The 115,343-nt window shown below is 62.6% G+C and carries 105 protein-coding genes and 2 tRNA genes (2 of these 107 cut by a window edge); 40 read left to right on the plus strand and 67 right to left on the minus strand.

Features of this window, described 5'->3' with window-relative positions; genetic code table 11:
• The 3 genes from V3587_RS22325 to V3587_RS22335 form a co-directional block, all read left to right on the plus strand.
• Positions 1 to 456: the 3' portion of a sirohydrochlorin chelatase gene (locus tag V3587_RS22325; protein WP_007731050.1), read on the plus strand. Its footprint begins 300 nt before the window's first position; 456 of the gene's 756 nt are visible here — the last part of the coding sequence; its start codon lies off the left edge, out of view; it ends in the stop codon at positions 454 to 456.
• Positions 457 to 550: 94 nt separating this feature from the next.
• Positions 551 to 1,327 carry a DUF998 domain-containing protein gene (locus V3587_RS22330; RefSeq protein ID WP_042450193.1) on the plus strand — a complete coding sequence of 259 codons (777 nt, stop codon included), beginning with the start codon at positions 551 to 553 and terminating at the stop codon, positions 1,325 to 1,327.
• 55 nt (positions 1,328 to 1,382) lie between these two features.
• Positions 1,383 to 2,279, plus strand: coding sequence for a universal stress protein (locus tag V3587_RS22335; protein ID WP_003944544.1), 897 nt, complete (start codon positions 1,383 to 1,385; stop codon positions 2,277 to 2,279).
• A gap of 125 nt (positions 2,280 to 2,404) precedes the next feature.
• Here V3587_RS22335 and V3587_RS22340 read toward each other — a convergent pair whose 3' ends face one another.
• From V3587_RS22340 to V3587_RS22365, 6 genes are all read right to left on the minus strand, one after another.
• Positions 2,405 to 3,454, minus strand: a complete 1,050-nt coding sequence (locus tag V3587_RS22340) for a sulfate/molybdate ABC transporter ATP-binding protein (RefSeq protein WP_007731046.1) — start codon at positions 3,452 to 3,454, stop codon at positions 2,405 to 2,407.
• Positions 3,451 to 4,257: a sulfate ABC transporter permease subunit CysW gene (gene cysW, locus V3587_RS22345; RefSeq protein ID WP_003944503.1), complete on the minus strand. Its 807-nt coding sequence runs from the start codon at positions 4,255 to 4,257 to the stop codon at positions 3,451 to 3,453. The genes V3587_RS22340 and cysW overlap by 4 nt, the downstream gene beginning before the upstream one ends.
• Complete coding sequence (cysT, locus tag V3587_RS22350) at positions 4,254 to 5,102, minus strand: sulfate ABC transporter permease subunit CysT (RefSeq protein WP_283377248.1); 849 nt, start codon at positions 5,100 to 5,102, stop codon at positions 4,254 to 4,256. Before cysT ends, cysW begins: the two co-directional genes overlap by 4 nt.
• A 7-nt stretch (positions 5,103 to 5,109) precedes the next feature.
• A complete protein-coding gene (locus V3587_RS22355) occupies positions 5,110 to 6,141 on the minus strand; it encodes a sulfate ABC transporter substrate-binding protein (RefSeq protein WP_003944569.1) in 1,032 nt (343 codons plus the stop codon).
• A 196-nt stretch (positions 6,142 to 6,337) separates the two neighbouring features.
• Positions 6,338 to 6,427: an Ms4533A family Cys-rich leader peptide gene (locus tag V3587_RS22360; RefSeq protein WP_309599318.1), complete on the minus strand. Its 90-nt coding sequence runs from the start codon at positions 6,425 to 6,427 to the stop codon at positions 6,338 to 6,340.
• Between the two features lie 123 nt (positions 6,428 to 6,550).
• Positions 6,551 to 6,757, minus strand: a complete 207-nt coding sequence (locus V3587_RS22365) for a hypothetical protein (RefSeq protein ID WP_003944489.1) — start codon at positions 6,755 to 6,757, stop codon at positions 6,551 to 6,553.
• 82 nt (positions 6,758 to 6,839) lie between these two features.
• Here V3587_RS22365 and V3587_RS22370 point away from each other — a divergent pair, with 82 nt between their 5' ends.
• Positions 6,840 to 8,798, plus strand: coding sequence for a glycoside hydrolase family 15 protein (locus tag V3587_RS22370; RefSeq protein WP_003944557.1), 1,959 nt, complete (start codon positions 6,840 to 6,842; stop codon positions 8,796 to 8,798).
• A gap of 56 nt (positions 8,799 to 8,854) precedes the next feature.
• Here the strand turns inward: V3587_RS22370 and V3587_RS22375 are convergent, their stop codons facing one another.
• The 3 genes from V3587_RS22375 to lepA form a co-directional block, all read right to left on the minus strand.
• Positions 8,855 to 9,835 carry an ABC transporter substrate-binding protein gene (locus V3587_RS22375; RefSeq protein WP_202426799.1) on the minus strand — a complete coding sequence of 327 codons (981 nt, stop codon included), beginning with the start codon at positions 9,833 to 9,835 and terminating at the stop codon, positions 8,855 to 8,857.
• A gap of 80 nt (positions 9,836 to 9,915) precedes the next feature.
• Positions 9,916 to 10,845, minus strand: coding sequence for an NAD(P)H-dependent flavin oxidoreductase (locus V3587_RS22380; protein ID WP_030536619.1), 930 nt, complete (start codon positions 10,843 to 10,845; stop codon positions 9,916 to 9,918).
• A gap of 6 nt (positions 10,846 to 10,851) precedes the next feature.
• Positions 10,852 to 12,744, minus strand: a complete 1,893-nt coding sequence (gene lepA / locus V3587_RS22385; protein WP_003944564.1) for a translation elongation factor 4 — start codon at positions 12,742 to 12,744, stop codon at positions 10,852 to 10,854.
• Positions 12,745 to 12,816: 72 nt separating this feature from the next.
• On the opposite strand from lepA, the gene V3587_RS22390 reads away from it, so the two are divergent.
• Positions 12,817 to 13,350, plus strand: coding sequence for a type II toxin-antitoxin system PemK/MazF family toxin (locus tag V3587_RS22390; protein WP_161120668.1), 534 nt, complete (start codon positions 12,817 to 12,819; stop codon positions 13,348 to 13,350).
• A 30-nt stretch (positions 13,351 to 13,380) separates the two neighbouring features.
• Here V3587_RS22390 and V3587_RS22395 read toward each other — a convergent pair whose 3' ends face one another.
• Genes V3587_RS22395 through V3587_RS22410 form a run of 4 tightly spaced genes read right to left on the minus strand, consistent with a single transcriptional unit; the run spans position 13,381 to position 17,706 of the window.
• The gene (locus tag V3587_RS22395; RefSeq protein ID WP_042924064.1) at positions 13,381 to 14,154 is read right to left on the minus strand and encodes an aquaporin; all 774 of its coding nucleotides are present in this window, start codon (positions 14,152 to 14,154) and stop codon (positions 13,381 to 13,383) included.
• 59 nt (positions 14,155 to 14,213) lie between these two features.
• Entirely contained in the window at positions 14,214 to 15,044 is an 831-nt protein-coding gene (locus tag V3587_RS22400; RefSeq protein WP_007731033.1) for a transglutaminase family protein, read from the minus strand.
• Positions 15,045 to 15,052: 8 nt separating this feature from the next.
• On the minus strand, positions 15,053 to 16,024 hold the full coding sequence (locus V3587_RS22405; RefSeq protein WP_003944483.1) for an alpha-E domain-containing protein: 972 nt from the start codon (positions 16,022 to 16,024) through the stop codon (positions 15,053 to 15,055).
• Between the two features lie 56 nt (positions 16,025 to 16,080).
• Positions 16,081 to 17,706 carry a circularly permuted type 2 ATP-grasp protein gene (locus V3587_RS22410; RefSeq protein ID WP_003944471.1) on the minus strand — a complete coding sequence of 542 codons (1,626 nt, stop codon included), beginning with the start codon at positions 17,704 to 17,706 and terminating at the stop codon, positions 16,081 to 16,083.
• 197 nt (positions 17,707 to 17,903) lie between these two features.
• Here V3587_RS22410 and rpsT point away from each other — a divergent pair, with 197 nt between their 5' ends.
• Positions 17,904 to 18,164, plus strand: a complete 261-nt coding sequence (gene rpsT / locus V3587_RS22415) for a 30S ribosomal protein S20 (RefSeq protein WP_003944567.1) — start codon at positions 17,904 to 17,906, stop codon at positions 18,162 to 18,164.
• Positions 18,165 to 18,836: 672 nt separating this feature from the next.
• Here rpsT and holA read toward each other — a convergent pair.
• From holA to V3587_RS22470, 11 genes are all read right to left on the minus strand, one after another.
• Positions 18,837 to 19,814 carry a DNA polymerase III subunit delta gene (gene holA, locus V3587_RS22420; RefSeq protein WP_003944476.1) on the minus strand — a complete coding sequence of 326 codons (978 nt, stop codon included), beginning with the start codon at positions 19,812 to 19,814 and terminating at the stop codon, positions 18,837 to 18,839.
• Positions 19,811 to 22,171 (minus strand): ComEC/Rec2 family competence protein, encoded by a 2,361-nt coding sequence (locus V3587_RS22425; protein ID WP_161120669.1) that lies wholly within the window; start codon positions 22,169 to 22,171, stop codon positions 19,811 to 19,813. Before V3587_RS22425 ends, holA begins: the two co-directional genes overlap by 4 nt.
• The gene (locus V3587_RS22430) at positions 22,168 to 23,049 is read right to left on the minus strand and encodes a ComEA family DNA-binding protein (protein WP_283377249.1); all 882 of its coding nucleotides are present in this window, start codon (positions 23,047 to 23,049) and stop codon (positions 22,168 to 22,170) included. The genes V3587_RS22425 and V3587_RS22430 overlap by 4 nt, the downstream gene beginning before the upstream one ends.
• 81 nt (positions 23,050 to 23,130) lie before the next feature.
• A complete protein-coding gene (locus V3587_RS22435; RefSeq protein ID WP_283377250.1) occupies positions 23,131 to 23,973 on the minus strand; it encodes a DegV family protein in 843 nt (280 codons plus the stop codon).
• Positions 23,974 to 23,977: 4 nt separating this feature from the next.
• Entirely contained in the window at positions 23,978 to 24,760 is a 783-nt protein-coding gene (octT, locus tag V3587_RS22440; protein WP_042924057.1) for a diglucosylglycerate octanoyltransferase, read from the minus strand.
• Positions 24,747 to 25,421 carry a histidine phosphatase family protein gene (locus tag V3587_RS22445; RefSeq protein WP_058039398.1) on the minus strand — a complete coding sequence of 225 codons (675 nt, stop codon included), beginning with the start codon at positions 25,419 to 25,421 and terminating at the stop codon, positions 24,747 to 24,749. The genes octT and V3587_RS22445 overlap by 14 nt, the downstream gene beginning before the upstream one ends.
• Positions 25,418 to 25,864 carry a ribosome silencing factor gene (gene rsfS / locus V3587_RS22450; RefSeq protein WP_064074807.1) on the minus strand — a complete coding sequence of 149 codons (447 nt, stop codon included), beginning with the start codon at positions 25,862 to 25,864 and terminating at the stop codon, positions 25,418 to 25,420. Before rsfS ends, V3587_RS22445 begins: the two co-directional genes overlap by 4 nt.
• Before the next feature lie 46 nt (positions 25,865 to 25,910).
• A complete protein-coding gene (nadD, locus tag V3587_RS22455; protein ID WP_003944462.1) occupies positions 25,911 to 26,627 on the minus strand; it encodes a nicotinate-nucleotide adenylyltransferase in 717 nt (238 codons plus the stop codon).
• Positions 26,628 to 26,645: 18 nt separating this feature from the next.
• Positions 26,646 to 28,109 carry a vWA domain-containing protein gene (locus V3587_RS22460; protein ID WP_003944477.1) on the minus strand — a complete coding sequence of 488 codons (1,464 nt, stop codon included), beginning with the start codon at positions 28,107 to 28,109 and terminating at the stop codon, positions 26,646 to 26,648.
• An 8-nt stretch (positions 28,110 to 28,117) separates the two neighbouring features.
• Positions 28,118 to 29,029, minus strand: a complete 912-nt coding sequence (locus V3587_RS22465) for an AAA family ATPase (RefSeq protein ID WP_003944506.1) — start codon at positions 29,027 to 29,029, stop codon at positions 28,118 to 28,120.
• 39 nt (positions 29,030 to 29,068) lie between these two features.
• Positions 29,069 to 30,355, minus strand: a complete 1,287-nt coding sequence (locus tag V3587_RS22470; protein WP_064074808.1) for a glutamate-5-semialdehyde dehydrogenase — start codon at positions 30,353 to 30,355, stop codon at positions 29,069 to 29,071.
• Positions 30,356 to 30,504: 149 nt separating this feature from the next.
• Between V3587_RS22470 and V3587_RS22475 the strand changes: the two genes are divergently transcribed.
• The 9 genes from V3587_RS22475 to V3587_RS22515 all read left to right on the plus strand — a co-directional run bounded on the left by V3587_RS22475 (position 30,505) and on the right by V3587_RS22515 (position 40,529).
• Positions 30,505 to 31,608 (plus strand): NADH:flavin oxidoreductase/NADH oxidase, encoded by a 1,104-nt coding sequence (locus V3587_RS22475; protein ID WP_064074809.1) that lies wholly within the window; start codon positions 30,505 to 30,507, stop codon positions 31,606 to 31,608.
• Positions 31,609 to 31,851: 243 nt separating this feature from the next.
• Positions 31,852 to 33,294: an MFS transporter gene (locus tag V3587_RS22480; RefSeq protein WP_003944479.1), complete on the plus strand. Its 1,443-nt coding sequence runs from the start codon at positions 31,852 to 31,854 to the stop codon at positions 33,292 to 33,294.
• Positions 33,291 to 34,172 (plus strand): ribokinase, encoded by an 882-nt coding sequence (locus V3587_RS22485; RefSeq protein ID WP_042450215.1) that lies wholly within the window; start codon positions 33,291 to 33,293, stop codon positions 34,170 to 34,172. Before V3587_RS22480 ends, V3587_RS22485 begins: the two co-directional genes overlap by 4 nt.
• A 53-nt stretch (positions 34,173 to 34,225) precedes the next feature.
• Positions 34,226 to 35,047, plus strand: coding sequence for a MerR family transcriptional regulator (locus V3587_RS22490; RefSeq protein WP_054187684.1), 822 nt, complete (start codon positions 34,226 to 34,228; stop codon positions 35,045 to 35,047).
• Positions 35,048 to 35,086: 39 nt separating this feature from the next.
• A complete protein-coding gene (locus V3587_RS22495) occupies positions 35,087 to 37,186 on the plus strand; it encodes a RecQ family ATP-dependent DNA helicase (RefSeq protein ID WP_283377251.1) in 2,100 nt (699 codons plus the stop codon).
• 160 nt (positions 37,187 to 37,346) lie between these two features.
• Positions 37,347 to 37,862 carry a diaminobutyrate acetyltransferase gene (gene ectA, locus V3587_RS22500; RefSeq protein WP_003944572.1) on the plus strand — a complete coding sequence of 172 codons (516 nt, stop codon included), beginning with the start codon at positions 37,347 to 37,349 and terminating at the stop codon, positions 37,860 to 37,862.
• A 48-nt stretch (positions 37,863 to 37,910) separates the two neighbouring features.
• On the plus strand, positions 37,911 to 39,173 hold the full coding sequence (gene ectB / locus V3587_RS22505; protein ID WP_003944528.1) for a diaminobutyrate--2-oxoglutarate transaminase: 1,263 nt from the start codon (positions 37,911 to 37,913) through the stop codon (positions 39,171 to 39,173).
• A 15-nt stretch (positions 39,174 to 39,188) separates the two neighbouring features.
• Entirely contained in the window at positions 39,189 to 39,587 is a 399-nt protein-coding gene (locus V3587_RS22510; RefSeq protein ID WP_003944463.1) for an ectoine synthase, read from the plus strand.
• Positions 39,588 to 39,596: 9 nt separating this feature from the next.
• A complete protein-coding gene (locus tag V3587_RS22515; protein ID WP_007731007.1) occupies positions 39,597 to 40,529 on the plus strand; it encodes a D-isomer specific 2-hydroxyacid dehydrogenase family protein in 933 nt (310 codons plus the stop codon).
• 44 nt (positions 40,530 to 40,573) lie between these two features.
• Here the strand turns inward: V3587_RS22515 and V3587_RS22520 are convergent, their stop codons facing one another.
• Complete coding sequence (locus V3587_RS22520; protein WP_317829761.1) at positions 40,574 to 41,095, minus strand: VOC family protein; 522 nt, start codon at positions 41,093 to 41,095, stop codon at positions 40,574 to 40,576.
• 50 nt (positions 41,096 to 41,145) lie between these two features.
• Here V3587_RS22520 and V3587_RS22525 point away from each other — a divergent pair, with 50 nt between their 5' ends.
• A complete protein-coding gene (locus V3587_RS22525) occupies positions 41,146 to 42,003 on the plus strand; it encodes an NAD-dependent protein deacetylase (protein ID WP_042450219.1) in 858 nt (285 codons plus the stop codon).
• On the opposite strand, the gene proB is transcribed toward V3587_RS22525, so the two are convergent.
• From proB to V3587_RS22570, 9 genes are all read right to left on the minus strand, one after another.
• A complete protein-coding gene (gene proB, locus V3587_RS22530) occupies positions 41,976 to 43,079 on the minus strand; it encodes a glutamate 5-kinase (RefSeq protein ID WP_204855923.1) in 1,104 nt (367 codons plus the stop codon). The two genes, V3587_RS22525 and proB, sit on opposite strands and share 28 nt — an antisense overlap.
• A 44-nt stretch (positions 43,080 to 43,123) precedes the next feature.
• Positions 43,124 to 44,575 (minus strand): GTPase ObgE, encoded by a 1,452-nt coding sequence (obgE, locus tag V3587_RS22535; RefSeq protein WP_003944579.1) that lies wholly within the window; start codon positions 44,573 to 44,575, stop codon positions 43,124 to 43,126.
• A gap of 231 nt (positions 44,576 to 44,806) precedes the next feature.
• A complete protein-coding gene (gene rpmA, locus V3587_RS22540; protein WP_003944532.1) occupies positions 44,807 to 45,076 on the minus strand; it encodes a 50S ribosomal protein L27 in 270 nt (89 codons plus the stop codon).
• Positions 45,077 to 45,118: 42 nt separating this feature from the next.
• A complete protein-coding gene (gene rplU / locus V3587_RS22545; protein ID WP_003944533.1) occupies positions 45,119 to 45,430 on the minus strand; it encodes a 50S ribosomal protein L21 in 312 nt (103 codons plus the stop codon).
• A 319-nt stretch (positions 45,431 to 45,749) separates the two neighbouring features.
• On the minus strand, positions 45,750 to 48,998 hold the full coding sequence (locus V3587_RS22550) for a translation initiation factor IF-2 N-terminal domain-containing protein (protein ID WP_283377252.1): 3,249 nt from the start codon (positions 48,996 to 48,998) through the stop codon (positions 45,750 to 45,752).
• Between the two features lie 448 nt (positions 48,999 to 49,446).
• Complete coding sequence (gene ndk / locus V3587_RS22555) at positions 49,447 to 49,866, minus strand: nucleoside-diphosphate kinase (protein WP_003944527.1); 420 nt, start codon at positions 49,864 to 49,866, stop codon at positions 49,447 to 49,449.
• An 18-nt stretch (positions 49,867 to 49,884) separates the two neighbouring features.
• Complete coding sequence (locus tag V3587_RS22560) at positions 49,885 to 50,325, minus strand: DUF4233 domain-containing protein (protein WP_003944448.1); 441 nt, start codon at positions 50,323 to 50,325, stop codon at positions 49,885 to 49,887.
• Positions 50,322 to 51,761, minus strand: coding sequence for a bifunctional tetrahydrofolate synthase/dihydrofolate synthase (folC, locus tag V3587_RS22565; RefSeq protein WP_003944455.1), 1,440 nt, complete (start codon positions 51,759 to 51,761; stop codon positions 50,322 to 50,324). The genes V3587_RS22560 and folC overlap by 4 nt, the downstream gene beginning before the upstream one ends.
• Positions 51,758 to 54,439 carry a valine--tRNA ligase gene (locus tag V3587_RS22570; RefSeq protein ID WP_283377253.1) on the minus strand — a complete coding sequence of 894 codons (2,682 nt, stop codon included), beginning with the start codon at positions 54,437 to 54,439 and terminating at the stop codon, positions 51,758 to 51,760. The genes folC and V3587_RS22570 overlap by 4 nt, the downstream gene beginning before the upstream one ends.
• A 172-nt stretch (positions 54,440 to 54,611) precedes the next feature.
• Here V3587_RS22570 and V3587_RS22575 point away from each other — a divergent pair, with 172 nt between their 5' ends.
• On the plus strand, positions 54,612 to 55,313 hold the full coding sequence (locus tag V3587_RS22575; RefSeq protein WP_007730988.1) for a hypothetical protein: 702 nt from the start codon (positions 54,612 to 54,614) through the stop codon (positions 55,311 to 55,313).
• 71 nt (positions 55,314 to 55,384) lie between these two features.
• Here V3587_RS22575 and V3587_RS22580 read toward each other — a convergent pair whose 3' ends face one another.
• The 3 genes from V3587_RS22580 to V3587_RS22590 all read right to left on the minus strand — a co-directional run bounded on the left by V3587_RS22580 (position 55,385) and on the right by V3587_RS22590 (position 59,116).
• Positions 55,385 to 57,418, minus strand: coding sequence for a S9 family peptidase (locus tag V3587_RS22580; RefSeq protein WP_030536637.1), 2,034 nt, complete (start codon positions 57,416 to 57,418; stop codon positions 55,385 to 55,387).
• A 12-nt stretch (positions 57,419 to 57,430) separates the two neighbouring features.
• Positions 57,431 to 58,045, minus strand: coding sequence for a GNAT family N-acetyltransferase (locus V3587_RS22585; RefSeq protein WP_042450225.1), 615 nt, complete (start codon positions 58,043 to 58,045; stop codon positions 57,431 to 57,433).
• Positions 58,046 to 58,108: 63 nt separating this feature from the next.
• On the minus strand, positions 58,109 to 59,116 hold the full coding sequence (locus tag V3587_RS22590; protein WP_030536639.1) for an iron-siderophore ABC transporter substrate-binding protein: 1,008 nt from the start codon (positions 59,114 to 59,116) through the stop codon (positions 58,109 to 58,111).
• A 121-nt stretch (positions 59,117 to 59,237) separates the two neighbouring features.
• Here V3587_RS22590 and V3587_RS22595 point away from each other — a divergent pair, with 121 nt between their 5' ends.
• Both V3587_RS22595 and fdhD read left to right on the plus strand, forming a co-directional pair.
• Positions 59,238 to 61,547, plus strand: coding sequence for an FdhF/YdeP family oxidoreductase (locus V3587_RS22595; RefSeq protein WP_030536640.1), 2,310 nt, complete (start codon positions 59,238 to 59,240; stop codon positions 61,545 to 61,547).
• Position 61,548: 1 nt separating this feature from the next.
• Positions 61,549 to 62,418 (plus strand): formate dehydrogenase accessory sulfurtransferase FdhD, encoded by an 870-nt coding sequence (gene fdhD / locus V3587_RS22600; protein WP_165638862.1) that lies wholly within the window; start codon positions 61,549 to 61,551, stop codon positions 62,416 to 62,418.
• On the opposite strand, the gene V3587_RS22605 is transcribed toward fdhD, so the two are convergent.
• Genes V3587_RS22605 through aroQ form a run of 3 tightly spaced genes read right to left on the minus strand, consistent with a single transcriptional unit; the run spans position 62,369 to position 65,606 of the window.
• Entirely contained in the window at positions 62,369 to 64,282 is a 1,914-nt protein-coding gene (locus V3587_RS22605) for a sugar phosphate isomerase/epimerase and 4-hydroxyphenylpyruvate domain-containing protein (protein ID WP_283377254.1), read from the minus strand. The two genes, fdhD and V3587_RS22605, sit on opposite strands and share 50 nt — an antisense overlap.
• On the minus strand, positions 64,279 to 65,157 hold the full coding sequence (locus tag V3587_RS22610; protein WP_054187687.1) for a shikimate dehydrogenase: 879 nt from the start codon (positions 65,155 to 65,157) through the stop codon (positions 64,279 to 64,281). The genes V3587_RS22605 and V3587_RS22610 overlap by 4 nt, the downstream gene beginning before the upstream one ends.
• Complete coding sequence (aroQ, locus tag V3587_RS22615) at positions 65,157 to 65,606, minus strand: type II 3-dehydroquinate dehydratase (RefSeq protein WP_054187688.1); 450 nt, start codon at positions 65,604 to 65,606, stop codon at positions 65,157 to 65,159. The genes V3587_RS22610 and aroQ overlap by 1 nt, the downstream gene beginning before the upstream one ends.
• Positions 65,607 to 65,733: 127 nt before the next feature.
• On the opposite strand from aroQ, the gene V3587_RS22620 reads away from it, so the two are divergent.
• The 3 genes from V3587_RS22620 to V3587_RS22630 all read left to right on the plus strand — a co-directional run bounded on the left by V3587_RS22620 (position 65,734) and on the right by V3587_RS22630 (position 70,230).
• Complete coding sequence (locus V3587_RS22620; protein WP_007730968.1) at positions 65,734 to 66,408, plus strand: TetR family transcriptional regulator; 675 nt, start codon at positions 65,734 to 65,736, stop codon at positions 66,406 to 66,408.
• A 71-nt stretch (positions 66,409 to 66,479) separates the two neighbouring features.
• Positions 66,480 to 68,702 (plus strand): glycoside hydrolase family 3 C-terminal domain-containing protein, encoded by a 2,223-nt coding sequence (locus V3587_RS22625; RefSeq protein ID WP_283377255.1) that lies wholly within the window; start codon positions 66,480 to 66,482, stop codon positions 68,700 to 68,702.
• A 190-nt stretch (positions 68,703 to 68,892) separates the two neighbouring features.
• Positions 68,893 to 70,230, plus strand: coding sequence for an MFS transporter (locus tag V3587_RS22630; RefSeq protein WP_042450291.1), 1,338 nt, complete (start codon positions 68,893 to 68,895; stop codon positions 70,228 to 70,230).
• 117 nt (positions 70,231 to 70,347) lie between these two features.
• On the opposite strand, the gene clpX is transcribed toward V3587_RS22630, so the two are convergent.
• The 5 genes from clpX to V3587_RS22655 form a co-directional block, all read right to left on the minus strand.
• Complete coding sequence (clpX, locus tag V3587_RS22635; protein ID WP_003944582.1) at positions 70,348 to 71,628, minus strand: ATP-dependent Clp protease ATP-binding subunit ClpX; 1,281 nt, start codon at positions 71,626 to 71,628, stop codon at positions 70,348 to 70,350.
• A gap of 332 nt (positions 71,629 to 71,960) precedes the next feature.
• Entirely contained in the window at positions 71,961 to 72,623 is a 663-nt protein-coding gene (locus tag V3587_RS22640) for an ATP-dependent Clp protease proteolytic subunit (protein WP_003944539.1), read from the minus strand.
• A gap of 48 nt (positions 72,624 to 72,671) precedes the next feature.
• Entirely contained in the window at positions 72,672 to 73,259 is a 588-nt protein-coding gene (locus V3587_RS22645) for an ATP-dependent Clp protease proteolytic subunit (protein ID WP_007730960.1), read from the minus strand.
• 216 nt (positions 73,260 to 73,475) lie between these two features.
• Positions 73,476 to 74,849 (minus strand): trigger factor, encoded by a 1,374-nt coding sequence (gene tig, locus V3587_RS22650; RefSeq protein ID WP_007730958.1) that lies wholly within the window; start codon positions 74,847 to 74,849, stop codon positions 73,476 to 73,478.
• 115 nt (positions 74,850 to 74,964) lie between these two features.
• Positions 74,965 to 75,038, minus strand: a tRNA-Pro gene (locus V3587_RS22655).
• 408 nt (positions 75,039 to 75,446) lie between these two features.
• Between V3587_RS22655 and V3587_RS22660 the strand changes: the two genes are divergently transcribed.
• Both V3587_RS22660 and V3587_RS22665 read left to right on the plus strand, forming a co-directional pair.
• A tRNA-Gly gene (locus tag V3587_RS22660) sits at positions 75,447 to 75,520 on the plus strand.
• A 192-nt stretch (positions 75,521 to 75,712) separates the two neighbouring features.
• On the plus strand, positions 75,713 to 76,489 hold the full coding sequence (locus V3587_RS22665) for a hypothetical protein (protein WP_047270838.1): 777 nt from the start codon (positions 75,713 to 75,715) through the stop codon (positions 76,487 to 76,489).
• Here V3587_RS22665 and V3587_RS22670 read toward each other — a convergent pair.
• A complete protein-coding gene (locus V3587_RS22670) occupies positions 76,486 to 77,283 on the minus strand; it encodes an Fpg/Nei family DNA glycosylase (RefSeq protein WP_003944531.1) in 798 nt (265 codons plus the stop codon). The two genes, V3587_RS22665 and V3587_RS22670, sit on opposite strands and share 4 nt — an antisense overlap.
• A 15-nt stretch (positions 77,284 to 77,298) precedes the next feature.
• Positions 77,299 to 77,772, minus strand: coding sequence for a ribose-5-phosphate isomerase (locus V3587_RS22675; RefSeq protein ID WP_003944571.1), 474 nt, complete (start codon positions 77,770 to 77,772; stop codon positions 77,299 to 77,301).
• 142 nt (positions 77,773 to 77,914) lie between these two features.
• Here V3587_RS22675 and V3587_RS22680 point away from each other — a divergent pair, with 142 nt between their 5' ends.
• Entirely contained in the window at positions 77,915 to 78,751 is an 837-nt protein-coding gene (locus V3587_RS22680; protein WP_228232720.1) for a M48 family metallopeptidase, read from the plus strand.
• On the opposite strand, the gene V3587_RS22685 is transcribed toward V3587_RS22680, so the two are convergent.
• Entirely contained in the window at positions 78,739 to 79,362 is a 624-nt protein-coding gene (locus V3587_RS22685) for a DsbA family oxidoreductase (protein ID WP_007730951.1), read from the minus strand. The genes V3587_RS22680 and V3587_RS22685 overlap by 13 nt on opposite strands.
• Positions 79,363 to 79,528: 166 nt before the next feature.
• Between V3587_RS22685 and V3587_RS22690 the strand changes: the two genes are divergently transcribed.
• Both V3587_RS22690 and pepN read left to right on the plus strand, forming a co-directional pair.
• Entirely contained in the window at positions 79,529 to 80,764 is a 1,236-nt protein-coding gene (locus V3587_RS22690) for an NAD(P)/FAD-dependent oxidoreductase (protein WP_231783488.1), read from the plus strand.
• Positions 80,765 to 80,829: 65 nt separating this feature from the next.
• Positions 80,830 to 83,409 (plus strand): aminopeptidase N, encoded by a 2,580-nt coding sequence (pepN, locus tag V3587_RS22695; protein WP_231783489.1) that lies wholly within the window; start codon positions 80,830 to 80,832, stop codon positions 83,407 to 83,409.
• Between the two features lie 71 nt (positions 83,410 to 83,480).
• On the opposite strand, the gene V3587_RS22700 is transcribed toward pepN, so the two are convergent.
• The 3 genes from V3587_RS22700 to V3587_RS22710 form a co-directional block, all read right to left on the minus strand.
• Complete coding sequence (locus tag V3587_RS22700; protein ID WP_165638867.1) at positions 83,481 to 83,960, minus strand: DUF5130 domain-containing protein; 480 nt, start codon at positions 83,958 to 83,960, stop codon at positions 83,481 to 83,483.
• Complete coding sequence (gene ctaJ / locus V3587_RS22705; RefSeq protein ID WP_007730943.1) at positions 83,947 to 84,210, minus strand: aa3-type cytochrome oxidase subunit CtaJ; 264 nt, start codon at positions 84,208 to 84,210, stop codon at positions 83,947 to 83,949. Before ctaJ ends, V3587_RS22700 begins: the two co-directional genes overlap by 14 nt.
• A 146-nt stretch (positions 84,211 to 84,356) precedes the next feature.
• Positions 84,357 to 85,055 carry an HNH endonuclease gene (locus V3587_RS22710; RefSeq protein ID WP_003944465.1) on the minus strand — a complete coding sequence of 233 codons (699 nt, stop codon included), beginning with the start codon at positions 85,053 to 85,055 and terminating at the stop codon, positions 84,357 to 84,359.
• Positions 85,056 to 85,237: 182 nt separating this feature from the next.
• Between V3587_RS22710 and V3587_RS22715 the strand changes: the two genes are divergently transcribed.
• The gene (locus V3587_RS22715) at positions 85,238 to 85,645 is read left to right on the plus strand and encodes a globin (protein WP_003944464.1); all 408 of its coding nucleotides are present in this window, start codon (positions 85,238 to 85,240) and stop codon (positions 85,643 to 85,645) included.
• A 4-nt stretch (positions 85,646 to 85,649) separates the two neighbouring features.
• On the opposite strand, the gene V3587_RS22720 is transcribed toward V3587_RS22715, so the two are convergent.
• The gene (locus tag V3587_RS22720) at positions 85,650 to 86,078 is read right to left on the minus strand and encodes a cupin domain-containing protein (protein ID WP_228401110.1); all 429 of its coding nucleotides are present in this window, start codon (positions 86,076 to 86,078) and stop codon (positions 85,650 to 85,652) included.
• Positions 86,079 to 86,248: 170 nt separating this feature from the next.
• Here V3587_RS22720 and V3587_RS22725 point away from each other — a divergent pair, with 170 nt between their 5' ends.
• A complete protein-coding gene (locus tag V3587_RS22725; RefSeq protein WP_007730939.1) occupies positions 86,249 to 87,847 on the plus strand; it encodes a glycoside hydrolase family 13 protein in 1,599 nt (532 codons plus the stop codon).
• A 29-nt stretch (positions 87,848 to 87,876) separates the two neighbouring features.
• Here the strand turns inward: V3587_RS22725 and V3587_RS22730 are convergent, their stop codons facing one another.
• From V3587_RS22730 to V3587_RS22785, 12 genes are all read right to left on the minus strand, one after another.
• A complete protein-coding gene (locus V3587_RS22730) occupies positions 87,877 to 88,563 on the minus strand; it encodes a hypothetical protein (RefSeq protein WP_204855909.1) in 687 nt (228 codons plus the stop codon).
• Positions 88,556 to 88,975 carry an acyl-CoA thioesterase gene (locus V3587_RS22735; protein WP_003944573.1) on the minus strand — a complete coding sequence of 140 codons (420 nt, stop codon included), beginning with the start codon at positions 88,973 to 88,975 and terminating at the stop codon, positions 88,556 to 88,558. The genes V3587_RS22730 and V3587_RS22735 overlap by 8 nt, the downstream gene beginning before the upstream one ends.
• Positions 88,972 to 93,819 carry an NAD-glutamate dehydrogenase gene (locus tag V3587_RS22740; protein WP_162113789.1) on the minus strand — a complete coding sequence of 1,616 codons (4,848 nt, stop codon included), beginning with the start codon at positions 93,817 to 93,819 and terminating at the stop codon, positions 88,972 to 88,974. The genes V3587_RS22735 and V3587_RS22740 overlap by 4 nt, the downstream gene beginning before the upstream one ends.
• A 99-nt stretch (positions 93,820 to 93,918) precedes the next feature.
• Positions 93,919 to 94,338, minus strand: coding sequence for an acyl-CoA thioesterase (locus V3587_RS22745; protein ID WP_003944475.1), 420 nt, complete (start codon positions 94,336 to 94,338; stop codon positions 93,919 to 93,921).
• Between the two features lie 4 nt (positions 94,339 to 94,342).
• Positions 94,343 to 96,022, minus strand: a complete 1,680-nt coding sequence (gene ettA, locus V3587_RS22750) for an energy-dependent translational throttle protein EttA (protein WP_007730925.1) — start codon at positions 96,020 to 96,022, stop codon at positions 94,343 to 94,345.
• Between the two features lie 166 nt (positions 96,023 to 96,188).
• A complete protein-coding gene (locus V3587_RS22755) occupies positions 96,189 to 97,367 on the minus strand; it encodes an acyl-CoA dehydrogenase family protein (RefSeq protein WP_042923855.1) in 1,179 nt (392 codons plus the stop codon).
• A gap of 127 nt (positions 97,368 to 97,494) precedes the next feature.
• The gene (locus V3587_RS22760) at positions 97,495 to 97,734 is read right to left on the minus strand and encodes a hypothetical protein (RefSeq protein WP_007733370.1); all 240 of its coding nucleotides are present in this window, start codon (positions 97,732 to 97,734) and stop codon (positions 97,495 to 97,497) included.
• On the minus strand, positions 97,731 to 97,934 hold the full coding sequence (locus V3587_RS22765) for a hypothetical protein (RefSeq protein ID WP_007733369.1): 204 nt from the start codon (positions 97,932 to 97,934) through the stop codon (positions 97,731 to 97,733). Before V3587_RS22765 ends, V3587_RS22760 begins: the two co-directional genes overlap by 4 nt.
• Entirely contained in the window at positions 97,931 to 98,335 is a 405-nt protein-coding gene (locus tag V3587_RS22770; protein ID WP_230691720.1) for a TetR family transcriptional regulator, read from the minus strand. The genes V3587_RS22765 and V3587_RS22770 overlap by 4 nt, the downstream gene beginning before the upstream one ends.
• Before the next feature lie 6 nt (positions 98,336 to 98,341).
• Positions 98,342 to 99,136, minus strand: a complete 795-nt coding sequence (locus V3587_RS22775; RefSeq protein WP_007733367.1) for an IclR family transcriptional regulator — start codon at positions 99,134 to 99,136, stop codon at positions 98,342 to 98,344.
• 317 nt (positions 99,137 to 99,453) lie between these two features.
• The gene (locus V3587_RS22780; RefSeq protein ID WP_007733366.1) at positions 99,454 to 100,500 is read right to left on the minus strand and encodes a phosphotransferase family protein; all 1,047 of its coding nucleotides are present in this window, start codon (positions 100,498 to 100,500) and stop codon (positions 99,454 to 99,456) included.
• Positions 100,497 to 101,129, minus strand: a complete 633-nt coding sequence (locus V3587_RS22785) for a TetR/AcrR family transcriptional regulator (protein WP_007733365.1) — start codon at positions 101,127 to 101,129, stop codon at positions 100,497 to 100,499. Before V3587_RS22785 ends, V3587_RS22780 begins: the two co-directional genes overlap by 4 nt.
• A 160-nt stretch (positions 101,130 to 101,289) precedes the next feature.
• Between V3587_RS22785 and V3587_RS22790 the strand changes: the two genes are divergently transcribed.
• From V3587_RS22790 to V3587_RS22835, 10 genes are all read left to right on the plus strand, one after another.
• Positions 101,290 to 102,153, plus strand: a complete 864-nt coding sequence (locus V3587_RS22790; RefSeq protein ID WP_007733364.1) for a CoA transferase subunit A — start codon at positions 101,290 to 101,292, stop codon at positions 102,151 to 102,153.
• A complete protein-coding gene (locus V3587_RS22795; RefSeq protein ID WP_125051468.1) occupies positions 102,150 to 102,908 on the plus strand; it encodes a CoA-transferase subunit beta in 759 nt (252 codons plus the stop codon). Before V3587_RS22790 ends, V3587_RS22795 begins: the two co-directional genes overlap by 4 nt.
• On the plus strand, positions 102,905 to 104,035 hold the full coding sequence (locus V3587_RS22800; RefSeq protein ID WP_161120682.1) for an NAD(P)H-dependent flavin oxidoreductase: 1,131 nt from the start codon (positions 102,905 to 102,907) through the stop codon (positions 104,033 to 104,035). Before V3587_RS22795 ends, V3587_RS22800 begins: the two co-directional genes overlap by 4 nt.
• A gap of 1 nt (position 104,036) precedes the next feature.
• On the plus strand, positions 104,037 to 104,912 hold the full coding sequence (locus V3587_RS22805; protein ID WP_007733359.1) for an SDR family NAD(P)-dependent oxidoreductase: 876 nt from the start codon (positions 104,037 to 104,039) through the stop codon (positions 104,910 to 104,912).
• The gene (locus V3587_RS22810; protein WP_202426741.1) at positions 104,905 to 105,690 is read left to right on the plus strand and encodes an SDR family oxidoreductase; all 786 of its coding nucleotides are present in this window, start codon (positions 104,905 to 104,907) and stop codon (positions 105,688 to 105,690) included. The genes V3587_RS22805 and V3587_RS22810 overlap by 8 nt, the downstream gene beginning before the upstream one ends.
• A 27-nt stretch (positions 105,691 to 105,717) precedes the next feature.
• A complete protein-coding gene (locus tag V3587_RS22815) occupies positions 105,718 to 106,167 on the plus strand; it encodes an FAS1-like dehydratase domain-containing protein (RefSeq protein WP_003945322.1) in 450 nt (149 codons plus the stop codon).
• A complete protein-coding gene (locus V3587_RS22820) occupies positions 106,164 to 106,586 on the plus strand; it encodes a MaoC/PaaZ C-terminal domain-containing protein (RefSeq protein ID WP_116056527.1) in 423 nt (140 codons plus the stop codon). The genes V3587_RS22815 and V3587_RS22820 overlap by 4 nt, the downstream gene beginning before the upstream one ends.
• On the plus strand, positions 106,583 to 107,563 hold the full coding sequence (locus tag V3587_RS22825; protein WP_283377256.1) for an NADPH:quinone oxidoreductase family protein: 981 nt from the start codon (positions 106,583 to 106,585) through the stop codon (positions 107,561 to 107,563). Before V3587_RS22820 ends, V3587_RS22825 begins: the two co-directional genes overlap by 4 nt.
• Positions 107,564 to 107,588: 25 nt before the next feature.
• Complete coding sequence (locus tag V3587_RS22830; RefSeq protein ID WP_030537580.1) at positions 107,589 to 108,788, plus strand: acyl-CoA dehydrogenase family protein; 1,200 nt, start codon at positions 107,589 to 107,591, stop codon at positions 108,786 to 108,788.
• A gap of 147 nt (positions 108,789 to 108,935) precedes the next feature.
• Complete coding sequence (locus tag V3587_RS22835) at positions 108,936 to 110,624, plus strand: FAD-dependent oxidoreductase (RefSeq protein ID WP_161120684.1); 1,689 nt, start codon at positions 108,936 to 108,938, stop codon at positions 110,622 to 110,624.
• A 118-nt stretch (positions 110,625 to 110,742) separates the two neighbouring features.
• Here the strand turns inward: V3587_RS22835 and V3587_RS22840 are convergent, their stop codons facing one another.
• Positions 110,743 to 112,560, minus strand: coding sequence for an ABC transporter ATP-binding protein (locus tag V3587_RS22840; protein ID WP_007733348.1), 1,818 nt, complete (start codon positions 112,558 to 112,560; stop codon positions 110,743 to 110,745).
• Between the two features lie 106 nt (positions 112,561 to 112,666).
• On the opposite strand from V3587_RS22840, the gene V3587_RS22845 reads away from it, so the two are divergent.
• Positions 112,667 to 113,125, plus strand: coding sequence for a MarR family winged helix-turn-helix transcriptional regulator (locus tag V3587_RS22845; protein WP_003945320.1), 459 nt, complete (start codon positions 112,667 to 112,669; stop codon positions 113,123 to 113,125).
• Between the two features lie 4 nt (positions 113,126 to 113,129).
• Here the strand turns inward: V3587_RS22845 and ssb are convergent, their stop codons facing one another.
• Complete coding sequence (gene ssb, locus V3587_RS22850; RefSeq protein WP_054826994.1) at positions 113,130 to 113,543, minus strand: single-stranded DNA-binding protein; 414 nt, start codon at positions 113,541 to 113,543, stop codon at positions 113,130 to 113,132.
• A 182-nt stretch (positions 113,544 to 113,725) separates the two neighbouring features.
• On the minus strand, positions 113,726 to 115,343 hold the 3' portion of the coding sequence (locus V3587_RS22855; protein ID WP_283377257.1) for a cytochrome c oxidase assembly protein. It continues 518 nt past the right edge of the window; the window shows 1,618 of its 2,136 coding nt (coding positions 519–2,136); the start codon falls outside the window, past its right edge; the stop codon is at positions 113,726 to 113,728.

Below are 115,343 nucleotides of genomic sequence, written 5' to 3' on the forward strand. Positions count from 1 at the left end.
GTGCTGGGTCGCGATGCTCGGCTGATCGAGGCAGTACGCGAGCGAATTCTCGAAGCGGGTGCCCGCCCGGACGATCCGTCGGTCGGTGTCGCTCTTGCGGCAGTCGGCTCGTCCGACGCGCGCGCCAATGCCGCGACCGCAGAATTGGCGTCCACTCTCCTCGGCGGAACCAACTGGTCGGGCGTTCGAATCTGTTTCGCGACATCCGCGGAACCGACAGTTGCCCAGGCGATCTCCGCACTCGAGCAGGACGGCGCCGAACGTGTTGTCGTCGCACCGTGGTTCTTGGCTCCCGGCCTACTGACCGATCGACTCAGCGCTGCCGCAGCAACTGCATGTCCGCGCGCGCGTTTCGCCGACACGATCGGTGGGCACTCTCTACTGATCGAAACGATGATCGACCGTTACCGACAAGTCGCTGATGCACTACCCGACCGTCTGGTCCGCTCCGCCTGATCCGGTTTCACAGGCCGTTATCAGATTGTTACCGTAGTGTTGGATCTGTCCAGCTCGCGAAGGTACCTCCTTCGCCTGCGAAACAGATCTTTGGGTGCAATCCCCTCAGAGCGCCGCGAGAGGGAACACCATCACTCACAATCTTCGCCTCGGCACAGCCGGCATCGCATGGGTCCTGTCGGTGCTCTACCTGCTTGTCGAAATCTTCACAGCCGGAGCATGGAAGACGCCGTACAGCTTCGCGCGCGACTCCATCAGTTCGCTGGGCGTGACGACATGCAGCGTGGATTCGTGTTCGCCGATGCACGACGTGATGAACGCGGCCTTCATGATCCTCGGTGCGCTCACCATCCTCGGTGCAGCCTTGCTGCACAAGTACATTCCGGACGGTCGTGCGAAGAAGTGGATTCTCGGTCTTGCCGTCGTCGTTGCATTGAGCACCGCGGCCACCGGCCTCTTCCCGGCGAACGACGGGACCTTCGTTCATTGGACCGCCGTACTTCCCGGCTTCGTCGCACGTCATGCCGTTCTCGTCCTCATGGCAATTCAATTCTGGAAGCACAGCAAATGGATCGCAGTGTGGTCGGGGCTGTGCGCGGCTACCGGAATCGTAGGTGCCGTACTGCTTCTCGGACGAACCCTCACTTTCGGCCTTGGTGAACGCCTGACGCTGTACCCGCTGCCTATGTGGATGGCCGTCACCGGCGTCGCAGCCCTGCTTGCGTTGATGCGCCGAACCGTGTTGAAGAACGTGGAACTGACACTGTCCGGTAACGGATTCATCACCGCTCTGTTGTCGTTGCGCCCGCGTCGATCTCGCGCGGCTGTGCCTACCGACGTTCTCGCACCGCGGAAGCTGACGAGTTTGTAGCGAACCCGGGGTGACCAGGGACACACTGGTAGGGAGGCGACGCGAGGAGACTTCCATGACCAGTGCATCTGTTCGACACGGAATCGTGGCCGGTATCGACGGCTCGGCAAGCGCGGTCAACGCCGCGAGGTGGGCAGCTTCGGCTGCAAAGAGATTCGACGAACCACTTCGCCTGACCCACGTGCTGCCAGGACAACCCGAGTCCGGTGGCGGTACCAACGTCACCGACGAAGAGATGTTCGACCACCACCTTCGCGTCGAGGGTGCAAAATTGCTCGACGAGGCCGAGGACGCCATCCGCGATGATCACACCGACGTCACCGTCGAACGTGGCCTCGTGACCGGTACTCCCGCAACCACACTCGTCGAACTCTCGAAGTCGGCTCGCATCGTTGCACTGGGTCAGGCCGGCACCAGCGAAATGCAGTCCGTGTTTCTCGGATCCGACACCATTCGGGTGGTCAACCGCGCGCACTGTCCCGTGGCCGTATTCCGCGGTACGGGTGATCACGCGATGGCCGACACCAGGCCCATCGTCGTCGGCGTCGACGGGAGCAAGCTCAGCGAACTCGCCGTCGCGCATGCCTTCGAGTTTGCCGCGTTCCTCGGCGCACCTTTGGTTGCGGTCCACACGTGGAACGAGCACGCCTCGCTGGGCGGGTATTCCGAAGCCAGGCGCTTCGTCGACTGGGGACCGTACGAACAGCATGAGCATGCACTGCTGTCCGAGTGCCTCGCCGGCTGGACGGAGAAGTACCCCGATGTCGAGGTCACCCGCAGTGTCCAGCGCAGCGGACCGATGAAGGCACTGCTCGAGCACTCGGCGGAAGCCCAACTCGTAGTCGTCGGTAGCCACGGCCGCAGCCCGTTCATGGCGTCGATAGTCGGTTCGACCAGTCAGAGCCTCATCCACCACGCCCAATGCCCGGTCCTCGTCTGCCGAGAGGGCTGAACTCGTCTCGCTGTTGCCCGGCCCCCAACTCTGAGCGAACGGCACTTTCGGCGCCATCAGGAGTCCGAAAGTGCCGTTCGCTCAAACAGGAGTGGGGGTACAACAGGTCAAACAGGGCGAGCGGGTCACACCTGGCCGACCACGCTCACCGTGACCGGCTCCTGCACCGGCGTCGACACCGGGGTCTCCGGCAGATCCGGCACCCGGGTAGCACGCGCGTACACCGTCTCCCCCGCCTCGAGGTGCAGCGCTGCACTGTCACCGCGCGTGACCTGAGCCGAGAAGAGCTCGCCGGTTGCCTCGTTGCGCAGGTCCACTCGAACCTCGAAGCCGAGGTACACGACGCGCTCGACTGTTGCGCGTGTGACGCCGAGCGACTCGGCCGTTCCGGATTCCTGCGCGAGAGCCATGCTCGGATCGCGGCCGAGGCGGATGTCGTGCGGACGGACCAACTGCCCGTTGAGCTTCGCGACGGATCCGAGGAAGGACATCACGAAGTCGTTGGACGGGCGGTCGTACAGGTCGGCAGGTTCACCGATCTGCTCGATCCGCCCCTTGTTCAGCACCGCGATGCGGTCGGCGACGTCGAGAGCCTCTTCCTGGTCGTGTGTGACCAGGACGGTGGTGACGTGCACCTCGTCATGCAGGCGACGCAACCACGTGCGCAGGTCGGCACGGACCTTCGCGTCGAGGGCGCCGAAGGGCTCGTCGAGCAGGAGCACCTGCGGATCCACCGCCAGAGCGCGCGCCAACGCCATGCGCTGGCGTTGACCACCGGACAGCTGCGCGGGGTACCGATGCTGAAAGCCGTCGAGGCCGACGATCCCCAGTAGTTCGTTGACCTTCTTCTCGATCTCCGGCTTCGGGCGCTTGCGGATCTTGAGCCCGAACGCCACGTTGTCTCGCACCGTCATGTGCTTGAACGCTGCGTAGTGCTGGAACACGAAACCGATGTCACGCTTCTGCGGCGACACGCCGGTGACGTCCTTGCCTGCGATAGTGATGGTTCCCGAATCGAGTTCTTCGAGCCCTGCGATCGAACGCAGCAACGTCGACTTTCCCGAGCCACTGGGCCCGAGCAATGCCGTCAACGAACCCGAGGGAATGTTGACCGTCACGTCGTCGAGCGCCGCGAAATCACCGTAGTTCTTGCGGGCCCCGGTCACTGTGATCATGTGGTGCTCCTCTTACGGTCCAGCAGCGTCATCAGCAACAGGACAATGATGGCGATGCCCATCAGCAGCGTTGCCGCCGAATACGCACCAAAGGTGTTGTGGTCGTCGATGTATCGCGAGTGCACCAGCAACGTCAGTGTCTGGGATACCCCCGGGAAGCCGGAAGAGACCATGATGACTGCGCCGAATTCACCGAGCGAACGCGCCACCGTCAACACGATTCCGTACGTCAGGCCCCAACGGATCGCGGGCAAGGTGATCCGCCAGAACGTCTGCCAGCCCGAGGCACCGAGCGTCGCGGCCGCTTGTTCCTGCTCGTCGCCGATCTCGTGAAGTACGGGTTCGACTTCCCGGACGACGAAGGGCAGCGTCACGAAAATCGTCGCGATCACCATGCCTGGCAACCCGAAGATGACCTTGAACCCCAACGATTCGATGCCTCCGAACCAACCGTTGGCACCCCACAGAAGAATCAACGACACACCGACGACGACGGGCGAGACTGCGAAGGGCAGGTCGACCACCGACTGCAGAACTCCGCGGCCCGGGAACCGACCACGCACGAGTGCCAGAGCGGTGACCACACCGAACACGACGTTGATCGGGACCACGATCGCCACGATGATCAGCGAAAGATTCAACGCGGAGATCGCTGCCGGTGTCGTGATCGATTCGAGAAACGGGCCGATTCCGTTCTCGAACGTTCGCGTCAGGATCACACCGATCGGCACGACCAGCAACACGAACAGGTAGACGAGAGCGATGGTCCGCAGACCGATCTTCGATCCTCTGGACACGTTCATCGGGAACTCTCCTCACGTCGCTGTCCCCGCGATGCGAAGATTCGCAGGACGAACAGCGTCACGAATGCGATGGCCAGCAACGCTACCGAGACGGCAGCGGCGTTGGTCGGACGATCGATCTCGATCTGCTGCTGAATGTACTGCGACGTCATCTGTGTCACGCGTGGGATGTTGCCGCCGATCAGAACGACCGAGCCGTATTCACCGATCGCTCTGGCGAACGCGAGGCCCGCACCGGAGATGACGGCAGGCGCCAACGTCGGGAGAACAACCGAGCGAAAGATCGTCCAGTTGGAAGCTCCCAACGACGCAGCGGCTTCCTCGACTTCGCGGTCGACCTCCATCAGCACCGGCTGCACGGAACGGACGACGAACGGCAAGGTCACGAAGGCCAATGCCACGATCAGTCCGGGCTGAGTTGCATTGAGGTGGATGTCGATCGGTGACTGCGGGCCGTAGAGGGACAGCAGCACGATCGATGCCACGATGGTCGGTAGCGCGAACGGCAGATCGATCATCGAGTTGACGATGCGCTTGCCCGGGAAGTAGTCCCGGACCAGCACCCACGCGATGATCGTGCCCATTACGACGTTGATCAATGCCACGATCACCGAGACCAACAACGTCACGCGCAACGACGCCAAGGCGACGGGTGCGGTGACGGCGTCCCAGAATCCGGAGATCCCCTCGTCGAACGCGGTGGCGGTCAACGCGGCGAGCGGAAGCAGAACGATGACGGAGAGCCACAGGGTGGCCACTCCGATTCCGAGCGGCCCCACACTCCCCGTGACCCGCGCGAGTTTTCGCCGACGAGCCACGGGGGTGGGGTCAATAGTGTCAGTCACGTCAGTCTTACTTGGTCGCGTTGTCGTAGATCACTGCGATCGAACCGGTGTCCTTGGTGAACAGAGCACTGTCCACGGCCTTCCATCCGCCGAGGTCTGCAATGGTCCACAGCTTGGTCGGCTCGGGGAACTTGTCGGTGAACTTGGCAGCGACGGCGGGATCCACGGGACGGAATCCTGCTTCGGCCCAGAGCGTCTGACCCTCGGTCGTGTACAGGTAGTCCTTGAACGCGGTCGCCTTGTCGAGGACCTTGCTGTTCGAGATCACGGCAACGGGGTTCTCGATCTTGAAGGTCGTGGGCGGGGTGACGTGCTCGACCGGGTCGCCGTTGCCTTCGATGAACAGTGCCTCGTTCTCGTAACTGATCAGAACGTCACCGCTACCCTGCAGGAAGGCTTCCGAAGCCTCGCGTCCCGACTTGGGCTGGATCTTGACGTGGTCGTTGACCAAGGCGGTGACGTAGTCGAGACCCGCCTGCGGGTTCTTGCCACCGTCGCTCTTCGCGGCGTACGGCGCCAAGAGGTTCCACTTGGCCGAGCCGGAGCTGAACGGGTTCGGCGTGACGACCTCGAGGCCGGGCTGAAGCAGGTCGTCCCAGTCTTTGATGCCCTTCGGGTTGCCCGGACGCGTCACGATGGTGACTACCGATCCGAACGGAATTCCGTTGTAGGCGTCCTGGTTCCAGTTCTGATCTACCAGACCGGCATCGACCAGACGGGTGATGTCGGGCTCGACGGAGAAGTTGACGAAGTCTGCCTCGGCACCGTCCTTCACCTTGCGCGACTGGTCGCCCGAGGCGCCGTAGGAAGGATTGAAGTTGACGTTCTTGCCCTCGTCGGTCGCCTGGAAGGCTGCGGTGAGCTTGTCGAAGCCAGGCTTCGGCACGGCGTAGGCGAACAGGTTGATCGTGCCGGCGCTACCGTCGCTGGCGGCGCTGTCACCACCCACGGTGTCGCTCGAGCCACCACTGCACGCTGTGAGTACCACGGCCCCCATGGTCGCGATAGCAGTGAGAAGTGTGCGGGAACGGCGTTTCATTGCAGATACCTTCCTGAAAGGACTGACAAACGAGGGTTGGTCAAACGACAAGTCCGAGACCTCTGGGGCTGATTCCATCGGGATGTTCAGACATGGAGAGCCGACGGGCGATGAGCCCTGAATCGGGGGCGCGAGTTACGCGCAGAGAAGTTCGAGTGGGGTGCGCAGCACCACCGGAGAGGTCGAACTCAGGAAATCAACAACAGGCGACGTCAGCGACGTCGAGCATGCCGACAGCAATCAACGCCAACTGGTGGCGGATTACGGGAGCTGTTGCTTCGGACACGCGGTGGACTTTAGCAGAGCACCGGCGCCCGCTCTAATCGGGAGAACTAACGGGTGAGAAGCCACGCGACGATCACGAGGAGAATCAGGGCTATCAGGGCGAGAGTGACCCGTGAGCGGGGCATCAGCTTTCCTCTACTTCTCGAGAATTCCTACGCAACCAGCCGAAGAGCGGCAGAGCGAGAACGGCGGCCAACGCGCGATCCAGACCGATGGCCACCAGGCGGCACAGCGGAACGACGACGATCAGGACCAACGCGACCTGCGGGATGAACGGGAGCCCCGCCATCCACAGCTCGAAGCTGTCCCACCAATCCGCAATCCGATCCACGCCAACACCCTATCCTTCGGACGATACGGTCCCGACAGCGTGTGGATTGGACGTGTGCCGATTCTGGCCGGATGATGGCCGAATGAGTGCTGACGACGAAGTTGTGCAGACGATTCCTCCCGCCTCCACGGGTCACCATCGAAGCAACTTTCCCCCGATCGACGACTATGCGTTTCTTTCCGATTGCGAAACCTCGTGCCTGATTGCCCGTAACGGATCTGTCGAGTGGATGTGCGTTCCCCGCCCGGACTCCCCCAGCGTGTTCGGTGCCATCCTCGACCGCAGCGCAGGCCATTTCCGTATCGGCCCCTACGGCCAGAACGTGCCGGCCGCTCGGCGCTATCTGCCGGGTGGACTCATTCTCGAGACCACCTGGCAGACCGAGACCGGCTGGCTCGTCGTCCGCGACGCCCTGGTTCTCGGTCCCTGGCACAACGTCGACAAGCGATCGAACACGCACAAGCGCACACCGACCGACTGGGATGCCGAACACACCCTTCTCCGTACGGTCAAATGCGTCAGCGGCACCGTCGAACTCGAGATGAGCTGTGAGCCCGCGTTCGACTATCACCGTGGCACGGCGAATTGGGAGTACACCGGAAAGGTCTACGAGGAAGCAACGGCAACGTGTCGCTCCGCCAAGCCCGGAGACCATCCCACTCTGCGCTTGACCACCGACCTACGACTGGGTCTGGAAGGTCGTGAAGCACGAGCGCGGACGCGACTGGTCGAAGGCGACAACGTGTACGTCGCGCTCTCGTGGTCGGATCTTCCCGCGCCGCAGACGTTCGACGAGGCCGCCGACAAGATGTGGCAGACGTCCAAGTCCTGGCGTGAGTGGGTGACGATCGGCAAGTTCCCCGATCACCCGTGGCGCGGATACCTACAGCGCAGTGCGCTCACACTCAAGGGGCTCACCTACGCACCGACCGGAGCCCTACTCGCGGCTTCGACGACCTCGCTACCGGAAACACCAGGCGGAGAACGCAACTGGGACTATCGCTACGCGTGGGTTCGCGATTCCACCTTCGCACTGTGGGGCCTCTACACGCTCGGGTTGGACCGTGAGGCCAACGACTTCTTCAACTTCATCTACGACGTGTCGAGTTCGGACAACGGTCAGCCGCATCCCTTGCAGGTGATGTACGGCATCGGCGGCGAGCGCACGCTCGAGGAATCCGAACTCAACCATCTGTCCGGCTACGACGGCGCCCGTCCGGTGCGTATCGGCAACGGGGCGTTCGATCAACAGCAGCACGACATCTGGGGCACCATGCTCGACTCGGTGTACCTCCACATCCGTACCCGCGAGCGCGTCCCCGAGGCGTTGTGGCCGCTGCTCAAGAAGCAGGTCGAGGAAGCGATCAAGCATTGGCGCCAGCCCGACCGCGGGATCTGGGAGGTGCGCGGTGAACCGCAGCACTTCACGTCGTCGAAGATCATGTGCTGGGTCGCTCTCGATCGCGGCGCCAAGCTGGCAGAGATGCAGGGCGAGAAGAGCTTTGCACAGCAATGGACGGCCATCGCGGACGAGATCAAGGCCGACATCCTCGCGCACGGTGTCGACTCGCGCGGAGTTCTGACACAGCGGTACGGCCACGATTCACTCGACGCGTCGCTCTTGTTGGCACCGCTGCTGCGCTTCCTGCCGGCCGACGATCCGCGCATCCGGGCGACGGTGCTGGCGATCGCCGACGAGCTCACCGAAGAGGGGCTGGTCCTGCGCTATCGCGTCGACACCACCGACGACGGATTGAGCGGAGAAGAGGGCACGTTCACCATCTGCTCCTTCTGGCTCGTCTCCGCCCTCGTCGAGATCGGCGAACTGGATCGGGCAAAGCATCTCTGCGAGCGTCTGCTCGGGTTCGCGAGCCCGCTCAAGCTGTACGCCGAAGAGATCGACGCGCACACCGGTCGCCATCTGGGTAACTTCCCGCAGGCGTTCACACACCTGGCGCTGATCAACGCCGTGGTCCACGTGATCCGCGCCGAGGAAGCTGCCGAAGCCGGAGCTTTCCAGCCCGCACACAACGCGACCTAGACCCCTGCTGTGCGCCTTTATTAACCGCCCGCGGTTAATAAAGGCGCACAGCAGGTCTATCCGGCCACCGCTTCGAGCTGCGGCGTGATCGATTCGAGCGAGTACTTCAGCGACAGCGACGACGGAGTGTTCAGGCCGGCAACAGTCGGATAGTCGACGATGGCCAATCCGCCACCCTTGACTGCAGGCAGGTCGGCAAACCCCGGCAGCTTCATCATGTCGTCGAGCGACCCGCCGTTGGGCAGCAGCACCACGACGTCGGCGCTGAGAGCGTCGACCCGTTCCGGGCTGAGTATCAGCCGGCCACCGGTCACACCGGCCTCGTCGACCAGCTTGGGCGGCAACGACATTCCCAGACGCGTGAACAGTCCCGAAGCACCGTCCTTGGGATCAGCGACGATCACCAACTGCGACGTCGGGAAGACGTACTGCGACAAAAGAGCGGACTTACCCTTCAGCCCCGGCAACCGCTGTGCGAGCGCATCGATCTGCCCGTTTGTCGCCTCGACGATCTCGTCGGCTCGCGACTCCTTGTCGAGAACCCGGCCGAGAATCTCCACCTGGTCCTGCCACGGATCGACCTGGACGTCGGACAGACCGGCAATTGTCGGAGCGATCTTGCTCAACTGGTCGAAATCGTCCTGATCGGCGACGGAGAACCCGCCGAGAATCAGATCGGGATCCAAGGCTGCAATTTCTTCAGCTTTGAGCGGGACACCGAACTGCTGGATCGCCGAGCGATCGAGTTCCTTCGCCGACGCGTCCACACCACTCTCCCACGGGAACAGACCACGCTCGTCGCCCATCGGGCCGGCAGCCAGGTACCCCACCGGCTGGATTCCGAGTTCGAGCAGAGCGTCGAGCCACTGGGTGTCGGCCGCGACGATGCGCGTCGGCGTCCCGGTGATCGTGGTGGCGCCGAACTTGTGGTCGATCGTGGTCACCCGACCGTCCGCGATCTCGTCGGCGTCCGAGGACGAACATCCGCTGATACCTACGACCAGCGCTCCCAAGAGAGCTACCGCCGAAAACTTCATCGCACGCACGAAAATACTCCTCCACTAGTTAGCAGAGGCTTACCTTCTCATATGGGACCCGGCTGTGTCCGACCTTGCTTTCAGGCGAAACGAGAGAGCAGACGCTCCGCATCGGCGCCGATGCGTCGAACCACGTCGCCGGCCGGATGGGTTCCGTGTACGAGTCCGACAGCTTCTCCGGCGTAGACGACTCCGCTGTGGGGATCCGACGGGTCGTACGCCTTTGCCAGCATTTCCTCATCGGCGTCGACTCCGTGCCAGGCGGCAGTGAACTCGTTGGCCACCGCGCGGCCACCCCACCGCTGCGGCCACGGTTGACTGCGCGCTCGGTCGAACACCGAGGTGTAAATCGTGTCGGCACTTCCGGCTTCGACGACGCGGTCGCGGGCATAGTCCGGCCCGACCGTCTCCGGGCTGGCGAGCAGCGCCGTTCCGATCATCACGCCTTCCCCGCCGGCCGCCAGGACTGCGGCCAAACCGCGGCCGGTCCCGATTCCGCCGGCCGCCAGTACTGGAAGTGATGTCGTTTCGAGGATCTCCTGCAGCAGCGGCAAGGTTCCGATTCGGCCCGTGTGACCGCCTGCCTCACCGCCTTGCGCGATCACGCCGTCGACACCCGCGGCCTCGACAATGCGAAGATCTTCGAGCGTATTGATCTGTGACACAACGGGAATGCCCGCATCGTGGATTCGTCCGACATACGAGGCGGGATCACCGAACGACAAGGTGATCATGGTCGGCTCGACGGCAATCGCGGCGTCGAGCATCAACTCGTTCTCGGGCAGCGACCACGTCATCAGGCCGACTCCGAATTTTCCGCCGATCGAGCGGGCCACTTCGGCTTCGGCCTCGATCCACTCCGGTGTGTTGTACCGGGCCGCGCCGAGCAGACCCAACCCGCCGGCCGCCGATACAGCTCCGGCGAGCGCGCCGCCCGCGCGGCCACCCATGGGCGCCCCGAGAACCGGGATTTCGATTCCGAACTCTCGGGACAACCAGGTGGTGACCATGCGCTCCTACTTCTTGGGCTTCTCGCCGACCGATTCCGACGTCAGGGCCGCCACGAATGCTTCCTGCGGCACCTCGACGCGACCGATGGTCTTCATGCGCTTCTTGCCTTCCTTCTGCTTCTCGAGCAGCTTGCGCTTACGGCTGATGTCGCCGCCGTAGCACTTGGCGAGAACGTCCTTGCGGATTGCGCGAATGTTCTCGCGCGAGATGATCTTCGCGCCGATCGCGGCCTGGATCGGAACCTCGAACTGCTGGCGAGGAATCAGCTCACGAAGCTTCGACGTCATGCGTCCGCCGTAAGCGCCGGCGTTGGAACGGTGCACGATCGAGGAGAACGCGTCGACGGCCTCGCCCTGCAGCAAGATGTCGACCTTCACCAGATCGGCCTGCTGCTCACCGGCCTCCTCGTAATCGAGGCTGGCATAACCCTTGGTGCGGGACTTGAGGGCGTCGAAGAAGTCGAACATGATCTCGCCCATGGGCAGTTCGTAGCGCAGTTCGACGCGAGTCTCGGAGAGGTAGTCCATGCCGCCGAGCTCACCGCGACGGGACTGGCACAGCTCCATGATGGCGCCGACGTACTCACTCGGGGCGATGACGGTGCATTTGGCGACGGGCTCGTAGACCTCGCGAACCTTGCCTTCCGGCCAGTACGACGGGTTGGTGACGATGACCTCGGCCCCGTCCTCCATCACGACGCGGTAGACGACGTTGGGCGCGGTGGAAATCAGTTCGAGGCCGAACTCACGCTCGAGGCGGTCGCGGGTGATCTCCATGTGGAGCAGGCCGAGGAAGCCGCAGCGGAAGCCGAATCCGAGGGCAACCGACGTCTCGGGTTCATACGCCAGCGCCGCGTCGTTGAGACGGAGCTTGTCGAGGGCATCGCGCAGCACGGGGTAGTCCGAGCCGTCCATCGGGTAGAGGCCCGAGTAGACCATCGGCTTGGGATCGCGGTAGCCGACCAGCGGTTCGGTCGCGCCGTTGCGGGTGGTGGTGACGGTGTCACCGACGCGCGACTGGCGGACATCCTTCACACCCGTGATGAGGTAGCCCACCTCGCCGACGCCCAGACCGATACTGGCCTTCGGCTCGGGCGAGATGATGCCGACCTCGAGCAGTTCGTGTGTGGTGCCCGTGGACATCATCGTGATCTTCTCGCGGGGACGGATCCGACCGTCGACCACACGCACGTAGGTGACCACGCCGCGGTAGGCGTCGTAGACAGAGTCGAAGATCATCGCGCGGGCGGGACCGTCAGCATCGCCGACAGGCGCAGGTACCTGCTTGATCACCTCGTCGAGCAGTTCCTTGACGCCCATGCCGGTCTTGCCCGAGACGCGCAGGACATCGCCTGGCTCGCAGCCGGTGATGTGCGCAATCTCTTCGGCATAGCGGTCGGGATCCGCGGCCGGGAGGTCGATCTTGTTGAGGACGGGAATGATCTTGAGATCCTTCTCCATCGCCAGGTACAGATTGGCCAGCGTCTGAGCTTCGATGCCCTGAGCTGCGTCGACCAGCAGAATTGCACCCTCACATGCTTCGAGCGCGCGGGAGACCTCGTACGTGAAGTCGACGTGGCCGGGTGTGTCGATGAGGTGGAGGACGAATTCTTCGCCGTCGACGGTCCAGGGCAGACGAACGTTCTGGGCCTTGATGGTGATGCCGCGTTCACGCTCGATGTCCATGCGGTCCAGGTACTGCGCACGCATCGCCCGCTCTTCGACCACACCGGTGAGCTGAAGCATGCGATCTGCCAGCGTCGACTTACCGTGGTCGATGTGCGCGATGATGCAGAAGTTCCGGATCTGCGCAGGATCCGTGAACGTCTTGTCGGCGAAGCTGCTGATGGGAGACCCCTTAGTCGGACCGGCACCGGCCCGGATCCGGGCCACTGTCAACCCTCAGGATATCCAAGTCTCGGCGCCGCCGTACCAGGGGTTCCCACGGGTGGGTGATTATGCTCGAACGCTATGGCAAGCATGTGGAAGCAGATCGGCAGAACCCTCGGCGCCCTCGCGGTGGAGAAGGGCCCTGCGTTGCTGCGCCAGCTGCAGTCGTCCACGTCTCAGTCGTCTGCCTCGAAGCCGGGTCCGACCGGCCGCCCGATCGCCGCGCGAACGTCTCCGACCGCACATCGCGCCCGCAAGGTCGAGTACTCCCCCGACCTCGACGGCAAGGCCGATCCGGGCGAAATCGTCTGGACCTGGGTTGCCTACGAGGAGGATCCGACCCAGGGCAAAGACCGCCCGGTGCTGGTTGTCGGCCGCGACGGCAACACGCTGCTCGGTTTGATGCTGTCCTCGCAGAGCAAACGCGAAGGCGAGCGTGATTGGCTCGCAATCGGTTCGGGCCCGTGGGACGGCGAGGGAAGGCCCAGCTGGGTCCGGCTCGACCGGGTGCTCGACGTTCCCGAGAGCGGGATTCGGCGCGAGGGCGCCGTCATGGATCACAAGAAGTTCGACGCGGTCGCGGCAAAACTTCGGGCCGACTTCAGCTGGAGCTGAAGCCGACCCGAACGATGGAAACAGTATCGATCAGCTGTCCAGACGGTTGAACCGTCCGAAGAGTGCTCGATAGATGAGTGCACCGAGCGCACCGCCGATGAGCGGGAACACGATGAACAACCACACCTGACCGAGTGCACCGTCCTGGAACGGCGCGACAGCGAGGCTTCGAGCAGGGTTGACGGAGGTGTTGTCGATCGGGATCGAGATCAGGTGAATGACGGCCAGGGTGAAGCCGATGGACACCCCGGCGAGCGGCACGTCGGAGATCTGGTCGGTCGACGCGAGAACGACGAACACGAGCAGAGCGGTCAGGAGAATCTCGATGATCATCGCGGCACCGATGCCGTAGCCGTCGGAAACCACCTTTCCGAGAAGATTCTTCTCGGCAGACGGACTGTGTGCGCCCCAACCGTTTGCACCCAAACCGTCAGCAGCACGGTTGTACGCCGGGAGACTGTTGGCCACCGTGTAGATCACGACGCCTGCGACCAAGCCGCCGATCACTTGCGCGACAACGTAAATCGCCGCATTGACGGCTGAGATTCGCCCGATCACGAATTGGCCGAGAGTCACTGCTGGGTTGACGTGGCAACCGGAAATCGGTCCGATCGCATATACGAGGAACAGCAGGGTCAGGCCGAATGCGAAGGCAACTCCGAGATTGCCGACTTTCGCACCTGCAAAGACGGCAGTTCCGACTGCGGAGAACACGAGCACAAATGTTCCCACCGCTTCGGCCGCATACTTCTTCACATCCGAGATCGGTTCGATCTCAGTCAATTCCTGTGCAGTTGGAGACATATTCCCACCTTCTTCTCATCGAACGGTAGTAATGCTCACGCGCCTAGATTTGCCGGACTTTACGCAAGCCTGGTGATCTCCACAACAACTTCGAGATCTGTGGAGCGTCCACCGGAAAAGATTCCCTTCAAAGGCGGCACATCCGAATAGTCCCTTCCTATTCCGACCGAGACATGCTGTTCATTCACAGCTATCGCATTGGTCGGGTCGTATCCCCACCACGCGCCGGTCCACGCTTCGATCCACGCGTGCGATTCCCCGACCACCGTGTCCCCGACTGCCGCATCACGTTTCGGGTGGAGATAGCCGGAAACGTATCGACACGGTATTCCCATCGTTCGAAGCAACACCAAGGTCAGATGCGCATAGTCCTGGCAGACACCTTTCCTGGCCGACCAGGCTTCCACCGCCGACGTATGCACTCCGGTCGTACCGGGAACATATGACATTTCGCCGTAAACCCATTGCGACGCAGCCACTACTGCATCTTCAGGTGATTTATCTTTGCGCAATTCCTTGGCAATTGTCGCCAGCTTACGATCACGCGGAACATATCTCGTGAAACTCAGTTGTTCGTTGAATCGATCTTTAATCGCGTTTCCCGACAATTCATCCCAGTCGACGGTTTCCTCGGGCTGAACGAACGGTTCGGTCTCCACCACCGACAGTCCGGTCACTTCGAGTTCCGTATGCGGGGCGTGCAAGTCGAAGGCGGTCACCGCGGTGCCCCAGTAATCGGTGTATCGGTAGGAACGCGTTGCCGGCTGGGTTTCGACGCGCGTGAGTATCACCGTCTGCCTGGTGTCGCCGCGAGGTGTCAATCGCGCTTCGTTGTACGACGACGTCACCGGGGCGTCGTACGCATATCCCGTGGTGTGCACGACCCTCATTCGCCAGCTCACAGCTCTCCCTCCACCGTCGACTCCGCATACGCGGCGCCGGCATCCGTCCACGCGACCCACGGCGCAGCGTGGAAGTACTGCAATGCAATTGCCTCACCCAGTTCGCGGCAGGTCTCCTGCCAACCGAGCAACCGTCCCTGCAGATCCTCGAGCAACACGCCCTGCGGCAGGAACTCGAGTTCGCTGCGTGCGCGGCCCAGAAGCCGCGGCGCCTCCGCCCGGATTCCGACGCGACTGCCCGGCTGCGGGTCGAGCTCCTGCAGGCACTTCTCGGCCTGCCTGATCGAGTGGAACACCGAGCGCGGAAAGAGCCTGTCCAACAAGATGAACTCGACGACGCGATTGGCGTCGAGTGCTCCGCGATACGTACGCAGATACGTGTCATGTGCGCCCGCCGAGCGAAGAACGCTGACCCATGCCGGCGACGACGGGCGGTCACCGGCGCGCGCCAGAAGCATCCGCACGATCATGTCGACACGTTCGATCGACCTGCCCAGCAGAAGGAACCGATAGCCGTCGTCGCGACTGAGCGTGGAATCCGCCAGGCCCGCGAACATCGCTGCGCGTTCCTCCACATAGCGGAAGAACTCGTGTGGCCCCAGCCTGCGTGAGGCACGTTCACGCTCGGCCAGTCCGTTGTACGTTGTGTTCAGGCACTCCCACATCTCACTCGACGTGACCTCACGCGCCCCGCGAGCATTCTCACGAGCACTTGCCAGCGAGTCCACGATCGAACCAACCTGGTTGCGGCTGAACGCAACCAGATCGGTGAGCGAGCGCACGTCGAGCTTGCCCTCCGGCGCCTCGATGCCGAGGACACGCAGGAGCAGACGCGACGTGCGGTCCGGGTCGACGGTGGCGTCGTCGAGCAATTGATGGACGGCGACGTCGAGGATCCGAGCAGTGTCGTCGGCGCGCTCGACGTAGCGGCCGATCCAGTAGAGGGACTCTGCGTTGCGAGCAAGCATCGGTCACCACGCTCCGTTCACTGATAGTTCTTGGTAGCTGGGCACTTCCGAGGTGTTCACTGTTGCTGCTGCTGTTGTTGCTGCGAGGTGCTCAGTTCGGGACCCTGCACCGGCTCCGCGGATTCCGGGGGCTCGGACACCAGTTCCTCGCCTGACAACTCTGGGTCTTCGTCAGAGGTGCGACTCGCAAGCACCCACGTGTCCTTGCTTCCGCCGCCCTGGCTGGAGTTGACCACCAGCGAACCTTCCGGAAGTGCCACCCGGGTCAGGCCGCCGGGCAACACCCACACGTCCTCACCGTCGTTGACGGCAAAGGGCCGCAAGTCCACGTGGCGCGGCGAGAGAACATCGTCGATCTTGGTCGGCACCGTGGACAACTGCACGAGTGGCTGCGCAATCCACCCGCGCGGGTCTGCCTTGATCTTGCGGGTTATCGCGGCGAGTTCCTTGGGGCTCGCGTCGGGTCCGAAGACGATTCCGTAGCCGCCGGACCCTTCCACCGGCTTGATGACCAGTTCGGCGACGCGGTCGAGGACTTGCTCGCACTCCTCGTCCAACCAACAGCGGAACGTGTCGACGTTCTGCAAGAGCGGCTTCTCACCGAGGTAGTAGTCGATGATCTGCGGAACGTAGGTATAGACGAGTTTGTCGTCACCGACTCCGTTGCCGACGGCGCTCGAGATCACCACGTTGCCCGCCCGCGCCGCATTCAGTAGGCCTGCGACGCCGAGAATCGAATCCGGACGGAAGTGCATCGGGTCGAGATACTCGTCGTCGATGCGGCGATAGATGACATCGACCTGGCGCTCGCCTTCCGTAGTGCGCATGTACACCATGTTGTCGCGGCAGAACAGGTCGCGACCTTCGACGAGTTCCACACCCATCTGACGAGCGAGCAACGAATGCTCGAAATAGGCGGAATTGGCGATACCCGGTGTGAGAACAACCACTGTCGGGTCCGCTTCGTTGAGTGCAGCACCCGCACGCAGCGCCCTCAGCAGGTGTGTTGCGTAATCACCGACCGCCCGCACCTTGTGGGACATGAACAGATCCGGGAACACCCGAGTCATGGTGCGACGGTTTTCCATCACATAGGAGACACCGGACGGAGATCGCAGATTGTCCTCGAGGACTCGGAACTCTCCCGCCTCGTCTCGGACCAGGTCGATACCCGCGACGTGAATTCGCACACCGTTGGGCGGCACGATGCCGGCTGCTTCACGGTGGAAGTGCTCGCACGAGGTCACCAAGCGGCGCGGCAACACGTGATCGCGCAGGATTCGCTGCTCGCCGTAAATGTCCGCGAGGAACAACTCGAGCGCCTTCACTCGCTGCTTGATGCCCTTTTCAAGCCGCGACCACTCCTGCGCGGCGATGACGCGCGGCACCAGATCCAACGGAAACGGTCGCTCCTGCCCGGACAGCGAGAACGTCACGCCCTGGTCGATGAATGCGCGTCCGAGTGCGTCGGCACGCGCGGCGAGGTCGGCGCTGCTCGTCGGCGCCAAGGCTTTGTACACACCCTTGTACGGACCACGCACCGAGCCGTCGGGCTCGAACATCTCGTCGAAAGCCAACTCGTAGCGACCGATGTCTGAATATCCGTCGAACACTGCGGCAGGACGCGCTCGGGTGGTGGTCGAACCTGTTTTACTCGAACTTTTCGAAGGCGGCGGCGTCATAGGGCAACATGCTGCTACAAGTGGGGCTATTCGGCAGCGCGGCGAGAAATCGGGCGCTCGGTGTACCCTTCTCGACAGACGCAACGTGCGACGGTTTGGGTTCTTGGGCCCTCGGCTGGTAATCTTGCCAGTCGGTGCATCAGTGCGCCCACAGCTTTCTCGACCGTAACCAGCTAAAGACGACAAGGATTTTACGCGTGGCCAACATCAAGTCCCAGGTGAAGCGAATCCGTACCAACGAGGCGGCCCGACTCCGTAACCAGTCGGTGAAGTCCTCGCTGCGTACCGCGATCCGTTCATTCCGCGAGGCTGCGGCAGCCGGTGACAAGGACAAGGCCAACGAGCTCCTCGTCTCCACCAGCCGCAAGCTCGACAAGGCAGCCAGCAAGGGCGTCATTCACGCCAACCAGGCTGCCAACAAGAAGTCTGCACTCTCGCAGGCTGCCAACAAGCTCTGACGTTTCCACTGTGACGGTTCGCCGTCACACTGGTTCGTCTCGATAGCCGCCAGGTCGAAAGACCAGGCGGCTATTTTGCGTATTCAATCGGGTCAGTGCGAAGACCCGCCATCCATGTCTTGCAGCGAATATGTGGAGCGGGCTGCAACCATCTGATGATGGCGATCAACGGGCACGGGAAGCGCCCTCGCAGCTGGTTGTTCACGACTGTCTTCTGGGCGGTCGTCGCTTTCGGCGTAGTGGCCGCCCTGGGAATCCCTCGTTGGTGGGAATCATTGACGGTTGCAGTCGTCGGAGGTGCCGCAAGCTACGGATGGTGTAAGCGCAGGCAACGTAGCGAATTCCGGATCTTCTTCGGCGTGATGTGTTCACTCGTTGCGATTCTGGCGTTTCTCGCCGTTGGACGAGCGCTACTCACCACCGTGAAGGTGCCGGTGGACAGCATCGGCCAAGAAACCATTGTCTGCGGCAGTGTGGTGAATCCGGTGTCGCACGACTCACTACGGGTGACCGACATCAGAACAGGTGAACCAACGACACGGCCTCAGGCCATTCCGCATACTCAGTTGGAGCAAGCCTGCGTGAAACGCCTCGACTACCGGGCGGGTGAGGCCACGGCCGCCACTGTCGTCGGACTACTTCTGGCCGGACGCGCAGTAGGCCACGTTGTACTCAGTTCTTCCGCAACGCGCACACTTTCCGCACTGCCATCTCCAGGGCGAAGGACGAGTCGACTGCGGCACCCTTCACGTCGGCATTGAGGGCGGCGACGATCTGCATCGCAGCGCCGATCGACGTGGGATCCCAGCCGCCGACCTCCTTGATCGCCTTCTTGACCTTCCACGGCGGCATTCCGAGGTCCGACGCCAACCGGAACGGGTCACCGCCCCGTGCAAACGGGCCGACCTTCGCGATGGTGTGGACTGCGTCAGCGAGGGCGTCCGCGAGCAGAACATGGGCTGTTCCGATCTGATCTGCCCATCGGAGCGCCTCGAGCGCACCCCGGGTATCGCCGACGATGACTTTGTCGGCCACGTCGAATCCGGAAACCTCGGCCTTGCCCGAGTAATACTTGTGGACCGCATCGACGTCGATCTTGCCGCCCGTATCTGCCGCCAATTGCGAGCAGGCCGACGCTAGTTCGCGGAGGTTGGAGCCGACGCTTTCGATCATCGCAGCGATCGCATCTGGCGCAACCCTGACGTCTGCGGTCCGAAACTCACCCCGGACGAAGTCGACAAGCTGACTCTTGTTCAGTTTTCCGCAGTTGTGAACCGTCGCGCCGAGCTTCTCGAGGGCCGGCGCCAACGCTTTCGCGCGACCGCCGCCCGAGTGCACGACGATCAGAACCACACCTTCTGCCGGCTCGCGTGCAGCCTCCAGGACAAGCGCTACGGCATCTTTGCCTGCTTCTGCAGCCGATTCCAAGACGATCACACGGTCTTCGGCAAAAAGAGAAGGGCTGAGCAACTCGGCCAACTCGGGAGCATTGGTGTCGCCCGCACGCATCTTGGTCACCGGGAGATCCGAAATACCCTGGCCGCGGTCACCGCGGACAGCTCTGATGAGCTGCGATACCGTGCGGTCGATCAGGAACTCGTCGTCCCCGAGAACAAGATGCAGCGGATCGACTCCAGACGGATTACTCACCCGAAGATGGTCCCACGAGGAACCGACACGATGGACACAGACCCGCCGCCCCCGCCGTACACAGCGACGGTGCCGTCGACGTCGGTCCGAACCACCGCCCCGCCCAATGAAGCCAGTTCATCGAGAACCTCCGCATTCGGGTGCCCGAAACTGTTGCCGACGCCGACGCTGATCATCGTCAACCTCGGACGCACCGCTTCCAGAAATGCCGACGACGTGGTCCGAGAACCGTGATGGGGCAGCTTCAACACATCGGCCTTCACATCCGTACCCGATCGGAGGATGGCCTCCTCCCCCGCAACTTCGGCGTCGCCCGTCAACAGAATTCGACCCGCGCCCGTGTGCGCCATCACCACCAGCGACTGATCGTTCGCGGCGTCCGCGCCGTCCCCCGTATCGCGGGGAGCCGGAAGCAACGGTCCGAGAACCCCCACGTTCACCGATCCCAACGTCAACTCCATACCTGCCCGCAACGAGACAACCGGAACGCCGTGCGACTCGGCGGCATCCTTTACCGTCCGAAAACCTGACTCCGGCAACAACATCGACCCGACTCCGACCGCAGCGACCGAACGCCCACTCAGGACTGCTTCCAATCCACCGATGTGATCGGCATGAAAATGACTGATCATCAGCAACGCGATGTCGTTGACGTCCAACATGTTCAGACAACGATCCATCGACGTGGGATCAGGACCGACATCGATGACGATCACCCTGCCGTCTCCAGTCGAGAGCACAAGACCGTCCCCCTGACCGACGTCGCACATCACCAGTGCCCACCCCGGAGCAATACGGCCACCCCCGAACACGTGTTGAAAGATCAGGGCCAGAACAACTCCCAGAACAAGAACGCCGAGCACCCATCTCAAAATCCGATTCCACAGCGTCAGGGCCGCGGCCAGTAGGACTCCCACGACGACGAGGGCACCGATGAGTCCTGACGGCACTACCACCGACGCTCCGGGAAGCGCCGCCGCCCGCTCGGACACGCACAGCAGCCACCCCATCGGCGGCCGCACCAATGGCGCGACGAACACCGCGATCGGTGGACAGATCAGCGCACACAAGGCAATCACCGCACCGAACACCGTGATGATTCCGATCACGGGCGCCACCGCCATGTTCGCGGCAATCGTGACCACGCTGAAGGTTCCCGCCATGGCGCCCACCAACGGTGCAGTCACGACAAACGCAGCACCCGAGACAGCTGTCATCTCCGAAAACCAACGGGGCCAGCCTCTTCGGCGAAGCACGTCCACCCACACCGGAGCAATGATCACCAGCGCGCCCGTCGCAGTAGTCGACAGCGCAAATCCCCAGTCGACGGCCAGCTCGGGCCTCACGACTACCAGAACGATGACGGCGGCGGCAAGCGCAGGCAGCGCCTGTTTGCGCCGACCAGTGACCAGACTGAGCAGGCCTACCAAGCCCATCACCGACGCGCGTAGAACACTCGGCGACGGCCTCGCGACGACAACAAAGGCAACGAGGGCTACCACCGCCAAAGCGGCGCCGACCCGTGGACTGAGCGCCGCGGCTCTGACCAACAGCAGAACGGCCCCGAGCAGAATGCTGATGTTGGCGCCGGACACCGCGGTGAGATGGGAAAGTCCGGCAACGGTGAAGTTGTCCTTCACCACCGGCGACAGCGCCGACGTGTCTCCGACGACGAGGCCAGGCAGCAGACCCGCCTGATCCGGCGGGAGTGCAGCCGAGCACGCAGCCGCGAAACGAATGCGCACCACACTTGCCCATCGCTGATACCAGGGCACTTCTCCCACCGCGACGGGAGGCCCTTCGGACGTGATCACGGCGAGCGTGGAATCGCTACGCCATGGCTGACTCGCCCGGCCACGAACCGTGAGGCTCTGCCCTGGAACAACTTCGAGCCACGACGAACTGGGCGCCCGGATGGTGACCAAGCCGCCTCCGGAGTACCTGCGGTTCTGCGCAGTCACCGAATTGACGGTTGCCCTGAAGACGACCTGACCTTGACCCACCGCGCCGGAGACCGCGTGCGGATCCTCCGAGGGTTCCACTTCGACACTCACCCAAGCTCCCTCGAGAGAAGCTCGGGTCAGTGGGTGCCTCTCCGCCTCGGACGCCCGCCACCCGCCGACGGCACTACACCCGGCACCGAACAGCAATGCAACCAACATGATTCGTACCCACCCCGCTGATGTCCGGCGCACAACCACGTAAGTGAGGAGTGCCGCTGGAACCGCACACGCCACCGCCAGTACCCACGCGGCGACCGGGCCGAACAGGATCCCCACCGCACTGCTCCCCCACACCGCGACCGCCGACAGAAGCAGTCGAGCGTCGAGGACCGGCGAGGCTTCCGGTTCGTTCACACCGACACCAGCACTCGCAATTTGGCCAACCTTGCCGGGCCGATCCCGTCGACTTCCCCCAATTGTTCTATGTCCGTGAATTTTCCGTTGGATGTGCGCCAGGAGATGATCGCCGCAGCCGTTACCGGCCCTACCCCGGGAAGCTCGTCCAGTTCGGCCTCGGTGGCGGTATTGAGGTTCACCAGCCCAGCCCCGCCGGATTCCCCCGTAGCTGCGGGGCTGGTCCCTCCTGCAGTGGTACTCGAAGAAACACCACCGGACTGATCGGCCGCACCAACCACGATCTGATCGCCGTCGACAAGTTTCTGAGCCAGATTCAGGCCCACCGTCTCCGCTCCGTCGAGCACGCCACCTGCCGCAGCAAGCGCGTCGGCGATGCGCGAGCCCGAATGAAGATTGACAAGCCCAGGCGTGCGCACGAGCCCGACGACACTGACCACCACAGCCTCGGGCGGCTGCTCTGCCACGACGCCGGTCGGTACAGGACTGGCTGATTCACCATCGCCGGCAGTCACATTCTTCTCCGTGACATTCTGGGGCGAGGGCAACGGTGGGACCGCCTGCAGGCTCGGAGAATCCCACCACACGGCGAACAAGCCGATTCCCGTGGCCAGAACTGCAACGATCGCCAACACCCAGGTCGCCGACCGACTCGGGCGCCAACGTGTACCGCGCCAATGTTCGGGCAATCGGTCGAACCGTGACGAGTCGGGCTGAGCTTCGTAGTCGTCCTCGTCGAAGTCCCGAAGCCACTCGGGGGACCTCTCGAAAGACCCTGAATCCTCGAATTCGTCGACGTCCTCGTGTCGCCGCCGGTAGTTGCCGTCCATCGCCGCGAGGCGATCACGCGCCCGCTCGCGCTCCTCGCTGATCCTCATGACTGGACGCTAACGAGAGACCTCGCCGCCAACGACGAACAATTTATATCTGTGGAGAACTCGCGGATTGTGGAGAAGCGATCAGGCGCTCGTGTCGATCTCCGGCAACGGGCACACCACAACACCGATCGCGCCGACACCGACGTGCGCTCCGATAACCGCACTGAAGTCGGTGACGACGGATTCCGCTACATCGGGAATGCGCTCGGCCAACTGTTCGGCTATCCCGTCCGCACTCTCTCGCGCGCGCATGTGATGCACGGCTATCGCCACACGACCGAGACCGGCGCGTTCGACTGCCGAATCCACCAACCTTGCAAGAGCTTTGGTGGTGGTACGTGTCTTCTCGCCGAGCACGAGCTTGCCGTCCACCAGATGCAGAATCGGTTTCATCGCCAATGCAGTGCCCAGCAGTGCGGCCGCGGTTCCGATTCGTCCCCCCCTACGCAATTGATCAAGTTTGTCGACGACGATGTAGCAGCGCCCACGGCTCGCTACGTCGACCGCCCGGCCGTACGCCTCTTCGAGTGAAGCGCCCTTCTCGGCCAAGCGTGCAGCTTCGAGGACGGGATATCCCAAACCCATACCGGCGGACTGTGAATCGACGATGCGGACGGCGCCACCGAACTCCTGGGCCGCGACTCGTCCGGCTTCCCACGTTCCCGACAGTTGGCGTGAAATGTGAACGGCGAGAACGCCGTCACCGTCGCTCATGTCCAGGGCGCGTGCATACGCTTCGGACAACTCGGAGGGCGACGCTCCGGCCGTTGTCACTCCCGACAGGTCGCTCGGCATTGCGTCGACGCCCTCTCGCAAGTCGCAGCCGTCACGGAGCACGTGGAGCGGAACAACCTGAATGCCACATGCGTCGGCCGACTCCTGCGGGATGCAGGCGGAGGAATCCGTGACGACGACGACCGGCATTCTGCTACCCGACTTCGCTCGGCGGTGCTACCAGTTCCGGCGAAACCACTTTCTGCGCCTCGACCCCGCGAATCGCAGCGATCATCGCGCGGGCTACGCCGAGGTGACCGTCCCAACCCCAGTGAATGCCGTCAGGATTGCCGTTCTCGGAAAAGACGTTGTCACGCACTGCATCTGCAAGGTCGACTACGGGAACGTCTTTCTCCGTAGCCCACTCGGTGATCGCGGACACCGCGGCAGGTCGTCCGGCATGCACGCTGGCGTAGGCATCACTGCGGTGCACCGACGGCAGGGTCGCGATCATCGGCAGTTCGGGTCGCATGTACTCCAACGCATTTCGCGAGCTTTCCAGATACTCGACGCTCAGCTTGGGCGGAAGTGCGACCGGGCGGCCCAGAGGTGCAAGCCGCGGCTGCAGCCACTGATAACCCTCGCGCACCACGCGTCGAAGCGCGGGTGGCCGAACGTAGCGGATGGTCTCGCGGAGCGCGGTAGGCAATGGGGACGGCAGCGAGTCCATCCCGCCGACCGCGAACACGACGGCGCCGGCCCGCGGCACCGCCGCCCACACACGAGGATCCTGAGTCAGTGCCCACCACGCGTCGCGACACGTCCATCCGATACGGGCGACCAACTCGACGTCCCAGCCGAGTTCGTCGGCCACGATGTTGGGCCAGATGCGTGGATGATCTGCCGCGAGGCCGCCTTTGGGGCCGAAATACGACAGCGAATCCGCGAGTACGAGGAGGACGGGGCGCTGCCCGTCGGCACTTTCAGAGGACGTCATTTGCGACACTCGCAGAAGCATTCCATACGTCGAGTCGCCACTCGATCGACTTGACGTCACCATGTCCACTGAGTTGCACCCAACTGGTGTTTCCCAATCCGCCGAGGACGGCCCAGCGATCGATGGGTAGGTCGAGCAATGCCGCTGTCAGTGCCGCGATCAAGCCTCCGTGCGCCACCAGAACCACGGGCCGCTCGGCCCAGTCCGGGTGCGTGTCGAGCAATTCGTGAACTACGGGGAGGCTGCGATTCGCGACGTCGATTCGGCTTTCGCCGCCGGGCGGCGCCAACGTGGCATCCGCTCGCCACGCAGATCGCACACCGGGAGTGCGCTCGTCGACGTCATGATGAGTCAGGCCCTGCCATTCCCCCAGGTGTGTCTCGCGCAGACGCGTGTCGGTGAGGACCGGAAGTCCGGCGGCATCACCGACTGCGACGGCCGTGAAGTACGCCCGACGCAGATCCGAGGACACGATCGTCAACGGCCTGCGATCGGCGATCACCGGACCTGCACTCTTGGCCTGCGTGCGTCCCAACTCCGACAGGTCGGTGTCGAGTTGCCCCTGCATCCGAGAGTCGGCGTTGTATTCGGTCTGTCCGTGACGCAGCAGGATGAGCCGGCGGACAGGGTTCGACGCCGCACTGGGCGCCGACGAAGTCACAGCGAGGGATCCTGCGCGTCCGGCTCGGAAACCGTGTCGGTCTCGAACACCGTGTTGGCGTCGGCGGGGCCGGGACGGTTCTGTCCGAGGCCTTCGACCTCGACCGTCGGGCAGTCCTTCCACAGACGATCGAGAGCGTAGAAGTTGCGCTCCTCGTCATGCTGGACGTGGATGACGATGTCGGCGTAGTCGAGCAGTGCCCAGCGGCCCTCGCGGGTGCCTTCCCGGCGGACCGGCTTGTGTCCCGCTTCGCGGAGACGGTCTTCGATGTTCTCGACAATCGAGTTGACCTGACGCTCGTTCGTCGCAGATGCGATGACGAAGCAGTCCGTGATGACCAGCTGTTCGGACACATCGAGCACCACCACTTCGGTGGCCAGCTTCTCGTCGGCTGCCAAGGCCGCGATGCGTGCCATGTCGATGGCTTCGGTGTTTGCGCTCACTCGATGTTCTCCAGTTTCGTCTTCAGAAAGTACTTGTTGTGCTCGGCTAGCTCGATTCGGCGCCCGGGACGGCTTCCGACTTCCCCGGTGCGGGCTCCGACATCGTTGTAGCTCCGTCGCGGCGCTCCGCGTCGACAGGTCGATACAGGTTCCGCTTCGAGATGTACTGCACCACTCCGTCCGGCACCAGGTACCAGACGGGGCGGTCTTCACTTGCCCGACGCCGACATTCGGTCGACGAAATGGCAAGTGCCGGAATCTCTATCAACGTGACCGCGTCGGCGGGCATGGTGTCGAGGTGACCGGCCAGGTGCTCTGCATTGAGATCGAAACCCGGTCGCGATACCCCGACGAACTTCGCCAATGCGAACAACTCTTCCCAATCTTGCCAGGAAAGGATGCTGGCCAGCGCATCGGCACCGGTGATGAAGAAGAGTTCGGCGTCAGGGTGGTAGGCCCGGAGGTCTCGCAGCGTGTCCACGGTGTACGTCACTTTTTCACGGTCGACGTCGACCCGAGAGACGGAAAACCGCGGGTTGGAGGCGGTGGCGATGACCGTCATGAGGTACCGGTCCTCGGCAGGACTGACGCCCTTCCCCTGCTTCTGCCAAGGCCGCCCGGTGGGGACGAAGATCACTTCGTCGAGTCCGAACCGGTCGGCGACCTCACTGGCCGCAACGAGGTGGCCATGGTGAATGGGGTCGAAGGTGCCACCCATCACTCCTAGGCGTCGAGCACGTTCCACCGATAGTCCCTTCTGCACGAGTGTCGAGCTTACGGGTCAGACCGGCAGCAGACGGGACACGACGTCGGCAAGCTGCTGGGCCGAGCGGCACTCGTGCATGCTGATGACCTCGTTGTAGACCTTCGCCGCGGAGTCACCCGTTCCCCATTGCCCCTTCGGCTCGGGGTTGAGCCAGTGCGCGTGCTTGGCTACTGCCACCATCTGCGACAGCGACTGAAGGTTGGGATCGCGGTAGTTGTTGCGACCGTCGCCGAGTACCAGTAGCGACGTGCGACTGGTGATCGACTGCGCGAACTTCTCCTGGAACACTCCGAAGGCGTGTCCGTAGTCTGAGTGGCCGTCGTAGGTGATCAGTTCGGCCTCACGCACCATCCGTGACATCGCTGATCCGAGGTCTGCGTTCGAGTCGAAGAACCGCGTGACCTCGTCGGTCGTGTCGATGAACGCGAACACCCGCACGCGCGAGAACTGCTCACGCAAAGCGTTCACGAGCAGCAGAGTGAAATGGCTGAACCCCGCCACCGAGCCGGACACGTCGCACATCACCACAAGTTCGGGCCGCGCCCGCTTCGGCTTGCGCTGCACCAGATCGATCGGCACTCCGCCCGTCGACATGGACTTGCGCAACGTACGACGTAGGTCGATCGAACCCGCGCGAGAGCGGCTACGACGCACGGCGAGACGACTGGCCAACAAGCGAGCCAGGGGTGCGACGTTCTTCTTCAGCGTGGTGAGTTCGGCATCGGATGCTCGCAAGAAGTCGACTTCCTCGGCGAGTTTCGGAACGCCGTACGTGGCGACCCGCTCCTTGCCCAAATTCTCGGCTGTGCGTCGACGCGTTTCCTTCTCGACCATCTTGCGGAAGTCCGCGATGCGCTGCGCTGCCGTGCGCTTGGCGACCTCGGATTGATAGTCGGAGTTGTCCTTGCCCTCTGACCCGGAACCCTCCTGGTTGCCGAGCAGGCCCTGCAGGATCTTGTTGAGCAACGTCTCCGGGGCGACGTCGCGCAGCGCCTGGTAGGCGGAGAACGACGGGCCGTTGCTCGACTGGTACTGCCCGAGTTCCTCGACCATCGCGGCGGTCAGGAGTTCGGTCATCTCCATCGCCTCGTCACTGCCGTCTGTCAGCAGTTCGGCGATCAGCTCACGCAATGCCTGCAGGTCGATCGAGCCGTCTGGCTTGCGCGGCAGTGTGACGTCGACGTCGCCGACCGCACGGTCACCGATCGCCTTGGGGAACCACAGGTCGAAGACGGCGTCGAACGTCGCCCGGTGGGTCGGCCTGCGCAGGAGCGAGCATGCCAGCCCTTCACGAAGCGCTTCACGATCGAGCAGGTCGAGAACAGACATGACCTGACCGGCGTCGACTGTCTCGGACGGGCCGACCATGATTCCGCGGCGTCGCAGAGCCTCGACAAAATCGACGAGGTGACCGGGAATCCCGTGCGGCGCTGCCAGGCCGCCAGGTGAGAGCGGCGACGTCGATCCTGCGGGAGCCATGTCAGACCTCAGTTCAGCCGAAGTTCAGCGGCGGCACGCACCTGGTCCGACTGGTGCTTGAGGATCACGCCGAGCGTGGCGCGAACGGCATCGTCGTCGAGAGTGTCCATGCCCAGAGCAAGAAGGGTGCGTCCCCAGTCGATGGTCTCGGATACCGAAGGGACCTTCTTGAGCTGCATTCCGCGAAGAACACGAATGGTGTTGACCAGCTGCTCGGCAATCGCTTCAGGAAGCTCCGGCACACGGCTTGCGAGGATGCGACGCTCGAGGTCGGCGTCCGGGAAATCGAGATGCAGGAAGAGGCAACGACGCTTCAGAGCCTCCGAGAGTTCACGAGTGGCATTCGAGGTCAACACCGTGAACGGCTTGCGGGTGGCGGTGATCGTTCCGAGCTCGGGGATCGTGACCGCGAAGTCGCTGAGCACTTCGAGGAGCAGACCTTCGATCTCGACGTCTGCCTTGTCCGTCTCGTCGATCAACAGCACCGTCGGGTCCTCGCGGCGAATGGCCTTGAGCAGTGGACGTGCGAGCAGGAACTCCTCCGAGAAGACATCCGCCTTCGTCGAGTCCCAGCTGTGGTCGACCGCGACATCACCCCTCGCTCCGCTCGCCCCGCCCGACTGAATCCGAAGAATCTGCTTCGCGTGGTTCCACTCGTACAGCGCACGAGCCTCGTCGACGCCCTCGTAGCACTGCAGACGCACCAGTTCTGCGCCCGTGGTCTGGGCGACTGCGCGGGCGAGTTCCGTCTTTCCGACACCGGCCGGGCCCTCGATGAGCAGCGGCTTGCCCAGACGATCGGCCAGGAAGACTGCCGTCGCGGTGGCCTTGTCGGACAGATAGCCGGTTTCGGCCAGCCGTTCGATCACGTCGTCGACGGTCGAGAAGAACGGCGTCGTGTCGGGAAGTGCTCGGTCCACGGTTAACTCCTTGAGAGGTGGGCAAGTCTGGTGAACTTTTCAGGCGGGTCGGGTGTGCCCGTCGCCCCAGACGATCCACTTGGTGGACGTCAGTTCCGGCAACCCCATGGGGCCACGCGCATGCAGTTTCTGGGTGGAGATGCCGATCTCGGCGCCGAATCCGAACTGCTCACCGTCGGTGAAGGCAGTCGACGCGTTGACCATCACTGCCGCGGCGTCGACGCGAGCGGTGAACTCGCGGGCAGCCGAAAGATCGGACGTCACGATGGCTTCGGTATGACCGGTTCCGTACTGGTCGATGTGCTCGACAGCAGCGTCCAAGTCCTTGACGACCTTGAGGGCGACGTCGAGGGTGAGGTATTCCTTCGACCAGTCGTCCTCGGTCGCGGGAACCAGTCCCGGCAGATCACCGTGCACGACGACGTCGTGCATCTGAAGCGCTTGGAGCAGCTTCGGCACGGCCGTCTCGGCGATCGCAGCGTCGACCAGGACGGTTTCGGCTGTATTGCAGACACTGGGCCGACGGGTTTTCGAGTTGAGAAGAATCTTCTCGGCCATCAGTAGATCGGCGGCCGAGTGAACATAGACGTGGCAGTTACCGACACCGGTCTCGATGGTGGGCACGGTGGCATCACGCACGACGGCGCTGATCAAGCCGGCACCGCCGCGCGGGATGACGACGTCGACGAGGCCGCGGGCCTGGATGAGGTGCGTGACCGTCGACCGATCCGCACTCGGCAGAAGTTGAACGGAGTCCTCGGGGAGCCCCTGAGCAACCAACGACGCGCGCAGAGCCGCCACCAACGCTTCGTTGGACTTGACCGCCGAGGACGAACCACGAAGCAGCGCAGCATTTCCCGACTTGAGAGTCAGCCCGAAGGCATCGACGGTCACGTTAGGACGAGCCTCGTACACCATACCGACGACACCGAGCGGAACGCGCTGCTGACGTAGTTCCAAACCGTTCGGCAGAGTGGATCCACGAAGCACTTCACCGATCGGATCGGGTAGTCCGGCAACCTGACGCAAACCCGACGCGATGCCCTCGATCCGGTCAGCGGTCAGACGAAGACGGTCGAGCAGCGATTCCTCGGTGCCGCCCGCCTTCGCGGTGTCGATATCGAGAGCGTTGGCCGCGAGAATCCGATCACTTGCCGCGAGTACCGCGTCGGCTGCGGCGTGGAGCGCAGCATCCTTCTGCGCCGTGGTCAGCAGAGCCAGGACACGCGAAGCCTTACGGGCTCGGCGTGCGGCGTCGTGCACGACGGACTTGGTGTCGGACGCGTCCGAGTCGACGGTTTCTGCGTTGGAAGTCACAGCGGTCATGAATACACATTAACCACCCACCGTGACGGCCTGCTCGGCGGAACGAGGCTGTGACCACCCGGGACCATTCCGGCGGACCGCCGGGGAACAATTCCGATGCGGGGCGCTGTTGCACCCACCGACCTTCTTCTTCGAGTCAGGAGCCATCCGTGAGTGTGTTGTTCGAGCCTTTGACCCTGCGCGGCGTCACCATCCCGAACCGCGTCTGGATGGCACCGATGTGCCAGTACTCCGCTGACGTCATCGGCGACCAGGTCGGAGTGCCCAACGAGTGGCATCGCACGCATCTGGTGAGCCGTGCAATCGGCGGCACCGGCCTGATTCTCACCGAGGCGACGGCCGTCAATCCCGAAGGCCGCATATCGGCAGCTGATCTGGGGATCTGGAACGACACGCAGGCGCAAGCCTTCGCCGAGATCAACGCGCAACTCGCGTACTTCGGCGCAGTGCCCGGAATCCAGCTGGCCCACGCCGGACGCAAAGCGTCGACGCAGGTTCCGTGGCGCGGCGGCAAGGGCCTGCCCGCCGACGACCGACTCTCGTGGCAGACGGTGGCCCCGAGCGCGGTTCCGTTCGGTCACCTTGCCGATCCGGTCGAGCTCACCACGGAAGGCATCGAGAAGGTCGTCGCAGACTTTGCAGCGGCGGCTACCCGCGCACTGAAGGCCGAATTCAAGGTCGTGGAAATTCACGCGGCCCACGGATACCTGATCCATCAGTTCCTCTCCCCCGAGAGCAACAAGCGGACCGACCGCTACGGCGGCAGCTTCGAGAACCGCATCCGGTTGCTCCTCGAAATCCTGAGCGCAGTCCGCGAGGTGTGGCCGGCCGAGCTACCGCTCTTCGTCCGGGTCTCGGCGACCGATTGGCTCACGGAAGAACGTGGGCTCGACGTCGAGAGCTGGACCGCGGATCAGACCGTAGCCCTCGCCAACATCCTCTCCGACTACGGCGTCGATCTCGTCGACGTGTCCACCGGCGGTAATTCACCGGCAGCCAAGATTCCGGTGGAGCCGGGATACCAGGTTCCGTTCGCCCGTCGCCTGCAGAACGAGAGCCTGCTACCGGCCGCCGCCGTCGGCCTCATCACCGAACCCGAACAAGCCGAGAAGATCGTCGAAGACGGAAGCGCAGTGGCGGTGCTCCTCGGCCGCGAACTGTTGCGAGATCCCTACTGGGCGCGCCGGGCGGCCCGTGAACTGAACGCCGAGGTAGGACCGCATATCCCGTCGCAGTACGCCCGCGCCTTCTAGCCCGAAAATCGGCTCCCGCGCACAACTTTGATAGCGTAAGCGTCTTACTTGCCGGTAGTCCGGAGCCCTGAGGGTTCCGGACACTGCCGCGGGCCAGAGCCGTGCGACGGGGGTCGCAACGAGCCACAGGGCACGCGGACGCTCGATTTCCCGACCGGCTCATCGGCGAGTGGGCAACGAAAAGATGCGTGCATCAGGTACGTGCCCCGCTCGGTTCGATGATTGCGCTGGGGAGCGCATGTCATGACTACACCAGAGAACTCGATCAGCGCTCTCGAAGTGGCCGAATCACCCGATGTCTGCGTCACCGACAATGCGTCCGTCAAGCGCGCTGTCAAGGCAACGATGCTCGGAAATGCCATGGAGTGGTTCGATTTCGGCGTTTACGCATATCTAGCTACCACTATAGGAAAAGTGTTCTTCCCGGACGCGAGCGGCAGCGCTCAACTCCTCTCTACCTTTGCAATTTTTGCGGCAGCCTTCATCGTCCGCCCACTCGGCGGATTGTTCTTCGGTCCACTCGGTGACCGCATCGGACGCAAGAAAGTCCTGGCCACCACCATCATTCTGATGGCGGGCAGCACCTTCGCCATCGGCCTCATCCCGAGCTACGAATCCATCGGTATCGCCGCCCCGATCCTGCTGGTACTCCTACGCCTACTGCAGGGCTTTTCCACCGGCGGCGAATACGGCGGAGCCAGTACGTTCGTCGCCGAATACGCACCGGACAAGCGCCGCGGTTTCTTCGCCAGCTTCCTCGAATTCGGTACTCTGGCAGGATATGTGGCGGCAGCGGGCATCGTGACGATCATCCAGACCGTCGTCAGTGCCGAGGACCTACTCCAGTGGGGCTGGCGCATCCCCTTCCTCATTGCCGGACCTCTGGGTCTCATCGGCCTGTACCTCCGTCTGCGTTTGGAGGAAACTCCCGCATTCCAGATGATGGAGCAGGCCGAAGAGCGCTCCCTCGCAGATGAATCCACAGGCAAGAAACTACGCGAAACTCTCGTCGACAACTGGCGTCCGCTTGTTCTGTGCATCGTCCTGGTGGCCACGTACAACATCGCTCACTACGGACTGCTCAGCTACATGCCGACGTATCTGACCAACACGTTGGGTTACGACGAATCCCACGGACTCGTTCTGATGATCATCGTCATGATCGTGATGATGATGGGAATCAGCTACGTCGGAAAGTTCTCGGACCGCGTCGGGCGTAAACCCTTGCTGCTCAGCGGTTTCATCGGATTCTTCGTCCTGTCCCTGCCTGCCTACCTTCTGATCGGCGTCGGCAACTACGTGACGGTCTTCCTGGGACTCGCAATTCTCGGTGGCTTGCTCCTGCTGTTCGTCGGAGTGTTCCCGTCCGTGCTTCCCGCACTCTTTCCGACCGGAATCAGGTACGGCGGCTTGGCAATCGGATACAACCTCGCGGTCTCCATCTTCGGCGGGACCACTCCCCTGGTGCTCACCGCCCTCGAAAGTGCAACGGGCAGCAACTTGGTCGCACCAATGTACATGATGATCGCCGCCGTGATCGGCGGTATCGCAGTCCTGATGATCCCCGAGACCGCACGCAAGCCACTCGACGGCTCTCCGCCCTCCGTCGCCACCGACGAGGAAGCACGTCGGATCATCCGCAAGGTTCGTCGAAAGAGAATGAAGGCCGATAACCTCGAGGTATGAGCACGCCTCGAATCGTCGTCGTCGGCAGTATCAACATGGATCTGACCACGTCAGTATCCAGATTCCCCGCTCCGGGAGAAACGCTGCTCGGCACTGCCTTTGCCACCGCGGCGGGAGGCAAAGGCAGCAACCAGGCCATCGCCGCCGCGAAGGCCGGTGGGGACGTGTCGTTCGTCGGCGCGGTCGGCGACGACGGTTTCGGCACCCAATTGCGCGAGACCCTGCAAGACGCCGGGGTCGACACCGCGTTGCTTCGTAGTGTCGACGGCCCGAGCGGCGTTGCCGCCATCACCGTGAGCGAGGACGCGGAGAACAACATCATCGTCGTCCCGGGCGCCAATTCCTCGGTCACCTCGTTGTCAGAAGCAGACCTCGACGCGATCGCACACGCCGACGTTCTCCTGTGCCAACTCGAAATACCCCTCGACACGGTCACCGCAGCGGCCCGGCACGCGCGTGCCAACGGAACAACTGTCATCCTCAATCCTTCGCCGGTACAAGACCTTCCGGGCGCCCTGATCGAGTCTGTCGACATCCTGATCGTCAACCAGACCGAGTCGGAGCAGTTGGCCGCGGTCACCGGTCGCGTCCGATACCTCGTCACGACGCTCGGGGCCGGCGGCGCGGATCTCCGGTCGGGCGAGGAGACAATCCACGCCGACTCCCCGGCCGTGACACCCGTGGATACAACTGGCGCAGGCGATGCTTTCACCGGCGCCTTCGCCGTGGAGTGGGTGCAGGGCCAGGACCGCGCCCTGCAGTTCGCTGCCACGGCGGGAAGTCTGGCGACGACGGTCCGCGGCGCGTCGGTGTCGTCACCCACTCGCGCTGCGATCGAAAAAGTCCTGAACCGACAGCTTGACTCTGACACCGTGTGAGGTCGTAAACCTGTAGGTATCGGGTTTGTGAGAGAGAAACGGGGCGAGCAAGGATGTTGAGCATCGGAGACTTCGCGAGAGCAGGTCGTGTGTCGGTGCGCATGCTCCGCCACTACGACGCCATCGGTCTGCTCAGACCCGCGAGGGTCGACGCATCCACCGGGTATCGCTCGTACACCGCGGGCCAGTTGGCGCTGCTCAACCGCATCGTCGCTCTCAAGGAGTTGGGCCTGACTCTGGCCCAGGTCCAGCAAGTGGTGGAGTCAGCGGTCACCGTCGACGAGATCCGCGGGATGCTCACGCTTCGCCGAGCAGAACTCGAAACCCGAATCCAGGAAGACACCGCGCGACTGGCGCATGTACAGGCGCGCCTACGGATCATCGAAAGTGAGGGACAGATGTCCGCATACGAGGTTGTGATCAAGTCAGTTCCGGCGCTGCGGGTCGCGGAGTTGACCGGTAGCGCCAAGACGATGGATCCGTCGTCGATCGGCCCGGTGGTTCGCGGGTTGTACGAGCGCCTTTGTACCGGTTTGGATCGTGCCGGTATCGCCGCGATCGGACCCGCTGTCGCTTACTACGAGGATGCCGGTGACGACGAGAACGTCGTCGTCCATGCGGCGCTACCGGTAGACGCGAATCCCGATGGCGACTACGAGTTCGCTGTGGTGGACCTGCGGGCCGAAGAGCACGTGGCCTCGCTGCTGCACAAGGGTTCGATGGACAACTGCCTGCCCGCTTATCAGGCGTTGGCCCAATGGATCGACGCAGCGGGATACCGCAATGCCGGCCCCAGCCGTGAGGTGACGCTGGCGTGCCCGGAGGATGTCGACGGCTGGGTCACCGAACTGCAGGAACCTGTTGCCAAGGCCTGAAGCCCGCACGTGTCGGCAGGGTCGTGCACCATGGGGTCCATGACCACCGCCACTGCCCCAGCCATGCGCGACGAAGCCGAGCGGCTGCTCCGCGAACTCGCGGGGCCGGATGCCCGCCTACGCGAGGACCAGTGGACGGCCATCGAGGCGCTGGTGGTGCAGCGCAAACGCGCGCTCGTCGTACAGCGGACCGGCTGGGGCAAATCTGCGGTCTACTTCATCTCGGCGAAGCTGCTCCGGGCAACGGGCCACGGCCCCACCGTCATCGTCTCTCCGTTGTTGGCCCTGATGCGAAACCAGGTCAGTTCTGCCGAACGTGCCGGAGTGCGCGCCGCAACCATCAATTCGGGCAACGTCACCGAATGGGACGACATCCATGCCCGCGTCGCAGCCAATGATCTCGACGTCCTTCTGGTCAGCCCCGAGCGCCTGAACAACCCTGACTTCCGCGATCAGGTGCTCCCGGCCCTGGCAGCTGATGCCGGCCTGGTCGTAGTCGACGAGGCTCACTGCGTTTCCGACTGGGGCCACGACTTCCGTCCCGACTACCGCCGCATCAGGACCTTGATCGCCGAACTCGGCGAGGGCATTCCCGTCCTCGCAACCACGGCGACGGCCAACAACCGCGTCGTCGAGGACGTGTCCGCCCAACTCGGCGTCGGCGGTGAGGAAACCCTCGTCCTTCGCGGCGGGCTCGAACGCGAGTCGCTTCACCTCTCTGTAGTCCACATTCCGGAGGCGACGGCGCGCGCTGCCTGGCTTGTCGACATGCTCGAGACGCTGCCGGGTTCGGGCATCATCTACACGCTGACGGTTTCGGCCGCGCGCGACCTCGCAAGCCTGCTCTCCGAGCGCGGCCATACCGTCGCCGCCTACACGGGCCAGACCGATCCCACTGAACGTGAATCTCTCGAGCAGGACTTGTTGGGTAATCGCGTCAAGGCTCTGGTGGCCACCTCGGCACTCGGGATGGGCTTCGACAAGCCTGATCTCGGGTTCGTCGTCCACCTCGGCGCACCGTCGTCGCCGATCTCGTACTACCAGCAGGTGGGCCGCGCCGGTCGTTCCACCGACAGGGCAGACGTGATCCTCCTGCCTGGCGCCGAGGACAAGCAGATCTGGAGTTACTTCGCCTCGGTCGCCTTCCCCCGCGAGCACCTGGTCCGCAGCGTCATCGAACACCTCGACACCGAAAAGGCTACGTCGACACCGGCACTCGAACCTCTGGTGGAGCTCAATCGCACGCGTCTCGAGATGGTCCTCAAAGTCCTCGACGTCGACGGCGCGGTCAAACGCGTCAAGGGCGGGTGGATCAGCACCGGCGAACCCTGGGTGTACGACGCCGAGCGCTACGGCCGACTCGACGACGCTCGCCAGGCCGAGCAGGCCGCAATGGTCGAGTACCAGAGCATCACGACGTGTCGAATGACCTTCCTGCGTGAACAACTCGACGATCCTGGTCTGACCTCGGACAACTCACAGTGCGGTCGCTGTGACAACTGCACAGGCAATCGCTACGACACCACTGTCGACACCGCTGCCCTCGACGAGACTCGGGCGCGCTTGCAGCGCCCCGGATTCGACCTGGAGCCGCGCAAGATGTGGCCGACCGGCCTGAGCAAGCTGGGCGTCAAGCTGTCCGGGAAGATCACCGAGGGGCCCGAAACCGGGCGCATTCTCGGACGGATGTCGGACCTGGGCTGGGGTCAACGTCTCCGCGCGCTTTTCGACGGTCCCGACGCCGAGGTACCCGATGCGGTGGTCAGCGCGTGTATCAGCGTTCTGGCGGCCTGGAATTGGGCCGAGCGCCCCACCGGTGTCATGGCCCTCGAATCCACGACGCATCCGTTGCTGGTGTCGAGCCTGGCTGCCAAGCTGGCCGAGGTCGGGCGATTGACCGACCTGGGCACCCTTCGCTTGCGCCCCGACCACCCTCCGGTGTCGGCAGCGAACTCCGCCTATCGCGTGTCCGGACTGGTCGATGTTTGGGAAGTCCCGGACATGAGCATCCACCAGGGACCGATACTTCTTGTCGACGCAATCGCCGATACCGGTTGGACTTTCACGATGGCCGCACGCGCACTTCGACAGGCTGGTGCTCACTCTGTACTTCCGTTGGCGCTCGCAAGCCCGAAATAGCGAGTTTTTGCCCGAAATAGTCGCTCCGACAACGGCAAAAGTTACATAATGTGAGCACCATCACATTCATGTCCTCACCTGGGGCGCAACGGGTTCCACACGGCCCGAAACGGACATCTGCATGACTTCGACAGCAATGATTGTTACGTTCAGATGACCGATGAAGCCTGTTGATACGAGAGCTATCCCGACCACCGCGCCGGACGCGGTGTTGTTCAGAAGCCCACAGATCGATGACGGAGTCCGGCTCTGGGAGATCGCACGTGATTCGAAGGTGCTCGACCTCAATTCGAGTTATGCATACCTGTTGTGGTGCAGGGATTTCAGCGCGACGTCCATCGTCGCGGAGGTAGACGGCCGCGTAGTCGGATTCGTTTCCGGTTATACCCGTCCCAGCGCTCAGGAAACCCTGTTCGTGTGGCAAGTTGCGGTCGACGAAGACCAGCGCGGCAAGGCAATTGCTGCCCGCATGCTGTCCGACTTGATGGATCGCACTGCCCCACTGGGTGTTACACATCTGGAGACCACGATCAGCCCCGACAACGAGGCTTCGATCGCACTCTTCACCGCGCTCGCACGTCGGCGCGAAGTACCGATAACCAGGCAGACCTTGTTCTCGCCCAACGATTTTCCCGATGGACACGAAGCCGAAGATCTTTACACGATCGGCGCCTAGCGCACTTCGCGCTCGGCATACAGCATGCCCCGGAGGAACAAAGAAGATATGAATATCAACGAAGCAAGCATTTTCGAAACCCTCGAGTCCGAGGTTCGCAGCTACTGCCGTGACTGGCCCGCAGTGTTCACCAGCGCATCCGGATCCTGGATTCGTGACGAGAACGGACGCGACTACCTCGATTTCTTCGCCGGCGCCGGCGCACTCAACTACGGTCACAACAACCCGGTGCTCAAGTCCGCACTGGTCGACTACATCATGAACGACGGCATCACGCACGGCCTCGACATGTCCACTGTCGCCAAACGCGAATTCCTCGAGACCTTTCAGCGCAACATCCTCGAGCCACGCGGACTGGACTACAAGGTCCAGTTCCCCGGCCCGACCGGCTCGAACACCGTCGAGGCTGCATTGAAGCTGGCTCGCAAGGTCACCGGACGTTCGGCAGTCATCAACTTCACCAACGCATTTCACGGAATGACACTTGGTGCACTCTCCGTGACCGGTAACTCGATGAAGCGCGCGGGCGCCGGTGTCCCCCTCGTGCACACGACACCGATGCCCTTCGACAACTACTTCGACGGCGTCACCGAGGACTTCCAGTGGTTCTCCCGCGTTCTCGATGATTCCGGCAGTGGAATCAACCGCCCCGCGGCAGTGATCGTCGAAACCGTGCAGGGTGAAGGTGGCGTCAATGTCGCTCGCCCCGAATGGCTTCGGGCGCTGGCAACACTGTGCTCGGATCGCGGAATCCTGTTGATCGTCGACGACGTCCAGATGGGTTGCGGCCGTACCGGCCCGTTCTTCTCCTTCGAAGAGGCCGGAATCGTTCCCGACATCGTCACGTTGTCCAAGTCGATCAGCGGCTACGGAATGCCGATGGCGCTCACGCTGTTCAAGCGTGAACTCGACGTCTGGGGACCGGGCGAGCACAACGGCACATTCCGCGGCAACAACCCGGCGTTCGTCACCTCCAAGGTGGCACTCGACCACTACTGGTCCGACGACGCCCTCACCAAGACGACGCTGAAGAAGGGCGCACGCATCAGCGAATGCTTCGCCAACCTCTCCGATCAGTTCCCCGGCGAGGTCTCGCACCGCGGGCGTGGCTTGGTTCAGGGCCTCGTCTTCGAACAGCCCGAGCGCGCCGGCAAGGTCTGCCAGTTGGCATTCGACGAGGGATTGCTCGCCGAGACCTCCGGACCCTCCGACCAGGTTGTGAAACTGCTTCCCGCACTGACGATTACCGACGACGAGCTCGAGCACGGCCTCTCCATCCTGGCCGAGGCGACACTCAAGGTCTGCAGCTAGAGGAAGGACTCTCCCATGATCGTTCGCACCACCACCGAGATCACCGACACCGACCGCGACATCACGAGTGAGGACGGAAACTGGCGCAGCAAGCGCATCGTCCTCGGCGGCGACCGCGTCGGGTTCTCGTTCCACGAGACCACCATCAAGGCGGGTTCGGTCAACGAGTTCCATTACGCCAACCACGTCGAGGCTGTCTGGCTCGTCGAGGGCACCGGCAAGCTGATCGACCTCGACAACAACAAGGAATACGATCTCGCACCGGGGTCGATGTACCTGCTCAACGGCCACGAGCGTCACCGCGTCGAGCCGGACACGCAGATGCGCATGCTGTGCGTGTTCAATCCGCCGGTCACCGGGCGTGAGGTGCACGACGAGAACGGTGTCTACCCACTGGTGGAGGTCCCCGCGTAGCGTCTAGTCATGGCGACTGACACCTCTCCACGCGTAGCGATCGGCCCCGTCCCCGATGCACTGCTCGACAGCGCGGTGCTTCGGGGCGGTGGTCTGATCAGTCCGATCGACACTGCGGACGCCCTGATCTGGGCGGGCTCACCCGAGACCTTTCCGTCGGAGTTACCGGCGTCGGTCAGGTGGGTGCAGCTTCCGTCGGCGGGAATCGAGGATTGGTTCGACTCCGGTGTGATTCCGAAGGACACAGAAATCACGTGGACCTCGGCGGCCGGTGCGTTTTCGGCGTCGGTGGCCGAGCATGCACTCATGCTTCTCTTGGCCGGAGTTCGCCACTTGCCTGCACACATCGAGGCTCGAACGTGGCGTCAGTTCGAGTTCTTTCCCAAGATCGGCACCCTTCGTGGCTCGACGGTTGCGATCATCGGCGCAGGCGGTATCGGCCGCGCGCTGATTCCGATGCTGGCCGCGCAGGGGGCGGACAGCATCGCAGTCAATCGTTCCGGTAGCCCGGTCCCCGGGGCGATCTCGACGTACCCCGCATCCAGGATGGATGAAATCTATTCTCGCGCAGATCACTTCGTGATTGCTGCGCCCGCCACCCCGGCCACCCGCCACCTCGTGGGCCGTGCGCAGTTGGCGGCGATGCAACCCCATTCCTGGGTGATCAATGTCGCGCGCGGATCACTGGTCGACACCGACGCACTGGTCGAGGCCATCGAGTCGGAACAGATCGGCGGCGCCGGTCTCGACGTCACCGATCCCGAACCCCTCCCGGACGGTCACCCACTGTGGGATCTGACGAATGCGATCATCACACCCCACGATTCCAATCCGCCAGGCGTTCGCCCCGCCGCGTTCGCGGATCACGTCTCCAAGAACGTGACCCGCTTCGCGAAGGGTGAGGCGCTGGCTGCCCTCGTGGACCCAGTAGCCGGATACTGAGCACGCCGCCGAAGCTCGAATGCTCGGACGACGGTTGCCACAAATTACTGTGGCGACTGCGTCTCCGGAAAGAAAAGCGCCCGCGCCCGGCGAGCGACCTCTTCGGCAGGTACATCCTCGACCTTCGTGCATACTGCCCACCTGTGGCCGAACGGATCGAGAAACACTCCATGCCGGTCGCCCGAAAATGTATCGGCCACAGCCGTGACCAGCGTGCCTCCCTCGGCGACTGCCCGAGCGACAAACTCGTCCGTGTCCTCGGTGTAGACGACGATCGACGAATGCACCCAGCCGTCCTGCGGTGATTTGAGACCGAAGTCCGGCATCTCCTGCGAAAGCTGCAGCATCGAATCGCCGATCCGGATCTCCGCATGCATGAGGGAGCCGTCAGGTGCGTTCATCGCATCGACTATCTCAGCTCCAAGTGCTCGTTTGTAGTAGTCGAGTGCGGCATGGCCGTCCGGCACCGCAAGGTAGGGAGTGATCGTGCGGTAACCAGCAGGGATTGGGTTCACTGTGTTCATGTATACGAGTATTGGCGATCGCACACGTGTTCTATTGAACATTTCGGACTTCCTCCGCGCCTCCGTCTCGCACACGCGCCTATCCTGGAACGGTGCCTACCGACAACAGCCGCCTCGACGCCCTCCCCGAGCTCCTGGCCGGCCGTCGCCTGGCAGTTCTGACAGGCGCCGGCATCTCCACCGACTCCGGAATCCCGGACTACCGCGGCCCTGATTCGCCACCGCGCAATCCGATGACGTTCCAGCAGTTCATCGGCGATCCGGCGTTTCGGCGGCACTACTGGGCTCGCAACCACATCGGCTGGCGATACATGGACAGCTCCCGCCCCAACCAGGGCCACCGGGCCGTCGCGGCGCTGGAACGAACAGGGCGAGCCGTCGGCGTGATCACCCAGAACGTCGACCTCCTGCACACCAAGGCCGGCGCGCGAAACGTCATCGACCTCCACGGCACCTACGCGCAGGTTCGATGCCTGAGCTGCCAGCGGCTGATCTCCCGCACCACTCTCGCGGAGAGGCTGGAAGAAGCCAATCCCGGATTCGCCGAAACAGTCGCTGCTGCAACAGGAGTCGAAATCGCACCCGACGCAGATGCCGTGATCGAATCCACCGCACACTTTCGCGTCGTGGATTGCGCCGTGTGCGGTGGCTTACTCAAACCGGACATCGTCTACTTCGGCGAATCCGTCCCCAAGGAACGCGTCGCCCGTGCATACAGCCTTGTCGACCAATCCGACGCACTGTTGGTAGCCGGGTCGTCGTTGACCGTGATGTCCGGCCTACGTTTCGTCCGGCATGCCGCCAAGACCGGGAAGCCGATCGCCATCGTCAATCGAGGCACGACTCGCGGCGACGAATTCGCCGACCTCAAGCTCGAAGTCGGTTGCGCTGAAGCACTTTCCGCCCTCGTTGAGCACGAAAGCTACAGCGCCACCAAGTCGTCCGCGTGAACGACAGGACGCTGCATTTCGGCCGGCAGATCGGTGGTGGAGCGCCCCAGGATCTCCTCGATCTCCGCAGCGTCGAACGCAACGACACCCCGGGCGACGGGCTTCTCCCCCGGCCCCATCAGGGACACTACGTCGCCGGCGTGGAAGTCACCGGATACACCGACGATGCCAGCGGACAGAAGGCTTCGACGCTTGGACACGACCGCGCGGACGGCGCCTTCGTCGAGGTGGAGGTCACCCGATGTGTCAGCGGCGTGACGAACCCAGAATCGGCGGGCCGACAATCGCGTCGGCCGCGGCGCAAATGCCGTTCCGACATCGGCACCACTGAGTGCCTGCGCAGCGTCCGATGCTGCCGCGAGCAGAACCGGCACGCCGGAATCAGCGGCCAGGCGTGCTGCTGAGAGCTTCGACGCCATGCCTCCGGTACCGAGGGCGCCACCCGAACCGGCAACCACACCGTCGAGATCCTCGGGACTGTTGACCTCGGGAATCAGTGTGGCATCGCCCTTTCGGGGATCCCCGTCGTACAGTCCGTCCACATCCGACAACAGGATCAACGCGTCGGCGCCGACCAGATGAGCAACCAGAGCAGCCAGCCGATCGTTGTCACCGAATCGAAGTTCGGTGGTGGCAACGGTGTCGTTCTCGTTCACGATCGCCACCGCGTGCAATGCCCGTAGACGATCGAGTGTCCGTTGGGCGTTGCGGTGCTGCGTCCGTCGAGCGATGTCGTCAGCCGTGAGTAGAACCTGCCCGACGGTACGGCCGTAACGGGCGAACGACGTACCCCAGGCGTGAGCCAGAGCCAACTGACCGACGCTGGCCGCAGCCTGCTTGGTCGCGAGATCCCGCGGTCGCTTGGTCAGTCCCAGCGGCGCCAGTCCGGCGCCGACGGCACCGGACGAGACAACGACGACATCGGAACCCGCACGCATGCGAGCCTCGATGGCATCGGCCAACAGATCGAGTCGGTGAGTATCGAGTCCCGCCACCAGACTGGTGAGCGCAGACGACCCGATCTTCACGACGATACTGTGAGCCGACGCTATCGACTCCCTGGTGGACCCGAGCACAGTCCCGTTCCCTCTCTTCGGTTTTCGTCCTGAAATCGCGTGGGTCAGGCGTCTTCGTCGAGCAAGCCGCGGCGGACACGACGCGCGTGCTTGCGCTCGTCCGCGCCGATGCGCTCCACCTGATCGAGACGCGGGTCGGTTCCACGGCCCGTGCGGGTCAGATCGATACCGGCCGGCGTCATCGGCTCCCACTCGAAGCTGACGTCACCGATGGTGACGGAAGCTCCTGGCTGAGCGCCCTTCTTGACCAATGCGTCCTCGACGCCCAATCGAGCAAGACGGTCGGCGAGGTAACCAACGGCCTCGTCGTTGTCGAAGGCGGTCTGACGAATCCACCGCTCCGGGCGGGTGCCTCGGACGACGAACCCACCGGGAATATCGGGATCCTTCTCGATGGTGAAGCTGGAATCCTTGACCTTGACCGGGCGAATGACCTGGCGCTTCGGCTCGGGCTTCGGATGAGCTTCGCGGTAGTCGCGGACCATCTTCGCCAGCGCGAATGTCAACGGTCGCAATCCTTCTCGGCTCACCGCCGAGATGGTGAAGACCGGCCATCCGCGAGCTTCGATCTCAGGCGTGACCATTTCGGCCAATTCGGCGGCCTCGGGAACGTCGGTCTTGTTGAGGATGACGACGCGCGGGCGCTTGTCGAGGTCACCGAGTCCCGAATCGCCGGAGAGCGCAGGCGTGTACGCAGCCAGCTCTGCTTCCAAGGCGTCGATGTCGGAGATCGGGTCACGTCCCGGATCGAGGGTGGCGCAGTCGATCACGTGCGCCAATACGGCGCAGCGTTCGATGTGGCGCAGGAAGTCCAGGCCCAAACCGCGGCCTTCGCTTGCACCGGGGATCAGCCCGGGCACGTCGGCGACGGTGAAGGTGGTGTCGCCGCTCGAGACGACGCCGAGGTTGGGGACCAGAGTGGTGAAGGGGTAGTCGGCGATCTTCGGCTTGGCCGCAGAGAGAACGGACACCAGCGAAGACTTACCGGCGGAGGGGAATCCGAGCAGACCGACGTCGGCTACCGACTTGAGTTCGAGAACCAGGTCACGCTCGACACCGTCCTCACCGAGGAGTGCGAAACCGGGAGCTTTGCGGGCTTTCGAGGCGAGTGCTGCGTTGCCGAGTCCGCCGCGGCCGCCCTGAGCGGCGTCGAAGCGTGAACCGACTCCCACGAGGTCGGCAAGCACGTTGCCGTCGGTATCGAGAACCACAGTTCCATCCGGAACCTTGAGGATGAGGTCTTCACCGTTTGCACCCTCGCGGTTACTGCCGGCGCCCTGCTTGCCGTTGGTCGCCTTCGCGTTGGGATGGAAGTGAAAGTCGAGGAGGGTGTGGATGTTCTCGTCGACCACGAGGATGACGTCGCCACCGCGACCTCCGTTGGCACCGTCCGGACCGCCGAGCGGTTTGAACTTCTCGCGGTGTACGGAGGCGCAACCATTGCCGCCTTTTCCAGCGCTGACGTGCAGCACAACACGGTCAATGAATCGGGACATGACTGCCGGATCCTTCCTCAGTCAATTGCGGGTCTCACGCGATGAGCTGAACTTCTGGTGAGCAGGGTTGCTCGGGGCAAAACGGGTACTGCTTAAACAAACGATAGGGGCGGACCGGGTTATTTCAACCCTGGTCCGCCCCTATCGGGAGCTTGGAACGCGTCACTCTCTTACCGAAAGCAGAACCGGCTTACCGAAGTAGAACCGATGACGCACAACTAGCGAGAAAGACTAGACCTCAGCCGCAACAACGGCCGGAACGATGTTCACGGTCTTGCGTCCACGCTTCTGGCCGAACTCGACTGCGCCGGCAGCGAGAGCGAACAGGGTGTCGTCGCCGCCACGGCCGACGTTGACGCCGGGGTGGAAGTGCGTGCCGCGCTGGCGAACCAGGATTTCGCCTGCGCTGACCGACTGGCCGCCGAAGCGCTTCACGCCGAGGCGCTGGGCGTTTGAATCGCGACCGTTACGGGAGCTGGATGCACCCTTCTTATGTGCCATGCTATTGACCCTCCTCGGGTGAAATTAGCTAGAAAGAACTGGTTACTTGATGCCCGTGACCTTGAGCACCGTGATCGGCTGCCTGTGGCCCTGACGCTTGTGGTAACCGGTCTTGTTCTTGAACTTGTGGATGCGGATCTTCGGGCCCTTGGTGTGCTCGACGATCTCACTGGTGACTGCGACCTTGGCCAGCTTGGCCGCGTCGGTGGTCAGGTCGGATCCGTCGACCACGAGAACGGGAGCAAGCGAGACAGCAGTGCCGGGCTCACCCTCGATCTTCTCGACCTTGACGAGGTCACCAACAGCGACCTTGTACTGCTTTCCGCCGGTCTTGACGATCGCGTACGTTGCCATCGGAGGGCTACCCCTTGCTTCTTCGAACTTGCTCGCGCTGCTGCCTGAGGCTTCAAATGCATCGCGACTGGTCTGGTTTATGTCACCTCGGCTCGGCACTGACGTACCGGGACATTCACGCGCACTCTAGGCACACGGAATCTCTACCGCCGGGTGGCGACCCTCCAAGGTTACGGGAAAGCAACCGTCAGGGTCAAACCGCCCCGCCGAGGGGTGGTGCTTACTACTCTGTACTGCTTCTACCAGCTGAAACTTCGGATAACGGTTAGATGTCCTCGCTCATCGCGAAGTCATCCAACCGACCGAAAGCCAGTAGTTCTTACTCTCCGTCTACCGGAGGCCCTGCGGGACGTGCTGCTGCACGCCTGCGACGGGGTCGCTTGACGACGACAACTTCTTCCTCAGCCGGAGCTTCGGTGGCCGGAGCCGGAACGTTTTCCACGACCGCTTCTGTCACGGGTTCCGGAGTCGGAATCACGAAGACCGTGCCCACCTCGGGAGCTGCCTCGGCAACCGGTGCCGACGCTGCCCGCGACGCCCGGCGACTACGCCGACGACCGCGCGGAGCTGCTTCGGTCGAAGCTGCGGCCGACTCGTTGTCCACTGCGGATACTTCTTCCGCAGCAGAGTCCACAACAGGAACGTCATGGTGCTCAGCAGCAGCAGGAGTATCGATCGGCCGATCTTGTTGCCGATCGGCACTTTTGGATGCATCGTCCCCCGAAGACACACCGGCGGAATCAGACTCGGTCGAGTCGGCCGCGACGGTCTCGTCGTCGTCGTGGTGATGCGAGGCCATCGCCAATGCCACCGGATGAGCCCGCTTGACCGTCGCGTCGACGGCCGGAACCTCCGGCGCCGGAGCTTCCTGTCCGTTGGACTCGGTCGAAGCCGACTTGTCTCCGCGGCCACGCTTGTTCTTGCGCGAGGTACCGGAATCACTGCGCTGCGAGCCCGAACGCGATCCTCCGTCGTCCGAGGACTTCACCTCGACGGGCTCGGAATGGACGATGATGCCGCGGCCGTGGCAGTGCTCACAGGTGGTCGAGAAGGCCTCGACCAATCCGGTGCCCAACTTCTTGCGCGTCATCTGCACGAGCCCGAGTGACGTGACCTCCGACACCTGATGGCGCGTGCGATCGCGACCCAGGCATTCGGTGAGCCGACGCAGGACCAGGTCCCGGTTCGATTCGAGAACCATGTCGATGAAGTCGACGACGATCATTCCGCCGATGTCCCGCAGGCGCATCTGGCGAACGATCTCCTCGGCCGCTTCGAGGTTGTTACGGGTGACGGTCTCTTCGAGGTTTCCGCCGGCTCCGGTGAACTTGCCGGTGTTGACGTCGACGACGGTCATGGCCTCGGTGCGGTCGATCACCAGGGTGCCGCCGGACGGCAGCCACACCTTGCGATCGAGTGCCTTGGCCAACTGCTCGTCGATACGGCGAGCCGCGAAGACGTCGATACCGTTGTTCGGCGTGTACTTCTCGAGCCGCGGAAGCAGGTCGGGCGCAACGGAGTTGATGTAGTTCTCGACCGTCGTGTGCGCCTTCTCGCCCTCGATGACCAGCTTGGAGAAGTCCTCGTTGAACAGATCACGAATGACCTTGACCAGCATGTCAGGCTCTTCGTACAGCGCCTGCGGGTTGCCGGACTTACCGGTGTCCGCAGCCGCAGCCTGCTCCTCGATGCCGGCCCACTGAGCCTGCAGACGAGTCACGTCGCGCGCCAACTCTTCTTCGCTGACGCCCTCGGACGCCGTGCGAATGATCACGCCCGCGTCGGCGGGCACGATGTCGCGCAAGATTTCCTTGAGACGCTTGCGCTCGGTGTCCGGAAGCTTGCGGCTGATACCCGTGGACGTACCACCGGGCACGTAGACGAGGAAACGACCGGCAAGCGAAATCTGTGTCGTCAGTCGAGCACCCTTGTGGCCGACCGGATCCTTGCTGACCTGAACGAGCACCTGATCGCCAGGCTTGAGAGCCTGCTCGATCTTGCGCGAGTTGCCACCGAGACCGGCAGCCTCCCAGTTGACCTCACCGGCGTAGAGAACACCGTTGCGGCCACGTCCGATGTCGATGAACGCAGCTTCCATGCTGGGGAGCACGTTCTGGACACGTCCGAGGTACACGTTGCCGACCATCGACGCCGACGCCGAGTTGGTGACGAAGTGCTCGACCAGCACTCCGTCTTCGAGGACTGCTACCTGTGTAGTCGCATGCGGCTGACCGCTGTCTGCCCGATCGCGCACAACCATGACGCGATCGACGGCCTCACGACGCGCGAGGAACTCCGACTCGGTCAGGATCGGTGGGCGACGTCGGCCGGCGTCACGACCGTCGCGGCGACGCTGGCGCTTCGCTTCCAGACGTGTCGAACCACTGATGCCCTGGACCTCGTCCTTGACGCGGGTCTTGTTGCGCGGCTCGCGCTCGTGAACGACGGTGTTCGGCGGATCGTCCTCGGACGTCGCAGTCGCGTCGGTGGCGCCATCGGTGCCGGTCTTGCGACGACGACGACGACGGCGACGGCGGCTCGATCCGTCGGCATCGAGATCGGAATCGTCGGCATTCTCGGAATCCGCATCAGCGGTGGACTCGGACTTATCACCGGATTCTTCGCCGGCAGCGTCGTCGGTTTGCTTCTCGACTGCCGCAGGGGCAGATTCCTGCTCCGATTCGGTAGCGGTATCCGACTCTTCGTCCGAACCCTGCTCGCCACCCTGTTCACCGCGACCACGTCCACGTCCACGGCGTCCACGACGACGGCGACGCGGCTGATCGTCGTCCTCGTCCTCGGACTCGGCGCTCTCGCCCTCGGTTTGCGGTGCGGTCACAGCCGGCTCTTCGACGGCAGGAACTGCAACCGGCGCTGCCTCGGGAACGACGGTTTCGGCTTCCGCGGTTGTCTGCTTCTCTTCGACGACCGCCGGTGCAGCAGGCTCGCGGCGTGCGCGACGGCGACGCGGAGCTACCTCGGCGGCCTCGAGATCCGGCTGCAGGAACAGCGGGACCTGCGGCGCGGCAGGTGCCACCTCGGGCTGATGGGTCTGCGGCGCCTCGAAGGAAGTGAACAGATCGGACTGCTCGGCTTCCTTGCTCTGCAGCGCAGCAGCGGCGTCGAGTCCAGCGCTGATCTCGGCGACAGCCGGATCCACTGCTTCTTCTGCTGCAGGTTCTTCGACGACGACCTTTTTGCGAGTGCGACGAGCCCTGACAGGCTTCTCGGCCGGAGCCTCTGCAACAGGAGCAGCCTCCACGGGAGCTTCTGCAGCAGGCTCCTCGGCAACCGGCGCCTCGACAACCGGGTCGATGAGGGTGTCGAGCTCGGCGACGACGGGCTCGATGGCCTCGGCCGCGGAAGTCAACGAGGCATGAATCCGCTGAGCGACGTCACGGTGGAGACTCGACTGCGCGCTGCGCAATTCGGTACCGAGCGCTGCGGCTTCGGCAAGGACCTGCTTGCTGGTGACGCCGAGCAACTTCGCCAGCGCGTGTACGCGCATCTTGTCGGGAAATTCCGGGGTGGTGCTGGAATCTGATTCGGTTGGGGATTGATCGGCCACGTAAGTCTCCTCAGCCCCCGGGCGCGTCCAACCCAGAAGTCGAGTTGTCACGCGGCCACGCGGGAGCGTGCTGTGTGTACTCGCACTCAGAAGTGAGTACGAGATTGTAAGGTCTCGCTCCGCATGGTCCGCAATGCCCGTTATTCACTGCGAGCACATGAAGTGCCTGGCTGGATGGCCGTTGTCCTGTGCGCGAGCGCCTGATCATCCAGCGTGCAGAGGTCCAGGGATTTCCTGTTGACCTGGAGCAGCGATGAAAGGGCATCGAACCTAGGTGTCATCCGGTTGAACGTGCGTAAAACAAATTGCGGTTCAACTGAAAGCAGTATCCCACACCAACGCGCCTGCAACTGCAAAGGGCGCACCGATGTGGGATACGTGCCGAGAATTCGCTGTGGAGATGTGGGCCGAAGGCCCGTTCATGTGGGCCAGAGGCCCGATCGGAGATTCAGATGGACGACAGCGCGGGGAACCACAGAGCGATTTCACGCTCTGCCGACTCCACGGAGTCGCTGCCGTGAACGAGGTTCTGCTGCGCTTCGAGTCCGAAGTCGCCGCGGATCGTACCCGGAAGAGCCTTGTCGACCGGGTCGGTTCCGCCGGCCAACTGACGGAAAGCAGCGATGGCTCGGGGGCCTTCGAGCACTGCGGCCACCAGCGGACCGGAGGTGATGAACTCCAACAAGCTCGGGTAGAACGGACGCTCGGCGTGTTCTGCGTAGTGGCTACCAGCCACCTCTTCGGAAGCTACGCGGAGGTCGAGTGCTGCAATTGTCAGGCCTTTGCGCTCGATACGGCTGAGGATTTCTCCTACGTATCCACGGGCAACGGCGTCGGGCTTGATCAGTACGAGGGTGCGCTCAGTCACAGCGGACAGCCTAAATGGTCAGTCCCGCTGACCGGGAAGCAGGCCCTTGTCCATCCGGCGCTTGATGTCTCTCTGCAGGTAGACGAGGTATCCCCAGACGATCCCGAAGGTGATCGCCACACCGGCGATCGACGGGTGGACGAAGAAACCGAACAGAAGGATCACCTGCAGCGCGACGTTGAACCCCATCGCCCACGGCTTGCCCTGGATGCCCGCACCCAGAATCATCAGTACCGCCAACCCGATGATGAATCCCGCGGAGGCCGCGGTGAGGCCTCCGCCGACGACCGCGACAACCGGCAAAGCCAGCAGCACGACGATCGCCTCGAGGATCAGGGTTCCGGCCATCACTCCGCGGAAGCTTTTCCACGGGTCCTTGGTCGGCGGCCCGAACTCGCCGGCAGTGTCTCCGGGCTCGTGGTCTCCGGACTCGGGATTGGCATCTGACGGGGTACTCACGCGGGGTCCTTTCCGAACAGCGTGCGGGCGGCGCCTGCGGTCACGACGGATCCCGTCACCACCACACCCGCCCCTGATACGGCCTCACCGGGTTCGGCGACCTGCTCGGCGATTTCGATCGCGACTTCCAAGGCGTCGGCAAGCACCGGCGCAACGACGACGCGCTCGTCGCCGAACTTCGCGACGGCGATGTTCGCCAGTTCTTCGACGTCCATCGCCCGGGGTGACCCGTTGTGGGTGACGACGATCTCGTCGAAGACGGATTCGAATGCAGTCAAGATGGCGTCGACGTCCTTGTCCGCCATGACGCTGACCACTCCCACGAGCTTGCGGAAGTCGAACTCGGCGGCCAGTGCGGCCGCGAGAGCGCGGGCACCGTCTGGATTGTGGGCGGCGTCGAGAAAGACCGTCGGCGCACTCCGAACACGTTCGAGGCGACCAGGATTGACGATCGAGGCGAACCCGTTGCGGATTGCATCCTGATCCAGTTGTCGATCCGGACCGGCACCGAAGAACGCTTCTACGGCAGCGAGCGCGAGCGCGGCGTTGCGCGCCTGATGCTCACCGTGAAGGGGGAGGAAGATGTCGGTGTACACACCGCTCAAGCCTTGAAGTTCGAGCTGCTGTCCGCCTACCGCGATCTGGCGAGCAAGCACCTTGAACTCCGAGCCTTCACGAGCGACCGCGGCCTCCACCTCGACAGCACGCCGCAGCAATACCTCCATGACTTCGGGAGTCTGCTCGGCGATGATCGCGACGGTGTCCACCGGAACCAGGTCCTCGCGGCCCTTCTTGATGATCCCGGCCTTCTCCTCCGCGATCCCGGCCAGGTCGGTGCCCAGGTACTCGGCGTGATCGAGGCTGATCGGGGTGATCACCGCAACCTGCCCGTCGATCACGTTGGTGGCGTCCCAGCGTCCGCCGAGGCCGACCTCGACCACGGCGACGTCGACCGGCGCCTCCGCGAAGGCCGCATAGGCCATGGCGGTGAGCACTTCGAACTTGCTCATCGCCGGTCCCCCGGCTTCCTCCGACTGTGCGTCGATCATCTGCACGTACGGCTCGATCTCGCGGAACGTGTCCACGTAGAGCCGCGGTGAGATCGGATGACCGTCGATGCTGATCCGCTCGGTCGCGATCTGCAGATGAGGGCTGGTGGTTCGCCCGGTGCGACGATGCAGAGCCGTCATCAACGAATCGATCATGCGCGTCACCGACGTCTTACCGTTGGTTCCCGTGACGTGCACCGACGGATAGTTGTGCTGAGGCGAGCCCAGGACATCCATGAGCGCCTCGATACGAGTCAGTGACGGCTCGATCTTGGTCTCGGGCCAACGCTTGTCGAGTTCTGCTTCCACCAGCGCCAGTTCGGCGATGTCGACCGGAGTCGGAACCGAACTCTGAGCGTCGAATTGGGACGGCTCGTACGAACTCACTTGTCGGCCAGCTCCTTCAGACGTCCCGTGATGCGCTCGATCTCTTCGACGGCGATCTGGCGACGTGTCTTGATCTTGTCGACGACGACGTCGGGCGCCTTCGCCAGGAAGGCCTCGTTCGCCAGCTTGTTGTCAGCGGTGACGAGCTCCTTCTGCGCTGCCGCGAGGTCCTTTTCGAGCCGCTTCTTCTCCGCGCCGAGGTCGATGGTGCCCGAGGTGTCGATGTCGACAGTGACGGTGCCCTGGCTCAGGCGCACCTCGACGGAGATCGACGCGGTGAATCCCTCTTCGGGTTCGGTCAGCTTGGCCAGCGCCGCCACGTAGGCGAACTGGCCGTCCATGCCGGCCTCCGATAGCCCGGACGCACGAGCCGGGACCTTCTGGGAAGGCTTGAGTCCCTGATCGTTTCGGAATCGTCGCACCTCGGTGATCAGCTTCTGCGTGTCTTCGATCCTGGTTGCGGCCTGGGCGTCGACTGCCTCACCGGACAACGTGGGCCATTCGGTGACGACGACGGACTCGCCGCCGGTGAGCACCTTCCACAGGGTTTCGGTCACGAACGGAATGACCGGGTGCAGTAGGCGGAGCAGTGCATCGAGAACGTTGCCGAGCACGGCGCGGGTGTTCGCGGCGACGGCCTCGTCGGCGGCGAACTGCACCTTGGCGAGTTCGAGGTACCAGTCACAGACCTCGTCCCACGCGAAGTGGAACAGGCCTTCGCACGCCTTGCTGAACTCGTAGCGATCGAATGCGGCGTCCGCCTCGGCCTGGACCGTGTCGAGACGGTCGAGGATCCAACGATCGGCGTCGGTCAGTTCGCTTCGAGCGGGCAACGGCGCGGGAGCAGCGCCGTTCATCAGAGCGAACTTGGTCGCGTTGAACAACTTGGTCGCGAAGTTGCGCGAGGACTGCGCCGAATCCTCACCGACGGACAGGTCGCTGCCCGGGTTGGCGCCGCGTGCAAGTGTGAATCGCAGGGCGTCGGCGCCGAAACGATCGACCCAGTCGAGTGGGTCGATACCGTTGCCGCGAGACTTCGACATCTTCTTGCCGTACTGATCGCGGACCAGTCCGTGCAGGAACACGTCCTTGAACGGCATCTGCGCGCCGGACTTACCCGGACCGGCGGTGATCGACTCGTCCTCGGACACGTAGGTGCCGAACATCATCATGCGGGCGACCCAGAAGAACAGGATGTCGTAGCCGGTGACGAGAACGCTGGTGGGATAGAACTTTTCGAGTTCGGGCGTATTGTCCGGCCAGCCCATCGTCGAGAAGGGCCACAGTCCGGAGGAGAACCAGGTATCGAGGACGTCGGGATCCTGGACCCAGCCTTCCGGCGCCGTTTCGTCAGGACCGAAGCACGCAACTTCACCCTCGGGGCCGTACCAGACCGGAATGCGGTGACCCCACCAGAGCTGACGGGAAATGCACCAGTCATGCATGTTGTCGACCCAGTCGAACCAGCGTGGCTCCTGGCTCGCCGGGTGAATGACGGTGTCCCCGTTGCGAACCGCGTCACCCGCAGCCTTGGCGAGCGTCTCGACCTTGACCCACCACTGCAACGAGAGACGAGGCTCGATGGCCTCGCCACTGCGCTCGGAGTGCCCGACGCTGTGCAGGTACGGGCGCTTCTCGGCGACGACGCGTCCCTGCTCGGCGAGAGCTTCGCGAACCTTGACGCGAGCCTCGAAGCGGTCCATTCCGTCGAATTCGGTTCCGGTGTCGGCAATCTTGCCGGTCTTGTCCATGATGGTGGGCATCGGCAGGTTGTGCCGCAGGCCCATCTCGAAGTCGTTGGGATCGTGAGCCGGCGTGATCTTCACAGCGCCGGTTCCGAACTCGGGGTCGACGTAGTCGTCGGCGATGATCGGGATCTGACGCCCGGTGAACGGATGATCGAGAGTGGTGCCGATGAGGTGCTTGTAGCGCTCGTCCTCGGGATGGACCGCTACTGCGGTGTCACCGAGCATTGTCTCGACGCGAGTGGTCGCGACGATGACGTGCGGCTCGTTGTCGTCGAGCGAGCCGTAGCGCAGGGAAACCAGCTCACCCTCGACGTCCTCGAACTTCACCTCGATGTCGGAGATCGCGGTCTGCAGCACCGGCGACCAGTTCACGAGACGCTCGGCGCGGTAGATCAGGCCCTCGTCGAACATGCGTTTGAAGACTGTCTGGACTGCGCGGGAGAGGCCCTCGTCCATCGTGAAACGATCACGACTCCAGTCGACGCCGTCACCGATGCGCCGCATCTGGCCACCGATGGTTCCACCGGATTCGCGCTTCCAGTCCCAGACCTTGTCGATGAACAGCTCGCGGCCGAAATCTTCCTTGGTCTTTCCGTCGGCAGCGAGTTGCTTCTCGACGACGGACTGCGTGGCGATACCGGCGTGGTCCATGCCTGGCAGCCACAGCACCTCGTAGCCCTGCATCCGCTTGCGACGGCTGAGCACGTCCATGAGGGTGTGATCCAGGGCATGGCCCATGTGCAGGCTGCCGGTGACGTTCGGGGGCGGCAGCACGATGGAGTAGCCGGGCTTGTCGCTGGTCGCGTCGGCCTGGAAGTACCCGGCGTCTACCCAGCCTTGATACAGATCGGCCTCTACCGCGCTGGGGTCCCAGCTCTTGGGTAGGGCGTCGGCGGGGGTCTGGGGGTTCTCTGGAGCTGCACTGGTCACCACTTGATCCTAATGACTCCCCCGTCGTGAACGAATTCGCCCGTCGGCCGCCGCAGCGCACACGAACGACTGCCCCGCAGTCCGGGGTCAGCCGAACAAACGATATTCACCGATCCGCTCCGCTGACAGGATCGCTCTGAAGGACGACCGACCAACGACCTGTGGAGCAAATATGTTGAACAACTGGAGTTCTCGCCGTCCCGGCGTTCGAACCTTGGCGGCGGCCGCGACGATCGGAGCGGCGGTTGCCCTCGTGCTTCCGGCGACTGCGTCTGCTGCCCCCGGCATCGAAGAAAGTGTGCAAGGAAGCATCGACAGTGGCAGCGCCACGATCAACGGAAGCGTCGGCGATATCGGGAACGACATCGCAAACGGCATCGCCAGCGGCAGCGTGGGTGACATCGTCGGCGGGATCGCCACTGGGAACCTCAACGACGTCCTCGGCGGCCTGAACGCCGGCTCGACCAGCGCGATGGACATCGTCAACGGCCTGGCCAGTGGCAACGTCAGGGACATTCTCAGTGGCCTGGCCAGCGGCAGCGGCGGCGGCGGATCATTTGCGCCCACGCAGCGCTGCGACGCCTCGACCGTCTCGGGCGGCGCAGGAATCACCAGCACCAAGCACGAACTCGGCCGCGGTGGCCCGACCTCGTTCGTGCTCGGCTACGAGACCGAAAACGTCCCGGACCTGATCGAGGTGTACTACGAAGGTCGGTTGATCCACAGCACCGGATACATCGGCGACAACATCAACGAGGGAACTGGTTCAGCTGTCGTCAACGTGCCCGCCGGTGGGGCGTCGTCCGTTCTGGTTCGCGTCACGGGCCCTGACCACACCGAGTGGTCGTACACCGTTCGTTGCCCCGGCGCCTGATTCCGGTCCGGATCCACGCGAAGACGCTCGTGCCTCGTTCGGTGTTTCATCCGAACGAGGCACGCGCGGGTTCAGCCCAGAATCTCCGGTAGCGCGACATCTTCGCCGAGAACGTGCTCGGAGAGGAACGCGGTGACCACCTCGTACCAGATCTTGGTGTGCTGCGGCTTGAGCACCCAATGATTCTCGTCGGGGAAGTAGAGGAAGCGATGGTCCGTTTTCCCGTCGTCGTCGGCGGGCAGACCTGACTCGGCAAGCAGTTCGTACCAGAGTCGCAAGCCCTCACCGATCGGAACCCGGTAGTCCTTGTCGCCATGGATGACCAGCATCGGAGTCGTGATGTCCGCGACGTACAGATGCGGCGAATTCTCGACGGCCATCTCAGGCGACATCTCGCGCTGCCAGTACCAGGCAGCGTCCGTCGTCGGGCCGAATTGATCGAGTGCCCACAGACTCGCGTGGGTGACGATGGCGTCGAAACGGTTGGTATGTCCGGCAATCCAGTTGGCCATGTAACCACCGAACGAACCACCCATCGCGCCTGTTCGCTTGGGGTCGATCTCGGGCTGGGCGACAGCAGCATCGGTGATCGCCATCAGATCGGTGAAGGGCGCCTTGCCCCACTGACCCCACCCCCGCTGGACGAAGTCCTGGCCGTATCCGGTCGAGAGCGCGGGATCTGGTAGCAGTACTGCATAGCCCTTGGCGACGAGCAGCCACGGATTCCACCGCCAGGACCAGGTGTTCCACGAACCGAGTGGGCCGCCGTGGACCCAGAGAAGCAATGGCACCGGTGCATGCGGCGCGGCGCCCGTCGGCAGCGCCAACCAGCTACGCACCGTCGAACCGTCCTCGGCACGCGCGGTGATCTCGGTCAGTGTTCCCGGCAGCTCCGGCAAAGTGTCGGGCCCACGAAGTGCGGTGATCTCACCTGATCGCAGATCGACCCGCACCACGTGCGGGGGCGCTTCGTACGAGGCTCGCAACGCGTAGATCGACTCACCGTCCGGCGCCACTCGAACGTCGGTGTACGCCGCGTCGTCGGCTGTCAGGCGCACTGGTTGGCCCCACAGGTCGATGGTGAAGATCGGACCGCGGCCGCCGTCGTCAGCGGTGACGACCAGCCCGGATCCGTCGGGTAGCCAGGCAAGTGAGGTAGGCCAGCGATCCCAGCCGTCGGCGACGCCGGTCACGGCACCGGATCCGAAGTCGTAGAGCTGCAGAGTCATTCGTGGTGCGGACTCCGGTGTGGTGAGTGTCTCCCGGATGAACGCGAGCTTGGTTCCGTCCGGCGAGAGCACCGGGTTGTAGACGTCCGCGTCGGCCTCGTCGACAAGCGTGACTCGGTCACCGGTCACCGTGTCGATCCGAACCAACGTCGATCGGCGGGCGGCACTCGCATCGCCGACAGTCCACGTGGTCACGACGAAGAGACCGTCGTCGGAAATCGTGGTCGACGTCTCCCGCAGCGCTGCGCCTGCCGTCGGTGTGATGTCCCGCAACTCGACGGATTCCTTCGAATCCGTCTCGGCCACAACCAGATGCGGATGATCGGGGCCCAGGTCGTGGTCCCAGTGGCGCACCGGATAACCGGTGTGCAGCATCGCCGTGACTTTCTTGTCCTTGCGCGCCGATCGCACCTGATCGTCCTGGTCGAGGCTGATCGCCGAAGCCATGACCGACGTCTGGGCCACGAACGTCGGCGCCGCCTTCGCCGCTGATACCGACGAGACACCACCGGGACGCGAGATCAGCAGCTGAGCTTCTCCGCCCGCCGCTGGTAGGCGCCAGAGTGCTGGTTGCGGATCACTCTCGCCCGGCACGGCTCGCGTGGCAGTGAAGAGCACGTCGCCGTCGAACGCGAAGGCAGCACCGGACTCGCTGGTCGAACCCCAGGTCAACCGACGCGCAGGACGCCGGCCTTCCGGGTCGATCTCCCACAACGAGGACACGTATTCGGCGCTCTTGTCGTCGAGAACGGCGCGCGCGCAGATCAGCAGCGAGCCGTCAGGTGACAACACCAGGCCGGACAACCTGGCCAGAGCGATGTAGTCGTCGAGTTCGTCGAACGGTGTGCCTGCGTGGAGCTCGGGAATCTGGGTCACCACTAGTTCGTATCACGCGCCCCGCGGTTGACGCATCATTGCGTAGATCGTCGGCCCGCCGCCTGGCATGACGATGTCACGGGTCACTTCGAAACCGAAGCGGTTGTAGTACGGGATGTTCGATTCCTTGCTGCTCTCGAGGTAAGCGTCGACATGTTGACGGTCACAACGCTCCAACCGAGAGTTCAGCAGCGCTTTGCCGTATCCCCCACCGCGCGCCGCGCTGCCGGTCCCGACGGTCGCGAGATACCAGTGCGGCGAATTCGGGTGTGCTCCTTCGAGAACGGAGCTGACCTCGGCCGCGTGTCGTAGGCCCCTGCCGAAGACACGCACCATTGCGGGCAGGCTCACGAGCCCGGAAATCCACGACTGCTTCCACCGCCCCGGCGGATCCCACAGAGTTGCCCCGCCGATCAGGCCGTTGTCGTCGGTGGCCACCTCGACGCCGCCCCCGGCGAGGTGGTGGTAACGAGCTTCTGCGGCAAACAGTTTCGTCAGGCGATCAGCCCTGGTGGCCTCGTCCGGCAACATCCACGCCATCAAGGGATCATCTTCGAACGCCTCGGCCAACACTGCCGACAGTGCCGGAATATCGGATCGGACAGCCGGCCGTACGTGTACACCCATGAGGCGAGAGTACCGCCGACTGTCCGAATCACTGGACTTTGAACAGCGCTGTCCTTGAACCGATCAGACGAGCAAGCCCGCAATCCGCGGCGGAATCTGTTCGAGCGCGTACGGCAAGCTCAGTACGGTGCTCCACGTCATGGCTTCGGCAGCAGCGTCTTCCAGAATGATCGCGCGGCCGTCCTTCACGACGTCGAGTTCCTGGTAGATCGGGGTCTTGTCCAGCTCCGCGCGAAGCTTGTCGCCGTAGCCGCCACCGGCGTACCAGACGAGTACGTCGACGTCCGCGAGCGAGAGTTGCTCGGTGCTGATCTCGGCGAAGTTACCCGTGATCTGATCGGTGACAGGCGGATTCACGAATCCGAGTTCGGTGAAGAACCGCACCTTCGGGTCTTCCGGTCCGTAGACCCCGAACTGCCCCGGCCCCTTCAACGCGCCGACCAGAACGGTCTTGCCGGCAAACGCCGGATTGGCCGTCTTCACGTCGGCGAACTTCTGGTCGACGCCGGCGATCAGCTCGGTGGCCTTACCCTGCTGCCCCAACGCTTCGCCGATGATGGTCGTCTGGTTCTGCCAGGGGATTCCGTAATCCGCGAACTCCTTGGGCTGCGCCACCGTCGGCGCAATGGCACTGAGTTTGTCGTATTGCGCCTGAGTGAGCCCGGAGTAGGTGCCGACAATGAGGTCGGGTGTCGTGGCAGCGACCTTCTCCATCTGAATGGTGGTGCCCGCAGTTCCGATGATCTCGGGAGTCGCCCCGTTCAGCAGCGGCTGCGCCCAGGGCCACACTCCGTAGGGGTAATCGCCGTACCAGTCGAAGGTTCCGACCAAGGTCCCACCGAGCGCCAGGATCGCATCTTGATCGTTGTATCCGACACTGACGATCCGCTGCGGATCCTTGGGCAACTCCGTAGCCCCGAACTTGTGGGTGATCGATTCCGCAGAGTCACCGCTGGGAGGTGTGTCCTCGTCGTTCGAACTGGAGCAGGCTGCGGCGAATGCCAGCAACGCTCCCGACGTGCCGATCAGAAATCCGCGCCGGGTCAGCCGACCTGCGTCCGTTCGATCCATGTTCCTACCCCTTAAAGTCTGCTGGTTCGGTAGGTAAGGCTAGCCGATGAAAGCTTCATTCCGGCTAGTTCGACCGGCCCATTCGATGGCAGTACCGCGCCGTTCGGGCCACTATGGAGACATGACGCGCCAGGGCCCCTCGAAGGACATCGACGAATCGGATCTCGAAGTCACGCACCCCAAGGACTACGCCGCCGGAGTTCCGGCCGTTCTGGTGTCGCTGCAACGAGGAATCGAGCAGATGGGAGCCTTGCGGACCGCCCGAACGCTCACCAGACTCAACCAGCGACACGGCTTCGACTGCCCGGGGTGTGCGTGGCCGGAGACTCCCGGACATCGCAAGCCCGCCGAATTCTGCGAGAACGGAGCGAAGGCTGTTGCCGAGGAAGCAACGCTTCGCACCGTCACACCCGAATTCTTCGCGGAGCACTCGATCGCCGATCTCGAAGGCAAGACCGACTACTGGCTCGGACAGCAGGGGCGACTGACGCACCCGATGGTCCTGACGCCGGGAGCAACCCATTACCGGCCGATCGACTGGGACGGCGCGTACGCACTGATCGCCGAACATCTGAACGGCCTCGCATCGCCGGACGAAGCGGTGTTCTACACCTCCGGTCGCACGTCCAACGAAGCCGCGTTTCTCTACCAGTTGATGATTCGCAGCTACGGCACCAACAACATGCCCGACTGTTCCAACATGTGTCACGAGTCGTCCGGAAGCGCACTGACCGAATCCATCGGCATCGGCAAAGGCTCGGTGACGGTTCCCGACCTCGAGAACGCCGATCTCATCCTCATCGCCGGACAGAACCCCGGCACCAACCACCCTCGAATGCTCTCGACGCTGGAGAAGGCAAAGAGCAACGGCGCCAAGATCATTGCCATCAATCCTCTACCCGAGGCGGGATTGCGCAGGTTCAAGGATCCACAGAAGGTGTCCGGCGTGATCGGGCACGGAGTCGACATCGCGGACGAGTTCCTGCAGATCCGGCTGGGCGGCGACATGGCGCTGTTCCAAGGCCTGGGGAAGCTGCTGCTCGAGCAGGAAGATCGCGCTCCCGGGACGGTCGTCGACCGCGCTTTCGTCGACCGGTACTGCGCCGGTTGGGACGAATACGAGAAGCACATCCGCGCGGTCGATCTCGACACGGTACTCGAGGCAACGGGTCTGTCGATGGCACAGCTCGAGGAAACGGCTGCCGCACTTGCCCGATCCGAGCGAACCGTCACCTGCTGGGCCATGGGGATCACTCAGCACACACACGGAGTCGCCACCATCGAAGAAGCAGTCAACCTGCTGCTCATGCGTGGAATGATGGGCAAACCCGGTGCCGGCGTTTGTCCGGTGCGAGGACACTCCAATGTCCAGGGTGACCGCACGATGGGCATCTGGGAAAAGATGCCGGAAGAGTTCCTGGCCGCGCTCGATACCGAGTTCTCGATCTCGAGTCCCCGCAAGCACGGATGGGACACCGTCGACGCGATCCGCGCCATGAACGCAGGCAAGGCAAGCTTCTTCATGGCGATGGGCGGCAACTTCATCCAGGCAAGCCCGGACACCGCAGCGACTGAAACAGCGTTGCGTCAATGCGAACTCACCGTGCAGGTGTCCACCAAGCTGAACCGCAGTCACGTGGTCCACGGGCAGACCGCGATCATCCTCCCCACCCTCGGACGCACCGACCTCGACGTCCAAGCCGGCGGAAAGCAGCTTGTCTCCGTGGAGGATTCGATGTCCATGGTGCACCTGTCGCGCGGACGCCTCACACCGGTCAGCCCCTACCTGCGTAGCGAAGTCGCCATCATCTGCCAACTCGCCCGCGAACTACTCGGCAACGATCACTCCGTCCGCTGGTCGGCCTTCGAGGGCAACTACGATCTGATCCGCGATTCCATCTCACGGGTAGTGCCAGGCTGCGAAAACTACAACTCCCGCGTTCGAGAGCCAGACGGATTCCAACTCCCCCACCCGCCGCGTGACTCGCGTGAGTTCCGCACGCACACCGGCAAAGCCAACTTCGGCGTGAACGACCTGCACTGGATACCCACTCCGAGTGGGCGCCTGATTCTGCAGACGATGCGCAGCCACGACCAGTACAACACCACGATCTACGGCCTCGACGACAGATACCGCGGCATCAAGGGCGGACGCAAAGTCATCCTCGTCAACGCCGAAGACATCACCGCGCTCGGATTCCGTGACGGCGATCTCGTCGACATCGTGTCCGAGTGGACAACACCCGACGGCACACTCGAAGAGCGTCGGGTCACGGAATTCCGCATCGTCTCCTACGACACCCCGCGCGGCAATGCTGCGGCGTACTACCCCGAGACAAATCCGCTCGTTCCCCTCGAACACGTTGCAGCCAAGTCGAACACGCCGGTGTCGAAGGCCGTCACCGTTCGACTCGAAGCATCGGGCGCCTGAGATGGGACGAGTCACCGCACGAACACCGGTCGTTCGAATCTCGGGTGATCGGGTCGTCACGCGCCCCGACACGCTGGCCGTCGAGGAACCACTCGAAATGAGAGTTGGCGGTCAGGTGCTGGCAGTGACGATGCGGACCCCCGGCAACGACGTCGATCTCGTGCACGGATTCCTTCTCAGCGAAGGTGTCATCGCCACCCGCGACGACGTGAGCGTCGTCCGCTACTGCGACGGCGTCGACGAATCCGGTGCGAACACGTACAACGTCCTCGACATCGCTCTCGCTCCCGGAGTGCCGTTGCCCGACCACACCACCGACCGCAACACCGTCGTCAGTTCCGCGTGCGGAGTGTGCGGCAAGACCTCGCTCGACGCCGTCCGAACCACGACGCGACATCCGCTGGTCGGTGACACGACTTCCGTCACCTCGACCATCCTGTCGGCCATGCCGGTCACACTGCGGGAGAGCCAACGGATCTTCGAGCGCACCGGTGGCCTGCACGCGGCCGGATTGTTCACCGCCACCGGCGAACTCCTTGCACTGCGCGAGGATGTTGGCCGTCACAACGCCGTCGACAAGGTGATCGGTTGGGCCATCACCGACGGCCGAGTGCCCCTCTACGACACGATCTTGATCGTCAGCGGGCGGGCGTCGTTCGAACTCGTCCAGAAGGCCGTCATGGCCGGCATTCCGATCCTCGGTGCTGTCTCCGCGCCGTCGTCGCTGGCAGTGGAACTAGCGCAGGAGTCCGGGCTGACTCTCGCCGGTTTCATCCGCGGCGATTCGATGAATATCTACTCGCACCCGCACCGAGTCGAGGTCACGTCGAACTCGCACGCAACTGAGCCGACAGTCGCACAGCGGAGTTGACTTCCCCGTAGCCCTCGTATCCACCCACCCGCTGCACGACCTCGAAGAACAGGTCTCCCCCGACGGTCGGGGTGAACAGGTGGAAGAACTCGCCGTGAGCGTCCGCGTCGTAAAGAATTCCGGTGCTGCGCATCCGGTCGAGCAGTTCCGGATTCAGTCCGAAACGCGCGTCCAGATCGTCGTAGTAGTTCGGGGAAATGGGTAGCGGAGCAAATCCCCAGTCCTGCATGGACGCAGCGGCACCGAAGATGTTCTCACACGCGAAGGCGACGTGGCTGACGCCGCCGCGACGGACCGTCGGCAGCCCACTTCGACTTCCCTCCACCATGTTCAGCGAGATGCGCAGGGTATGTCCGTCACCGCCTTGAACGAGCGTGAGCGCCTGGCTTCGCATGAGGCCGACAGAATCGGTGACGTCCTGCCCCTCGTGTGGTTGCATCTCGAACACGGACCGTAGGAGCAGCATGATGCCGTCCCAGCTCTCGGCCGGAACCGCCAGTGCCACGTGGTCGATCCCGGTGAACACTGCGCCCTGTTCACGATTGCGCTCGGCGGGCAGCGGGTAGATCTCGAATGCCGATTCCCACGCTGCAGCGCTGCCGGGGCCACGAAGGTCGATCGATGTCGCATCGGTGACCTTCAGGCGTACGACGTCCGGTACCTCGGAGTTCTCGTCGCTCGACCCCGGCAACTGCACGCGCGTCGCCGGCACTTCGAGAGCCAGAGCGCGCTCTCCCCACACCTCGGGTTCGGTTGCCCGGATGCCGATCTGAGTGAGAACCGGTAGATCCGCAGGCAGCCCGGGCGCCGTCCACACCGTGCCCGCAGTCGCATCCACGGCAACGGTGAGCGGTCCGTGCCGCCACAACTGCAAATCGTGATCGTGGTGCCGTCCGACCAGATGAAAACCGACGCGGGAGAGCATCGAGTGCACCTGGTCCTGTTTCGCCGGACCCGCCGCGATTCGCAGAGACACGATTCCTTCGAGCGGTGTGCGCTCCGGGGCGGTGAACAGCGTGGGTCCACCGGCGGCAGGGTTCGCGGCGGCGACCTGTTCTTCCAGATGCAGGAGCGACCGATGAGCGTCGATTGCCGTCCGCTGGGTGTCGGCGCGGCGGAATACGTCGTTGAAGATCTCGAGCGACCACGGTCCGTCGTAACCGGTGGCGTAGACATGCTGAGCGAACGCATTGAGATCGAAGCTGCCCTGCCCCGGGAAGTTTCGGTGATGCCGGCTCCACTGGAGGATGTCCATCGCCAAGAACGGAGCGTCCGCCAACTGGAGGAAGAAGATCTTCTCGCCGGGAATCTCGCGAATTCTGGCGGGATCGTCACCGCGCGAGAGGATGTGAAAGCTGTCCAGACAGGTACCGAGCGAAGGATGGTCGACGCCCTCGACGATCTGCCACGCATGGCCGTACGTGTTGACGTGGGCACCCCACGCGAGCGCCTCATAGGCAACCTTCTTGCCGTGCTCGGACGCCAGTTCGGCGAGAGCTCCGAATTGCTCTGTCAACTGACCGTCATCGTGACTTGCGGTCTGCAGGGGCGAGGAGCACACCAGGAGCGTCTCGCACCCCAGTTGATCCATGAGCTCGAATTTGCGTTGCACTCGAACAAGATTCCGAGCAAATTGGGCCTCGTCCACCGTGTCGAAGTCACGGAACGGCTGATACAGATCGAGGGTCAAGCCCAGATCCGCAGCCCTCGTTCGTAATTCCTTCGGGGACCACGGCGAAGCAACAAAATCCGGCTCGAACACCTCGAAGCCGTCGAAGCCGGCAGCAGCGATGGCGTCGAGCTTCTCCTCGAGAGTGCCACTGAGCGATACCGTCGCGATCGACGTCCGGACCGGGGCACTCACAGCGCTGCCGCAGTCTGTTCGCCGTGTACAAGTTCCGTCATGTGCGCGAGCATGCGCTTACTGTCGGGCTCGATGCCCGTGAAGATCCGGAACGCGTCGACGGCCTGGAAGACAGTCATTCCGCCTCCGCTGAGCGTCGGGGCTCCGATCAACCTTGCCTGACGCAACAGTTCGGTTTCGAGTGGACGGTAGACGATTTCGGCCACCCACAGATCAGGGCGAAGCAGATCTGGCGAGAACGCCATTCCGGGATGAGCCGCCATTCCCATCGGCGTCGCGTGGATCAATCCGTTTGCCTTGCCGAGCACTTCGGCGAGGTCGCTCGTATGCCGCGCCTCGACAACCTGCGCCGGAAACTGCTGCGCGAAGGTTTGTGCAAGTTCCTGCGCGCGAGGCAGGCTCGAATCGACCAACGTCAGTGTCCCGACGCCACGGGTGAGCGCGGCATAGGCAACCGCCGCACCGGCTCCGCCGGCACCGAGCTGCACGACACGATCGAGCTGTGCTCCGGGAAGTCCGTCGTCGAAATTTCGGCCGAAGCCCGACCAATCGGTGTTGTGTCCGATCGCCTTGCCGGAGTCGAAGAGGACCGTGTTCACCGCGCCGAGCCGGCTCGCATCGGGCGAGAGCTCGTCGAGGTGCTCGATCACCAACTGCTTGCACGGGTGAGTGATGTTGAGGCCGCGGAACCCGAAACGTCGTGCATAGGTGAGAAGTTCACCGATGTCCGACGGCGCCATGCCCATCACGTCGAGATCGAGGATGCGGTAGACGTACGGAAGACCCTGTCTGCGCCCTTCTTCCTCGTGCATGATCGGAGTCAAAGAGGCTCCGATTCCGGTGCCGATCAGACCGCAGAGCATCGAATCGCTCATCAGTTCTTCCCTTCTCGGATGCAGACGAATTCGACTGCGGCGCTGTATCCGTCGATTCCCAATCCACAGATGACGGCGTCGGCGATGCCGGAGACATACGAGTGGTGACGGAATTCTTCGCGACTGTGGATGTTGCTGATGTGCACCTCCACGACGGGGGCATCGAGTGTGACCAGAGCGTCACGCAACGCAACGGAGGTATGCGAGTACCCACCGGGATTGATGACGATGCCCGCAACGTTTCCCCTGGCCTCGTGGATCCAATCGATCAGTTGGCCCTCGTGGTTCGACTGCCTTGCCTCGACCACCGCTCCGAACTTCGCGGCCGCCGCTTCACAGCGGGAAACTACGTCGTCCAGCGTGTCTCTCCCGTAGAACTCCGGTTGGCGCTGGCCCAACAAATTCAAGTTGGGCCCGTTGAGGACCAGAATCGGTAGAGATGAAGTCATCAGGGGCACCTCGGGGTTGACGCTCGAAACTAATGTACGAACTAGTGAGTTAGTTCACTGGACGTTACTCCCCCGACGCGGACTCGACAAGCAAAGTCGACAAACTGCTGACAGATAGAGTGAGCACATGGTTTCCGAGCAGTCAGTGAACTCCGTGGTGTCGAAGCCGGAGAAACGACGCCGAAACAGCGATCTGACCAGGGTGAACATCATCGCCGTCGCCACCGAGGAGTTTGCCGACAAAGGCTTTGCCGGCGCCCGAGTGGACGAGATCGCAACCAAGACTCACACCACCAAGCGCATGATCTACTACTACTTCACCGACAAGGAAGGGCTGTACAAGTCCGTCCTCGAACACGCGTACAGCGTCATTCGTGCGCAGGAACGTGAACTCGACCTCGAGGGATTGAAACCCACGGCAGCAGTCCGCGCCTTGGCCGAACTCACCTTCGACCACCACGAACAACACCCGAACTTCATTCGGCTGGTAGCCAACGAGAACATGCTCCGCGGTGAGCACATCGAGAAATCCGAGCTACTCAGCGGTCTCGGCGCCCCCGCCGCCGACCTGGTCTCGCAGATCCTCCACGACGGACAGCAGTCGGGAGCATTCCGCTCCGACGTAGATGCTCTCGATATTCACATGTTGATCAGCAGTTACTGCGTCTTTCGTATCGCCAATCGTTACACCTTCAAAGCGCTCTTCGACCGCGACCTGACCGACTCGACGCATCGTGAGCATCTTCGAACCATGCTCGGCGACATGGTTGTTGCCTTCCTGACCTCGAAGGCGCCGTCCTGACCCACCCCGAAGTCCGAAAAATCCCCCTACGGTGGTGAGTGGAACTCACAGCTGCCACCGGGAGGAATGACGTGACCGAGAATTACGTAGACGGGCTTTCACTCGAGGAGAACGCGTCGTTGACGTCCGGCTCGGATTTCTGGCACAGCCAGTCCGTTGCCGGAATCGAATCGATACTCCTGACCGACGGTCCGCACGGAGTCCGGAAACAGCCCGAGGGCGGCGACGCACTCGGACTCGGCCACAGCATTCCAGCGACATGTTTCCCACCGGCGGTCGGGTTGGGCTCGTCGTGGAACCTCGACCTCATCCGCCAGGTCGGTGAGGCTCTGGGCGACGAAGCCAAAGCCGAACAGGTCTCGGTCCTCCTCGGCCCAGGCATCAACATCAAACGATCACCCTTGTGTGGCAGGAATTTCGAATACGTCTCCGAGGACCCATTCCTCTCCGGCCGCGTCGCGGCAGCGCTGATCACCGGCATCCAGTCTCGCGGCGTCGGAACCTCGCTCAAGCACTTCGCTGTCAACAACCAAGAACACGACCGGATGAGAGTCAGTGCCGACGTCGACGAACGGACGCTGCGCGAGATCTATCTGGCCGGCTTCGAATACGCCGTCAAGACCGCGGCCCCGACGACGGTCATGTGCTCGTACAACAAGATCAACGGTGTGTACTCGAGCCAGAACCATTGGCTGCTCACCGAGGTACTCCGCGAACAGTGGGGCTTCGACGGCCTCGTCGTTTCGGACTGGGGAGCGGTCAACGACCGCGTGGCGGCACTCGCCGCGGGCCTCGACCTGGAAATGCCGCCGACCGGAACCGATACCCAGATCGTCGACGCCGTGCGCGGCGGCGACCTGGACGAATCAGTGCTCACCACTGCCGCCGAGCGCCTGGCGACGCTGGTGGCACGCACCGCCGCCGCGCGCACCGAGGGCCACACGTACGACGTCGAGCGTCACCACGAACTGGCGCGGACCGCTGCAGCGGAGTCCGCTGTATTGCTGGCGAACGACGGAGAACTGCTGCCGCTGACCCCCGGCGGGCAAACCGTCGCGGTGATCGGCGAATTCGCGTGCAGCCCGCGGTACCAGGGGGCCGGCAGTTCGCAGGTGGTTCCAACCAAGCTCGACAATGCCTTGGACGCGATACTCGACCTCGAAGGCGCCGACCGCGTCACTTTCGCACCGGGCTTCACCTTCGACGGCACTCCGGACGACGACATGGTCACCGAGGCTGTCGACGCCGCACGCCGCGCCGACGTCGCGGTGCTGTTCCTCGGACTACCGTCCGCCACGGAATCCGAAGGATTCGACCGAACCGACATCGAACTGCCGGCTGACCAGATCGCCCTGCTGGAAGCGGTCCACGGCGCGAACCCGAACACGGTCGTCGTGCTCGCCAACGGCGGTGTGGTTTCGATCGAGCCTTGGAAGGATCATGCCGCCGCAATCCTCGAGGGCTGGCTACTCGGCCAGGCGGGCGGCTCGGCGATTGCCGATCTTCTGTTCGGCCTCACGAATCCGTCCGGCCGCCTGACGGAGACCATTCCGCCTCGCCTCCAAGACAATCCGTCGTATCTGCATTTCCCGGGATCACAGCAGCACGTCCGCTACGGCGAAGGCCTGTACGTGGGATACCGCTACTACGACTCCGCGCTGCGCGAAGTGGCGTACCCGTTCGGGTTCGGGCTGAGCTACACCACCTTCGACATCACCGATACCTCCGTCGAGGCCGGTGAGAACTCCGCCGAAGTGACCGTCACCGTGCGCAACAGCGGCGACCGATCGGGCAGCAGCGTCGTTCAGGTCTACGTCCACGACGCCTCGGCAAGCATCGATCGACCCGCGCAGGAATTGAAAGGCTTTGCCAAGGTCCACCTCGACCCCGACGAATCCGCGACTGTGACCATCACGCTCGACAGCAGGGCATTTGCCTATTGGTCTGTCACGGAAAAGGACTGGGCGATCGAGGCCGGCGACTACGAGATCCGCGTCGGCTTCTCGTCTCGGGACATCGCAACCACCGACACGATCACCCTGGCCGGGAACGTCGGCGTCGGCACGCTCGACGCCATGTCGACCATCGGCGAATGGCTCGCCCATCCCGTCGGCAGCGCAGTTCTCGGCGCCGCCATGGCTGCCGCAGCGGGCGACGGTGCACAGGCGGTCAGCCCCGAGATGATGGCACTCGCAGGCTCGATGCCGCTCGGAAAACTCGCCACCTTCGGCCTCGGGATCACCGAGGAACAGGTGGAGCAGTTGGTGGCGGCCGCAGCACAGCCGGCCTCCTAACTCTCTGAACTGCGGTTTCGACGAGCAGCGTGACCGCCAGTAGATTTTTATGAACTATTTGGTTAATAATCTTGTGTAGTTGCTGTGGCGTCGGTTACATTCCTTGTATCGCTCTCCGCACAGACGTTCTTTATACGAACACAATCGGCGGATGTAGAGCCTCCACGACGCTTCCACCCAGGAGATGAGCATGTCAGCTAGCACGGTTACACCGTCCGGGCCCGAGGCGGGATCCTTGGCAAGGCCGGACACGACCAAGGTCAAGCGCGCCGCAACGTCGTCGTTTCTCGGCAGCATGCTCGAGTACTACGACTTCTACATCTACGCCTCCGCCGCTGCGCTCATCTTCCCCACGGTGTTCTTCCCGGACAGCGGGCATGCGGCTCTACTTTCGCTGGCCACCTTCGGTGTCGCGTACGTCGCGCGTCCCCTCGGCGCTGTAGTCCTCGGCCATTTCGGTGACCGCGTCGGCCGCAAGAAGATCATGCTGCTCACGCTCATTCTGATGGGCGCAGCCACCTTCCTCATCGGATGTATTCCCAGCGCCGATTCGATCGGAGTTCTTGCACCGATCCTTCTCGTCCTGATGAGAATCGCCCAGGGCATCTCCGCTGCCGGTGAACAGAGCGGTGCCAGCTCACTGACGCTCGAACACGCCCCCGAAGGCCGACGCGCGTTCTTCTGCAGTTGGACCCTCAACGGCACCCAGGCCGGCTTCATCCTCGCCAGCCTCGTATTCCTGCCCATCGCCGCGCTCCCCGACGACATCCTCTACACGTGGGGCTGGCGAATCCCGTTCTGGGGCAGCCTGATCGTTCTGGTCGCGGCATACATCATGCGTCTCAAGCTCGAAGAGCCCGAAGAGTTCACCGAGCAGCAGGAATCCAAGACCGTCGCCAAATTGCCTGTTGCCGATCTTCTTCGCACCCACAGCGCAAATCTGATTCGCGTGATCTGCTGCGCTTTCATCGCCGTCGTCTCGACCATCTTCTCCGTCTTCGGTCTCGCTTTCGCCACCACCGAAGAAGTGGGGATTCCGAAGTCGACCATGCTCTGGGTTGCCATCGCAGCCAACGCCGTAGCCCTGCTCAGTCAGCCCGCCTGGGCGATGCTCTCCGACCGGATCGGTCGCAGGCCGCTGTTCATCGGTGGCGCCCTCGGTAGCGCGGTGTTCATCTACGTGTACTTCGGCGCAATCGCCAGCGGCAACGTTCCCCTGATCTTCCTCGCCGCAATCGGATTGATGTCCGTCTTCTACGCTGCCCCGAATGCCATCTGGCCGTCGTTCTACTCCGAGATGTTCAACACCAAGGTCCGCTACTCGGGCATTGCGATCGGCACCCAGGTCGGCTTCGCCCTCGCAGGCTTTGCCCCCGCCATCGGCAACGCCCTCATGGGCGGCGACAAGACACACTGGATGCCCGTTGCCATTCTGACTTCGGTGGCCTGCGTCATCTGCGCGCTCTCGGCGTTCACCGCCAAGGAGACGTTCCGCACTCCCCTCAAGGAACTCGGCAACCCGATCTAGCCGAATACCCGACAGACATCCTGCACGAACCACTGTGTTGCACGAACCACTGTGTTGCACGAACCACTGTGGCCCGGCATCTCGCGAGAGATACCGGGCCACAGTCGTTTTGAAGTTCTACGCCGTCTTGTCGCGACGCTCGCCACGTTCCGGCTTACGCGGAACGATGGTCGGAAGTACGTTGTCGTTGACGGTCTCCGCGGTGACGACCACCTTTTCGACGTCGTCACGGCTGGGAATGTCGTACATCACGGGAAGAAGAACCTCTTCCATGATGGCGCGCAGGCCACGAGCGCCGGTTCCACGCAAGATCGCCTGATCGGCGATAGCGTCGAGCGCTTCTTCGGTGAACTCGAGCTCGACGCCGTCCATGTCGAACAGGCGACGGTACTGCTTGACGAGAGCGTTCTTGGGCTCCGACAAGATCTGAACGAGCGATTCCTTGTCGAGGTTGGTCACCGACGCGATCATCGGCAAACGGCCGATGAACTCGGGAATCAGACCGAACTTGATCAAATCCTCCGGCATGACCTCGGCGAAACGATCGACCGTATCCAGTTCGGCCTTCGACCGAACCTCGGCGCCGAAACCGATACCGCGCTTGCCGACACGATCGGAGACGATCCGCTCGAGACCTGCGAAAGCGCCCGCGACGATGAACAGCACGTTCGTGGTGTCGATCTGAATGAATTCCTGGTGCGGATGCTTACGGCCACCCTGCGGCGGGACGCTCGCCTGCGTACCTTCGAGGATCTTCAGCAACGCCTGCTGAACGCCTTCGCCGGAGACGTCACGCGTGATCGACGGGTTCTCGCTCTTACGGGCGATCTTGTCGACCTCGTCGATGTAGATGATTCCGGTCTCGGCGCGCTTGACGTCGTAGTCGGCAGCCTGAATCAGTTTGAGCAGAATGTTCTCGACGTCCTCACCGACGTAACCGGCCTCGGTCAACGCCGTCGCGTCAGCGATGGCGAACGGGACGTTGAGCATCTTCGCGAGAGTCTGAGCGAGATACGTCTTGCCACAGCCGGTGGGGCCGAGCATCAAGATGTTGGATTTCGCGAGCTCAACCGTCTCACCCCGCGCGTCACGGCCCTTGTCGCCGGCCTGAATGCGCTTGTAGTGGTTGTAGACGGCCACGGCCAACGTCCGCTTGGCGGAGTCCTGACCGATGACGTAGTTCTCGAGGAATTCTCGGATCTCCGCAGGCTTGGGAAGCTCGTCGAGCTTGACCTCGCTCGATTCGGCCAATTCCTCTTCGATGATCTCGTTGCAGAGGTCGATGCACTCGTCGCAGATGTACACCCCGGGTCCTGCAATGAGCTTTTTGACCTGCTTCTGACTCTTACCGCAGAAAGAGCACTTGAGCAGATCCCCGCCGTCGCCGATGCGTGCCATCTCGTGAGGTCCCTACTTTCCATCATGTACGTGCACTCGCCGCCACTCGATCGGTCGAGACGCTCCGCAGTACTTCGGTAGTTGTCAGATCAGACAAACTGATCGAACAAATCTGGTCGAACAATCGCAGAACGCCGGTCGAGAACCAGCCCGTGAAGTGACGGTACCCGCAGATCCCGAACGGGGTCGACCTGTTCTCGGCGTTTCGTCTGCGGATAAAAAAGAAAAGAGTCGAGATTTCAGCCTGGCAAGCGCTCCACCAGGCACTTCTCGACGTGTCCGCCTCGTGTCGGGAATCGGGTAACAGATCCTCGACACGAGGCGGAAATCGACTACTTCTGTGCGCTGAGCTTCCGGTAAGCCAGCACGTCGTCGATGATGCCGTACTCCTTGGCCTGCTCGGCCGTGAGGATCTTGTCGCGATCGGTGTCGACGCGGATGGTCTCCGGATCCTTACCCGTGTGCAGCGACAGCGTGCTCTCCATGAGCCGACGCATACGCTCGATCTCCGCAGCCTGGATCTCCAGATCGGAAACCTGACCCTGGATGCCGCCCGTAGCCGGCTGGTGGATCAGAATGCGCGAGTTGGGGAGCGCGAAGCGCTTGCCCGGCGTACCGCCGGCCAGAAGCACGGCAGCTGCCGAAGCAGCCTGACCGAGGCAGACGGTGGAAATGTCGGCACGGACGTACTGCATCGTGTCGTAGATCGCCATCAGCGCGGTGAAAGAACCACCGGGCGAGTTGATGTACATCGTGATGTCGCGGTCCGGATCCTGCGATTCGAGAACCAGCAACTGCGCCATGAGGTCGTTGGCGGACACGTCGTCGACCTGCGAGCCGAGGAAGATGATGCGCTCCTCGAACAGCTTGTTGTACGGGTCGGACGTCTTGACGCCGTAGCTGGTCTGCTCCGTGAACTGGGGCAGGATGTAACGCGATTGGGGGCCCGACGGCGCCTGGCCGCCCAGCGAGTTAGCTCCGAAAAGATTGGTCATCAGTTCTCCAAAGTATGAATTGGGCAGCGAAAGGACGGGCGAACCGGCTCAGTTGCCGGTGCCGCCGGCCTGATTCGCACGGGAGACGACGTGGTCGACGAAGCCGTACTCGAGAGCTTCCTTCGCCGTGAACCAACGGTCACGATCGGAGTCCGCGGTGATCTGCTCGACCGTCTGGCCGGTGTGCTGAGCAATCAGCTCGGCCATTTCGCGCTTGGTGTGCTTGAACTGCTCGGCCATGATCGCGATGTCACTGGCGGAACCACCGATGCCGGCGGACGGCTGGTGCATCATGATGCGGGCGTGAGGCAGTGCGTAGCGCTTGCCCTTGGTGCCTGCCGAGAGCAGGAACTGACCCATCGACGCCGCAAGGCCCATGCCGAAGGTGGCGATGTCGCACTCGGCGAACTGCATCGTGTCGAAGATCGCCATACCTGCGGTCACGGATCCACCGGGCGAGTTGATGTAGAGCGAGATGTCTCGCGTCGGGTCCTCGGCCGAGAGCAGCAGGATCTGTGCGCACAGCTTGTTGGCGATGTCGTCGTCGACCTGGGTACCGAGGAAAATGATGCGCTCTCGCAGCAAGCGCTCGTACACCGAGTCGCTGAGGTTCAACCCAGCGGTCGCTGAAGTCATGGCGGGACTCTGCAAAGTCTCCAGGTGATTGGAAGTCACGGTACCTGCCTTCTATGTGGATCTACTTGTGCGGTGGATCGTCTATGCGAAACACTTCTACTGACACAGACAGTAACGAAGTAGGGCGGCACCGGAGTCCCGGTGCCGCCCTACTTCGCTCAAAGCGGAAAACTCAGTGCAGTCGATCGTGGTGAAAACACCCGTCCGCCTGCGTTTTTACTTGTCTTCGCTCTCGGCGGAATCAGACTCGTCCGCTTCGGTTTCGGCCTCACTGCTGCCGAACAGCTCTGCGGTGTCGACAACTGCGCCGGAGGTGTCCTTGACACCGGCCGACTCGACGACGGACGCGAGAGCCTTGCCACGACGGACGTCTGCGAAGACGGCGCCGAGCTGGTTGGCCTGCTGGATCTGCTGGATGAACTGCTCAGGAGCCATGCCGTAACGCTGCGCCTGGAACAGGATGCGCTCGGTGAGCTCGTCCTGACCGACGGTGACGTTGCCCGCATCGGCAATCGAGTCGAGCAAGAGCTGCGTCTTGACGGAGCGCTCAGCGGCTTCCTGTGCATCCTTGTCGAACTCTTCGCGGCTGCTGCCCTGCTCTTCGAGGAGCTTGTTCAGTGCCTCTTCGTCGTGATCGAGACCGTGAACGGCGTCGTGCAGAGCAGCGTCGACCTCAGCCTTGACGACGGCCTCCGGCAGCGGAACCTCGACGGTCTCGAGCAGCTGCTCGAGAACCTTGTCGCGGATCTGACCGGCCTGCTCGACCTTGCGGACGCGTGCGACGCGCTCACGGAGGTCAGCCTTCAGTTCTTCCAGGGTGTCGAACTCGCTGGCGAGCTGAGCGAACTCGTCGTCCTCAGCCGGAAGCTCGCGCTCCTTGACCGTCTGCACGGTCACGGTGACAACAGCTTCCTTGCCTGCGTACTCGCCGGCGACCAGCGTCGACGTGAAGTCCTTGGACTCCCCCGCCTTGAGGCCGATGATGGCTTCGTCGAGGCCCTCGATGAGCTGGCCCGAACCGACCTCGTGCGACAGTCCGCTCGCGGTTGCCTCGGCAACGTTCTCGCCGTCGACGGTGGCCGACAGATCGATGGAGACGAAGTCGCCGTCCTCGACTGCGCGGTCGACGCCGGTGAGGGTGCCGAAACGCTGACGCAGCGAAAGCAGCTGCTCTTCGATGGCTTCGTCGGTGATCTCGATCGGATCGACCTCGACGTTGATGGAGCTGAAGTCAGGGAGCTCGATCTCCGGGCGCACGTCGACCTCGGCGGTGAACTCGAGGAGCTCGCCGTCTTCGATCTTGGTGACCTCGATCTCGGGCTGGCCGATGGCCTTCACGCCGGCGCTGGTGACAGCCTCGGAGTAACGCGACGGCAGAGCGTCGTTGACGACCTGCTCGAGCACAGCGCCGCGACCGACACGCGCTTCGAGGAGGCGGGCCGGAGCCTTGCCGGGACGGAAGCCGGGGAGACGAATCTGCTGCGCGAGGGCCTTGTAGGCCTTGTCGAAATCAGACTTGAGTTCCGCGAAGGGCACCTCAACGTTGATACGGACTCGCGTCGGGCTGAGCTGCTCGACGGTGCTCTTCACGAAACTTCGCTCCTTCGTCTGGTCTTGCTCACAACTTGTGTTGAATCGGTACTGCTGTCTGGCGCGGCACTTCACTCCCGGACTTACTGGAGGTGAAGTGCCATGTACGTACTTGTCGGGATGACAGGATTTGAACCTGCGACCCTCCGCTCCCAAAGCGGATGCGCTACCAAGCTGCGCTACATCCCGTTTCCGATCACATGAAACACACGATACGGCCATCCGAGGCCGCTAAGACAGCGGGCCACAAAGGCAGCCACCATCGGTGACCGCGCACAACCCTATCGCGCTCACTACTCTCTCACGAACCCGACCGCCATTTGTACACGGCCCGGCTGTCGACCCCGTCAGTATGTCATCCGACGGCAGCCACATACGGGAGCCACATACAGCCTTGCCTCAACTGCCATTCAGAGCCGGAATCAGAAGCCGCGCCTGCGGCCGAGACACCCCGACTCGCCGAGCAATTCGCCAATTCCCCAGGTGAACGACGGTCTCGAACTTCTCCGACCCCCCGATTATGAAATCCGGTGGGGCATTGGGTACAGTTTCGTATCGCAGACGACGAACACGGCGATCCCGAGTTGTCGTATGCACGGGGATGTAGCTCAATGGTAGAGCCTCAGTCTTCCAAACTGATCACGCGGGTTCGATTCCCGTCATCCCCTCCATCAGGAGGGAAACTCCACAAAAGATCCGCATCGGCCCAGCCGGTGCGGATTTTTTGTATTCCGACTTTGTCCACTCAGACCACTCCCCTGCGGTCCGTATCCTGGAGTTGTCCGGATCGATTCTGCTCGGGAGGCCACGTGACCACGATTCTTCTCATACTCGTCGTTCTGGCCGTAGTCGTATTCCTGGTCATGAAAAGCCAGCAACGCGGTTCCGGCCACAGCGCAACACAACTCGACGATGCGAAAGCCGATGCCCGGCAGTCGATCGAACGCCTCGGCGGTCAGGTCTACAACCTGACCGGCAGTGACGACGCGTCGCGCCAAGCCCTCGCCGACGCGGCCGAACGGTACAACGCCGCAGGCTCGCAGATCGATCAGGCCGCAACGCCGGTCCAAGCACGTCTCGCGAAACAGACTGCACTGGAAGGGCTTTACTACATCCGCGCGGCACGGGTGGCGATGGGCATGGATCCGGGACCGGAAGTTCCTTCCATCGACGGACAGAAGGCTGCCGGTTCGGTCACCGAAGACCGTGAGGTCGAATTCGAGGGCCGCAAGGTCGCCGCATCACCCAATCCGTCGTCGCACACACCCAACTACTACCCCGGTGGCCGAGTCGCCGGACGCCCGGTCCCGGCCGGCTGGTACTCCGAACCCTGGTGGAAGCCTGCACTCGTCGCCGGCGCCTGGGGTCTGGGTTCGATGATGCTGTTCTCGACCATGTTCTCCGGCATGGCCGGGGTTCCTTACGGCGCAGAGGCTTTCGCCCAGGGTGGCGATCCCGGCGCCGACACAGGCTCCGGTGACTCGGGAGATCAGGGTATGGACGCCGGTGATCCCGGCGCCGACCAAGGAAGTATCGACAACACGGACTACACCGCTGACGGCGGAAGCGACTGGTCTGGTGGCGACGGAGGCGGAATGGATTTCGGGGGCGGCGGGGACTTCGGCGGCTTCGACTTCTAAGCCGACTGACAGACCGGGCACCAGAACAGGTTTCGTGCCTTCATGACGGAATGCAGGATCGGTGTGCCGCACACGCGGCACGGCGATCCTGCTCTTCTGTAGACATAGGTACGCGGACGATCCTTCGCGTACGCCGGATCTCCGTTGTCGTGCTCGGCGCGAACGACGTGCATCTTCCCCCGTCTGACGCCGACTTTCATCAATTCGACTAGGTCTGCCCACATGGCGGTCCACTCGCCGTGAGAGACGAGATTCCCCGGTCGTTCAGGGTTGATTCCGTGACGAAAGAGAAGTTCGGCGCGATAGACGTTGCCGACACCCGCCAGGACCGCCTGGTCCATCAGCAGGGCGCCGATTGCCGTCTTGGACTTGGAGATTCGCAACCAGGCCTTCTCTGGATCCGCGTCGCGGCGCAGTGGGTCCGGCCCGAGTCTGGCCTCGATCGCGGCGACCTGAGGAGGTAGCAGGACTTCGCAGGCGGTGGGACCACGAAGGTCGGTGCCGAAATCGGCACCGACCATACGCATCCGGACCTGACCTACCGGTTCTTCCATCGGCAGGGCGGCGTCGGTGAACTTTCCGTACAACCCGAGGTGTACGTGAACTGTCAGACCGTTGTCGTACGTGTGCCAGAGGTGCTTTCCCCAGGCATCCGAGGACGTGAGTACGTGTCCGTCCACCAGGCGCGCGTCCTCGGCGAATCTGCCTTGCGGACTGAGGACGCGGACCGGTGAACCGACGAACTTGCGGGCATGCAACCGTGCCAGCCGGTGCAGGGTATGACCTTCAGGCACGGAACAACTTTCGGATCAGGCTTGCGGCAGAGCCGGTGCGACGCCGGTCTTCTCGTACTCGGACAGGATGTCGATACGACGCTGGTGGCGCTCTTCACCCGACCATGCGGTGGCGAGGAAAGCGTCGACGATGGCAAGCGATTCCTCGAGGGAATGCATACGTCCGCCGATGCCGATCAGCTGAGCGTTGTTGTGCTCACGTGCCAGCTTCGCCGTTTCGACGCTCCAAGCGAGGGCGCACCGTGCGCCGGGAACTTTGTTCGCTGCGATCTGCTCGCCGTTGCCACTGCCACCCAGGACGATTCCCAGGCTGCCCTCGTCGGCGACGACGCGCTTTGCGGCTTCGATGCAGAAAGCCGGGTAGTCGTCCACGGCGTCGTACTCGTGAGCACCACAGTCGATGGCCTCGTGGCCGTTCGCTTTCAGGTGTTCGATGATCTCGTTCTTACGTTCGAATCCGGCATGGTCGGCACCCAGGTATACGCGCATGGCGACAATTCTCTCAGGCCCGACCAGCCGGGCGCACCCGGGTCGACGTCACACTTTCAGGAACACGCATCGCCGCGCGAGCACACCTATCGTGGTGCCCATGTACCCCGTCAACGGCCAGGCCGCTGCACCCGCCCTTCGTATGTCACCGGGCAGTGACGCCGTTCGCCACCCGTGGGAAATCCCGCTACTCGTGCTCGCGGTACTGACGACGGTCGTCACTTATGTGGTGGCGATCGTTCTGATCGCTGCGGGTGATCTGTCGACGTGGATCCTCGTGGTGCTCGCGGCTCCGATCCTGCTGTTCCTCGCGCGAGGTCAGCTGTACGGATCGCAACAGGTCAACGGAATCAAGATGACGCCTTCACAGTTTCCGGAGGGGTATCAGCTGGTTGCCGAGGCTGCGGCACGATTCGGCATGAAAACTCCGCCGGATGCCTACGTCGTGCTGGGGAACGGACGGATCAACGCGTTCGCGTCGGGGCACGGATTTCGCCGTTTCGTCGTCGTCTACAGCGACCTGTTCGAAGTCGGTGGGCAGGCACGCGAGCCCGATGCGCTCGCATTCATCATCGGCCACGAGGTCGGCCACATCGCTGCCGGGCATGCGTCGTACTGGCGCCAGTGGGGACAGTTCGCGTCGAACTACATTCCGGTGATCGGGTCTTCGCTGTCGCGTTCCATGGAGTACACGGCGGACAACTTCGGCTTTCACATGCGTCCGCAGGGTGCACCGGGCGCGATGGGCGTCCTAGGCGCGGGAAAGTATCTGGTGGGTCTGGTCGGGTTCGACGAACTGGCCGATCGGGCGACACTCGAATCCGGGTTCTTCCCGTGGTTCGTCAACATCTTGTCGTCGCATCCGGTGCTGACCTGGCGTGCGGCTGCGCTTCGCAACCGCACGCACTCAGGGCATCTGTTCTTCCGGCCGGGTCAGCTCTACCGAAATCCGGCGCTCACTGCCGCTCAGTCGAACTGAGGATCCTCGTTGCGGGTCCGCTTGAGCTCGAAGAAGTGGGGGTAGCCGGCCAGCGCGACTGCGCCGTCCCACACCTTGCCTGCGTCCTCGCCGCGCGGGATGCGTGAGAGCACGGGGCCGAAGAACGCCACACCGTTGACATGGATCGTCGGGGTTCCGACGTCGGGTCCGACGGCGTCCATGCCCTTGTGGTGGCTCTCGCGCAGAGCCTCGTCGTACTTGTCGGTGTCGGCGGCCTCGGCCAGTTCAGGTGGCAGGCCGACCTCGGCAAGGGACGACTTGATGACGTCGGCGAAGTCCTTGTTTCCCTCGTTGTGAATCTTCGTCCCCATCGCCGTGTACAGCGGCAGCAGGATATCGTCGCCCTTCAGCTGCGCTGCAGCGATGGCGACACGGACCGGGCCCCAGGCCTTGGTCATCATCTCCCGGTACTCGTCGGGAAGGTCACGGCCCTCGTTGAGAACCGCAAGGCTCATCACGTGGAACTTGGCCTCGATGTCGCGTACCTGCTGGGCCTCGAGAATCCAGCGTGAGGTGATCCAGCACCACGGGCAGAGCGGATCGAACCAGAAGTCAGCAGTGTCCGTGGTCTTGCTCGAGGTTGCGCTCACGAAGAAACTCCCTATCAGTTCATGTCGGTCAGGTCATATCAGTTCGGGGACATACTCCCGTTCTGCCAACAATCATGAACCCGCAATCCTTCCCGCGCTTTCCCCCGAACCACCTCCCGATCGCAGTAGTGTCGAAAAGAAACGAGTACGAAGGAGTGGTTCAGTAATGAGCACCAACCGGAGATTCGTGATCGTCGGCGGCGGGCTCGCGGGCGCAAAGATCGCAGAAGCCCTGCGTGACAGAGATTTCGACGGTGAGATCACCGTATTGAGTGAAGAAGACCACCTCCCGTACGAGCGTCCGCCGCTGTCGAAAGAGTTCTTCGCAGGCAAGAAGACACTCCCCGAATTCACCGTCCACGACGGCGAGTGGTTTCGCGACCATCGCGTCGATCTTCGCCCGGGAACGACGGCAACGGCCATCGACCCCGCTGCGCACACCGTGTCACTTCCGGACGGTTCAACGATCAGCTACGACAAGCTCGCCTTGGCCACCGGTTCGCGGTCGCGGCGCCTCGACATCCCGGGGTCCGACGCCGAGGGTGTTCACTACGTGCGAACAGTCGATCAGGCCGCCGCGCTGCTGCGCACCCTGGCCGCCGACAAGAAGCTCGTCGTGGTCGGTGCCGGCTGGATCGGCCTCGAAATTGCCGCGTCGGCTCGCGGTTTCGACGTCGAGGTCACCGTGCTCGAACATGCCGGCCTTCCGCTCGAATCGACCCTCGGCCCGGAAATGGGTGAGGTCTTCGCCGCGCTGCACCGCCAGAACGGGGTGGACTTACGCACCGGCACGGACGTCACCGCAATCTCTGTCGACGGCGGTCACGCCTCGGGCGTCACATTGAGCGATGGAACCGTGATTCCGGCCGACGCCGTGTTGATCGCTGTCGGCGCATTGCCGAACACCGAGTTGGCATCGGAGGCGGGTATCGACGTCGACAACGGGGTTCTCGTCGACGCCGGTCTGCAGAGCAGCGACCCCGACGTGGTCGCAGTGGGTGACATCGCGGCCGCACAGCATCCGATTCTGAATGCACGAATTCGGGTGGAGCACTGGGCAAACGCACTCAACCAACCCGAGACGGCCGCAGAGACCATGTTGGGACGGCCCGCCGAGTACGTCCGCATGCCGTATTTCTTCACCGATCAGTACGACCTCGGAATGGAATACGTAGGTCACGCACCGCACGACGGCTACTCCCGTGTCGTCACTCGCGGCGACGTCGACAAGCGCGAGTTCCTGGCATTCTGGCTCGATTCCGCGAACAAGGTGCTCGCCGGCATGAACGTGAACATCTGGGATGCCGGTGACGCCATCAAGGAATTGGTCGCGTCTTCGCGTCCCGTCGATCCGGAGCGGTTGGCCGATCCGGAGATTCCGCTGGCAGAAGTGTCCGCTTGAGTGAAGTCGTTCTCTTCGTGATGGGATGGACGTAATAGATCCGCACCATCTACGAGGAGATCTTTGTGGTCGCACCGAACCTGACACGCGAAACCGCAGCGCAACGGTCAGCAATCCTGACCGTCGAGAACTACCTGATCGAACTCGATCTCACCGACGGCAAAGACGCACCCGGCGAGGAGACGTTCTCCTCGAAGACCACCGTCACGTTCACCGCCACGGCCGGAGCAAGCAGCTTCATCGACATCGTCGCGGCCAGAGTCCATTCCGCGGTCCTCAACGGCACCGCGCTCGACGTCTCCGGCTACGACGAGTCGACTGGCATCAGCCTGCCCGACCTCGCTGCCGACAACGAGTTGGTCATCGAGGCCGATTGCATCTACTCCCACACCGGCGAGGGGCTGCACCGATTCGTCGACCCGACCGATGACGCCGTCTACCTTTACTCACAGTTCGAGACGGCTGACGCCAAGCGCATGTTCGCGTGCTTCGATCAGCCTGATCTCAAGGCCACGTTCGACGTCCGCGTCACCGCTCCCACGTCTTGGAAGGTCATCTCCAACTCCGCGGTCGTCGAGACCCTCGCCGCCGATCCCGGCAAGCACGTTTTCCGGACCACCCCGAAGATGAGCACGTACCTGGTGGCGCTCATCGCCGGTCCCTACGCGCAGTGGACCGACAACTACTCCGACGAGCACGGCGACATCCCGCTCGGAATCTTCTGCCGCGCTTCACTGGCCGAGTTCATGGACGAGGAGCGGCTCTTCACCGAGACCAAGCAGGGATTCGACTTCTACCACCGCAACTTCGGTGTTCCCTATGCCTTCGGTAAGTACGACCAGCTCTTCGTCCCCGAATTCAATGCCGGCGCGATGGAGAATGCCGGCGCCGTGACATTCCTCGAGGACTACGTCTTCCGCTCCAAGGTGACCCGCTACTCGTACGAGCGTCGTGCCGAAACGGTCCTGCACGAAATGGCGCACATGTGGTTCGGCGACCTCGTCACGATGGCGTGGTGGGACGACCTGTGGCTCAACGAGTCGTTCGCGACCTTCGCTTCGGTCCTGTGCCAGACCGAGGCCACGGAGTACGCGAACGCCTGGACGACGTTCGCCAACGTCGAGAAGTCGTGGGCGTACCGCCAGGACCAGTTGCCGTCGACGCACCCGATTGCCGCGGACATTCCGGACCTGGCCGCCGTCGAGGTGAACTTCGACGGCATCACCTACGCGAAGGGCGCCAGCGTCCTCAAGCAGTTGGTGGCATACGTCGGACTCGAGCCGTTCCTCGCCGGACTGCGTGAGTACTTCCGTGAGCACGCATTCGGAAACGCAACATTCGACGATCTGCTGGGCTCACTCGAAAAGTCCTCGGGCCGTGACCTTTCCGACTGGGGTCGGCAGTGGCTCAAGACCACCGGTTTGAACATCCTGCGCCCCGACTTCGATGTCGACGCAGACGGAAAGTTCACCCGCTTCGCCGTCCTGCAGGACGGTGCTGCACCAGGCGCCGGGGAGCGTCGAATCCACCGGATCGCCATCGGAATCTACGACGACGTCGACGGCAAGTTGGTACGAAGCCATCGCGTCGAACTCGACCTCGATGCTGTGGAAAGCACGGATGTCCCCGAACTTGTCGGCGTCGCCCGCGGTGCACTCGTGTTGGTCAACGACGACGATCTCACCTACGGCTCCGTGCGACTCGATCCCGAATCGTTGGCGACGGCGATCGAGCGGGTCGGCGACATCACCGACTCACTCCCCCGCACCCTGGTCTGGTCGGCGGCGTGGGAAATGACCCGTCAAGCCGAACTGAAGGCACGCGACTTCGTCGCGCTGGTCGAGCGCGGCATCAGTTCGGAGACCGAAGTCGGTGTGGTGCAACGTCTCTTGCTCCAAGCCCAAACCGCCATCGGCTCCTACGCAGATCCGGCCTGGGCCGAGGCCGAAGGCGCGGCGAGCTTCGCCAATCGGTTGCTCGAACTCGCACGTGAGGCAGAGGCCGGGTCCGACCACCAGCTGGCATTCGTCAACGCACTCACCGGCGCAGCACTCTCCCCGTGGCACACCGAGGTACTGCGCGAATTGCTCGACGCCGATCCCTCCACCGTTGGGCTCGACGGCCTGATCGTCGACACGGACCTGCGCTGGCGCATCGTCGGGGCACTCGCGGCCGCCGGTGAGATCGACGCCGAAGCAACCGCAACTCCATTCATCGACGCCGAAGCTCAGCGTGACCCGACCGCTGCGGGCGCTCGTCAAGCCGCGGCGGCCGCGGCCGGACGTCCGCAGGTCGCTGTCAAGGAAGAGGTCTGGGCAAAGGTCGTCGGCGACGACTCCGTGCCCAACATCACCGCGCGATCGATCATCGGCGGGTTCGCTCGCGAAGGCCAGGACGAATTGCTCGAGCCCTTCGTCTCCCGCTACTTCGCCGATATCGCGGCGGTGTGGGAACGACGCTCCAGCGAAGTGGCACAGACGGTCGTCATCGGGCTGTACCCGTCGTGGTCGATCTCGGACGAATCCGTAGCGGCAGCAGACCGGTTCCTCGAAGGCGACATCCCTCCCGCGTTGCGTCGCCTGGTCGTCGAAGGCCAGGCCGGCGTGGTTCGTTCACTCGCAGCACGAAAGTTCGACGCGAGCTGACATGCGAAAGGCCGGTGCCCGCGTCGATTCTCACGAATCGACGCGGGCACCGGCCTGTGTCTGACAAACAGTTACGGCGCTGAAATTGCGGCTGCCATAACGCGGATGGCACTGATCAGTCCGTCGATCAGGTTGCCTTCACTGAAGGATGCAACAGCTGCCGTTGCTCCGAGCTGGGTAACACGATCGGTGACCCGATCGGCGATTACCCGACCGCTGCGAACCTCGACGGTGCGCTGGTTGGGCGAAACGGCGATCAGGACGGAACGCTCGGCTTCGGGCGTGGTCGGGAACAATGCGTCGGCACCCGCTGCCGGATCAGAACCGAGATCACCGACGTACGCGTTGAACCGCACCTTGGTGGCCCGCGTCGCTTCGGTCATCGCGACGTCGAGCGCGACCAGATCCATGGTCTCGAACGGAAGATCGTCGGTGAACGGCTCGCCGATGCGATGCACACCGGATACGCGTCCACTGGACGTGACGACGCTGCCGACGGGCAGGTCCTCGGGCGCTACTGCGAGCGCGGTCGAATGATCACCACTTGCCACTTGCGGACCCTCCGATCAGATCAGCCGAACCGGCTTCGATTGCGTGTGCACTGCCGTGATGGCCACCGCGAACGGTGACCTCGTCGACAGCACTCCACAGCACGGGAGCGTGATCCCACGACTCACCGAGATGGAACGCCGGCGGAACCGGTCCCGGCGTCTTCTTCCCGAGGAAGGACGCAGCCGCGAAGAACGCGGTGATCAAGGCCGGAATCCCAACGTATATCAGTACTACCTCGAGAATGCTCACACCAGATAACGTAGCCCAGAACGCCAGGAAGGAAAGCGTCAGGGCCACAAATTCTCGGGCAATTTCGTTTCGGTGACGCTAGAACTCAATTCAGGCTGCGCCCACGCCGACACATTGCTCAGGCTGCGCCCACGCCGACACATAGCTCAGGCTGCGCCCACGCCGAGATACGGCATCCACGCCGGATGCAATTCCTTGGTCGCCGCGAGCAGACGCCAGTGAGGTCCGGACGGCGGGACCAATTCCGCACGGAGGGTCCATCCGAGTTCGCTGAGCATCTTGTCGGCCTTGCGGTGATTGCAGGGGGCACAGCACGCGACGCAGTTCTCCCACGAATGCCCGCCACCTCTGCTGCGAGGAACGACGTGGTCGATGGTTTCGGCTTTGGCTCCGCAGTACGCACATCGGAAGTGGTCACGATGCATCAGCGCGGCACGAGTCATGGGGATGCGGGCGCGATACGGAACGCGCACGTAGGTGCGCAATCGAATGACCGAGGGAACCTGCACCGACCAGTCCGCGGAATGGACTACCGGGCCCTGTTCGTCCTCGTGGACGGTATCGGCCTTGCCGCAGGCCATCAGTACGACCGCGCGCCTGGCAGGAAGGGCGGTCAGCGGTTCGTACGTGACGTTGAGCAGTAGCACCCGACGTTTCACCCACTCGGGGACTACGCGATCGGGAGGGAACATCTCGAGGTGAGAATGCTCGTCGGAAAAGAGTGGGTCGGCAGTGTGCGCGAACCCGTCAGGAACAACTTCCAGAACAGCCCCTAACGCGTGGTCGTTCCGCGCGCTAGTGGGCTGGAGTTGTCGGTGATTGCGTGCAGCATGTCGGTTCTTCATACGACCTCCGGGAGACTGCCCCCAAGTTGACCACGGATGATCGCGTTACGCACTCCCATTTCGAACAAAATTGCCAGGACGGCCGGTGAATTTCCGGTGAATGGGTACGCACTCCGACTCGATACAACCGTCGTCGACCCGGAAACCGACCACTACGGCCGTCAGGCACAATGGAACTTGCCATGAATGACGTACAGCACGACGTGCAGCAGACCTTCTACGACGCCGTCGGCGGAGCCGAGACGTTTCACAAGCTCACCGCGCGATTTTACGAAGAGGTCGCGAAGGACGAGGTTGTGCGCCCGCTCTACCCCGAGGCCGATCTCGGCCCGGCCGAGCGGCGGATGCGGATGTTCCTCGAGCAGTACTGGGGCGGACCGCACACGTACTCGGAGGAGCGTGGACACCCGCGTCTGCGGATGCGCCACAATCCATTCGTGATCGGCCCGATCGAGCGTGATGCGTGGCTGCGGTGCATGCACGTCGCCATCGCGTCCATCGACGAGAAGACTCTGAGCCCGGTGCACCGCAAGCAGTTGATCGACTACATGGAGATGGCTGCCGCGTCCATGGTGAACTCCGCTATCTGACCGTCTACCTAGCCTTCGGCCTGAACACGCGCGCGACCCGGCGGACTGCTCGTACCCCGAACGACACCGTGGGATGCAGGGGCGAACTCAAGATTGCATGCTTGCGCACGTACTCTTCGACCTCCCACTCCGACCAACTGCCCGCACGGAAGAGTGCGGCATCGCCGACACTCAGGGTTCGCTCGGCGATTCCGTCGGCCTGAACGGTGACCGACCCTTCGATGATGTGCACGATTTCGTCCGCGTGGAAGTACCAGCGGAAGCGCCCCTTCGTGCAATCCCAGACGTGTGTAGTCGTGGTCCCGTCTTTACTCGCCGACCATTGCGCCGACCGTGCAACCGGTGTGCCGAAGATTATCCAGTCGCGGTTGATCGGATCATCTTCGAGCAGTACATGATCCAAACTGACCGCTTCGATTGCCGACAAAGTCAAGGCCAAGCCCCCTTGGTTGAATTCCCGAATACTTCTCCCCCGGCAGTAACACCAAAGTTGCCACATGGTGTCACCGCGTGAATGCAAAGTACACCAAGGCTAGGTAAAGAGTCACGCTTTTGCCGTGTCCAAGTCGTGAGAGTGCCAGACGTTTGGCACTATGAACTGCTGTGAGCACCCCCGCGGATTCGTCCTCTGTAAGCCGGCCCGAAGCCCCGTGGTGGAACGAGGCGGTCTTCTATCAGATCTATCCGCGTTCTTTTGCCGATTCGGGCAGCGACGGTATCGGCGACCTCGGCGGAGTCGAGGAGAAACTCGGCTACCTCGAACTGCTCGGCATCGATGCAATCTGGTTGAGCCCGGTGATGAAGTCACCGATGGCAGACCACGGCTACGACGTCTCGGATCCTCGCGACATCGATCCCCTCTTCGGCGATCTGGCGACGATGGATTCACTGATCACGTCAGCCCACGAACGCGGAATCAAGGTCACGATGGACCTGGTCCCGAACCACACGAGTGATCAGCACGAGTGGTTCAAGGCAGCCCTGGCGTCGGCGCCCGGTTCTGCGGAGCGATCCCGTTACATCTTCCGAGACGGCAAAGGTGAGAACGGCAACGAACCGCCGAACAACTGGCCGAGCATCTTCGGCGGCCCGGCGTGGACCCGCGTCACCGAAGCCGACGGAACACCCGGCCAGTGGTACCTGCACATCTTCGCCAAGGAACAGCCCGACCTGAACTGGGACAACCCCGAGGTCTTCGACGACCTCGCCAAGACTCTGCGCTTCTGGCTCGAGCGCGGAATCGACGGATTCCGCATCGACGTGGCCCACGGAATGGCCAAGCCCGACGGTTTGCCGGACCACGACTGGGAGCTCAACGAGCTCATGCGCAATTCCGACGACGACCCGCGGTTCAACAACCCGGCAGTTCACGAAATCCACCGCGGCATCCGCAAGGTCATGGACGAGTTCCCGGAGGCGATGACCGTCGGCGAGATCTGGGTGAAGGACAACCAGAAGTTCGGCGAATACATCCGGCCAGACGAACTGCATCTCGGATTCAACTTCCGACTTGCAGAAACCGAATTCTCCGCCGAGTCCGTCCGGGAGGCCGTGGAGAACTCTCTTGCGGCCGTCGCCGAGGTCGGGGGTGTGCCCACGTGGACGCTGTCGAATCACGACGTCGAACGTGAAGTCACGCGCTACGGCGGGGGTGAGATCGGAACCCAACGCGCACGGGCGATGATCCTCGTCGAACTGGCGCTTCCGGGCGCGAGCTTCATCTACAACGGAGCCGAACTCGGCCTGCCGAACGTCGACCTGCCCGACGAGGCACTACAGGACCCGGTCTGGGAACGATCCGGACATGCCGAGCGAGGACGCGACGGCTGCCGAGTGCCCCTTCCGTGGGAAGGAAGCGAACCCCCGTTCGGATTCACCACCGGCGCGAGCACCTGGTTGCCGATGCCACGCGAGTGGTCGACACTCACGGTGGAGGCGCAGATCGAGGACGTCGACTCGATGCTCTCGCTTTATCGCGCCGCCCTCGAACTTCGTAGCGCCAGGCCGGAGTTCTCCGGCGCCGACATCGATTGGTACGGCAGTCCCCCCGGCTGCCTCGCTTTCCGTCGACGCGGTGGTCTGATCTGTGCTCTCAACACCACGGAGGTGCCGATCGCACTGCCGAACGGGCAGCTGCTGTTGAGCAGCGCACCACTCGTCGACGGTCAGCTACCCGTCAACGCTGCGGCGTGGCTGATCTGAGAGAACACCGCACCCGCCACCTGTAACTCCTATCGTGCGACCATCAGCGGTATCGAACCACCGCGGTGACGGTAGATCGAACCGAACCGTGCATCGAGCCGCACCCACGATCTACTCGCCCGCACCCGAACCAGTTCCGAGGAGTCGATCTGCTCGAGATCGATGTCGGCGGTCATCGCCTCGGACCCGGTGTGCGGAACGAATCCCATTGCGGTCAAGGCAAAAATAACTCGCATCGAGATCCCGACCGTGCCGGACGGACCACTGACCTCGAGCACGTCCTGATCGAGCAACGACGCCGGCGGACCGTGACTACTTCCATGCTCCAGTGCCAAGGCGTTGCCCCGCTGCGCCAGTTCGATCAGCACCCGGGCGGGTACGTCGTCCAGGTGCTCGAAGCCGTCCATCGGCGGCAACGCCCCACGCCACGCCGAATCCATGGCGAACCCCGGATCGATCAGCTCACTTGTCGCCTGCTCCACCGCCGAGAGCAACTGATCGCCGGCAGCCGAGGTGTCGTCAGGGTTGATGGTGCCCGCCACGGTTCGCGTAGCGAGAGCGTCGAAACCCGTTGACGCCCAAACGCTCAGGTGAGCATCTCCGCGTCGACGCATCCGGATGACCGTGGACTCGTCCAAACGCAAGGCATGACCGATGAAGCCGGCCAAGTTCTTTCGCTCGGCCTCCTCGGGCACGGTCAGTACACGTTCATGCACGTTGCCAGCTCTCCAAGTACTCGCGCTCGGGCCCGCTGAGGCGACGCAAACGTTGAGTGTCGATATCGAAGGCCGCGATCTGAGTCGACGCCACGATGGACGGCGGGACACTGAGATCCGCACCGCGGGGGCGAACCTCGTACGCGATGGTGAAGTCCACCGCGCGCACCTTTTCCACCCACATGAAGACGTCGAGCGGTGAATCGTCGTGCCGAAGTTGGCCGCGATACCGCACGTGGAGATCGGCAATCACGGCCCCGTCACGCAGGGTGACCGTCGGGCGCGAGTCTTCGAACAACCAAGGAATCCGCGCCTCTTCGAGCAACGTCACCATCCGTGCGTGGTTGATGTGCTGGAAGGCATCCATGTCGGACCACCGAACCACAACTTCGGCGTGGAATCCTTCGCTCAACGTCCTACCTCCGATCGGGTGCCCATGCTGCGCACCATGCTACGAACCTGACGCGCCGCCACCGAGAGCGTCGCGAGGTCAAGCGTCCCAGACTCGAAGATCTCGACGAGAGCTGCCCTCGCCCGGCTCAGACGCGAGGCATTGGTCGACTCCCATTCGTCGATCTTCTCCTGCGGCGACTCCCCCGGTTCGCCGCCGGCCAGAACCTCCATCGTCAGCTGCCGAAGCGAACTGTAGAGGTCGTCTCGCAACGCGAGCCTCGCGAGCGAGTGCCATCGATCGCCGCGCTCGAGTCCCGAGACCGCGCTCAGCAACCAGTCGATTCCCAGATGCGCGTCCAAGGCGTAGTACAGCTCCGCAACTTCGGCGATGTCGTGATCTGCGATGTCGGCGATATCCGCGATGTCGAGCAGGCAGTAGACATCCAGCAGTCGGAACACGTCCAGCGCCAACGCTTCCGGAGCCCCGCGATCGATCACCGATTGAGCCCGCACCAGCAGATCGTCGAGTTGATGGCCCGCAAGCAGCCCCGGGACCAGAGGTGCCGTAGCCCGATACGCCGCCGAGTAACGCGCAACCTCGGCGCCGACGGCGATCGGCTGGGGCCGATTGGCCAGGAACCACCGCGACGCGCGGTCGAGCAAGCGGCACGACTCAACGATCAACTCGTTTTCGATCTCTGCACTGACGCCCGCCGAGCGGATTCGCGACCACACCTCGTCGAGCGCAAACACCTCTCGCACAGCGGCGTAGGCACGGATCGAGTCCGTACTGCTCGCTCCGGTCTCCTCGGCCAAGCGGTAGGCGTACGTGATTCCGCCGTTGTCGATCACTTCGTTCACGAGCATCGTCGCGACGATCTGCCGCCGCAACGGGTGTGCCTTGATCTCCGTTTCGAACCGATCGCGAACAGCGGTCGGGAAGTACTGCGGGATCTGCTGGGCGAAGAAATCGTTGTCCGGCAACTCGGTTGCGAGCAGATCGTCCTTGAGTGAAAGCTTGACGTGCGCCGTCAGCGTCGCCAATTCCGGCGACGTCAGACCCACACCGGCCTCGAGTCGACGCTCGATCTCCTTGTCGGTCGGCAACGCCTCGAGCTTGCGGTCAAGGCCACGTGCCTTGGTCAGATCCGTCAACTGACGGCGGTGAACACCGAGCATCTGAGAAGCGGTCACGCGGGAGATTCCGAGCAGCGCGTTCTGAGCAATGTTGTCCGCCAACACCAGCGCCGCCACGTCGTCGGTCATCGACGCCAGCAACGGATTCCGTTCCTGCGTGGGCAGTAACTGCGAACGCACGAGCGAATCGAGAAGAATCTTGATGTTCACTTCGTGATCGGAGCAGTCGACGCCGGCCGAGTTGTCGATGGCGTCGGTGTTGATGTGACCGCCGCTGGCGCTGAACTCGATTCTTCCCAGAGCAGTGACGCCGAGGTTGCCGCCCTCCCCGATCACCTTGACCCGCAGATCTTGACCGTCGACACGCACGGCGTCGTTGCTCTTGTCGCCAACCTGCGCATTGGTCTCGGTCGACGCTTTGACGTATGTACCGATTCCGCCGTTCCACAGGAGATCCACCGGTGCCGACAGAATCGCCTGCATCAATTCCGGCGGCGAGAGCTTCGTGACCCCCTCGGCCAGACCCAGTGCGATCCGGACGCTTTCGGCGATCGGAACCGACTTGACCGTGCGGTCCCAGACGCCGCCACCTTCACTGATCAGGCTCTTGTCGTAGTCGGCCCATGACGACCGTGGCAACTCGAAAAGTCGTTGACGTTCGACGAACGAGCTCGCTGCATCCGGGTTCGGATCGAGGAAGATGTGTCGATGGTCGAACGCGCCCACCAGACGGATGTGCCGACTGAGGAGCATTCCGTTGCCGAACACGTCTCCGCTCATGTCGCCGACGCCTACCGTCGTGAAATCCTCGGTCTGCGTGTCGACCCCGAGTTCGCGGAAGTGCCGCTTGACGCTTTCCCAGGCGCCGCGAGCGGTGATACCCATGCCCTTGTGGTCGTATCCCACGGAGCCACCGGAGGCAAACGCGTCGCCGAGCCAGAAGTCGTACTTGGCGGCAACCGAATTGGCGAGATCCGAGAACGTCGCCGTGCCCTTGTCCGCGGCCACCACCAGGTAGCGATCCTGATCGTCCTTGCGCACCACTCGATCCGGCGTCACAACTTCGCCGGTAGCCGCGTGCACGTTGTCGGTGATGTCGAGCAATCCGGAGATGAACGTGGTGTAGCAGGCCTTGCCGGTTTCCAGCGTCGCCATTCGATCAACGGCCGGATCACCCGTCGGCAGAGGCGGATTCTTCACGACGAAGCCGCCCTTGGCGCCGACCGGCACGATCACCGCGTTCTTGACGGCCTGAGCCTTCACCAAGCCGAGCACCTCGGTGCGGAAATCCTCGCGCCGGTCGGACCAGCGGAGCCCGCCGCGCGCGACTGCGCCGAATCGCAGGTGGACGCCTTCGACCTCGGGTGAGTACACGTAGATCTCGAAAGCCGGCCGCGGCTTGGGCAACTCGCTGATCCGTGAGGGATCGAGCTTGACCGACAGGTAGTCGCGAGAGCGGCCATCGGCGTCGACGACGTAGAAATTGGTACGCAAGGTCGCCTTCACCAAGGAGAACATTCCACGCAGAATGCGATCGGCATCCAAGCTGAGTACCTCGTCGATGGACGCACGCAACTGCTCGTCCAATTCGGCGACGCGAATGTCGTCCTGCTTCTCGGGGTCGAACATCGCCTCGAACAACTGCACCAATGCAAACGCGGTCTGCGGGTGTGTAAGCGCGATTCCTTCGATGTGGAACTGACTGTACGGAAATGTGGCCTGGCGCAGATACTTTGCGTAAGCACGCAGCACCACGGCTTGCCGCCAGGACATTCCGGCCCGCAGCACCAACTCGTTGAATCGGTCAGCTTCTGCCCGGCCGAACCAGACTGCACCGAATGCAGCCGTGAATCGCTTCTGGACCTCGGTCAGCGGGGCGGTACTGGTCTCGAGCGGCACCTGCGCATCGAGGTCGATCTCGACCGACGCCCGAAGATCCGCCGGTACCGACAATCCGAAATCGTAGATCCAGCACTGAACGCCGTCGAGTCGCTGCACGACGTGCGGCCGCTCGTCGAGAACTTCGACGCCGAGTGACTGCAGCACCGGTAGCACCTGGCTCAACGAGATACCGTCGCCGCCGACGAAGAGCGTGAAGCGCCAGGCACCGGGCGCGGAGTCCACAGCACGATAGAGCAGTACGTCGATCGCGCCTGGCGCCAACGCCTCGAGTCTGGCGATGTCGGCCAACGCGCGTGACGGTTCGAAGTCCTCCTTGTATCCATCGGGAAGCACCCGCGAATACCGCTGCACCAGTTCCGGATCCACACCCGGACTTTCACGAACAAGGTCGTTGATGCGGTCGTCCCAGCTACGACTGACTTCGGTCAACAGAGCCTGAACTCGCTCGCGGTTGGCCTCGGAGACATCCAGATGAACCGGCTCACTGTCCGGATCGCGCCGGATCGTCACGTGCAACAGCGCAAGATCGTTCTCGGTAACCCGGGCGGTGTAATCGACTGTGCCTGGTCCGAATTCGCGCCACAGCAGGTTTTGCATCGCCAGTCGCACCCGCGTCGTGTACCGGTCGCGGGGTAGGTACACCAAGCAGGACACGAAGCGTCCGAACGTGTCCTCGCGGACGAAGAGTCGCACCTGTCGACGCAGCCCGATGCTGTGCACGGCGTGGACGGTCTCGAACAAGGTCTCGGCGTCGCTCGAGAACAACTCGGTGCGTGGGAACGACTGGATGACCTCGAGCATCGCCTGACCGGAGTACGAATGCAGGTCGACACCGGCACGCGCGATGACTTCGCGAACGCGGCGCTCGATCAGAGGAATCGCGAGGACGTTCTCGTGGAGTGCGACCACGGTGAACACACCCAGGAATCTGTGCTCCCCCACGATGTTTCCCTCGTCGTCGAGGATCGAGACACCCACGAAGTACGGGTAGACAGCGCGGTGCACCGTGGCGGGGAACGATCCCTGCGTCAGGACCAGAAGCGGTCGATCCGGGAGATCTGCGACGGGAGGCAAACTCATCGGGCCTTCGGTGACCGCGTCGGAGCGCAGCACGCCGAGTCCACTGCCGGCTACCGTGCGTGAACCGTCCTTCGTGCCCTCGAACCGCCGGTATCCGAGCACGGCATAGTTTCCGTCCGCCATCCACCGCAGCAGCCGGGCGGTGTCGGAGAATTCTTCGGGGGTGATCCTCCCGGAGGCAGTTTCTGCGGCACTCTCCAACTCGTCGGCAACGCGCAGTTGCAATGCCTTCATGTCCGGGGTGTCACCAACCACCTGGCGGACGTCCGCGAGCACCTTGCCGAGGTGTGCTTCGATCGCGTCGAGAGCGGAATCCTCGACTTCGGAGTCCAACTGGACGTGCATCCAGGATTCTTGGATACCGCTGTCGCCCAAGGACATCAGATTGCCCGAGTCATCGCGTTCAACCGTCAGGATCGGATGGGCGAATTGACTGATTCCCACACCTTGTCGGTTGAGCATCGCGGTAACGGACTCGACGAGCAACGACATGTCGTCGGTGACGATCTGGACGGCAGCGCCGAGACCCTCGGATCCTGACGGGCGGTACACACGCCATACGGCCGTGCCCGGGGTCCGCTGCCTCCCGAGCGCAAGATGCGCGAGCAGGACTCGATCCGATCGACCGTTGATGACGTCGTCGCTGTCACCCTCGTCGATATGCGTGAAAAAGGCCTCGCGAAGACGCGTCAACAACGTCGCTTCGTCGAGGCCTGTGCCCTGCTGCCGTACACGGTCTGTCATTCCTGGCTCACATCCTTGTGGGTTCTGATCGCCGCGACCAATCTCTGACTCGAGACTAGCCGCGGCAACCAGTACCTAGGGTGAACTGAGAAACGAAATCTACGATGTCGTCATCTGAACAAGCGATGCTTCGAGCACCGCGCGTTCGCTGTCCGCCAGCGGTCTGGACTTTTCGGACACCGTGTCGAATCCGACCATCAACGCGTCGCCGAAAGCGCATTCGACACCCGCGTTGTCACGGATGACGTGCCGAACCGTGAACGAGGAAGTCCCGACGTGAGTCGTGAAGATCTCCACGTTCAAGGGACCGGACCGATCGGTGACCGGCTTGAGGAACTCGACGGTCATCTTTCGAACCACGAGGTATCCCGGCCGGCCGCCGAGCGGCGCCAGTTTCGCTTCCAGGAACTGGATGCGCGCTTCCTGCATGTACTCGACGTAACGCGTGTTGTTGACGTGACCCAACCGGTCGGAATCGCCCCACCGGACCTGGATCTGCGCTGTGTATACGTCGGACACCGGATCAGTCCCTGGTGAGCTTGCGGTGAGTGACGCGGTGCGGGCGTGCGGCGTCGGGGCCGAGTCGCTCGACCTTGTTCGCCTCGTAGCCCTCGAAGTTGCCCTCGTACCAGTACCAAGCTGCCTCGTTGTCGCCGAAGCCACCTTCCCACGCGAGGATGTGGGTACAGGTCCGGTCCAGGAACCAGCGATCGTGCGAGATCACGACGGCGCAGCCGGGGAACTCTTCGAGAGCGTTCTCCAGCGAGCCGAGGGTTTCGACGTCGAGGTCGTTGGTGGGCTCATCGAGCAGGATCAGGTTGCCGCCCTGCTTGAGCGTCATCGCCAGGTTCAGGCGGTTGCGCTCACCACCGGAGAGGACGCCGGCCGGCTTCTGCTGATCGTGGCCCTTGAAACCGAACGAGCTGATGTACGCGCGCGAGGGGAACTCGGTCTGGCCGACGACGATGAAATCGAGCCCGTCGGACACGGTCTCCCAGACCGTCTTCTTGGGGTCGATTCCGGAACGGTTCTGGTCGACGTAGCTCAGCTTGACCGTCTGACCGATCTTGACCTCACCGGCGTCAGGCTCCTCGAGACCGACGATGGTCTTGAACAGCGTCGTCTTACCGACGCCGTTGGGGCCGATGACGCCGACAATTCCGTTGCGCGGCAACGTGAACGAGAGATCCTTGATCAGAACGCGACCGTCGAAGCCCTTGTCGAGGTTCGAGACCTCCACGACCACGTCACCCAGGCGCGGCGGTGCCGGGATCTGGATCTCGTCGAAGTCGAGCTTGCGCGTCTTCTCGGCTTCGTTCGCCATTTCCTCGTAGCGATCGAGACGAGCCTTGTTCTTGGCCTGGCGGGCCTTGGCGCCGGAACGAACCCATGCGAGCTCGTCCTTGAGGCGCTTCTGCAGCTTCTGATCCTTCTTGCCGGCAACTTCGAGGCGTGCAGCCTTCTGCTCCAGGTAGGTGGAGTAGTTGCCCTCGTACGGGTACAGGCGTCCGCGGTCGACTTCACAGATCCACTGCGCGACGTGATCGAGGAAGTAGCGATCGTGAGTCACGGCGAGGATTGCGCCGGGGTAAGCAGCGAGATGCTGCTCGAGCCACAGGACAGATTCGGCGTCGAGGTGGTTGGTGGGCTCATCGAGGAGCAGGAGGTCGGGCTTGCTCAGCAGCAGCTTGCAGAGCGCAACGCGTCGCTTCTCACCACCGGAGAGGTGGGTGACCATCTCTTCCGGCGGGGGGCAGCGCAGGGCGTCCATAGCCTGCTCGAGCTGCGAGTCGATCTCCCACGCATCTGCGTGATCGAGCTTCTCCTGCAGCTCGCCCATCTCTTCCATGAGCTCGTCGGAGTAATCCGTAGCCATCAGCTCGGCGATCTCGTTGTACCGCTTGAGCTGGACCATCGTCTCTCCGAGACCGTCCTCGACGTTCTCGCGAACAGTCTTGGTCTCGTCGAGCTCCGGCTCCTGCATGAGGATGCCGACGGTCGCGCCCGGAGCCAGGAATGCCTCGCCGTTGCCCGGCTGGTCCAGTCCGGCCATGATCTTGAGGATGCTGGATTTACCAGCGCCGTTCGGTCCGACGACACCGATCTTCGCGCCGGGGTAAAAGCTCATCGTGACGTCATCGAGGATGACCTTGTCACCGTGCGCCTTGCGCACCTTCTTCATCGTGTAAATGAACTCAGCCATGACCGCCAGCCTATCGGTGTTTGCCCTATAACCCACATTGCGCGTTGGCCGTCACTCCGATGCGGGTTCTGCGGACAGTCCGAGGTCATCGACCAGATTCACCGACATGCTCATCGACCCCCACGAAAACCGCGATGGGGACACCTCCGGGTGTCCCCAGGACGGCTCAGATCATTGCCCTGTGGATGCCCTTCGGCTCGCCACCGAGCTGCGAGAGCGTCGACGCATGGAAAATGGAACCGGGTACATGGATCGCGTGCGCCAAACCGGCATGCGCATCACGCCAGAACCGCTGCATCGGCGTGCTCAACTGCAAAGCCCCACCACCGGAACGAGCAAAGATCTCGTCCACCGCCCGCACCGCCCGCCACGCCGCAGCAGTCTGCGTACGCCGACCGATCGCACGAAGCTCGAACGAAACTTCCTGCCCCTTCTCCGTCATGTCCCAGAAACGATCCACCGTCTCCAAGATCGCAGCCCGAGAAGCAGCGATCTCGGCCGCCGCCTCACCGATCGCGAACAGCACGTACGGATCTTCCTTGATCGGAACACCACTGACCGTCACACGCTCACGCTGCGCCGCCATGTTGCACGCCAACGCACCTTCGGCGATACCGATCAACGACGAAGTGATCCCCAACGGGAAAATGCACGAGAACGGGAACTTGTACAACGTCTCCGTACGACCCGCTTCCTTCCACGCCGTCCCGTCGAAAACCTTTCCGGCGTCGATCGTGCGGTACGTCGGCAAGAACGCATCCTTGACGATCAGATCCTTCGACCCCGTACCGCGCAGACCCACGACATTCCAGCTGTCCTGGTCGATGTCGTAATCCGAACGCGGCAACAACACGTGCAGAATCTTCGGCGGCATCAACGGCTTACCGGACTCGTCACCGACCATCGCACCGATCATGATCCAGTCACAATGATCGGTACCGGACGAGAACGACCAACGACCGTTGAGGATGTACCCACCCTCGACCGGCCTCGCCACACCCATCGGCGCATACGGCGACGCCATCCACGTATCAGGATCGGTTCCCCACACCTCTTCCTGAGCCTTGCGGTCGAAGAACGCAAGCTCCCACGGATGCACACCGACGATGCCGCTGACCCAGCCCGTGGCACCATCCATCGCACCGATAGCCATTGCCGTCTCGGCGAATTCACGCGGATGCGCCTCGAGGCCTCCGAACTCCTTCGGCTGCAACATCCGGATGACGCCGGCGTCGCGCAAACGCTTCGCGCTGCCGTCCGTCAAGCGCATCAGCTTGTCGCCCTCGACCCCGTCGGCGCGGATCTCGTCGGCGAACTGTGAGATGTTGTCCAGAACCTGACCCATGATCTTCCGCCTCCATTGATAGCCCGCCAACCTTCAATAAAGTAGAACACGTTCTAGAAAAATGCGGAAGTAGAACGGCCAGTTCGTTCAGCGCCGATCAATACGAATGCGACAAGGCCAGTGGCGTTCAGGTCGACACGTGCCCCAGTCCCGCGGTCAGAATGCGAATACACCTCATCGCAACTTCCGCAGGCGAGCCGTCGCCATACGCCGGGGAGTCCCCGTCAACCCACGCGACAACGGCCATCCGCTGGGCCGTGTTCGCTGCAATTGCAAGCAAACGCACTTCCAGTGGGTCTGCGCCGGGTCCCATCAAATCACGCAGTACGAGCACCAATGCAGTCTCGGTGTCGTTGACCAAGCTCACCACGCGTTCCGAAGCGCCGGATCGCCAGGAACAATCCTTTGAAGTCGGCGAATCAACGCAATCGCATCGGGTGTTGCAGCAGGTGAATTCAGTGCGACGCGGGCGGCGGATGCCAGCACCTGAACAACAGGCGTACCCGGCGAACTGGACGCGATATACCCGAGCCATTCGTCGATCCCGTTGGCGAGTATCGGCCTCACCGCATCTTCCTTCGTCCGAAGTATCGATAGAACGTGCGAAGTCCGATTCCAGCTGCGCGTGCAATGCCCTCGGCAGTCACCGGATTCTCGCCGCGAAGGACAAAAAGCTCTGCAGCACAACGTGATATCTCCAACTTTGCCTGCTCCTTCCGCCGTTGGGTGAGCGACGGGGAGTTAGACACTGAACCATGCTCATGCCAGTATCGCACGGTGCGCCACCGTGCTTCGGAGTCGAACAGGAAGAACCCTGGCATCGGCTGCGGAAGCCATGAACCGTCCACTTCGCCTTCGATCAGTTCCGCCACCGACTGGACATCGAGACGCCAGGCCAGCCTCGTCTCACCCCCATCGCCATTTGCCGCGATTCGAGGCGGCAGCGCAGGACCAAGTCTACGGATCATCGACGTTCACGAACGCATACGCCTGGGCCCCGCCGACGGCAACGCTCGCAGTTCACGCATGGTGCGTTGAACATCGAAATGTGTCGCAGTTTGGCCAACCGCCCCCCAAATCGATGACGCTACAAGGCGGACAGGTACCGCACTTCGGTAGTCGAGTTTGAGCATCGCGGACGGACCGGAAACAGCAACGGCAGCAATCGCGTTTCCTTGCGGCCCAACCGGTGCAGCAACGCAATTGAGGCCGGGACTCAACAGCCCCGCGCCGTACGCTACGCCGGTATCACGTATTCGACTGAGTTCCTGCCTTAGAGTCATCGGCGCTTCAGCGCCCACAGGGGAGCCTCCGAACGCAAGGAGCGCACGTCCAAGAGCCGACCTGTCGGCCGAAGAACGTTCGCCGACACGAGTAGGAACTACACCGGACAGCATTCCGCCGATCTTGTCGAGGTAAACGACATCCGGCGCGTCCAGCACTCCGAACTGCACTACCAGTCCGGTCACTCGATGCAACTCGCGGAGGAAGGGCAAAGCGACCGAATACAATCGATCCTGTTGTATTGCAAGGCTTCCCAGCTCCATCAATCTGATTCCAAGGCAGTAATCAGTGCCATCCCGCCGGAGCCACTTCTTGGCGACGAGCTGCTCGAGCATGCGATGCACCGACGAACGAGGCAAGCCGGTAATTCGCGAAACTTGACTGAGAGTGAGCTGTCCGGACACTTCGAAAGCATCCATGACCGACGCCAGTCGATCCAGGAACCCCGCCGGGGTCGTAGCGTCTGCACGAGCGGAAGCTTGCATGCGAATTCCTTGAAGTCATTCCCACAATTTATGGTGCATGTGGGGCACGTGGAGCCGAAAAGCGCTACCGGGCTTACTGGTTACGGCCCGCTGCAACAGCACCGCGACACCAGGCCGTCCGTCACCGTCGGATGTTCGAACGATCTCAGTGTGACAAATTGTGCCATGTTGACATCGGGTGTGAAGAGAAAAACCTCAGGAGCATTCACAGAAGGATCACGGTGGACGTTAACGCCGCAACATGAACAGAGAAGGGCGAAATACGTTGCCCCGGAGGCATATTCCACTAGACCAGAAAGTCGCACGGAAGATTTCCGTCAAATCCGTTGGGCCATTCGCCACGCTTGTGCCGCAAGCCTGTCCGCCTGGGCGCCGAACGATTCCGCCGACCGCTCGATTTCGCCCATCGCGCCACGTAGCGTGCGGCTGTACACACCCTCGACGATGCATGCGATCTTCCACCAGTTGAACGCAATGTAGAAGTCGATATTGAAGTCCGCATCTTGTTGGGCCGCAGAGATATAGACGTCCAACAGCTCATCGCGCGACGGGAAACCTTCGATTCGAGTCGGAGCATTCTCCAATGCACAAACATCGTCATCGGGTTCGGCCCAATAGACCAACAGTTGGCCCAGGTCTGCCAAGGGGTCACCCACCGTGGCCAGTTCCCAATCCAGTATTCCGGCGATCACGCCGTCGGCGCCGACAATGCAGTTGTCAAGGCGAAAGTCACCGTGCACGACGCTGCTACTGCACTGAGGGGGAATATTTCGAGACAACTTGGCATGTGTGCGTTCGAGGTCGAGGCTATCTCGCACACGATCACCCTTCCAGTTCCGCAACCACCGATTCAACTGACGATCGATGTAGTCCGTCCGATCGGCCAGAGCATTCCATCCGATCTCACGAGGGTCGACCGAGTGCAGGGCGGCAAGATTGCGAACCAGTTCCGCGGCCAATCCGGCTCGCGTTTCGTACGGGATTTTCGCGCGTACTACCTCCGGATCACGCAGGACTGCGCCGTCGATGAAGTCCATGACAAAGAACGGAGCACCAGTCACAGATTCGTCAATGCACTTGCCTACAACGATCGGTGACGGAACCGGCACGTTCTGCAGTCGCTCGAGAATGTCAGCTTCGCGAATTACATCATGGGCGGATGCATGCCTGATTCCGAGCGGGGGTCGACGTAGCACCCATCGAGAACCTGCCTCGTCGCTCACCGAGTAAGTCAGGTTCGAGCGTCCACCGGCGATCCGTTCGAATTCGAGCAATCCTTGCGTGGCATCGGGCAGATACTCACGGAACCACGCCGCCACCAGGGGCTCACACAAACCGTTGTCGCCCTGCGGTGCCGGGTTCACGACCTCACACCCTCTCGCGCGGGACCACTTCCGACAGATGCTGATTTCAGCGGCGCATCGATGCCGTCGAGAAACACCGAAACGACGGCATCGGCGAGCTCTGAAAGACCGAACTCCTCTGTGGGGCTGAACCATCGGAGCGACAACCACACAGCGTCGCGAATCAGTCCGTAGAGAATCTCCGCCGGCAGGTCCGATCGAAACTCGCCTGCGCTCATTCCGGATTCGATAACAGCGATCCAGGCGTCCTTGGTGCTACGGGCGGCCTCACGGATGTCGTGATAGGAGTCAAGTTTCCGGAGATAGGTGCTGTTGTTCTGATAGATCTCGGAGGCGTGTGGGTGCGCCTGACTGACCTGAAACGAAGCTCGAACCAGCGAACCGAGGCGAGTACGTGGGTCACCGGCAGATTCCAGGATCGACCCGTATGCGCTCGTGAGCGCCTGAAGATATTGTGTGACAATCGTATTCGCGATTGCATCCTTCGATGGGAAGTAGTGATAAAGGCTTCCGGACAGGATTCCCACCGCATCAGCGATATCGCGAACTTTGGTGCCCGCGATCCCCTTGGTGGCAAACAGTTCTGCAGCCTGTTCGAGTATCAAGTCGTGACGATCCGACCATTCCATTCAAGTCCTCCTGACGAGTCTTCACGTGTCACCTCTGACGAGGTTGCAATTTTGACTCTATACCGCGAATCAAACGTTTGCTACAGTCGCTCCGTACCGCGTAGCAAACGTTTGATACGAGACTTTGAGCGCTCGTGAAATACCAGGAGAGGACGGACGCGTGTCGGACAAGACAATGTCGGAAGCAGATGTCGTAAGTCGACTGAGATCGGGAATGACAATCGGAATCGGCGGGTGGGGTTCGCGCCGGAAGCCGATGTCACTCATCCGAGAGATCCTCAAGTCAGAACTGACCGATCTGACCGTTGTGTCGTACGGCGGAGCTGATGTGGGGTTGTTGTGCGCAGCCGAAAAGGTTCGAAAGGTTGTGTTCGGTTTCGTCTCGCTGGACTCGATCCCCCTGGACCCTCACTTCAGAGCAGCCCGACAGGCTGGTCGTATCGAGGTCAGCGAATACGACGAGGGCATGCTCCAATGGGGCCTGTACGCGGCCGGGATCCGTATGCCCTACCTGCCGACTCGCGCGGGACTCGGTTCCGACGTCCTCCGGGTGAATCCGGAACTGCAGACGATCGTCGATCCTTATGCGGGCGAATCATTGGTTGCGATGCCGGCGCTCCCCCTCGATGCCGCGCTGGTACATATGAACCGCGCGGACATGCATGGCAATGCCCAATACCTCGGGCCGGACCTGTACTTCGACGACCTGTTCTGCCTAGCTGCCGAATCGGTCTATGTCTCTTGCGAACAAGTGGTTCCCACTGCGGAGTTGACCGCGGATGCACATCCGTCGACGATTCGAATTCCCCGGTTGCTTGTATCGGGAGTCGTTCACGCTCCAGGTGGTGCGCATTTCACATCCTGCGTACCCGACTACGATCGTGACGAGGCTTTCCAACTCGAATATGCCACTGCAGCAAAAGATCCAGAAGCTTGGCAACGCTTCGTCGACCGATATCTGTCCGGCTCCGAGGCCGACTACCAGAGACTCGTCGCTGCGGAATTCGAAGGAGTGCCGGCATGAGTGACGCCACTCGGGCAGAGGTCTGCGCGATCGCGTGCGCCGAGGCGTACCGAGGCAACGGTGAAGTGATCGCGAGCGCATTCGGCGTGATACCTGCAATCGGTGTGCGATTGGCGCGTCACACTTTCGAACCCGATCTCGTTTTGTCCGACGGAGAAGCGTCAGCCGTGCGCGGCACGTGGGCCGTCGACCGAACTCCGGCAGGCGAGGTCGAATCGTGGTTGCCCTTCAACCAGATCTTCAATCTCGTCTGGAATGGCAAACGGCACATCATGATGATTCCCACGCAGCTCGATTCCTATGGGAACTGCAACATCTCCGCGATAGGTGATCATTCGCGGCCGACAGTGCAACTCTTGGGAGTCCGCGGAGCGCCGAGCAATACCGTGCATCACCCGACAAGTTACTGGGTGCCGAAACACAGTGCACGCGTTCTCACTTCACAGGTCGACATGGTTTCCGGTGTCGGAAACGACAATGCACGCAAGGCCGGACCGTCGGCCAGCCGATACCACGAGTTACGACGAGTTGTCACAAATCTCGCAGTTCTGGACTTCGAGTCGGATAGCGGACAGTTGCGTCTGGTGTCGACTCACCCCGGCGTAACCGTCGACGAAGTAGTAGCCGCAACCGGGTTCGAACTCCACCTGCCCAAAGCCGTACCCACTACTCGAACCCCCACAAGCGAGGAACTCGACCTGATTCGCAACGTCATCGATCCACGGAACCTACGTGACAAGGAAGTACCGGCATGACCGTGCTGAACTCAGGTACCGGGCCACTGCACACCCGTATCTGCGAACTCTTCGGTGTGAAGTATCCGATTGTGCAGACCGGCATGGGGTACGTCTCGGACGCCCGACTTACGGCGGCCACAACCAAAGCCGGCGGTTTGGGAATCATCGCCGGGGCGATGCTGACCTACGACGAACTCGTCAGCGCCATCGATTACGTCAAAGACCGCACCGACCAACCATTCGGCGTGAACTTGCGAGCCAACCAGGACGACGTCGATCGCAGAATCAAACTTCTCATTCGATCGGGGGTCAAGATCGCCTCCTTTGCGCTCGCACCGAACCAGGCGCTGATCGGCCGACTCAAAGATGCAGGCCTTGTTGTCGTGCCGTCGATCGGAGCTCGCAGACATGCCGAGAAAGTTGCAGCGTGGGGAGTTGACGCAGTTGTCGTTCAAGGCGGCGAGGGCGGCGGACACACAGGCGCAGTCCCCACGAGTTTGCTTCTGCCACAGGTAGTCGACGCCGTCGACATCCCCGTTATCGCGGCAGGCGGATATTTCGACGGCCGAGGTCTCGTCTCAGCACTCGCCTACGGTGCAGACGGAATCGCGATGGGGACTCGCTTCATGCTCACCAGCGATTCGCCGGTGTCTCAGGCAGTCAAAGATGTCTATCTCTCGAAGTCGGTCAACGACACCGTGGTCACACTCGAGATCGACGGGGTTCCTCAGCGTGTGCTGCGCGCAGGAACGATCGATCAACTCGAATCAAGCCACGGACCGACGCGCATGTTACGTGCTGCCCGCAATGCTGTTGCTTTCCAACGTCTCTCGGGAACACCCTGGTCGAAGTTGATACGTGAAGGCCTGGAAATGCGGAAGAGCCACGAACTCGGCTGGCGGCAAGTTGTGATGGCCGCCAACGCACCGATGCTGTACCGATCCGCACTCCTCGACGGCCGCACGGATATCGGAGTCATGGCGACCGGGCAGGTCGTCGGACTGATCGACGACATCCCCAGTAGCGCAGAACTCGTCGAACGCATCATGCAGGACGCGGAGGCCGTCCTTGCTCGACTCACACCCGCACCCGAATTGGACAGTCGAGTCTTGTCAACTGAAAACGTGAAAGGAACAACGAACTGAAATGAATCAGCTGAAAGATCGAGTAATCATAGTAACCGGCGCCGGTCGTGGTTTGGGCCGGGAGCACGCCTTGCTACTTGCGGCCGAAGGCGCAAAAGTGGTTGTCGACGACACCGGCGCCGGACCGGACGGGCACGGAAACGACATCAGTATTGCGGCATCGGTCGTCGACGAAATCGTCGCGGCCGGAGGAATCGCAGTTGCCAGTGTCGCGGACGTCACGACGATCGACGGCGCGAGCGAACTCCTGGACCTGGCCCTCGAGGCATTCGGCTCGGTCGACGGCCTGGTCAACAATGCCGGCATCCTGCGTGATCGAATGTTTCTGAACATGCCCGAGGCCGATTGGGACGACGTGATCTCGGGACAACTACGCGCTACATTCGCGCCCTGCACTGTATTCGGCAACTACTGGCGCGAGCGTTCGAAGTCGGGCGAAACCGTCGCGGCGTCGATCGTGAACGTATCGAGCACCTCCGGGCTGCTCGGTGCCGTCGGTCAGAGCAACTACGGCGCCGCGAAGGCCGGGATCGCAGCGTTGACAACGATCCTCGCACAGGAGGTCGCCCGATACGGTGTGCGAGTCAACGCAATTACGCCTGTGGCCAGGACACGGATGACCGAGAACGTTCCCGGTATCAAGGAACTTGTTGCAGCACCTGACGATCCGAGTGCATTCGACACCTATCATCCAGGCAACGTCTCGCCAGTTGTGGCCTATCTGCTCACCGAGAAGTGCCCCGCCACTGGTCAGGTGTTTTACGCCAAAGGCGGCGAAGTCCGCCAGTTTCTCGGGTGGCAGTACGGAAAGACCATCGCCAGAGACTCGCGATGGACGGTGGAAGAGTTGACAGAGGCGATGAGTGAAATTGTCTGAGACGACTGCGCCGATCCCTGGTCCGGGACACGGCCTTGCTGAAGGCAAATCCGTTCTGGTGACAGCAGCAGCGGGAACTGGAATCGGATTCGCAGCGGCACAACGCTTTGCTGCCGAAGGTGCCCGACTGGCGATCAGTGACCGGCATGAGCGCAGATTGATCGCGGCCGCCGACCGCATCGAGTCCGAGTTCGGCACCCGCCCACTCACTGTTCCTTGCGATGTCACGGACAATCAGCAGATCGACGCAATGGTCGATCGGGTGGTTGCCGAGTATGGATCCATCGACGTCCTCATCAACAACGCAGGCCTCGGCGGGACGGCGAGCATTCAAAGTATGACCGACGAGCAGTGGTGTTCGGTACTCGATGTGACCCTGACGAGCACTTTCCGCACCACACGATCAGTGTTGAGAGTCATGATTCCACGAGGGTCGGGGGTGATCGTCAACAACGCGTCGGTCATCGGCTGGCGTGCGCAGGAAGGGCAGTCGCACTACGCCGCAGCGAAAGCCGGCGTCATGGCGCTCACACGATGCTCTGCCCTCGACGTGGCACCGCACGGAATCCGGGTCAACGCGGTTGCACCGAGCATCGCGATGCATCCTCACCTTGCCAAGGTGACCAGCGACGAACTGCTCGAACAGCTCAGCAAGAGTGAGGCTTTCGGTCGCGCGGCACAGCCGTGGGAGGTCGCCAACGTCATGGTCTTTCTTGCAAGCGACTACTCGTCGTACATGACGGGCGAAGTCGTTTCGGTAAGTAGCCAACATGCATAGCCACCCATGGGGTCTGAAGGAGAAGCTGTGGTCGACAAAGAGTCACTAGGTATCACGGGCACCCCGTTCCGTATGGACATCGAGCGCGGCAAGATTCGTGAGTTCGCCGTTGCCACGTATTCGAGCAATCGGAACTATGTCGAAGACGAGTTCCCGGTAGTGCCCCCGACGTTTCTCACCACGACCCTCCTCTGGCAGACAGAGGGCTCGGATCCGTGGCGGAAGGTAGAACTCGACGGCAAACGCGGACTCCATGCCGAACAGAAGTACGAGTTCTTCGGTCCACCTCCCCGCGCAGGTACTCGTCTGAACTGCACTTCGCGGATCGTCGACATCTACACGAAGCAGGGACGGAAGGGCGGCGAGATGACTTTTGCCGTGATGACAACGGATTTCGAAGACGAACAGGGAAATCTCATTGCTCGGGCAACTATGACCGGAGTGGAAACTGCTCGACCGACTGTGGAGGAATCTTGATCAACACAGTGTCAGTCCCGACCCCGTGGGTTGTCGGTCCGGTATCCCGCACCGATTTCGTCAGGTACCAAGGTGCGTCGGGAGACATGAATCCGATTCATCACGACCAGGTTTTCGCCGAGGCGGCGGGGTACCCGAGTCCGTTTTCGGTCGGGATGTTCCAAGCTGGGCTCCTGGCCACCTTCGCCACCGATTGGCTGGGTGCAGAGAACATCCGAGCGATACGAGTTCGGTTCCTCGAACAGGTTTGGCCCGAAGACACTCTGACATGCTCAGCGCTTGTCGAACGAACCTATACGGACGACGAAGGTGACAAGATCGACGTCGAACTCGCCTGCACGCGGCAGACCGGCGGATTGGCGGTCAAGGCGTGGGCAACCTTCGTGCGGACGCCCCTCGTACCTTCGGAGCGGCCGTGAAGGCGTACGTATGTACCCAGCTGGGGTTGCCGAATCAACTGCAGTTCACAGAAATTGACGATCCCACGCCGACACCGAACCAAGTTCTCATCTCGGTCAAGGCGGCGGGTGTCAATTTTCCCGACGGGTTGATCGTCGCCGGAACGTATCAAACTAAACCCCCACTCCCCTTCATTCCCGGGTCGGAAGTCGCGGGTGTGGTGCACAGTGTCGGCTCGGACGTCCAAGGGGTCACCCCGGGGATGCGAGTCATGGCCTTCTGCGGCATGGGCGGATACGCGGAACTCGTGGCGGTCACCAGTGACAAGGTCTTTGTCATCCCTGATTCCATGAGTTTCTCCGACGCTGCCGGATTCGTGGTTACCTACGGAACGTCCTACCACGCACTCGTCGACCGAGCTGCGATCCGACCAGGAGAGACATTGCTCGTCCTGGGTGCCTCCGGGGGCGTCGGGCTCACCGCCATCGAGATCGGCAAAGCATTGGGTGCACGCGTGGTGGCGGCGGCGTCCTCCGAGGCGAAACTCGAGGTCTGTAAGCAACATGGAGCAGACGAGTTGATCAACTACACAACGGGCAACCTTCGCGAACGAGTCGCACAGGTCGCACCGTCCGGTGTAGACGTGGTGTACGACCCGGTCGGTGGAGATCACGCCGCTACAGCGGTGCGCGCATTATCCACCGCAGGAAGATATTTGACGGTTGGCTACGCTTCGGGGCAGATTCCGAAGATCGGCATGAATCGCCTCCTCGTCGTTGGCGGGGCGCTACATGGAGTTCTCTGGGGCGCATGGGCGAAGCGTAATCCGGAGTGCAACGCGGACAACATGCGAGCGCTCTTCGACATGTACGACGGTGGCGCTCTGTCTCCTCATGTGAACAGCATCCACCCGCTGATCAATGCTCCTACCGCACTCGAGGAAGTCATGAGTCGACGAGCGCTGGGCAAAGTCATCCTCTCAACCAACCCCGAATGACAATTCACGACAAAAGGTGCCGTCAATGGACTTAGCTCCGAGCCCCGCTGCGCGCGAAATCATCGCGCGTCTAGAAGCATTCATGGACGAACACGTCTACCCAGCTGAGTCGGTTTACTCCGAACAACTCGAGGCCGCAGGACCTCGCAGTCACGTCTTGCCACCCGTAGTCGAGTCGCTGAAGTTGGAAGCGAGACGCCAGGGCATGTGGAATCTGTTCATGCCGGCGCTCTCAGGACTGTCTCACCTCGACTACGCCCACATCGCCGAGGTGACGGGACGCTCGCCCTACATTGCCCCCGAAGCCCTCAACTGCGCGGCGCCCGATACCGGAAACATGGAGATCCTGCACCTGGTGGGAACCCGCGAGCAGAAGGAGCGATGGCTTCAACCACTGCTCGACGGCACAATGCGTTCGGGCTTCTCCATGACTGAACCCGATGTTGCGTCCTCCGATGCCCGAAACATCATGACGTCGATTGTTCGGGACGGCGACGAATACATCGTGAACGGTCGAAAATGGTGGACGACCGGTGCAGCAGACCCACGGTGCGAAATTCTGGTAGTCATGGGGAAGACGAATGCCGAGGCAGAGCCCCACAAGCAGCAATCGATGATCTTGGTGCCCGTCGCCACCGCTGGAGTCGAAATCGTGCGCAGTTTACCGATATTCGGATACCACGACCAACACGGCCACTGTGAAATTCGGTTCGATAACGTTCGAGTACCGGCAACAAATATGCTTGCGTCCGAAGGAGACGGGTTCGCCATCGCACAGGCGCGCCTGGGTCCGGGCAGAATTCACCACGCCATGCGCTGTATCGGCATGGCGGAGCGCGGATTGGACTTGATGGTTCGACGTGCCCAGTCTCGTAACGCTTTTGGCGGGCCGATCTCGGATCAGGGAGTTGTCCGGACCTGGATCGCCGAATCGCGAATGGAAATCGAGCAGGCCCGCCTTCTGGTGCTGAAGACAGCATGGCTCATCGACCAGGTCGGAGCCAAGGGCGCTCAGATCGAGATCGCGGCAGTCAAAGTCATCGGTCCTCGTGTGGCGCGCAACGTCCTGAATCGATCGATCCAGTGCCACGGGGGTGGCGGTGTCACCGACGACTTCCCGATCGCGAGAATGTGGGCGAGTGCCCGGATCCTCGGTATCGCCGACGGACCAGACGAAGTGCATATCAGGAGCGTCGCACGCCACGAGTTGCGCAAGCACCGCTGACGGCGATTGGTGTTCGAGGCCCGCGAAAGCCGTTGTATTGCTGAATCATCAGCCTTCGTCCACTCGAGCGCATGGTTGACCTCGGTCAACCCCTTCGGGCTGCGGCCCGTGAAGAGAAAACCTCAACCAATTGAATAGGAGAGGCAAATGCCTCGCGCGTCAAAATCAAGGGAAGTGTCCTTCGATCACGAAGTGGACTTCCTCGTTGTCGGCAGCGGTGCCGGTGGGTTGACCGCGGCGTTGGCAGCCGCCGCCAATGGTCTGAACACCCTCGTCATCGAAAAAGCAGACGTTTATGGCGGCACCACCGCACTGTCGGGCGGCAACATCTGGGTGCCCAACAATCCAACTCTCATCCGTGAAGGGCTCTCGGACAGCCGTGACGACGTCCGGGCGTACATGCGAGCTGTCGTTGGTGATGGAGTTCCCGAGGACAACATCGACGCGTTCGTCGACGAAGGTCCACGCGTGTTCGAGTTCCTCGAGAAGACCAGCCCGCTCATGCGATTCCAATGGTGTACGGGCTATTCGGACTATCACCCGGAGAAGCCGGGCGGTCGCCCACGTGGACGTACCATCGAACCGCTTCCTTTCGACCTGAAAATGCTCGGCACCGACGAGTCCGGTCTGCGCCCCGGCGCACTTCCGACTCCCGCCGGTCTGTACATCACATCCAAAGAGTTCGTGAAACTGAACATGGTCATGCGTACCTGGGCAGGGCGACGTGCCGCGCTGGCAACCGGGTGGCGTGCAGCGAAGAGTGTTCTGACCAGAAGGCACATGGAGACACTCGGGCAGGCCCTGGTCGGCCGTCTGCGCCTGGCGATCAAACAAGCCGGCGTTCCGCTTTGGCTGAACACTGCGATGGAATCGCTGATCACCGACGACGATGATTGCGTGGTGGGTGTGGTGGCCGAGCGCAACGGCCGCACTGTCAGAATCCGAGCTTCCAAAGGCGTACTGCTCGCCTGCGGCGGTTTCGAACAGAGCGACGAGATGCGTCGGCAATATCTCCCGGAAAACGCCAGCGCCAACTACAGCCTCGGTTCAGTCGACAACACTGGAGACGGCATCCGCGCGGGACAACAAATCGGTGCCTCAGTTGACCTGATGGATGACGCCTGGTGGATGCCCTCGTTCAAGAGACCTGACGGGATCATGCACGGATTGGTCTCCGAACGGTCGGTTCCCCGATCGATCATCGTGAACCAGAACGGAGTTCGGTTCACCAATGAATCCGCTCCCTACGTGACATTCGTCCACAACCAGATTGCCGGGAGTCACGACCCAGCGTGGTTCATCTTCGACGCGAAGGCCAAAAATCGCTATCAGATCGGAGCGATCATGCCGGGGCAGAAGTTCCCGAAATCCTGGTTCGACAACGAACTCCTCTACACCGGCGACACGCTCGACGAGTTGGCCGGCCGCCTCGGACTTCCGAAGAAACAATTAGCTCTCACTGTGCATCGATACAACAGGTTTGCGCACAACGGTGTAGACGAAGACTTCGAGCGTGGAAAAAGTGCGTACGACAACTACTACGGGGACCCGACATTGCCAGTCCCCTCGATGGACATGATCGACGAAGGTCCGTACTACGCGATTCGACTACGAACCGGCGATCTGGGAACGAAAGGCGGGCTCGTCTACAACAAACATGCACAGGTCATGCACAGTTCCGGTGAACCGATTGCAGGTCTCTACGCGACGGGCAACACCTCGTCCGCGGTCATGGGCAACGACTACGCCGGGGCAGGCGCGACCATCGGGCCGGCGATGGTTTTCGGATACATCGCGGCGCGCCACGCAGCTGACCGCCGACAGGACCCGCGATAGATCGGAGTCGTTCCCGTTCCCGTCGGCACGACGTACAACCACGCGGAGGTGGCCTGGACGAACATCCATGCCACCTCTGGTCGGTGCTCGGTGACTCGCCAACGCGATGGATGCACTGTCACACAGTCTGCAATTCCGCAGGCAGTTCGACCGCGTCGCTACCCGAAGCCGCAAGCAGCTGCGCGTACCGCCCGCCTTGCTTCACCAGTTCGTCGTGGGTGCCCTTTTCCACAACCACGCCCTGGTCGAGGACCGCGATGAGATCCGCATCTCGAACCGTGGAGAGTCGGTGCGCCACAACAAGAGTGGTGCGTCCGACCATCAGCTCGTCGAGCGCGTCCTGCAACGCACGTTCAGTGCGATTGTCCAAGGCGCTCGTCGCCTCGTCGAGGACGAGGATCGGCGGATTCCGCAGGACTGTGCGCGCGATCGCTATGCGCTGTTTCTCACCGCCGGAGAATCGGTAGCCGCGCTCGCCGACCATGGTGTCGTACCCGTCGTCGAGACCGGAAATGAACTCGTGGATCTGCGCGATGCGCGCTGCCTGCTCGATCTCGGCGTCCGTGGCGTCGGGTTTCGCGAACCGAAGGTTCTCACGAATCGTCGTGTGGAAGAGATACGTCTCCTGCGACACCACACCTACCAGGTCGGAGACCGTCGCCAGATCGAGGTCCCGCAGATCGACGTCGTCGATTCTCACCGATCCCGCAGTCGGGTCGTACAGACGTGCGGCCAAGTATCCGAGAGTGGTCTTGCCCGAACCCGTGGAGCCGACAAGCGCCAAGGTTCCGCCGGCCGGGACCGTGAGGTCGATGTTGTCGAGGGTCTTGCTGTCGGTTCCTGGATACGAGAAGTCGACGTGGTCGAACCGAAGTTCGCCGGACATCTTGGTGCGGTCGAAGCTCTTCGACTCTTCCGGATCCGCGATGTCGATCGGCAGATCCAGGTACTCGAACACGCGACTGAACAGTGCCATCGAGCTCTGCACCTCGACGCCCGTGTTGAGCAGCATCATGGTGGGGCGGAACAATTGTGTTTGCAGCGTGGTGAATGCGACGAGGGTGCCGACGGTGATGGTGTTGCCGTGATCGAGAGTGAAACCGGCAAACCAGTAGACCAGTGCAGGCATGGCTGCGAAGGTGATCGACATGGTCGCCATGCGCCACTTGCCGGCCATCATGGCTCGGAGTTCGACGTCTGCGACTTCCGCTGAACGCTCGGTGAATCGATCCGTCAGAGCCGACTTCGCGCCGGTCGTCTTGCCGAGGAGAATGCCACTGACGGAGAGAGATTCCTCCACCTGGACCGACAGATCACTGAGTAGCTTCTGCCGCTTACCAGAGATCTTGCGGCGCTCGTCACCGATCTTGCGTGCGATACGGATGAACACCGGCAAGATCGCCAGCGAGAAGATGGCAAGCCGCCAATCCAGAAGGAACAGAGCAACAATGGTGGCTGCCACGGTCGTTGCATTCTGCGCGATGGATGTTGCCGTGTTGGTGACCACCGACTGCATACCGCCGATGTCGTTGGCAATACGCGACTGAACTTCTCCGGTTCGGGTTCGAGCGAAGAATCCGAGCGACTGATTCTGCAGATGCGAGTAGACCCGCACGCGCAGTTGGTGCATCAGTTTCTGGCCGATGCTGTTGGACATCCAGGTCTGTGCCACGCCGAGACAGCTCGTGATCACGGCAATGGCGATCATGCCGATGGCCAGAACGCTCACGAGTCCGAGATTCTTGTCCGGGATCGCCTTGTCGAGCATTTCGCGTAGGAGCAGCGGGCTGCCCAGCGCCACGATCGCGCTGAGTGTGATGACCGCGGTGACGATGGCGATCTGAGTTCGATACGGCGCGAACAGTCCGAGTACGCGCTTTGCCGGTACGGATTCCGCCGGAGTGATCTCGACAGCGGATCGTTCGATGTTTCGCATGTGATCTGGTTTCACGTTCTACCTCCTGGAGGCTTTCTCACCCTAGTTTCATATTGATGAGGTTACCTCACTATGAGGCTGACACCAACAACGCTAGACTGACGCCATGCATTCCCGAGAGCGCGAACTCACCGACGTCGTGATGTCCGTGGCACGGCTCATCCGCCGACGTCAGGTGGCAGCGCTGGAACCATTCGGTCTCTCGCCGTCGCAAAGCCGAGCGCTGCGAGTACTGACCCGAGTGGGCGAGCCGGTTCGACTCGGGTTTCTTGCCGAGCGATTGCGCATCGTTCCGCGGTCGGCGACCGACGTCGTGGATTCCCTCGAAGAGGCCGGATGGGTGCGCCGCACTCCCGATCCGAACGATCGGCGAGCTGTATTACTCGAGCTCACCGACGCCGGCGCTACCCTCGCTGCCGACGTCGCGAAAGCTCAACGACGCGAATCCTCGGATGTGTTCGACGACCTCGACGAATCGGAGCGAGCAACTCTCACTGAACTTCTCGAGCGAGTGGACGCGGGGCACGACTCGCGGCCCCGCGACTGCCCGAAACCTTCGGTGTGAGTCCTCACGCAGCGACGGTGTCGATTGCGTCCTCGACATTCTCCGCCGACGTCGGCTTGCTCTGACGCTCGATCTTCGAGATGCAACGAGCAAGGTCCGCGCCTACCGCAGTCGCCCGTAGCTCGAGATCGGAACGAGGCACACCCTCTTTGGTCGTGTACTCGTTGGTGCGCAACTCCCCCGCCACCATGACCGGATCACCCTTCATGATGGATGCGCCGACGCCGGTGACCAACCGCCGCCAGCAGCTGACCGTGAGATAGAGGGTCGCTCCGTCCGTCCACTCTCCGGTCACCGCGTCTTTGCGACGCGTGTTGCTCGCCATCCGGAAGCTCAGCACCTCTTCGCCACTGGTGGTCTGCCGCTTCACCGGATTGGTGATGACGGTTCCGACAACCGTTGCATGCGTTTCGTACATGTCCGATCCCCCTTCGAACTCCAGAACCCGCCAACTGCCGCGGGGCCGATCATTGCGTCGGCAGTTTCGATTGTGGAACGACAAACGCGTGGCTCGGGATCTTCGATTTCCACCTGTGCATCGGTGGAACAGCTGTGGAGAAACAGCACTGCCCGAGCCAAACGGCCCGGGCAGTGTCGGAGCTAGGTGCTAGTGGAGGATTCGTCGGATTTCTTCTCGCTGGGTGTCTCGTCCGCAGAGTCCTCGCTTGCGGTCTCCGCGTCAGCAGCCTCACGGGGTTTCCACCCTTCGCGGTCCCGCCTGGCCAATTCGGCGAACATCGCGTTGTGCGCGGCGAGGTCGGCGTCGTGGTCGCGCTCGGCCGCACGGTCGGTTCGGCGCGCTGTCCTGCCATCGCTGCGCGACCACTGAACCAGTAGCGCGAGCATGACCACCATGAGCGGGATCTCGCCGGTCGCCCACGCGATGCTGCCGCCCAGCTGCTGATCGCCGATCAGGTCGTTGTTCCAGCCGAGGCCGAGCGAACGGAAGTACGCGCCGCCCATGACGGCGGTGGTGCTCATCAATGCCACGCCGAAGAAGGCGTGGAACGGAAGTGAGCCGAAGACCATTGCCAGCTTGGTCACTGGCTGCAATTGACGTGGTGACGGGTCGATTCCGATCGCCACCCAATAGAAGAGATAGCCGCTGAGGATGAAGTGCAGGTTCATCAGCAGGTGAGCGCTGTGCGAGTCGACCGTCGCACCGTAGATTCCGCCGAGATACAGCGCGTAGAAACCGCCGACGAAGAGAACTGCCGCCACGATCGGGTGGGTGATGAATCGCGAGAACGGGCTGTGCAGAGCGGTCAGAATCCACTCGCGAATGCCGGGCACGCCGTCCTTGCCTGCCGGATCCAGGGCCCGCAGAGCCAAAGTGATCGGCGCACCCAGAACCAGCAGGACTGGGCCCAACATCGACAGCGCCATGTGCGCACCCATGTGAACGCTGAATACTGCCGGCGCGTACTTGCCGACGCCCGAAGACGTGGCGATCAAGAGCACCGCACAACCGCTCATCCAGGCGATGGTTCGGCCGACAGGCCAGGAATCCCCACGCTTGGCCAGCTTGCGCAGGCCGATTCCGTACAGAATCGCCGCGGCGATCGCGGCGGTGCCGAACATAAGGTCGAATCGCCAGTCCGTCACGAAGGCCATGAACGACGGCGGGTCCGGAAGGTTGTAACCGAGTTCGACCTCGGGGATCGAGGGAATCGACAGCGGCGGGGGCGGCGGGGTACGACCGAGGCCGATCGCGAGACCGATGGTTGCCGCCATCACGATGCCTTCAGCGCCGGCAAATCGAACCAGGGCAGAGCGACTCTTGGGGTTCTCCGCCAGCGCCGGTAGCGCCCGACTCCGCTGAGCCCAACCGAAGAACCCGAGGATGATCAGTGCAACGGTTTTCGCGACGATCAATCGTCCATACGTCGTGGTGAATACGTCGTCGAGAGGCAGACGGACAATCGCATTGATGACGCCGCTGAATCCCATGACGACGAAGCAGATGGATGCGACCGTCGAAAAGCGTCGGGCTGCTACGTCGGTGTAATCGCCGCCGCGGCGCGCGTGTGCCAGTAGCGCGAACAACCCGCCGGCCCAGAGCGAAGCCGCCACGAGGTGCAGGATCAGACTATTGGTAGCGATGTCATGCGAGCCGCCCGAAGACGAGTGACCGGTGAGAGCAAGCGGCATCAGTCCGAGGAGACCGACCAGCAGCAGGAGCGGAGTCCACCACCAGCGCAGTGTCAGTCGGGCCAGG

Origin of the sequence: Rhodococcus sp. IEGM 1306 (assembly GCF_036541985.1) — a bacterium.
GTDB classification, from domain to species: Bacteria; Actinomycetota; Actinomycetes; order Mycobacteriales; family Mycobacteriaceae; genus Rhodococcus_F; species Rhodococcus_F qingshengii.

Bases quoted from the DNA above. Each gene is read 5' to 3' on its own strand.
- V3587_RS22335 (WP_003944544.1), top strand. From the start codon at position 1,383: ATGACCAGTGCATCTGTTCGACACGGAATCGTGGCCGGTATCGACGGC.
- V3587_RS22340 (WP_007731046.1), bottom strand. From the start codon at position 3,454: ATGATCACAGTGACCGGGGCCCGCAAGAACTACGGTGATTTCGCGGCG.
- cysW (WP_003944503.1), bottom strand. From the start codon at position 4,257: ATGAACGTGTCCAGAGGATCGAAGATCGGTCTGCGGACCATCGCTCTC.
- V3587_RS22355 (WP_003944569.1), bottom strand. From the start codon at position 6,141: ATGAAACGCCGTTCCCGCACACTTCTCACTGCTATCGCGACCATGGGG.
- V3587_RS22370 (WP_003944557.1), top strand. From the start codon at position 6,840: ATGAGTGCTGACGACGAAGTTGTGCAGACGATTCCTCCCGCCTCCACG.
- V3587_RS22375 (WP_202426799.1), bottom strand. From the start codon at position 9,835: ATGAAGTTTTCGGCGGTAGCTCTCTTGGGAGCGCTGGTCGTAGGTATC.
- V3587_RS22380 (WP_030536619.1), bottom strand. From the start codon at position 10,845: ATGGTCACCACCTGGTTGTCCCGAGAGTTCGGAATCGAAATCCCGGTT.
- V3587_RS22390 (WP_161120668.1), top strand. From the start codon at position 12,817: ATGGCAAGCATGTGGAAGCAGATCGGCAGAACCCTCGGCGCCCTCGCG.
- V3587_RS22395 (WP_042924064.1), bottom strand. From the start codon at position 14,154: ATGTCTCCAACTGCACAGGAATTGACTGAGATCGAACCGATCTCGGAT.
- V3587_RS22400 (WP_007731033.1), bottom strand. From the start codon at position 15,044: ATGAGGGTCGTGCACACCACGGGATATGCGTACGACGCCCCGGTGACG.
- V3587_RS22405 (WP_003944483.1), bottom strand. From the start codon at position 16,024: ATGCTTGCTCGCAACGCAGAGTCCCTCTACTGGATCGGCCGCTACGTC.
- V3587_RS22410 (WP_003944471.1), bottom strand. From the start codon at position 17,706: ATGACGCCGCCGCCTTCGAAAAGTTCGAGTAAAACAGGTTCGACCACC.
- V3587_RS22430 (WP_283377249.1), bottom strand. From the start codon at position 23,049: ATGAGGATCAGCGAGGAGCGCGAGCGGGCGCGTGATCGCCTCGCGGCG.
- V3587_RS22435 (WP_283377250.1), bottom strand. From the start codon at position 23,973: ATGCCGGTCGTCGTCGTCACGGATTCCTCCGCCTGCATCCCGCAGGAG.
- octT (WP_042924057.1), bottom strand. From the start codon at position 24,760: ATGACGTCCTCTGAAAGTGCCGACGGGCAGCGCCCCGTCCTCCTCGTA.
- V3587_RS22460 (WP_003944477.1), bottom strand. From the start codon at position 28,109: ATGGCTCCCGCAGGATCGACGTCGCCGCTCTCACCTGGCGGCCTGGCA.
- V3587_RS22470 (WP_064074808.1), bottom strand. From the start codon at position 30,355: ATGACCGCTGTGACTTCCAACGCAGAAACCGTCGACTCGGACGCGTCC.
- V3587_RS22480 (WP_003944479.1), top strand. From the start codon at position 31,852: ATGACTACACCAGAGAACTCGATCAGCGCTCTCGAAGTGGCCGAATCA.
- V3587_RS22485 (WP_042450215.1), top strand. From the start codon at position 33,291: ATGAGCACGCCTCGAATCGTCGTCGTCGGCAGTATCAACATGGATCTG.
- V3587_RS22490 (WP_054187684.1), top strand. From the start codon at position 34,226: ATGTTGAGCATCGGAGACTTCGCGAGAGCAGGTCGTGTGTCGGTGCGC.
- V3587_RS22495 (WP_283377251.1), top strand. From the start codon at position 35,087: ATGACCACCGCCACTGCCCCAGCCATGCGCGACGAAGCCGAGCGGCTG.
- ectA (WP_003944572.1), top strand. From the start codon at position 37,347: ATGAAGCCTGTTGATACGAGAGCTATCCCGACCACCGCGCCGGACGCG.
- ectB (WP_003944528.1), top strand. From the start codon at position 37,911: ATGAATATCAACGAAGCAAGCATTTTCGAAACCCTCGAGTCCGAGGTT.
- V3587_RS22510 (WP_003944463.1), top strand. From the start codon at position 39,189: ATGATCGTTCGCACCACCACCGAGATCACCGACACCGACCGCGACATC.
- V3587_RS22515 (WP_007731007.1), top strand. From the start codon at position 39,597: ATGGCGACTGACACCTCTCCACGCGTAGCGATCGGCCCCGTCCCCGAT.
- V3587_RS22520 (WP_317829761.1), bottom strand. From the start codon at position 41,095: ATGTTCAATAGAACACGTGTGCGATCGCCAATACTCGTATACATGAAC.
- obgE (WP_003944579.1), bottom strand. From the start codon at position 44,575: ATGTCCCGATTCATTGACCGTGTTGTGCTGCACGTCAGCGCTGGAAAA.
- rpmA (WP_003944532.1), bottom strand. From the start codon at position 45,076: ATGGCACATAAGAAGGGTGCATCCAGCTCCCGTAACGGTCGCGATTCA.
- rplU (WP_003944533.1), bottom strand. From the start codon at position 45,430: ATGGCAACGTACGCGATCGTCAAGACCGGCGGAAAGCAGTACAAGGTC.
- V3587_RS22575 (WP_007730988.1), top strand. From the start codon at position 54,612: ATGTTGAACAACTGGAGTTCTCGCCGTCCCGGCGTTCGAACCTTGGCG.
- V3587_RS22585 (WP_042450225.1), bottom strand. From the start codon at position 58,045: ATGGGTGTACACGTACGGCCGGCTGTCCGATCCGATATTCCGGCACTG.
- V3587_RS22590 (WP_030536639.1), bottom strand. From the start codon at position 59,116: ATGGATCGAACGGACGCAGGTCGGCTGACCCGGCGCGGATTTCTGATC.
- V3587_RS22595 (WP_030536640.1), top strand. From the start codon at position 59,238: ATGACGCGCCAGGGCCCCTCGAAGGACATCGACGAATCGGATCTCGAA.
- fdhD (WP_165638862.1), top strand. From the start codon at position 61,549: ATGGGACGAGTCACCGCACGAACACCGGTCGTTCGAATCTCGGGTGAT.
- V3587_RS22610 (WP_054187687.1), bottom strand. From the start codon at position 65,157: ATGAGCGATTCGATGCTCTGCGGTCTGATCGGCACCGGAATCGGAGCC.
- aroQ (WP_054187688.1), bottom strand. From the start codon at position 65,606: ATGACTTCATCTCTACCGATTCTGGTCCTCAACGGGCCCAACTTGAAT.
- V3587_RS22620 (WP_007730968.1), top strand. From the start codon at position 65,734: ATGGTTTCCGAGCAGTCAGTGAACTCCGTGGTGTCGAAGCCGGAGAAA.
- V3587_RS22630 (WP_042450291.1), top strand. From the start codon at position 68,893: ATGTCAGCTAGCACGGTTACACCGTCCGGGCCCGAGGCGGGATCCTTG.
- clpX (WP_003944582.1), bottom strand. From the start codon at position 71,628: ATGGCACGCATCGGCGACGGCGGGGATCTGCTCAAGTGCTCTTTCTGC.
- V3587_RS22640 (WP_003944539.1), bottom strand. From the start codon at position 72,623: ATGACCAATCTTTTCGGAGCTAACTCGCTGGGCGGCCAGGCGCCGTCG.
- V3587_RS22645 (WP_007730960.1), bottom strand. From the start codon at position 73,259: ATGACTTCAGCGACCGCTGGGTTGAACCTCAGCGACTCGGTGTACGAG.
- V3587_RS22665 (WP_047270838.1), top strand. From the start codon at position 75,713: ATGAAAAGCCAGCAACGCGGTTCCGGCCACAGCGCAACACAACTCGAC.
- V3587_RS22675 (WP_003944571.1), bottom strand. From the start codon at position 77,772: ATGCGCGTATACCTGGGTGCCGACCATGCCGGATTCGAACGTAAGAAC.
- V3587_RS22680 (WP_228232720.1), top strand. From the start codon at position 77,915: ATGTCACCGGGCAGTGACGCCGTTCGCCACCCGTGGGAAATCCCGCTA.
- V3587_RS22690 (WP_231783488.1), top strand. From the start codon at position 79,529: ATGAGCACCAACCGGAGATTCGTGATCGTCGGCGGCGGGCTCGCGGGC.
- V3587_RS22710 (WP_003944465.1), bottom strand. From the start codon at position 85,055: ATGAAGAACCGACATGCTGCACGCAATCACCGACAACTCCAGCCCACT.
- V3587_RS22715 (WP_003944464.1), top strand. From the start codon at position 85,238: ATGAATGACGTACAGCACGACGTGCAGCAGACCTTCTACGACGCCGTC.
- V3587_RS22740 (WP_162113789.1), bottom strand. From the start codon at position 93,819: ATGACAGACCGTGTACGGCAGCAGGGCACAGGCCTCGACGAAGCGACG.
- ettA (WP_007730925.1), bottom strand. From the start codon at position 96,022: ATGGCTGAGTTCATTTACACGATGAAGAAGGTGCGCAAGGCGCACGGT.
- V3587_RS22755 (WP_042923855.1), bottom strand. From the start codon at position 97,367: ATGGGTCAGGTTCTGGACAACATCTCACAGTTCGCCGACGAGATCCGC.
- V3587_RS22770 (WP_230691720.1), bottom strand. From the start codon at position 98,335: ATGATCCGTAGACTTGGTCCTGCGCTGCCGCCTCGAATCGCGGCAAAT.
- V3587_RS22775 (WP_007733367.1), bottom strand. From the start codon at position 99,136: ATGCAAGCTTCCGCTCGTGCAGACGCTACGACCCCGGCGGGGTTCCTG.
- V3587_RS22785 (WP_007733365.1), bottom strand. From the start codon at position 101,129: ATGGAATGGTCGGATCGTCACGACTTGATACTCGAACAGGCTGCAGAA.
- V3587_RS22795 (WP_125051468.1), top strand. From the start codon at position 102,150: ATGAGTGACGCCACTCGGGCAGAGGTCTGCGCGATCGCGTGCGCCGAG.
- V3587_RS22800 (WP_161120682.1), top strand. From the start codon at position 102,905: ATGACCGTGCTGAACTCAGGTACCGGGCCACTGCACACCCGTATCTGC.
- V3587_RS22805 (WP_007733359.1), top strand. From the start codon at position 104,037: ATGAATCAGCTGAAAGATCGAGTAATCATAGTAACCGGCGCCGGTCGT.
- V3587_RS22830 (WP_030537580.1), top strand. From the start codon at position 107,589: ATGGACTTAGCTCCGAGCCCCGCTGCGCGCGAAATCATCGCGCGTCTA.
- V3587_RS22835 (WP_161120684.1), top strand. From the start codon at position 108,936: ATGCCTCGCGCGTCAAAATCAAGGGAAGTGTCCTTCGATCACGAAGTG.
- V3587_RS22840 (WP_007733348.1), bottom strand. From the start codon at position 112,560: ATGCGAAACATCGAACGATCCGCTGTCGAGATCACTCCGGCGGAATCC.
- V3587_RS22845 (WP_003945320.1), top strand. From the start codon at position 112,667: ATGCATTCCCGAGAGCGCGAACTCACCGACGTCGTGATGTCCGTGGCA.
- ssb (WP_054826994.1), bottom strand. From the start codon at position 113,543: ATGTACGAAACGCATGCAACGGTTGTCGGAACCGTCATCACCAATCCG.